Origin of the sequence: Myroides sp. A21 (assembly GCF_000807225.1) — a bacterium.
GTDB classification, from domain to species: domain Bacteria; phylum Bacteroidota; class Bacteroidia; order Flavobacteriales; family Flavobacteriaceae; genus Flavobacterium; species Flavobacterium odoratimimum.
On the sequence record NZ_CP010327.1, the window covers coordinates 1 to 115,343 of the forward strand.

At 34.0% G+C, this 115,343-nt stretch carries 117 protein-coding genes and 2 pseudogenes (1 of these 119 running past the window's edge); 30 read left to right on the top strand and 89 right to left on the bottom strand.

Annotated features, from left to right (window positions below; genetic code table 11):
• The 3 genes from dnaA (at position 1) to MYRA21_RS00015 (ending at position 2,720) form a co-directional block, all read left to right on the top strand.
• Positions 1 to 1,440 carry a chromosomal replication initiator protein DnaA gene (gene dnaA / locus MYRA21_RS00005; RefSeq protein WP_006258586.1) on the top strand — a complete coding sequence of 480 codons (1,440 nt, stop codon included), beginning with the start codon at positions 1 to 3 and terminating at the stop codon, positions 1,438 to 1,440.
• A complete protein-coding gene (locus MYRA21_RS00010; protein ID WP_006258587.1) occupies positions 1,440 to 1,895 on the top strand; it encodes a low molecular weight protein-tyrosine-phosphatase in 456 nt (151 codons plus the stop codon). The genes dnaA and MYRA21_RS00010 overlap by 1 nt, the downstream gene beginning before the upstream one ends.
• Positions 1,896 to 1,994: 99 nt before the next feature.
• A complete protein-coding gene (locus MYRA21_RS00015; protein ID WP_039327983.1) occupies positions 1,995 to 2,720 on the top strand; it encodes an SAM-dependent methyltransferase in 726 nt (241 codons plus the stop codon).
• A gap of 73 nt (positions 2,721 to 2,793) precedes the next feature.
• Here MYRA21_RS00015 and MYRA21_RS00020 read toward each other — a convergent pair whose 3' ends face one another.
• Both MYRA21_RS00020 and MYRA21_RS00025 read right to left on the bottom strand, forming a co-directional pair.
• A complete protein-coding gene (locus tag MYRA21_RS00020) occupies positions 2,794 to 3,105 on the bottom strand; it encodes a DUF6787 family protein (protein WP_006258589.1) in 312 nt (103 codons plus the stop codon).
• 96 nt (positions 3,106 to 3,201) lie between these two features.
• On the bottom strand, positions 3,202 to 4,227 hold the full coding sequence (locus MYRA21_RS00025; protein WP_006258590.1) for a low specificity L-threonine aldolase: 1,026 nt from the start codon (positions 4,225 to 4,227) through the stop codon (positions 3,202 to 3,204).
• A gap of 47 nt (positions 4,228 to 4,274) precedes the next feature.
• Here MYRA21_RS00025 and prfB point away from each other — a divergent pair.
• Positions 4,275 to 5,373 (top strand): peptide chain release factor 2 gene (gene prfB, locus MYRA21_RS00030; RefSeq protein WP_115283932.1). Its coding sequence is split into 2 segments (ribosomal slippage): positions 4,275 to 4,337 and positions 4,339 to 5,373, totalling 1,098 coding nucleotides; the frame shifts between segments, so codons are not numbered across the junction.
• A gap of 107 nt (positions 5,374 to 5,480) precedes the next feature.
• Here the strand turns inward: prfB and MYRA21_RS00035 are convergent.
• Together MYRA21_RS00035 and MYRA21_RS00040 are read right to left on the bottom strand one after the other, a co-directional pair.
• On the bottom strand, positions 5,481 to 6,578 hold the full coding sequence (locus tag MYRA21_RS00035; protein ID WP_006265842.1) for an inorganic phosphate transporter: 1,098 nt from the start codon (positions 6,576 to 6,578) through the stop codon (positions 5,481 to 5,483).
• 19 nt (positions 6,579 to 6,597) lie between these two features.
• Positions 6,598 to 7,242, bottom strand: coding sequence for a DUF47 domain-containing protein (locus MYRA21_RS00040; RefSeq protein ID WP_029988676.1), 645 nt, complete (start codon positions 7,240 to 7,242; stop codon positions 6,598 to 6,600).
• 653 nt (positions 7,243 to 7,895) lie between these two features.
• Here MYRA21_RS00040 and MYRA21_RS00045 point away from each other — a divergent pair.
• Positions 7,896 to 9,524, top strand: a complete 1,629-nt coding sequence (locus MYRA21_RS00045; RefSeq protein WP_006258594.1) for an acyl-CoA carboxylase subunit beta — start codon at positions 7,896 to 7,898, stop codon at positions 9,522 to 9,524.
• Between the two features lie 69 nt (positions 9,525 to 9,593).
• Here MYRA21_RS00045 and MYRA21_RS00050 read toward each other — a convergent pair whose 3' ends face one another.
• The 3 genes from MYRA21_RS00050 to MYRA21_RS00060 form a co-directional block, all read right to left on the bottom strand.
• Positions 9,594 to 10,094 (bottom strand): hypothetical protein, encoded by a 501-nt coding sequence (locus tag MYRA21_RS00050; protein ID WP_006258595.1) that lies wholly within the window; start codon positions 10,092 to 10,094, stop codon positions 9,594 to 9,596.
• A 99-nt stretch (positions 10,095 to 10,193) separates the two neighbouring features.
• Entirely contained in the window at positions 10,194 to 11,138 is a 945-nt protein-coding gene (locus tag MYRA21_RS00055) for a YeiH family protein (RefSeq protein WP_006258596.1), read from the bottom strand.
• A gap of 70 nt (positions 11,139 to 11,208) precedes the next feature.
• Entirely contained in the window at positions 11,209 to 12,105 is an 897-nt protein-coding gene (locus MYRA21_RS00060) for a LysR family transcriptional regulator (protein ID WP_006258597.1), read from the bottom strand.
• Positions 12,106 to 12,287: 182 nt separating this feature from the next.
• On the opposite strand from MYRA21_RS00060, the gene MYRA21_RS00065 reads away from it, so the two are divergent.
• Together MYRA21_RS00065 and MYRA21_RS00070 are read left to right on the top strand one after the other, a co-directional pair.
• Positions 12,288 to 12,968 carry an aspartate/glutamate racemase family protein gene (locus tag MYRA21_RS00065; protein WP_039327994.1) on the top strand — a complete coding sequence of 227 codons (681 nt, stop codon included), beginning with the start codon at positions 12,288 to 12,290 and terminating at the stop codon, positions 12,966 to 12,968.
• A gap of 771 nt (positions 12,969 to 13,739) precedes the next feature.
• A complete protein-coding gene (locus tag MYRA21_RS00070; RefSeq protein ID WP_006258599.1) occupies positions 13,740 to 13,937 on the top strand; it encodes a heavy-metal-associated domain-containing protein in 198 nt (65 codons plus the stop codon).
• 60 nt (positions 13,938 to 13,997) lie between these two features.
• Here MYRA21_RS00070 and MYRA21_RS00075 read toward each other — a convergent pair whose 3' ends face one another.
• From MYRA21_RS00075 to MYRA21_RS00085, 3 genes are all read right to left on the bottom strand, one after another.
• Positions 13,998 to 14,543: a hypothetical protein gene (locus MYRA21_RS00075; protein ID WP_225581761.1), complete on the bottom strand. Its 546-nt coding sequence runs from the start codon at positions 14,541 to 14,543 to the stop codon at positions 13,998 to 14,000.
• 56 nt (positions 14,544 to 14,599) lie between these two features.
• On the bottom strand, positions 14,600 to 15,580 hold the full coding sequence (locus MYRA21_RS00080; RefSeq protein ID WP_039328002.1) for an IS30 family transposase: 981 nt from the start codon (positions 15,578 to 15,580) through the stop codon (positions 14,600 to 14,602).
• A gap of 165 nt (positions 15,581 to 15,745) precedes the next feature.
• Entirely contained in the window at positions 15,746 to 17,836 is a 2,091-nt protein-coding gene (locus MYRA21_RS00085; protein WP_039328005.1) for a hypothetical protein, read from the bottom strand.
• A 233-nt stretch (positions 17,837 to 18,069) separates the two neighbouring features.
• On the opposite strand from MYRA21_RS00085, the gene MYRA21_RS00090 reads away from it, so the two are divergent.
• The 6 genes from MYRA21_RS00090 to MYRA21_RS00110 all read left to right on the top strand — a co-directional run bounded on the left by MYRA21_RS00090 (position 18,070) and on the right by MYRA21_RS00110 (position 22,138).
• Positions 18,070 to 18,804: a YafY family protein gene (locus tag MYRA21_RS00090; RefSeq protein WP_006258602.1), complete on the top strand. Its 735-nt coding sequence runs from the start codon at positions 18,070 to 18,072 to the stop codon at positions 18,802 to 18,804.
• A gap of 41 nt (positions 18,805 to 18,845) precedes the next feature.
• Positions 18,846 to 19,304 carry a GyrI-like domain-containing protein gene (locus MYRA21_RS00095; protein WP_006258603.1) on the top strand — a complete coding sequence of 153 codons (459 nt, stop codon included), beginning with the start codon at positions 18,846 to 18,848 and terminating at the stop codon, positions 19,302 to 19,304.
• A 5-nt stretch (positions 19,305 to 19,309) separates the two neighbouring features.
• Positions 19,310 to 19,675 carry a DUF1801 domain-containing protein gene (locus tag MYRA21_RS00100; protein WP_006258604.1) on the top strand — a complete coding sequence of 122 codons (366 nt, stop codon included), beginning with the start codon at positions 19,310 to 19,312 and terminating at the stop codon, positions 19,673 to 19,675.
• Between the two features lie 221 nt (positions 19,676 to 19,896).
• Positions 19,897 to 20,229: a hypothetical protein gene (locus tag MYRA21_RS00105; protein ID WP_225581760.1), complete on the top strand. Its 333-nt coding sequence runs from the start codon at positions 19,897 to 19,899 to the stop codon at positions 20,227 to 20,229.
• A 2-nt stretch (positions 20,230 to 20,231) separates the two neighbouring features.
• Entirely contained in the window at positions 20,232 to 20,522 is a 291-nt protein-coding gene (locus MYRA21_RS18710) for a hypothetical protein (protein ID WP_006258606.1), read from the top strand.
• Positions 20,523 to 20,542: 20 nt separating this feature from the next.
• Entirely contained in the window at positions 20,543 to 22,138 is a 1,596-nt protein-coding gene (locus MYRA21_RS00110) for a PepSY domain-containing protein (protein ID WP_039330329.1), read from the top strand.
• 64 nt (positions 22,139 to 22,202) lie between these two features.
• Here the strand turns inward: MYRA21_RS00110 and MYRA21_RS00115 are convergent, their stop codons facing one another.
• The 5 genes from MYRA21_RS00115 to lgt all read right to left on the bottom strand — a co-directional run bounded on the left by MYRA21_RS00115 (position 22,203) and on the right by lgt (position 29,405).
• A complete protein-coding gene (locus MYRA21_RS00115) occupies positions 22,203 to 22,829 on the bottom strand; it encodes a 2OG-Fe(II) oxygenase (RefSeq protein WP_006258608.1) in 627 nt (208 codons plus the stop codon).
• 363 nt (positions 22,830 to 23,192) lie between these two features.
• Positions 23,193 to 24,479, bottom strand: coding sequence for a hypothetical protein (locus tag MYRA21_RS00120; protein ID WP_006258609.1), 1,287 nt, complete (start codon positions 24,477 to 24,479; stop codon positions 23,193 to 23,195).
• Between the two features lie 482 nt (positions 24,480 to 24,961).
• Positions 24,962 to 27,415, bottom strand: a complete 2,454-nt coding sequence (locus tag MYRA21_RS00125; protein ID WP_039328008.1) for a hypothetical protein — start codon at positions 27,413 to 27,415, stop codon at positions 24,962 to 24,964.
• Between the two features lie 376 nt (positions 27,416 to 27,791).
• Positions 27,792 to 28,520 carry a GNAT family N-acetyltransferase gene (locus MYRA21_RS00130; RefSeq protein WP_006258612.1) on the bottom strand — a complete coding sequence of 243 codons (729 nt, stop codon included), beginning with the start codon at positions 28,518 to 28,520 and terminating at the stop codon, positions 27,792 to 27,794.
• Between the two features lie 24 nt (positions 28,521 to 28,544).
• Positions 28,545 to 29,405, bottom strand: a complete 861-nt coding sequence (lgt, locus tag MYRA21_RS00135; RefSeq protein WP_039328013.1) for a prolipoprotein diacylglyceryl transferase — start codon at positions 29,403 to 29,405, stop codon at positions 28,545 to 28,547.
• A gap of 786 nt (positions 29,406 to 30,191) precedes the next feature.
• Between lgt and MYRA21_RS00140 the strand changes: the two genes are divergently transcribed.
• Positions 30,192 to 30,749 (top strand): hypothetical protein, encoded by a 558-nt coding sequence (locus MYRA21_RS00140; RefSeq protein ID WP_006264278.1) that lies wholly within the window; start codon positions 30,192 to 30,194, stop codon positions 30,747 to 30,749.
• 135 nt (positions 30,750 to 30,884) lie between these two features.
• Positions 30,885 to 32,195 carry a DEAD/DEAH box helicase gene (locus MYRA21_RS00145; protein ID WP_039328018.1) on the top strand — a complete coding sequence of 437 codons (1,311 nt, stop codon included), beginning with the start codon at positions 30,885 to 30,887 and terminating at the stop codon, positions 32,193 to 32,195.
• A 55-nt stretch (positions 32,196 to 32,250) separates the two neighbouring features.
• On the opposite strand, the gene MYRA21_RS00150 is transcribed toward MYRA21_RS00145, so the two are convergent.
• Both MYRA21_RS00150 and dinB read right to left on the bottom strand, forming a co-directional pair.
• Positions 32,251 to 35,307 (bottom strand): DNA polymerase III subunit alpha, encoded by a 3,057-nt coding sequence (locus MYRA21_RS00150; RefSeq protein WP_039328021.1) that lies wholly within the window; start codon positions 35,305 to 35,307, stop codon positions 32,251 to 32,253.
• A 591-nt stretch (positions 35,308 to 35,898) separates the two neighbouring features.
• The gene (gene dinB, locus MYRA21_RS00155) at positions 35,899 to 37,140 is read right to left on the bottom strand and encodes a DNA polymerase IV (protein WP_039328023.1); all 1,242 of its coding nucleotides are present in this window, start codon (positions 37,138 to 37,140) and stop codon (positions 35,899 to 35,901) included.
• Here dinB and MYRA21_RS00160 point away from each other — a divergent pair, their 5' ends adjacent.
• On the top strand, positions 37,141 to 37,908 hold the full coding sequence (locus tag MYRA21_RS00160; protein WP_006258618.1) for a helix-turn-helix domain-containing protein: 768 nt from the start codon (positions 37,141 to 37,143) through the stop codon (positions 37,906 to 37,908). It begins immediately after the preceding gene.
• 289 nt (positions 37,909 to 38,197) lie between these two features.
• Here MYRA21_RS00160 and MYRA21_RS00165 read toward each other — a convergent pair whose 3' ends face one another.
• From MYRA21_RS00165 to MYRA21_RS00280, 24 genes and pseudogenes are all read right to left on the bottom strand, one after another.
• Entirely contained in the window at positions 38,198 to 39,265 is a 1,068-nt protein-coding gene (locus MYRA21_RS00165; protein WP_006258620.1) for a 2,3-butanediol dehydrogenase, read from the bottom strand.
• A 283-nt stretch (positions 39,266 to 39,548) separates the two neighbouring features.
• Positions 39,549 to 40,412 (bottom strand): IS3 family transposase, encoded by an 864-nt coding sequence (locus MYRA21_RS18870; protein ID WP_200888303.1) that lies wholly within the window; start codon positions 40,410 to 40,412, stop codon positions 39,549 to 39,551.
• 14 nt (positions 40,413 to 40,426) lie between these two features.
• Complete coding sequence (locus MYRA21_RS19110) at positions 40,427 to 40,693, bottom strand: transposase (RefSeq protein WP_006261795.1); 267 nt, start codon at positions 40,691 to 40,693, stop codon at positions 40,427 to 40,429.
• A 445-nt stretch (positions 40,694 to 41,138) separates the two neighbouring features.
• The gene (locus MYRA21_RS00180; protein WP_006266630.1) at positions 41,139 to 41,831 is read right to left on the bottom strand and encodes a M48 family metallopeptidase; all 693 of its coding nucleotides are present in this window, start codon (positions 41,829 to 41,831) and stop codon (positions 41,139 to 41,141) included.
• A gap of 2 nt (positions 41,832 to 41,833) precedes the next feature.
• Entirely contained in the window at positions 41,834 to 44,884 is a 3,051-nt protein-coding gene (locus tag MYRA21_RS00185) for a type I restriction endonuclease subunit R (RefSeq protein WP_006266629.1), read from the bottom strand.
• Positions 44,881 to 47,361 (bottom strand): DUF262 domain-containing protein, encoded by a 2,481-nt coding sequence (locus tag MYRA21_RS00190; protein ID WP_039328032.1) that lies wholly within the window; start codon positions 47,359 to 47,361, stop codon positions 44,881 to 44,883. The genes MYRA21_RS00185 and MYRA21_RS00190 overlap by 4 nt, the downstream gene beginning before the upstream one ends.
• Positions 47,362 to 47,365: 4 nt before the next feature.
• On the bottom strand, positions 47,366 to 49,138 hold the full coding sequence (locus MYRA21_RS00195) for a DUF262 domain-containing protein (protein ID WP_039328034.1): 1,773 nt from the start codon (positions 49,136 to 49,138) through the stop codon (positions 47,366 to 47,368).
• Between the two features lie 533 nt (positions 49,139 to 49,671).
• Positions 49,672 to 50,445, bottom strand: a complete 774-nt coding sequence (locus MYRA21_RS00200) for a hypothetical protein (protein ID WP_006266626.1) — start codon at positions 50,443 to 50,445, stop codon at positions 49,672 to 49,674.
• 67 nt (positions 50,446 to 50,512) lie between these two features.
• Positions 50,513 to 51,757: a restriction endonuclease subunit S gene (locus tag MYRA21_RS18630; RefSeq protein WP_158437100.1), complete on the bottom strand. Its 1,245-nt coding sequence runs from the start codon at positions 51,755 to 51,757 to the stop codon at positions 50,513 to 50,515.
• A complete protein-coding gene (locus MYRA21_RS00210) occupies positions 51,751 to 54,249 on the bottom strand; it encodes a type I restriction-modification system subunit M (protein ID WP_006266623.1) in 2,499 nt (832 codons plus the stop codon). The genes MYRA21_RS18630 and MYRA21_RS00210 overlap by 7 nt, the downstream gene beginning before the upstream one ends.
• Before the next feature lie 189 nt (positions 54,250 to 54,438).
• Complete coding sequence (traN, locus tag MYRA21_RS00215; protein WP_006266622.1) at positions 54,439 to 55,317, bottom strand: conjugative transposon protein TraN; 879 nt, start codon at positions 55,315 to 55,317, stop codon at positions 54,439 to 54,441.
• A 23-nt stretch (positions 55,318 to 55,340) separates the two neighbouring features.
• On the bottom strand, positions 55,341 to 56,624 hold the full coding sequence (gene traM, locus MYRA21_RS00220; protein ID WP_039328038.1) for a conjugative transposon protein TraM: 1,284 nt from the start codon (positions 56,622 to 56,624) through the stop codon (positions 55,341 to 55,343).
• Between the two features lie 270 nt (positions 56,625 to 56,894).
• Complete coding sequence (gene traK / locus MYRA21_RS00225; RefSeq protein ID WP_039328043.1) at positions 56,895 to 57,518, bottom strand: conjugative transposon protein TraK; 624 nt, start codon at positions 57,516 to 57,518, stop codon at positions 56,895 to 56,897.
• 7 nt (positions 57,519 to 57,525) lie between these two features.
• Positions 57,526 to 57,714, bottom strand: a pseudogene (locus MYRA21_RS00230) (conjugative transposon protein TraJ); the annotation flags it as partial.
• A gap of 103 nt (positions 57,715 to 57,817) precedes the next feature.
• A complete protein-coding gene (gene ltrA, locus MYRA21_RS00235; RefSeq protein ID WP_039330333.1) occupies positions 57,818 to 59,626 on the bottom strand; it encodes a group II intron reverse transcriptase/maturase in 1,809 nt (602 codons plus the stop codon).
• A gap of 558 nt (positions 59,627 to 60,184) precedes the next feature.
• Positions 60,185 to 60,994, bottom strand: a pseudogene (traJ, locus tag MYRA21_RS00240) (conjugative transposon protein TraJ); the annotation flags it as partial.
• Between the two features lie 2 nt (positions 60,995 to 60,996).
• Positions 60,997 to 61,605: a DUF4141 domain-containing protein gene (locus MYRA21_RS00245; RefSeq protein WP_369813277.1), complete on the bottom strand. Its 609-nt coding sequence runs from the start codon at positions 61,603 to 61,605 to the stop codon at positions 60,997 to 60,999.
• Positions 61,606 to 61,699: 94 nt separating this feature from the next.
• On the bottom strand, positions 61,700 to 64,195 hold the full coding sequence (locus MYRA21_RS00250) for a TraG family conjugative transposon ATPase (protein WP_039328049.1): 2,496 nt from the start codon (positions 64,193 to 64,195) through the stop codon (positions 61,700 to 61,702).
• On the bottom strand, positions 64,179 to 64,523 hold the full coding sequence (locus tag MYRA21_RS00255; protein WP_039328051.1) for a DUF4133 domain-containing protein: 345 nt from the start codon (positions 64,521 to 64,523) through the stop codon (positions 64,179 to 64,181). Before MYRA21_RS00255 ends, MYRA21_RS00250 begins: the two co-directional genes overlap by 17 nt.
• Before the next feature lie 10 nt (positions 64,524 to 64,533).
• Positions 64,534 to 64,842 (bottom strand): DUF4134 domain-containing protein, encoded by a 309-nt coding sequence (locus MYRA21_RS00260; protein ID WP_039328054.1) that lies wholly within the window; start codon positions 64,840 to 64,842, stop codon positions 64,534 to 64,536.
• A gap of 171 nt (positions 64,843 to 65,013) precedes the next feature.
• Positions 65,014 to 65,523, bottom strand: a complete 510-nt coding sequence (locus tag MYRA21_RS00265) for a hypothetical protein (RefSeq protein ID WP_039328056.1) — start codon at positions 65,521 to 65,523, stop codon at positions 65,014 to 65,016.
• Positions 65,524 to 65,526: 3 nt separating this feature from the next.
• Positions 65,527 to 65,799, bottom strand: a complete 273-nt coding sequence (locus MYRA21_RS00270) for a DUF3408 domain-containing protein (RefSeq protein WP_039328059.1) — start codon at positions 65,797 to 65,799, stop codon at positions 65,527 to 65,529.
• Positions 65,800 to 65,810: 11 nt separating this feature from the next.
• Positions 65,811 to 66,239, bottom strand: a complete 429-nt coding sequence (locus MYRA21_RS00275; protein WP_039328062.1) for a DUF3408 domain-containing protein — start codon at positions 66,237 to 66,239, stop codon at positions 65,811 to 65,813.
• Between the two features lie 4 nt (positions 66,240 to 66,243).
• Positions 66,244 to 67,011, bottom strand: coding sequence for a ParA family protein (locus MYRA21_RS00280; RefSeq protein ID WP_039328065.1), 768 nt, complete (start codon positions 67,009 to 67,011; stop codon positions 66,244 to 66,246).
• 978 nt (positions 67,012 to 67,989) lie between these two features.
• Here MYRA21_RS00280 and MYRA21_RS00285 point away from each other — a divergent pair.
• The gene (locus MYRA21_RS00285) at positions 67,990 to 68,460 is read left to right on the top strand and encodes an ATP-binding protein (RefSeq protein WP_039328067.1); all 471 of its coding nucleotides are present in this window, start codon (positions 67,990 to 67,992) and stop codon (positions 68,458 to 68,460) included.
• A 140-nt stretch (positions 68,461 to 68,600) separates the two neighbouring features.
• Here MYRA21_RS00285 and MYRA21_RS00290 read toward each other — a convergent pair whose 3' ends face one another.
• The 23 genes from MYRA21_RS00290 to MYRA21_RS00395 form a co-directional block, all read right to left on the bottom strand.
• Complete coding sequence (locus tag MYRA21_RS00290; RefSeq protein WP_144246085.1) at positions 68,601 to 68,945, bottom strand: hypothetical protein; 345 nt, start codon at positions 68,943 to 68,945, stop codon at positions 68,601 to 68,603.
• Between the two features lie 4 nt (positions 68,946 to 68,949).
• Positions 68,950 to 69,342 carry a hypothetical protein gene (locus MYRA21_RS00295; RefSeq protein ID WP_039328073.1) on the bottom strand — a complete coding sequence of 131 codons (393 nt, stop codon included), beginning with the start codon at positions 69,340 to 69,342 and terminating at the stop codon, positions 68,950 to 68,952.
• A 39-nt stretch (positions 69,343 to 69,381) separates the two neighbouring features.
• Positions 69,382 to 72,321: a hypothetical protein gene (locus MYRA21_RS00300; protein ID WP_039328076.1), complete on the bottom strand. Its 2,940-nt coding sequence runs from the start codon at positions 72,319 to 72,321 to the stop codon at positions 69,382 to 69,384.
• Positions 72,322 to 72,326: 5 nt separating this feature from the next.
• Positions 72,327 to 73,064: a hypothetical protein gene (locus MYRA21_RS00305; RefSeq protein ID WP_039328079.1), complete on the bottom strand. Its 738-nt coding sequence runs from the start codon at positions 73,062 to 73,064 to the stop codon at positions 72,327 to 72,329.
• Positions 73,051 to 73,527: a hypothetical protein gene (locus MYRA21_RS00310; RefSeq protein WP_144246086.1), complete on the bottom strand. Its 477-nt coding sequence runs from the start codon at positions 73,525 to 73,527 to the stop codon at positions 73,051 to 73,053. Before MYRA21_RS00310 ends, MYRA21_RS00305 begins: the two co-directional genes overlap by 14 nt.
• Positions 73,520 to 74,410 (bottom strand): hypothetical protein, encoded by an 891-nt coding sequence (locus tag MYRA21_RS00315; protein ID WP_039328086.1) that lies wholly within the window; start codon positions 74,408 to 74,410, stop codon positions 73,520 to 73,522. The genes MYRA21_RS00310 and MYRA21_RS00315 overlap by 8 nt, the downstream gene beginning before the upstream one ends.
• Entirely contained in the window at positions 74,410 to 74,697 is a 288-nt protein-coding gene (locus MYRA21_RS00320; RefSeq protein WP_039328089.1) for a hypothetical protein, read from the bottom strand. The genes MYRA21_RS00315 and MYRA21_RS00320 overlap by 1 nt, the downstream gene beginning before the upstream one ends.
• A complete protein-coding gene (locus MYRA21_RS00325) occupies positions 74,672 to 75,016 on the bottom strand; it encodes a hypothetical protein (RefSeq protein WP_039328091.1) in 345 nt (114 codons plus the stop codon). Before MYRA21_RS00325 ends, MYRA21_RS00320 begins: the two co-directional genes overlap by 26 nt.
• On the bottom strand, positions 75,013 to 75,291 hold the full coding sequence (locus MYRA21_RS00330; RefSeq protein WP_039328094.1) for a hypothetical protein: 279 nt from the start codon (positions 75,289 to 75,291) through the stop codon (positions 75,013 to 75,015). The genes MYRA21_RS00325 and MYRA21_RS00330 overlap by 4 nt, the downstream gene beginning before the upstream one ends.
• Positions 75,291 to 75,500, bottom strand: a complete 210-nt coding sequence (locus MYRA21_RS00335) for a hypothetical protein (RefSeq protein WP_039328097.1) — start codon at positions 75,498 to 75,500, stop codon at positions 75,291 to 75,293. Before MYRA21_RS00335 ends, MYRA21_RS00330 begins: the two co-directional genes overlap by 1 nt.
• 2 nt (positions 75,501 to 75,502) lie before the next feature.
• On the bottom strand, positions 75,503 to 75,976 hold the full coding sequence (locus MYRA21_RS00340; protein ID WP_039328099.1) for a hypothetical protein: 474 nt from the start codon (positions 75,974 to 75,976) through the stop codon (positions 75,503 to 75,505).
• 1 nt (position 75,977) lies between these two features.
• Positions 75,978 to 76,961 carry a hypothetical protein gene (locus MYRA21_RS00345; RefSeq protein WP_144246087.1) on the bottom strand — a complete coding sequence of 328 codons (984 nt, stop codon included), beginning with the start codon at positions 76,959 to 76,961 and terminating at the stop codon, positions 75,978 to 75,980.
• Between the two features lie 15 nt (positions 76,962 to 76,976).
• Positions 76,977 to 77,588, bottom strand: a complete 612-nt coding sequence (locus MYRA21_RS00350) for a DUF6046 domain-containing protein (RefSeq protein ID WP_039328104.1) — start codon at positions 77,586 to 77,588, stop codon at positions 76,977 to 76,979.
• Position 77,589: 1 nt separating this feature from the next.
• Complete coding sequence (locus MYRA21_RS00355; RefSeq protein WP_039328107.1) at positions 77,590 to 79,590, bottom strand: phage tail tape measure protein; 2,001 nt, start codon at positions 79,588 to 79,590, stop codon at positions 77,590 to 77,592.
• Positions 79,591 to 79,797, bottom strand: coding sequence for a hypothetical protein (locus MYRA21_RS18875; protein WP_144246088.1), 207 nt, complete (start codon positions 79,795 to 79,797; stop codon positions 79,591 to 79,593).
• Between the two features lie 41 nt (positions 79,798 to 79,838).
• Positions 79,839 to 80,192 carry a hypothetical protein gene (locus MYRA21_RS00360; protein WP_039328110.1) on the bottom strand — a complete coding sequence of 118 codons (354 nt, stop codon included), beginning with the start codon at positions 80,190 to 80,192 and terminating at the stop codon, positions 79,839 to 79,841.
• Entirely contained in the window at positions 80,183 to 80,614 is a 432-nt protein-coding gene (locus tag MYRA21_RS00365) for a hypothetical protein (RefSeq protein WP_039328112.1), read from the bottom strand. Before MYRA21_RS00365 ends, MYRA21_RS00360 begins: the two co-directional genes overlap by 10 nt.
• Before the next feature lie 2 nt (positions 80,615 to 80,616).
• On the bottom strand, positions 80,617 to 81,816 hold the full coding sequence (locus tag MYRA21_RS00370; RefSeq protein WP_052237514.1) for a DUF2586 family protein: 1,200 nt from the start codon (positions 81,814 to 81,816) through the stop codon (positions 80,617 to 80,619).
• 1 nt (position 81,817) lies between these two features.
• Positions 81,818 to 82,186, bottom strand: a complete 369-nt coding sequence (locus tag MYRA21_RS00375) for a hypothetical protein (protein ID WP_039328115.1) — start codon at positions 82,184 to 82,186, stop codon at positions 81,818 to 81,820.
• Positions 82,183 to 82,686 carry a hypothetical protein gene (locus tag MYRA21_RS00380; protein ID WP_039328118.1) on the bottom strand — a complete coding sequence of 168 codons (504 nt, stop codon included), beginning with the start codon at positions 82,684 to 82,686 and terminating at the stop codon, positions 82,183 to 82,185. Before MYRA21_RS00380 ends, MYRA21_RS00375 begins: the two co-directional genes overlap by 4 nt.
• Complete coding sequence (locus tag MYRA21_RS18635) at positions 82,686 to 83,099, bottom strand: M15 family peptidase (RefSeq protein ID WP_052237515.1); 414 nt, start codon at positions 83,097 to 83,099, stop codon at positions 82,686 to 82,688. The genes MYRA21_RS00380 and MYRA21_RS18635 overlap by 1 nt, the downstream gene beginning before the upstream one ends.
• 81 nt (positions 83,100 to 83,180) lie before the next feature.
• Complete coding sequence (locus MYRA21_RS00390) at positions 83,181 to 84,185, bottom strand: hypothetical protein (protein ID WP_052237516.1); 1,005 nt, start codon at positions 84,183 to 84,185, stop codon at positions 83,181 to 83,183.
• Between the two features lie 90 nt (positions 84,186 to 84,275).
• Positions 84,276 to 85,412 carry a head maturation protease, ClpP-related gene (locus MYRA21_RS00395; RefSeq protein WP_039328121.1) on the bottom strand — a complete coding sequence of 379 codons (1,137 nt, stop codon included), beginning with the start codon at positions 85,410 to 85,412 and terminating at the stop codon, positions 84,276 to 84,278.
• Between the two features lie 185 nt (positions 85,413 to 85,597).
• Between MYRA21_RS00395 and MYRA21_RS00400 the strand changes: the two genes are divergently transcribed.
• The 8 genes from MYRA21_RS00400 to MYRA21_RS00435 all read left to right on the top strand — a co-directional run bounded on the left by MYRA21_RS00400 (position 85,598) and on the right by MYRA21_RS00435 (position 91,918).
• Positions 85,598 to 86,095: a helix-turn-helix domain-containing protein gene (locus MYRA21_RS00400; RefSeq protein WP_039328124.1), complete on the top strand. Its 498-nt coding sequence runs from the start codon at positions 85,598 to 85,600 to the stop codon at positions 86,093 to 86,095.
• 1 nt (position 86,096) lies between these two features.
• Positions 86,097 to 86,330: a hypothetical protein gene (locus MYRA21_RS00405; RefSeq protein WP_039328126.1), complete on the top strand. Its 234-nt coding sequence runs from the start codon at positions 86,097 to 86,099 to the stop codon at positions 86,328 to 86,330.
• Between the two features lies 1 nt (position 86,331).
• Complete coding sequence (locus MYRA21_RS00410) at positions 86,332 to 87,861, top strand: hypothetical protein (RefSeq protein ID WP_052237517.1); 1,530 nt, start codon at positions 86,332 to 86,334, stop codon at positions 87,859 to 87,861.
• A gap of 1 nt (position 87,862) precedes the next feature.
• Complete coding sequence (locus MYRA21_RS00415; protein WP_039328128.1) at positions 87,863 to 88,285, top strand: phage protein Gp36 family protein; 423 nt, start codon at positions 87,863 to 87,865, stop codon at positions 88,283 to 88,285.
• Positions 88,286 to 88,287: 2 nt separating this feature from the next.
• On the top strand, positions 88,288 to 89,544 hold the full coding sequence (locus tag MYRA21_RS00420) for a hypothetical protein (protein WP_052237518.1): 1,257 nt from the start codon (positions 88,288 to 88,290) through the stop codon (positions 89,542 to 89,544).
• Between the two features lie 89 nt (positions 89,545 to 89,633).
• Positions 89,634 to 90,851 (top strand): phage minor head protein, encoded by a 1,218-nt coding sequence (locus tag MYRA21_RS18640; RefSeq protein ID WP_052237519.1) that lies wholly within the window; start codon positions 89,634 to 89,636, stop codon positions 90,849 to 90,851.
• Positions 90,852 to 90,920: 69 nt separating this feature from the next.
• Positions 90,921 to 91,421, top strand: coding sequence for a phage virion morphogenesis protein (locus tag MYRA21_RS18645; protein ID WP_052237520.1), 501 nt, complete (start codon positions 90,921 to 90,923; stop codon positions 91,419 to 91,421).
• Positions 91,422 to 91,423: 2 nt separating this feature from the next.
• A complete protein-coding gene (locus MYRA21_RS00435) occupies positions 91,424 to 91,918 on the top strand; it encodes a hypothetical protein (protein WP_039328131.1) in 495 nt (164 codons plus the stop codon).
• Here the strand turns inward: MYRA21_RS00435 and MYRA21_RS00440 are convergent.
• From MYRA21_RS00440 to MYRA21_RS00520, 19 genes are all read right to left on the bottom strand, one after another.
• Positions 91,915 to 92,133 (bottom strand): hypothetical protein, encoded by a 219-nt coding sequence (locus MYRA21_RS00440; protein ID WP_039328134.1) that lies wholly within the window; start codon positions 92,131 to 92,133, stop codon positions 91,915 to 91,917. The genes MYRA21_RS00435 and MYRA21_RS00440 overlap by 4 nt on opposite strands.
• Positions 92,134 to 92,184: 51 nt before the next feature.
• Positions 92,185 to 92,706 carry a hypothetical protein gene (locus tag MYRA21_RS00445; RefSeq protein WP_144246089.1) on the bottom strand — a complete coding sequence of 174 codons (522 nt, stop codon included), beginning with the start codon at positions 92,704 to 92,706 and terminating at the stop codon, positions 92,185 to 92,187.
• A gap of 74 nt (positions 92,707 to 92,780) precedes the next feature.
• A complete protein-coding gene (locus MYRA21_RS00450) occupies positions 92,781 to 93,224 on the bottom strand; it encodes a hypothetical protein (protein WP_052237521.1) in 444 nt (147 codons plus the stop codon).
• Complete coding sequence (locus MYRA21_RS00455) at positions 93,221 to 93,559, bottom strand: hypothetical protein (RefSeq protein WP_039328140.1); 339 nt, start codon at positions 93,557 to 93,559, stop codon at positions 93,221 to 93,223. Before MYRA21_RS00455 ends, MYRA21_RS00450 begins: the two co-directional genes overlap by 4 nt.
• Positions 93,560 to 93,841: 282 nt before the next feature.
• Positions 93,842 to 94,285, bottom strand: a complete 444-nt coding sequence (locus tag MYRA21_RS00460) for a hypothetical protein (protein ID WP_039328143.1) — start codon at positions 94,283 to 94,285, stop codon at positions 93,842 to 93,844.
• Between the two features lie 2 nt (positions 94,286 to 94,287).
• Complete coding sequence (locus MYRA21_RS00465) at positions 94,288 to 94,584, bottom strand: hypothetical protein (RefSeq protein WP_039328146.1); 297 nt, start codon at positions 94,582 to 94,584, stop codon at positions 94,288 to 94,290.
• Positions 94,571 to 95,533, bottom strand: a complete 963-nt coding sequence (locus MYRA21_RS00470) for an RNA-directed DNA polymerase (RefSeq protein WP_039328149.1) — start codon at positions 95,531 to 95,533, stop codon at positions 94,571 to 94,573. The genes MYRA21_RS00465 and MYRA21_RS00470 overlap by 14 nt, the downstream gene beginning before the upstream one ends.
• A gap of 215 nt (positions 95,534 to 95,748) precedes the next feature.
• The gene (locus tag MYRA21_RS00475) at positions 95,749 to 96,132 is read right to left on the bottom strand and encodes a hypothetical protein (protein ID WP_052237522.1); all 384 of its coding nucleotides are present in this window, start codon (positions 96,130 to 96,132) and stop codon (positions 95,749 to 95,751) included.
• Positions 96,133 to 96,137: 5 nt separating this feature from the next.
• Positions 96,138 to 96,599: a hypothetical protein gene (locus MYRA21_RS00480; protein ID WP_052237523.1), complete on the bottom strand. Its 462-nt coding sequence runs from the start codon at positions 96,597 to 96,599 to the stop codon at positions 96,138 to 96,140.
• Positions 96,580 to 96,831 (bottom strand): hypothetical protein, encoded by a 252-nt coding sequence (locus tag MYRA21_RS00485; protein WP_039328152.1) that lies wholly within the window; start codon positions 96,829 to 96,831, stop codon positions 96,580 to 96,582. The genes MYRA21_RS00480 and MYRA21_RS00485 overlap by 20 nt, the downstream gene beginning before the upstream one ends.
• 2 nt (positions 96,832 to 96,833) lie before the next feature.
• Positions 96,834 to 97,472: a DUF3164 family protein gene (locus tag MYRA21_RS00490; protein ID WP_039328155.1), complete on the bottom strand. Its 639-nt coding sequence runs from the start codon at positions 97,470 to 97,472 to the stop codon at positions 96,834 to 96,836.
• Positions 97,473 to 97,477: 5 nt separating this feature from the next.
• Entirely contained in the window at positions 97,478 to 97,717 is a 240-nt protein-coding gene (locus MYRA21_RS00495) for a hypothetical protein (RefSeq protein ID WP_052237524.1), read from the bottom strand.
• Complete coding sequence (locus MYRA21_RS19115; RefSeq protein ID WP_200888299.1) at positions 97,698 to 97,853, bottom strand: hypothetical protein; 156 nt, start codon at positions 97,851 to 97,853, stop codon at positions 97,698 to 97,700. The genes MYRA21_RS00495 and MYRA21_RS19115 overlap by 20 nt, the downstream gene beginning before the upstream one ends.
• The gene (locus MYRA21_RS00500; protein WP_039328159.1) at positions 97,853 to 98,188 is read right to left on the bottom strand and encodes a hypothetical protein; all 336 of its coding nucleotides are present in this window, start codon (positions 98,186 to 98,188) and stop codon (positions 97,853 to 97,855) included. Before MYRA21_RS00500 ends, MYRA21_RS19115 begins: the two co-directional genes overlap by 1 nt.
• A 13-nt stretch (positions 98,189 to 98,201) precedes the next feature.
• Positions 98,202 to 98,843, bottom strand: coding sequence for a hypothetical protein (locus MYRA21_RS00505; protein ID WP_039328162.1), 642 nt, complete (start codon positions 98,841 to 98,843; stop codon positions 98,202 to 98,204).
• Positions 98,821 to 99,684, bottom strand: a complete 864-nt coding sequence (locus tag MYRA21_RS00510; RefSeq protein WP_039328165.1) for an AAA family ATPase — start codon at positions 99,682 to 99,684, stop codon at positions 98,821 to 98,823. Before MYRA21_RS00510 ends, MYRA21_RS00505 begins: the two co-directional genes overlap by 23 nt.
• 2 nt (positions 99,685 to 99,686) lie before the next feature.
• A complete protein-coding gene (locus MYRA21_RS00515; RefSeq protein ID WP_039328168.1) occupies positions 99,687 to 101,687 on the bottom strand; it encodes a DDE-type integrase/transposase/recombinase in 2,001 nt (666 codons plus the stop codon).
• A gap of 36 nt (positions 101,688 to 101,723) precedes the next feature.
• Complete coding sequence (locus MYRA21_RS19070; protein WP_158437102.1) at positions 101,724 to 101,900, bottom strand: hypothetical protein; 177 nt, start codon at positions 101,898 to 101,900, stop codon at positions 101,724 to 101,726.
• A gap of 5 nt (positions 101,901 to 101,905) precedes the next feature.
• Complete coding sequence (locus MYRA21_RS00520; RefSeq protein ID WP_144246090.1) at positions 101,906 to 102,112, bottom strand: hypothetical protein; 207 nt, start codon at positions 102,110 to 102,112, stop codon at positions 101,906 to 101,908.
• 77 nt (positions 102,113 to 102,189) lie between these two features.
• Here MYRA21_RS00520 and MYRA21_RS00525 point away from each other — a divergent pair, with 77 nt between their 5' ends.
• The 5 genes from MYRA21_RS00525 (at position 102,190) to MYRA21_RS00550 (ending at position 107,461) form a co-directional block, all read left to right on the top strand.
• Entirely contained in the window at positions 102,190 to 102,891 is a 702-nt protein-coding gene (locus MYRA21_RS00525) for a hypothetical protein (RefSeq protein ID WP_039328173.1), read from the top strand.
• A gap of 6 nt (positions 102,892 to 102,897) precedes the next feature.
• Positions 102,898 to 103,134: a hypothetical protein gene (locus MYRA21_RS00530; RefSeq protein WP_039328177.1), complete on the top strand. Its 237-nt coding sequence runs from the start codon at positions 102,898 to 102,900 to the stop codon at positions 103,132 to 103,134.
• A 986-nt stretch (positions 103,135 to 104,120) separates the two neighbouring features.
• The gene (locus MYRA21_RS00540; RefSeq protein WP_039328183.1) at positions 104,121 to 105,245 is read left to right on the top strand and encodes a hypothetical protein; all 1,125 of its coding nucleotides are present in this window, start codon (positions 104,121 to 104,123) and stop codon (positions 105,243 to 105,245) included.
• A gap of 226 nt (positions 105,246 to 105,471) precedes the next feature.
• Entirely contained in the window at positions 105,472 to 106,140 is a 669-nt protein-coding gene (locus tag MYRA21_RS00545; protein ID WP_039328186.1) for a hypothetical protein, read from the top strand.
• Positions 106,141 to 106,573: 433 nt separating this feature from the next.
• Entirely contained in the window at positions 106,574 to 107,461 is an 888-nt protein-coding gene (locus MYRA21_RS00550; protein WP_039328190.1) for an AraC family transcriptional regulator, read from the top strand.
• A gap of 62 nt (positions 107,462 to 107,523) precedes the next feature.
• Here the strand turns inward: MYRA21_RS00550 and MYRA21_RS00555 are convergent, their stop codons facing one another.
• The 6 genes from MYRA21_RS00555 to mobB all read right to left on the bottom strand — a co-directional run.
• Positions 107,524 to 107,973, bottom strand: a complete 450-nt coding sequence (locus tag MYRA21_RS00555; protein WP_144246091.1) for a hypothetical protein — start codon at positions 107,971 to 107,973, stop codon at positions 107,524 to 107,526.
• A 43-nt stretch (positions 107,974 to 108,016) separates the two neighbouring features.
• Positions 108,017 to 108,820 (bottom strand): phospholipase A, encoded by an 804-nt coding sequence (locus MYRA21_RS00560; protein WP_039328193.1) that lies wholly within the window; start codon positions 108,818 to 108,820, stop codon positions 108,017 to 108,019.
• A gap of 103 nt (positions 108,821 to 108,923) precedes the next feature.
• Positions 108,924 to 110,198 (bottom strand): TolC family protein, encoded by a 1,275-nt coding sequence (locus tag MYRA21_RS00565; protein ID WP_052237526.1) that lies wholly within the window; start codon positions 110,196 to 110,198, stop codon positions 108,924 to 108,926.
• Positions 110,199 to 110,272: 74 nt separating this feature from the next.
• Entirely contained in the window at positions 110,273 to 113,407 is a 3,135-nt protein-coding gene (locus MYRA21_RS00570) for an efflux RND transporter permease subunit (protein ID WP_200888300.1), read from the bottom strand.
• Positions 113,408 to 113,429: 22 nt separating this feature from the next.
• Positions 113,430 to 114,464, bottom strand: coding sequence for an efflux RND transporter periplasmic adaptor subunit (locus tag MYRA21_RS00575; protein ID WP_039328196.1), 1,035 nt, complete (start codon positions 114,462 to 114,464; stop codon positions 113,430 to 113,432).
• Positions 114,465 to 114,713: 249 nt separating this feature from the next.
• Positions 114,714 to 115,343: the 3' end of a conjugal transfer protein MobB gene (gene mobB, locus MYRA21_RS00580; RefSeq protein WP_039328199.1), read on the bottom strand. The gene runs 648 nt beyond the window's last position; 630 of the gene's 1,278 nt are visible here — the last part of the coding sequence; its start codon lies off the right edge, out of view — the gene reads right to left on this strand; it ends in the stop codon at positions 114,714 to 114,716.

Below are 115,343 nucleotides of genomic sequence, written 5' to 3' on the forward strand. Positions count from 1 at the left end.
ATGCACGATAATACAATTAAGACAGCAGAATCTGTATGGAATAATTGTCTTGAATTCATAAAGGATAACATCCAAGAACAAGCATTCAAGACATGGTTCATGCCTATTAAGGCTATTGAGCTTACAGAGAATGCTCTTTATATTCAGGTGCCTAGTAAGTTTTTTTACGAGTGGTTGGAAGAACACTATGTAAAAATCCTAAAAGTAGCCCTAACAAAACAGTTAGGAGCTGAAGCAAAGTTATTGTATAAGATTCAGATGGAAACTCCTTCTGGAAACAAACAACCTTATACAGAACAATTACCAAGTACACAAAGAGGTCCAGTAAAACCCCAAGAGTTAGATGTACCTATTCAAAACAAGAATCCAGAATTAAAAAACCCTTTTGTAATTCCTGGAATCAGAAACGTAAAAATCGAATCTCAGTTAAATTCAAACTATTCATTTGATAACTTCTTAGAAGGTGATTCAAATAGATTGGCACGTTCTGCTGGTATGGCTGTTGCGAATAAACCAGGTGGTACTTCTTTTAACCCACTTCTTATTTTTGGAGGAGTTGGATTAGGAAAGACTCACTTAGCACACGCTATCGGTGTTGAAATTAAAGATCTTTACCCAGAAAAAACTGTCTTGTACATTTCTGCTGAAGTCTTTACTCAACAGTATATTGACTCTGTACGTAAGAATACGCGTAATGACTTTATCTACTTCTATCAATTAATAGATGTACTTATCGTCGATGATATTCAATTCTTATCAGGTAAATCAGGTACACAAGATGTGTTTTTCCATATCTTCAACCATTTACACCAAAATGGTAAACAAGTAATTCTTACTTCTGATAAAGCACCAGTAGATATTCAAGATATCGAACAACGTCTTTTATCTCGTTTTAAATGGGGATTATCTGCAGAGATATCACACCCAGATTTTGAAACAAGAGTAAAAATTGTTGAAGGAATATTATTCCGTGATGGAGTAGATATGCCAAAAGAAATAATCGAATATGTAGCTAAAAATGTAAACTCTAATATTAGAGAATTAGAAGGAGCTATCATTTCATTAATCGCTCAATCTTCATTTAATAAGCGTGAAGTAACAATTGACTTAGCAAGACAAGTTGTTGAGAAATTTGTGAAGAGTGTGAAGAGAGAAATCTCTATCGATTATATTCAAAAAATTGTTTCTGATTATTTCCAAATGGACACAGAAACATTGCGTTCTAAGACAAGAAAAAGAAACATAGTTCAAGCTAGACAACTAGCGATGTTCTTTGCTAAAAAATACACTAAAGCTTCTTTAGCTTCTATTGGTTCACAAATAGGAGATAGAGATCACGCTACAGTATTACACGCTTGCAAAACTGTGGATAATTTATTAGAAACGGATAAGGAGTTTAAGAAATTCCACGATGATATAAATATTAAATTCAGTATGTAATGACAAAAGTATTGATGGTTTGTTTAGGCAATATTTGCCGTTCGCCTTTAGCAGAAGGGATATTACAATCAAAGCTTTCTACAGAAAGTTTTTTTGTTGATTCAGCTGGTACTGGAGATTGGCATATAGGTAGTCAGCCAGACAAACGATCAATAGCTGTTGCTAAAAAATACAATATTGATTTAACTACACAACGAGCAAGACAGTTTAAAGTAAGTGACTTTACTAATTTTGATCGCATCTATGTGATGGACAAATCTAATTACGAAAATGTAATTAAGTTAGCACCTAGTCAAGAAGCTAAAAATAAAGTAAAGTTAATTCTTAATGAAAACACACCAGGTCAAAACCTAGAAGTACCTGATCCATATTTTGGAGGAGATGATGGTTTTGAACATGTTTTTCATCTTTTAGATGAAGTTTGTAATGTAATAGCCAAAGATTTAAAATCTTAGATATATGTAAGTAAAAGGAAGAAAGTCATTTTCTTCCTTTTCTTTTTTGTACTATACTTTATCTTTACCTTTGTACTCTATTTGAGAGAAATTTGACAAATGACAAATAATATACCTACAGGTACACTATACCTAATCCCTATCACCCTAGGAGACACTACAAATCCTATGGACGTTTTGCCACAAACTGTAAAACGCGCTATCGAAATGCTTGACATATTCATAGTTGAAAATGAAAAAACAGCAAGATGTTTTATTAAAAGCATATGTCCTGAAAAAAAACAATCAGAACTTATTCTTTTTCCTTTAAATAAACACACTGAAGTAAGTGAATACAAAGAATATATTAAACCATTATTAGAAGGCAAAAGCGTTGGTGTAATGAGTGAAGCAGGTTGTCCTGGTGTCGCAGACCCTGGAGCAGTTATTGTAGACATAGCTCATAAAAGAAATATTAAAGTAACTCCTTTAGTAGGTCCCTCTTCTATCTTATTATCCGTTATGGCTTCAGGAATGAACGGACAAAGCTTTGCTTTCAATGGATACCTACCTATAGATAAAAGTGATAAAAAGAGTGCTCTTAAAGCTTTAGAGAGAACTTCTCAAGAGAAAAACCAATCACAGTTATTTATAGAAACTCCATATAGAAATAATCAACTGTTACAAGATATGGTACAGATATTAAATCCAAACACTCTTATCTGCGTAGCTTGTGATATAACCTTAGAGACAGAGTTTATACAGACTAAACCAGCTTCTCAATGGAAAAACACAAAAGAAGACTTACACAAAAGACCTTGTATCTTTATCATTCACAAGAACTAAATAGAACAAAAAAAGCTGAAAGTATTAACTAATACTTTCAGCTTTTTTATAAATATAATAATTGGTAAACTTCTTATTTATCTTTTGGCACTAAAGAACCAAAACCCATTCTTCTTAGCATTTTCATCACGAAATTCCAAAAAAAGCGATGTTGTCCAAATATAGTACCCACACAAATCAAAATAACTTTATAAACGGGCAGAATTAGCACAATATACAGAACCCAATATATAAACGGATTAGTTGTAGCTCTGTCTAGCCCTATGCTAGTTAAAATAGGTTTCGATATGTAAGCTGCAGTAGAACCTGTAATTGCAAAAACTAATAAGATTACACCCATTTGCCAATTTGATGTAATACCCCAACGTTGTTTTAATTTTTCCATTATTTAATTTAAATCTAAACAAAGGTAAGTCAATTTCCCTGATCTAAAAACATAAATATTACTAAATAAACGATTTACATCGTCTTACCTCTACCTCTACAATTCTAGTTTAGTAAGAGCTTCTATTACATATTCATGCATTACTTCGCGATAATCTAAATGTGTCACCATACGAAGCCATCCCCCTCCCATATCACTGATAAATATATTCTTTTGTTTCAACTTATCTATAAAGACTTTGTTTTGAGCTATTTCTTGTAGCCTAAAAACGACGATATTAGTTTGAACAGGCAAAACCTCCTTAACCCATATTTTCTTACTTAAAACCATCTCTATTTGCTTCGCTCTGAAATGATCTCTTTGCAGGCGACCAACATTATTTTTTAAAGCGAACAAAGCAGCCGAAGTTAAATACCCAATCTGACGCATTCCTCCCCCCATTAATTTACGTAGGCGAATAGCTTTTTTGATATCTTCTTTCGATCCTAACAACACAGAACCCACTGGAGCTCCAAGTCCTTTAGAGAAACACACTGATATCGTATTAAATAAAGCACCGAACTGACTTGGATGTTGTGATTTAGCCACCAATGCATTCCATAATCTAGCCCCGTCTAAGTGCATCTTTAATCCCTTTTCATTACACACCTCACGAATACGCTCTATCTCACTTAGCTCATAACAAGCTCCTCCACCTAAATTTGTCGTATTTTCTATACAAACTAATTTAGTGATTGGCAAGTGAATATTATTGGGGTCATTATAGTTTTCCAAGACTTGCTCTGCTGTAATACGTCCTCTATCTCCATCTATTAATGCACAACTCACTCCACTGTGCACTGCTATCCCTCCCCCTTCAAACATATTGATATGAGAACTTTTATCACAAATTAAATGATCTCCAGGTTGAGTATGCAATTTTATAGCGACTTGATTTGCCATTGTTCCTGAAGGAAAAAAAAGGGCTGCTTCCATCCCAAACAACTCAGCAACAGCAATTTCTAATTCATTGGTACTTCCATCTTGCTTGTAAACATCATCTCCTACCCTCGCTTTCATCATGTAATTCAACATTTCAGGTGTAGGCTTAGTGATTGTATCACTGATTAAATTAATTTCCATAAATTGATAGGAATAAGTATTTTTGTGCTATAAAAGTATTAAAAATTATGGTAACCACAGAACAACAGAAGGATATTATTGATCGCCTTGGTGCGTTAAGGAGGTATCTTTGACATCGATAAGAAGCTTATCGAAATAACAAACGAGGAAGAAAAAACTTTTGCTCCAGACTTTTGGAATAATCCTAAAGAAGCAGAAGTTATCGTTAAAGCCCTGAAGTCCAAAAAGAAATGGGTAGAAGGCTATGAATCTGCTATATCTAACCTAGAGGAATTAAAGATTCTTTTAGAATTCTATGCAGAAGGTGAATACACAGAAGAAGAAGTAGTAGAACAGTATGAAAAAACGCTTCAGATCATAGAAGAACTAGAGTTTAAGAATATGCTTTCTGACGAAGGTGACAACATGAGTGCTGTACTACAGATTACTGCAGGTGCAGGAGGTACAGAGAGTTGTGATTGGGCAGCTATGCTAATGCGTATGTACATCATGTGGGGAGAGAAGAACGGAGTTAATGTAAAAGAACTAAACTACCAAGAAGGAGAAGTTGCTGGAGTAAAAACAGTAACCTTAGAGTTCGATGGAGAATTTGCGTTCGGATACTTAAAAGGTGAAAATGGAGTTCACCGTTTAGTGCGTATCTCACCATTTGACAGCAATGCTAAGCGTCATACCTCATTCGTATCTGTTTATGTTTATCCATTAGCAGATGATACTATCGAAATCGAAATTAGCCCATCAGATATCTCTTGGGAGACTATGCGATCTAGTGGTGCAGGTGGACAGAACGTTAATAAAGTAGAGACAGCAGTACGATTGCGTCACCACCCTACTGGTATTATTATTGAGAACTCTGAAACGCGTTCTCAATTAGACAACAAAACAAAAGCAATGCAACTTTTAAAGTCTCAATTATATGAAATTGAGCTTAAGAAGAAACAAGCAATGCGTGATGAAATAGAAGCAAATAAGAAGAAAATAGAATGGGGTTCGCAAATCCGTAACTACGTGATGCATCCTTACAAACTAGTTAAAGATGTCCGTACACAATTCGAAACTACTGATGTAGATTCTGTAATGAATGGAGAGATTGACAACTTCTTAAAAGCATATCTAATGATGATGGGACAAAAAGAAGAAGAATAAAAAAAGGAGCTAGCAGCTCCTTTTTTGCTTCATTAACACATCAACTTCCCGTAATAAAAAAAGTGGCACATCGCTGTACCACTCTATATATCTTTTAAACTATATGCTTACATAAAGAATGTAATCAAATAATATACTACCATTGCTATAATAGCTGATACAGGTATAGTTAATATCCAAGCCCATAATAGGTTAATAGTCACTCCCCATCTAACAGCAGAGATACGTTTAGTAACTCCTACCCCGATGATAGAACCTGTGATCGTATGCGTAGTCGATACTGGGATACCTAAGTGCTCAGTCACATATAACGCAACAGCACCAGCTGTCTCAGCAGCCACCCCTTCTAATGGAGTTACTTTAGTAATCTTAGACCCCATCGTTTTCACGATCTTCCATCCTCCTGATAAAGTACCTAGACCAATGAATATAAATGATGCTAACGGAACCCACCACCAGTGCTCTACGAATACTTTAAATGTATCTACTCCATCCACTAGATAGGCTTGATCCATATCTATATTAACATGATAAAAGATAACAGCTGCACCGATAATACCCATTACTTTCTGAGCATCGTTACCACCATGTCCTAAAGAGAACATTGCAGATGACACTAACTGCAAACGTTTAAACCATGTATCACATTTATGAGAATTACCATTTCTACAAATCCACATAATACCCACCGTTATAAAATAGGCTAATATCATACCTAAAAACGGAGCTCCGAAGATAAATAAGAAAATTGGAATTACTTTAGAATATACAATAACATCCTCTCCTCCAGGTGCAAAACCACCTGCATGAGCTACTGCTGCTCCAATAAATCCTCCAATTAAAGTATGTGAAGAAGAAGAAGGAATACCCAACTTCCAAGTCAATAAGTTCCAAATAATAGCAGCTACTAATCCAGCGAATATCACCTCTAAACTAATAAAGTTTTCATTCACTGACTTGGCTATCGTATTACCAATTTTAAACTCTCCAATAATATAAAGAGAGATAAAATAAGCAGCAAAGTTAAATGCTGCTGCCCATAATACAGCTTGGAATGGTGTCAACACCTTTGTAGTCACAATGGTCGCAATAGAGTTTGCTGCATCGTGAAAACCGTTAATATAATCAAACCCTAATGCTAAGACGATAATGATCATCAGCATAATACCAGCTTGATTAGTAAACATTCCTAAGAAAAAATCCATAAATAATGTTTCTGATTAATTAAGCGTATTTTACTGTAATTGTCTCAAGTACATTAGCAACGTCTTTACAACTATCTGTTGCTGTTTCTAGAGCCATCATTACCTCTTTATATTTAATAATCTCAATAGCATTGCTTTCATTCTCAAAGATGTCCGCAACAGCTTTATCAAATACTTTATCTGCTTTACGCTCTAAACGAGAGATATTTTTACTGATTTCTGCTAATGCTGTAAAATTTTTATTGTCTTTTAAGATTAAAAGCCCCTTAGCCACTTCACTACAAGCTTCTAAATTAGCCTCAGTTAATTTGCGCAAAGGTTTTGTTACTTTATCGATTTGATATAATCTCATACGAGATGCAGCATCCGATAAGTGATCCGCTATATCATCTACAGCTGTAATCAAATTGTGGATATCCTCACGGTCAAAAGGTGTGATGAAGTTTTTTCCAAGTTCTACACGTGTAGTTTGAGCGATTGCTTCTATCTCTTGTTTTAATACTTCTACATTCTTTAATAACTGATCTCTTTCTTTAGCTGGAGCATTTACTGCTTCGTTTAAAGTTTCTGAAATTTTCTTAATCTTACCTGCTGCCTTTTCAAATAATGGATAAAACACTTTATCCTTAGGCACTAAAAACTGAAAAATATTGTTTAATGACATCTTATAAATGATAATAATCGGGCGCAAAAGTAAACCTTTTAAGTTAGCTCAATGTTTCCTTAACGTTAATTTTTACGACTTTATTAATACTATTACTTTACGATAAAAACATAACTATCTGAATTACAAATATAAACCTATTTCCCTATATTAATTTAATGTTATGTAATAAAAGTACACTTTCCCCCTTATATTCTTATTTAGCGACGACAATTACCCTCATTAATTACAATTCATCACACCCTCACTTCTTTTTATCTCATTATTCACCATTCCTGATATATAATTTTAAAAGAAGACAATACTATAACCTCATTACCTAACTCACTTTTATCCCTCTTCATTTCATTATTATATCTTACTCATCAATCTACAGAACTACACTTTTATAAATCACCAAATTATACACATTTATCAACTATTCTCCTGAATCTAAACCTCCTTTTACTTCAACAACTGTCATTATAAATATTAATAAAATGAACAAAAGAAAATAGGTATCATGCTAAAAATCGCATCTCCTCATTTTTGGATAGTCAAAATTCTAGTATATTTTGTATTTTAGCGAAAACGATCAAGGATTAGTACACTATTTACTCTCTAAATATAACTTGTACTAAACCACAGACAACAGTGAATCAACCCAACAAACTATGGATATAAACTTCAATAAAAACGAAGACCACAATAAGCTTTTGCTTTCTGATTTAAAAAGAAAATTAGTAAAAGTAAAACAAGGTGGTGGCGAAAAAAGAATAGCTAAACTACACGAGCAAGGCAAAATGACTGCTAGAGAACGTATCGACTATTTACTAGATGATAAGACCAATAGTATAGAGATCGGTGCCTTCGCAGGAGACGGGATGTATGAAGAGCATGGAGGATGTCCTTCTGGAGGTGTAGTGGTTAAAATAGGTTATGTAAAAGGAAAACAGTGTATCGTAGTAGCAAATGACGCTACTGTAAAAGCAGGTGCTTGGTTCCCGATTACAGGAAAAAAGAATCTAAGAGCCCAAGAAATAGCAATAGAAAATAAACTACCTATCATCTACCTAGTAGACAGTGCAGGTGTTTATCTACCTCTACAAGACGAAATCTTCCCTGATAAAGAACACTTCGGACGTATATTCAGAAATAATGCTGTCATGAGCAGTATGGGTATCACACAGATAGCTGCTGTCATGGGTAGCTGTGTAGCCGGTGGTGCTTACCTTCCTATTATGAGTGATGAAGCACTTATCGTAGACAAGACAGGAAGTATCTTCTTAGCAGGTAGTTATTTAGTAAAAGCAGCTATCGGAGAGAGCATTGACAACGAAACTTTAGGTGGAGCAACTACGCACTGCGAAATATCAGGTGTAACTGATTATAAAGCTAAAGATGACAAAGATGCCCTTGACACAATCAAAAATATCATTGATAAAATAGGAGACTTTGACAAAGCAGGATATAACCGTATCAAAGCTGCCAAACCTACTTTAGCTCAAGAAGACATCTATGGTATCTTACCAAAGGCTCGTAATGAGCAGTACGATATGATGGAGATTATCAAACGTCTAGTAGATAACTCAGAATTCGAAGAGTACAAAGAAGGGTACGGACAATCGATCATCACAGGATACGCTCGTATCGATGGATGGGCTGTAGGTATCGTAGCGAACCAACGCAAAGTAGTAAAAACTAAAAAAGGCGAAATGCAATTCGGAGGAGTGATATACTCTGACTCTGCAGATAAAGCTACTCGTTTTATAGCGAACTGTAATCAAAAGAAAATACCACTAGTATTCTTACAAGATGTAACAGGATTTATGGTAGGGTCTAAGTCTGAGCACGGAGGTATTATTAAAGATGGTGCTAAGATGGTTAATGCTGTATCTAACTCTGTAGTACCTAAATTCACTGTAGTAGTAGGAAACTCTTATGGAGCAGGTAACTATGCGATGTGTGGTAAGGCTTATGACCCTAGACTTATCTTTGCATGGCCTAGTGCTGAGCTTGCTGTAATGGGAGGTGCTCAGGCAGCAAAAGTATTATTACAAATAGAAGCTTCATCTCTTAAAGCAAAAGGGGAAGAACTAACTAAAGAACAAGAAGAAGAATTATTCAATAAAATTAAAGCGAGATACGACAATCAAGTTTCGCCTTATTACGCAGCAGCTCGTCTATGGACAGATGCTATTATCGATCCATTAGATACGCGTAAGTGGATCTCTATGGGTATTGAAGCTGCAAATCACGCTCCTATCGAAAAACCGTTTAACTTAGGAGTTATTCAAGTATAATAAAAACCTTAAAAGGGCTTTCAATGTATTTGAAAGCCCTTTTTATTATTTGAGAGTTTCTCCTTTTCATTATGGAAGCTCTGTTCTATAAGTTGTATCGTGTATGCTAAACTTACCTTTTATTGATACACCTGTTTTAGTCTTTGCCTCTAACCAACATTGAGTAAACCAAAATTCAAGTATTCGTTCTTGTTGCTCAGATAGAGTTTGCATTAACTCGTCATACATTTCTTCTCCATCTTCAGTCTCTGTCCATGATTCTTCTAAATCGTGTAAAGAAAAGTACAATTCTCTTGGAAACAAATTATCACTTAAGTTCTCTGGAATACCCATTGATATACTTGAAATAACTTGCTCTGCCTTATCCTCTGCCCAAACTACAATATCAAGTGTTTCATAGTCATATTCAAAATAAAATGTATCTACATCTCTAACAGTACATGGATCAACTAAAGGTATATATTCCCTTACAAATAAACTACATAAACTATCTATCATAGTAGGTCTTACTACTTCTAATCTATCTTTTAACCCTTTAGTGTAGTAAGCGATATACGTACTTATATTCATGATAAGTGTTAACTATTTATTGCTGATAAACTATAAAGATAATTTCTTTTGTCCAATTTAGTGTGATTTTCAATTTAAACACATTGTTTCCTATCTATTTTAATTCACATACATAATATAAAGCAGTGAAGTCACAGAGATAAATATCCACAGTCCTACTCCTTCTAATAGAGGTTTAAATCCTACAGATTTCACGGTGCGATAAGATAAAGATGTACCGATTAAGAATAAGGTCAAGGTCAATGCTGCTTTAGAAGCTTCTACGATATATGGTCCGATAGACTGTACTGCTGGGATATAAGAGTTCGCTAGCATTGCTAATACGAATAACCCGATAAAGTAAGGCAACTTCACTTTACCTCCTTTATTGTTAAAGAATACCATAGATAAGAATGCTACAGGGATCACCCATAATGCACGAGCTAGCTTCACAGTAGTAGCTACTTCTAGAGCTTGGTCACCATACTTAGCCGCAGCTCCTACTACCGAACTCGTATCGTGTATCGCAATAGCAGACCATAGCCCGAAATCTACTTGACTTAATCCTAAGGCATGTCCTATAGGCGGAAATATAATTAAAGCTACAGAGTTTAAGATAAACACGATTCCTAAAGCTACTGATATCTGCTTCTCATCTGCTTTAATAACAGGAGAAACCGCAGCGATAGCACTACCTCCACAGATTGCAGTACCTGAAGAAACCAAATACGATATTTTTTTGTCTATTTTCAACACTTTTCCTAATAAGAATCCTAGTGCTAGAGTCAAAAAGATAGAGAAGATAGTAAGTATAAAACCATCCTTACCTGCAGATATTGCGCTATACACATTCATACCAAAACCAAGCCCTATCACAGCTACTTTTAACAATAGCCCTGTTGCCTTCTTAGTCTGTTTTGCATACGGGTTCTCAAATAGCTGTGCATATACTATCCCTATCACTAGTGCTACTGCGGATGAAATAAATGGAAATAAACTAAGCAAAGCGAGTCCTACTAGAAGCACTTTACCTATTGTCTCACGAGTGTTATTTTCTGTTGTCATTTGTATCATTATTTACAGATACAAATTTCCTTCATACACTAAGGAAAAGAAAATACATAATTGTTATAACCTATAACTTTAAGTTATGATTCTGTACAAAGCGAATGAACAGTTCTACCAAAGCGCTTTCTTGTCCTTGACGCTGTATTAAAGAGAAAGTTCTACTGATATCTAATCCCTCTATATCTACAATGCTCAACTCATTATACCTCAACTCTTTTAGAATAGCGTGTACGGATAAGAATGCAACACTATCTGAGTGCATTAAATACATCTTAATACTCTCTGTACTAGAGAAGTTCATTTCATTAGTCAAATCACTTAAAGTTATACCGATCTCTTTAAGTGTAGTATCCACGACATCTAGTGTCCCTGACCCCGTTTCTCTTAATAAAAAAGACAACTCCTTTAGCTCTTGAGGTTTAATACTTCCTCTTTTGGCTAATTCATTATTGCTACTACACACCAAGACGATTTCGTCTTTGATAAAGTCAATATACTTTATCTGAGGATTTTTAGAATACCCTTCTACTAGACCTACATCTATTGTTTTGTTCAGCAGAAGATTCTCGATAGCATTCGTATTATCAGATACTACGTCTAGATGCAGATCATTTACCTTCTTTCTAAACTCTGCTAATAAGGGAGGTAATACATACTGTGATATAGTAGTACTCGCTCCTACTCTAAGGCTTCCGTCCATTTTAGCATTCAGTGCGTGTATATCGAACTCAAGATTGCGATAGATAGAGAATATCTCTTCTGCATACGTATAGAGTAGTTCACCTGCTTCTGTCAAGTGTATCTTCATCCCGTCACGTACAAAAAGTTTAGTCTGATAGCTAGCCTCTATCTCTTGGATATGCTTCGTCACAGCAGGCTGAGAAATCAACAATTCCTTAGAAGCCTTCGTGAAGCTCCCTCTCTTCGCTACTGTATAAAACACCTTTAATCTAAAGTCAAACATATCATCTCTTTTTTATCATAGAAGTAATTCTCTCTTAACATCTCCTCTTTCCCTAAACAACAAAATTAATGAATTAATATGGGTATTTTATACTATTTACACAGAGATAAAATCTGACTTATACCTATATTTGACTGTCCTTTTTAGACAAAGTCAATCCATAAAACTAAAAAACAAACTCAATGAAACGAATAGGAATACTAGGTGGTACAGCATACCCTTCTACAGCGTTATACTACACGCTATTAAACAAAATGGCAAATGAAAAATGGGGTGGATATCACTCATGCCCTATCCTCTTATACAGTATAGATTATCACAATATCAAAACTAGATATGCTAATCAATGGGATGAAGTACCTAATATCTTAAAACACGAAATCGAAATCCTACTATCGCTACAACCAGATTGTTTCTTGATAGCAAACAACACCTTACACAAAGCTTATGATGAGATCAAACAGGAAATACTAACTAATATTCCAATCTCACACAGTATAGAACTGACCAAAAAACATATACTAACGCATAATATGAAGAAAGTACTTCTGCTAGGTACACCCTTCATGATGGAAGATGATTATTTTAAATCTCCTTTACAGCAAGCAGGGATAGAAGTAATCATTCCTAACACTGAAGAAATAGCCCAAATAGGTCAATTCCAATCTATACTCGCTACAGGAGCCATCACAGAAGAGATGCGTTCATTCTTTATGACATTAATAGAAAATTATTCCTCTGTAGAAGGAGTGATTCTGGGTTGTACAGAATTGCCTTTAGTATTTAATTCACTTGATATTAAAATACCTATTATAGACACTATGGTATTACAGTGTGAAGACGCTTTTAGTAAGATATCCTAATCCGTAATCTTACAGATAATATTTCTTCATTAGACAAATCTTTAACTAAGCAGTAAGCAGGACTTATCACCTTTATGGATGAGTATATTGAGTTCTGTTTTACTGCTTATTTTCTATAAATAGAATACCTCTTCTAATCCCCATCGGAGATAATTTCTTAAATATTATCTACTCAACTCATCCCTCGTTATAATGACTCTTTTTCATAGACATATTCACTCGTATGTACTATACCCTTCTTTATTTTAGCATGTACATTATTAGAAGGAGAATACATGGAGAATAGAAGAAGCATTGTTCGACAAACATCTTCTCTGCTCCACTATGTATGGGGTATTCTCCATGAATTGTCGAGGGATTCTAGTCAAGTGCCCTATTTTACTGGGGTTAAGGCAATATCCATATTGGCTAAAAAAAAGTCGAAAACAAATAACAACGTAAATATCAGCACTTTACAATAAAACCTATTTAAAAAAAGTATCTATGTTTTTTTAAAATAATCCCCTAAATAGACTTATATCCTCCTGATTTAGAAAAAAAACAGATTTTAAAAGTTTATTTTCCTTGATTTAAAGACAAAAAAAGACTTGAAAACAAAAAAAGGATTCCTTTATTTCTTCATAAGCAAAGAATACGGATCATCACATAGATGAAAAAAAAGACTTCATCTTACTCTTTAAAAGAATTATATAACAACTCCTTAAAATCGTATAACAACGATAATGACACACTATCCTACATTTGTAATATAAATTATTAAACAAAAAAGAAATGGCAACAGTATATCAAATTAAAGGAATGGGATGCAGTAGTTGTGTCGGAAAGATTCAAGAAGAACTAAAAAAGTACCCTAATATAGAAGCTACAGTCACTCTAGATACACATAGTATAGAGGTTAAAACTCCTGAAGTGACGAAAGAAGAAGTACAAAAGATATTAACTTCTGCTGGAAAGTATGAGATACTTTAATAAAAATAAGGCTGTCCTTTTTGAACAGCCTTATCTTTTTAAGTATCGTTATATTATTTCTTAGAACGTAGCACCTAAAAACACACCTACTACAGGATATACTTCTGAGCACTTCGCATCATAATCATTAAAGTGTCCTACACCTAACTGTACTTTATAATACATTGGTCCTACTAACTTGCGTTTTATTCCCCAATGTACTTCACTTACTAGAACACTATTTAAGGAATTCATATATTCTTCACTATCTGTACCAAAACTATACTTAGCTTGAAACCCTACATAATTACCTGAATTATTGTCTAAAGTACGATTCTTCTCTATTCTCTTATTCTTATTATAATACCAATCTAGTCCCCCTCTCAGATAAGGAATTGGCTTCTTAAAGGTAAATACAACTGACATACTATTATTCCATACATCATAACCTGCGCCTATCCCCATACCCGTCTGAACGAATATATTCTCACCTATCAAAAAATCTCTTCCTGCATCTACTCCTAAAAAACTAGTCTGTATATAGAATCTACTCTTGTACTCATTTTCTTTCTGCGCAGTCATCAACAATGGCAGTAATAACATTAACAAAACAATTAGTTTCTTCATTTTTTTATATATTTTCATCTAATATATTTTCATCTAATATATTTACTAACGTGAATTCAAGTTATAAATGCAACAGTTGCTATTTTGTCTAATTTATCTGCAAAAACTTCATTAGGCGATTTAAAACCAAATCTCTTTCTTGGTCTATTGTTTAAAATATTTACAACTCTATCTATTTGTTGTTGTGTAATTAAATCGAAGTTACTCATTTTCGGGAAATATTGTCTGACTAAACCATTTAAATTTTCATTAGCGCCTCTTTCCCAACTGTGATAAGGTTTTGCAAAATAATAGGCAATCTGTAACGCATTAGCTATATTTTGATGGTTTGCAAACTCTTTTCCATTATCAGAAGTGATTGTATGTAGAAGAGGTTTGTAATCCTTTAATAGCTCTATTGTTTTAGCCTCTATCGCATGAGCTTGTTTAGATTCAACCTTCCCCATTAGTAAAATCCCTGTGGCTCTATCGTTAATAGTTAATAAGGCTCCATTATGATTTTTTCCTATTATCAAATCAATTTCTAAGTCTCCTATTCTTTCTTTTTTGTCAACAATACCAGGTCTTTCATCTATATCTAATCTGTTCGATATTACCCCTCTACTATCTTTATTGCTTCCTCTTTTACGATATTTTTTCCCTTTATTTCGTAGATGCTTATAAAGCTTTCCTCCTTGCTTTTTATCCTTCCAAATAAACTGATAAATACATTCTACTGAAACCATTTCTATCTTCTCTATTTTACATCTTCCTACTATTTGTTCAGGGCTATAATCTTTATTGAGCAGCGACAAAATGGTTGCTTTGACACTTTTATTTAAGCGTTTATGCTTAGGTTTTTCTTTATGACGAAGTGTTGTCTTTTTTTGAGCAAGATCGGCTTTATAAACACCGTTTCTACCATCTGAATTACGTTTAAGCTCTCTGCTAACAACTGATCTGTCTTTGCCTATATAATCACCTATTTCACTAAGTGATCTACCTAAATTTTTATATGCTTCTATTTTGTATCTTTGTTCTAACGTTAAATGTGACATCTTTTTGATTGTGTAGGAACTTCAAAAGTAGATGTTTTTTTTCGCCAACAGCGGGGAACATTTGCCCCATGGGGCAAATGTTCCCCGCTGTTCTTTTAAATGCTGTTGCATTTATTTGTTGAATCTAAGTAACAAAAAAGTAAGAAACATAATCTTTGTTTACTTTTAGAAATACTGCTCTAATATTTGAACAACTTCATTATTATTATACACTGTTTGGTAGTGAGTATGTTCTTCTCCTGCTAATCGATGAATTCTCTCTTTTATCTTATCCATACGTTGTATTAATTGTGGGATAAAATAAGCTACACTTCCCGATGGTATATCAGCCATACGCATATAATACTTAAGCATAATGATAGAAGCTTCTATCGGCATACAGTGATATTCTTCATAAGGAGTATAATCCATATCTATCAGATTATAACGCTTAAAGAATCGATTAAACAATTCTGTATTTAAAGTGATATAACGCGTATAATAATCTGTCAACTGTGGATGCTCACGCATAGCTTCTTCTATATCGACATTATCGTATAAGTGATACTTCCACAGTATCGTCCCATCTGTATACATCGACTGAGGAAGAGCTAAGAGCTTCTCTAAAATCTCTAATTGCATTGGGATTTTATAGCCTATTGGCTTATTCTGTGTAGCATATTCCTTTAATTCTAAAAAGTACTCATGCTCTTGGATAGTGCTTAATAAAGGATGGTCAAAGAACTCTTCCATATCAAATGCTCCATACATAATCGCTTTTCTCAGAGTATCTAATGCATGTTCTTGTTTTCCTTCTATACAATACATCAGTATCACATATTTATAACTATCTGCTTCTATCCATAAATAAGGTTCTACTAGACTATAGATCTTCCAAAACGGAATTAACTCTTCCTTGTCCTTCTTATCCTCATATTTCTGAACAATCAATTTAGCATAGTCACGCAATTCCTTTATTTGATAAAATACCCATGGAGTCTTACACTTTTTAGCAAACTCCTTATAATATGCAGCACTTGGTTTCTCTAGGCAGATACGTTCATCCTCTTCCATTCGCCAATATTTATTGCCATACTTATCTTGAAATAATTGTAACAATTGATCAATAGACAATCCTGTTGAACGAATAACTTGACCTTTATTATCTTCTATCAAGTACACAAACAGCCCCTCCTTATCCTCTCCTACAAAACCAGTATAAGAATAGGCTAAACCTTCTAACCTCTTTAAAAAACGAAAGCTCTGAGCATCTACCTCTAGCTTATATTGAGTATAATACACTGCTGTATCTGTGATCAAAAAGTCTGTGTGATAGGGATAACTCTCCACTCTGTAAGTTGAAAAAGAAGATTTAGAAACTACATGTCCCCAATAGTACAGATGAATACTGTCTTCTGCTAAGTAGTCTTCTGTCAGCTTAAAGGTAGTAGCATCGCTTCCCTCTATCCATTCGCCCTTCTCATCTAATACTCCTTCTTCAGATAAATAATAGACCGTCTCATACTTCGCTACTCTTTTAAACTTCTTAGGATTGGTCTTGATACACTTGCCATTAAAAATAACATGCTCTTGATCACAAGCCCCATATACCATTGGCTTAAAAGTAGCTAAATCAATCTGAGGGTACACTATCCCTCCCTCTTTACAACTAAACACCACCTTGCCATTATAATAAAAAGCTCCGAATAAGTGAATCGGGTTTAAAGGCGTTGCCTCTTTTGCAAAAACGGTTAAGTTAGCCAAGCGGTTCTTCTCTTGTAGTGTAGCTATTTTTTTGACTACATTACTATCTACCATTTTTGAATCAAACACTTTCTGCGCAAAAGGCTGATCAAAGTGTTCTAAACAACTAAAGACTAAAACTCGTAATGCTTCTAACTCTACAGCACTGATGGCCTGCACCTCCCATTGGTTATCTACTAACACCTCATAGCATTCTATTTCCTGCCAATTATAAGCATCTAATGTCAGTGCTATTAAACCTGTTCTTCCCTCTTTTGCAAAAGGTGCAATGGTCTGAATACTTAGATAAAAATCTCCTCTGATAGTCTCTCTATTACCATGGTTATAAAAAGCTAAACACAGTAGTTCTTCTTTCTTTTTATTGTACTGATAACAATAGTTATCTTGACAATTATAAAGGATACATTGGTGCATCTCTTCACTAATCACAGTGATTGCTTTGGTTTTAAAAAATGCTTTATAATTAACCTCTGTTAGGTGTATTTGAGCAAAGACTCCTACTGGTTCTGCCATAGTGCGAATATTTAGAAGGTGTAAATATACTTATCCTAGATTAAGCATTGACCAAATATTACAAAGCAATTCTACTTCATATCTATTTCATTAGCTCTAAAACCACACTATAATATGCTTTGATCATTAATTCAGTCCTATTTGTATAATTCCTTTTCATTTATATGTCTATCTCTTATTCTGGGCTTATCGAAATGTTATCTTTGTCAATAAATCTAATTCTCTGTAGTCTTATGTCAGAAAGTAAACCTCGTCTAAACCGATTAACAGCTATAGTGACCCAGTTACAATCTAAGCGTATCGTAACCGCTACTGAGATAGCCGAAAAACACAATGTAAGTATACGTACGGTGTATAGAGATATCAGAACGTTAGAACAATCTGGTATTCCAATTTATACAGAAGAAGGTAAAGGATACTCTCTGGTAGATGGGTATGCTCTACCTCCTGTCATGTTTACACAAGAAGAGGCGAATGCTCTTATCACTGCTGAGCAACTGATATTAAAGAATAAAGATGCTTCTCTAATCAAACAATATCAAAATGCTATTCTCAAACTAAAAGCTGTACTGCGCTACACCCAAAAAGATAAAGCTGATCTGCTCTCTCAAAGAATAATCGTAAGAGATAATCCTGATAAAGCACAGACGAGTGATTACTTAATACAAATACAGACTGCTATTGTCAATCATCAGGTGCTTGTTATTGATTATTTGTCTTTAGAAAACCAAAAGAGTCAGCGAGACATAGAACCCTTTGCTATCTATACTACACAGGACAACTGGATATTAATAGCCTACTGTAGATTGAGACTAGACTTTAGAGCCTTTAGACTAGACTGTATCCAACACTTAAAAGATACCTTGCAAACATTCGAACCTCATCAAATCACGATGGAGCAATACTTAAAAGCGTGTAGAGAAAAATATTACCCACAAGACAACACCCCTGACATACCTATGTCATAAGGGGAACCTAACTTTGCTACATAATCTTAAACTCATGTATTATGAATCAAGTAACCTTAAAGAAATTCCACATCATCGGAATAGAAGTACGCACTACCAATGAACAAAACAAAGCAGCTAATGATATTCCCTTACTATGGGAACGCTTTTGGAAAGAAGATGTGCTAAACCGTATACCAAATAAAGTATGTACTGCTGTCTACTCCATGTACACGAATTATGAAGGGGACCATACGATGCCCTATACTACAATAATAGGCTGTGAAGTATCTGACCTATCTAATATCCCAGAAGGAATGACAGGGCATACTATAGAAGCAAGTACTTATAATAAAATAACTGCTACTGGAGATCTAACAAAAGGGTTGGTTATCAATGAGTGGTTTCAAATATGGGAACAACAGTGGGATAGAAAATACACAGCTGATTTTGAAATATATGACGAAAAATCCATGAACCCACAGGATGCTGAAGTAAGCATTTATGTAGCTATAAAATAACAATTATGAAAGAAACAGAACAATACTATTTACGACAAGAAGAACCCAATAGAGGTTGCTTACAGGCATTAAGAAACATTATCTTGCAGTTAGATGATCATGTCACAGAGTCGTTAAAGTGGGGGACTCCTTGTTTTAGCTATAAGAATCGTATGTTCTGTTTTCTCGCTTTGACTAAAGAACCTAAAACACCTTATCTATTAATAGTAGAAGGAATGCGTATAGAACATCCTTTATTAGAAATAGGAAGTAGAAAGCGCATGAAAACATTAAGTATAGATGCCAATGCTGATTTACCTATTGATGCTATAATAGATGTTCTACAAGAAGCCTTAAACCTATATCGAAATGGGGTTATCAAAACAAAGTAATTTAGACTCAGACCATTTAATAAGTGTTAATTATAAAAACAACTAAGACTAATTGCCCATACAATTAGTCTTTTTAATTCTCATAATGCATGTTAACCAAACACTAAACCCCTAATAAACAATCAATAACAACACAACGTTATCATATCAAAAAGTTTAATATTTTGTTATTGAAAACTATAAAATATGTCATACATTTGTTTATACTCAATCTAAATAAAATGCATACCTTATTATTTTCAATTACAGCATTTGCTTTCTTTATGCTATATAACACTTCTCAGAAAGTAAAATATGAGAAGAAATGTACATTAACTACCTGGATTAGGTCAAACACTAAATTATCCAAGATTATCGCTTACTCACTATTAATAATAGCCTTAACAACAGAGTCTATTTATGAAGGTCTAGGAGTAGGAAGCTTAACGTTCTTTATCTTCTTAATGTTTATTGGTTCTGCTATTCTAACATTATATCCTATGTTATCATTTAAGACTAAACACATCGTTAGTTTTATAGGGTTAGGATTATTTCTAGAACTACTAATATTTTAATTATGCCCGCAAATAAAAAGCATTTAGAAAGTTCAATTATACAACGTATACTGAAGATAACTGCAGGTCTATTCGGAGGATTCTTAGTAAGTACAACATTTCACATGTTTCTAATGTACTTTTTCCCTTCTCATCCTATTTATACAACGATGTTCGTCACAGGATATGTATTATGGACCATCTTATTCATTATGGCCTTTATCATTGGCAACGGATATAAAATATGGTTAGCCTATATCGTGCTAACACTGGTTTTTTATTCACCTTATTTAATCGCTCCAATACATACCTAAACACAAGACACATCACTATTATGAATATTAGAAATTATAATAAATACTTCCACCTACATACGATAAGTGGGATTATTATTACAGTATTACTATACATTATCTTCTTCGCAGGTTCTTTCTCTTTCTTTAAAAATGAAATAGCGAATTGGCAAAGTAATAAACCACAAGAAAAAATAGCTGTTCAATCTATCAACTACAATACCTTATTAGACTCATTAGACAATCAAATAGGATTACAGGGTAGAAATATTTACTTCCGAATGAATGATAGAAGTAGAGTCATGAGCTATAATATCTCTACTTCACAAGACACCTTGTTACCTAAAGCGAAAGAACGTGACTTCGGTCTATATGACACTGCTACAGAAGAAAAACACGGATATGAAGAATCGTATTCTTTAGGAGAATTCTTATACAGACTTCACTTTTTAGCACAATTAAATGGTCTAGTTAATATCCATATCTCTCCATTTGGTTACTTTGTAGCTGGGTTAGTTTCTTTCATTTACATTTTTGCACTTATTACAGGCTTACTTGTACACTGGCAAAAGATAGTATCTAACTTCTATGTATTTAGACCTTGGGAAAAGCTAAAAACCGTATGGACTGACCTACATACAGCATTAGGTGTTATTACCTTTCCTTTCCAATTAATCTTTGCTATCACGGGAGCTTATTTCTTATTAAACTATCGAATAGTCGCAGCTACTATCATTGCATTAGGATATGGTGGTGATGCAGACAAATTTAGCAGTGATACCACACAAGATAGAGGAGCTAAAGAGATCGTATACCAACATAAAGCCATTGATAAAGAAATAGATCTAAACGCCTATATTCTTCAAACAGTAGAAAAATGGGATGATCCATATATCTCTAATATCTCTATACTTAATTATGGGGATGAAAGTATGACTGTAGCCATCAGTGGTAGAGCGCATAATGAAAAACAGTTAAATAGTCGTGGAGAAATAAAATATCACATTCATTCAGGAGAAGTAGAAGAGATAAGTAATCCTAATGAAAATCCTGAATATAGTTATATATTCTCTAACTTAGTTTATTTACTTCACTTTGGTTCTTTCGGAGGTTTAGCGACTCGTATCGTTTACTTCTTAGTAGGGATAGCTGGATGTATAGTCATTATATCTGGAGTACTGATCTGGTTAGTGGCCAGAGATAAAAAGAATGTTCCTGAACACAAACGCAAGTTTAACTTCTGGCTAGCAAATATCTATATGGCTATCTGCTTATCTATGTATCCTGTAACGGCATTAGCTTTTATAGCAGTAAAACTAAACCCAACAGGAGGGCAAAACTTTGTTTACTCCTTTTATTTCTGGACTTGGTTAGCTATCACGATCTTATTAAGCATCAGAAAGAATATTTATAAAACCAATAGAGACTGTTTATTAGTCGGAAGTATTATTGGTCTTACTATTCCTATCTTTAATGGTGTCATGACAGGTAACTGGATATGGGTAAGTTGGGTTAAAGGTTATTCTGATATCCTGCTTATTGATTTATTCTGGATCATCGTTCCACTTATCACACTATACTCGTGGAAACTAGTCAAAGATAAGCAAGAGAAAAAATTAAATACAGCAGTAGAATAGTTTACTCATTATTTCTATAAATCGAAAAAGCCTTTATATGATAAAACATATAAAGGCTTTTTACTTATCTAGTCTTTAACCATCCTGTAATGCTATAACGAGTATGATTTACCATCTTCACCTCGTGTTCTATACTCTTACTGTCAAACACGACAAGGCGTCCTGGTAAGGCATGTACAATCTCTTCTCTTTCATTTCCATGTTCGTCTTGTAGGTAAAGTGCTAACTCTCCGCCATAAGCTGGAGTCCATTCTTGATCATTCAAATATAACACTACAGACAGCGTTCTACGGCTATCTGATTGGAAAATATCTAAATGACGCTTATAACAAGTACCTGGAGGATAACACGCATAGTGAAACTCTCCTTCTTGAATACCTAGATAGCAAGTTCTGTTTACATATTCTAAGAAGTGATTCACTTTATTGAAATACATCTGCTCTACTTCATCAGGTTCTTTCTCATCTAACCATAAGATAGAGTCTCCTCTAATTTCTTCTACTATTTGTTCGCTACTTGCCTGCCCTATAGCTGCTTTTTTAAAACTGTGTAAGTCTTGTTTTAAAAGCAAATTTGCTCTTAACAAGTTGATCTCTTCTTCCGAAAAAAAACAGTCAACCACCGAGTATTTACGATTCACTAAATCGTCTATTATTAACTCATAAAATGGATTTAATTCAAAATCACCCATACATTAACAAATAAAAAGTACACAAATATAATTTACAAGACAAAAAAATCAACACACAAAAAGGTGTTTTTTTAAGCCAATTCACTGTTAATATGCACTTTTACAGATTTGATAATTCAAGAGGTTTCAAAAGCTTTTATCGAAGAGAGTATTGGCATTTTTTTAGAATATTTTGCAGGATTTTCATCAATATTCCACATCCTTTTACATGTCAAATAACCTCTTTAAAGTTATGAGGCTATAATTGCTTATAATAAAGATCAAAAACAGACTCAAAGCATATCAAATGAGCATATTATTATCAATAAAAAAAGGAAACTATAAGCTTCCTTCTTCTATATTTTATTTCTTTATAAATCATTATTATTGATTACTTTTAGTGCTAATTTGGGGATTAGCTATAGCTCCACAAGCAATACCATCAATAGTAATAGCTGTAGGACGAGACTTACCTCTTTTTCCATTACTTCGATTATCCCCTTCAATAGTATAGTAGACCTCAGCCTTATCCCCTCCTACGATATCCACAGCATCTACACCTGTTGCCTTTTTCCCTTGTGCAGCTACAGTATTATATATTTCTTCTTTTACAGTATTCTCTTTTAATATCTCTGTGATATTCTCTACTACAGTCTGCTTCACATCTATAGTAGCCACTGGTATATCCTTACTTCTTCCATCGAAGAAAAGATACTTTCCATCTTTAGTCGATTCGATACGTAGGGTATTAGAATCAAAAGATTCTCCTACAGATCCCTCTATAAATTTTCCGTCTTTGTCAAAACAAGCTTCGTTATAATATGTCAAAGTACCATTACCATTATCTTTTAACAGCGTAATTGCTTGGTTCAGTGACAAGATTTCTTTTATAGAATCATCCGTAGCACTTACCCACTGTACATCTCCATTCTTAGCCGTAATTAAAAAAGTACCTATTGCACCAGGTGCTATTTTATTAGGTGTAATACCTTTCTCAGCTACAGAGACTTGCATTGGGTTTAATACAGCCTTCCCTCCATTATCGATCTTGATAGAAGTATCTGCTGGAGTAGCTGCCTTCCCATTATTAGCTACATTAGTATATATTTCATTAACGACTTGTTCGTCTTTCAGTATCTCTGTAATATTATTAATAACACTGCCTGTCACATCGATAACCTGTGCTACACCTGCCTCATTCGTATACGTATATATACCATTTGCACCTTCCTTAATAGTGGTAATGATATTCAAGTCTTTAATAGGAGTGTTCACTTTTCCTCCTTTAGTATCTTCTAATACTAAGTCATCCCCTTTAACACCTAATACTTTATTTCGAGGAAAATTGTCTATATTATCAATAACGTCCTGATTATTTACTAATCTAACCCATTCTTTTCCTTTCCAATAGTAAAACCCAGAAGTAACCACACTATTCTCTGTTGTATTAAACACCAATAAGCTAGTCTCTACATCCCCTTTGTTTATAAGTGATTTATCGGTTAAGTCTTTTAAAGGAATACGCGGAATCAATACCCCTCTATACTCACCTGCATCTGCTTTTAACTCTAATAATGCTGATTTGTGCGGTGCTCTTATCCCAATACCAACTTGTGAAAAAGCTAATCCACTCATCATTAAAACTCCAATAGTAATTACCTTTTTTTTCATATCTCTTTGTTATAAACTAGCCTAAAAGTACTCAATTATTAACAATTTTTACAGCAATTAAATATCGTTTTCACAATCGTTACAAGATTCGATTTTAATAATTAACAACAATTACACTGTTTATAGAATACTTTTTTTATTAATTTATTAAATCTTAAAATTTAACTATCAACTTTCGTTCAGCTACTTCTAATTTTTAGTTTTAAAAATATTTTATTTTTAAAACTTTTATACCCATATCGTATTAATTTAAGCAAATATCAATATAGATACAGCACAGATTAGGTATATTAACGATTAATCAAATCTTAAAAAGATCTACTATTAAAAAGCCAAAAATCATACCATAAATGGTATGCATATAGAGATAAATGAAATCCTATTATTTGTTTTAAACCCTTACCTGCTATTTGTTTCTAAATAAAAAAAGCAATAAGAAGAATTCTTCTTATTGCTTTTTTTTATTTCTCTTACTTGTATATTTAAGGAGTAACTATTTCTGTAGATACATATTTTAGTACAACAATATAATTTTTAGCCACTGGCAAAGTGTTATAAAAATTACCACTACCAAAACGGAATTTAACAGATGTATTTTTACTATTAGTTACATCAGTTACACCATTAATTAATAATTTATTACTACTATCATAAATATGAGCTGTTAATAAATAATCTATATTACTCAATGGAATAGCCTTTATTTCTGAATTATACGTTAAGCTTGTCCCTGGAGGGGTTTCTACTTCTCCATTTATAATTCTAACAGTATAAACTCTTTGTCCCTCAACAGTTTCATTGGTCGCTATTGGTTTAATAGTAATTTTTATATCGCTACCTTTCAAAGTTTCCCATTGTGGTTTACCATTTATATCTGTTACTAAATGCATATTCTTTTTCTCAGGAACAGTAGCTAATTTATCTATTGTAAGAGTACTAGGTGCTATCTTATCATTATCAATAGATTCTTTTTTAATCGACAAATTTACTCCTTCAAGAAGTGCTCCTGTGGCTAGCTGAGTTCCTGTTGTAGCATCCCCTACCACGATAATACCATCAGTAGTTAAATCAGCTTTTGTTGGTTTAATATCACTTTTAAGTGCCCACTCTACTCCACCTGTAGCATTAGTAGTTAATACTTTATCATTACCTTCTCCCTTTATCTTTTCTTTTGATACTGCATTATTAGCAATATGTCCTTCTTCAATACCTAGAGCTTTTACTTTTATTGATGCTGCATTTACTAATGCTAAATCTCCATCTGTTACTTCAATAGAAGCATCACCACTTAACTTAGTTCCTGCTGGTTTAATATCACTTTTAAGTGCCCACTCTACTCCACCTGTAGCATTAGTAGTTAATACTTTATCATTACCTTCTCCCTTTATCTTTTCTTTTGATACTGCATTATTAGCAATATGTCCTTCTTCAATACCTAGAGCTTTTACTTTTATTGACGCTGCATTTACTAATGCTAAATCTCCATCTGTTACTTCAATAGAAGCATCACCACTTAACTTAGTTCCTGCTGGTTTAATATCACTTTTAAGTGCCCACTCTACTCCACCTGTAGCATTAGTAGTTAATACTTTATCATTACCTTCTCCCTTTATCTTTTCTTTTGATACTGCATTATTAGCAATATGTCCTTCTTCAATACCTAGAGCTTTTACTTTTATTGACGCTGCATTTACTAATGCTAAATCTCCATCTGTTACTTCAATAGAAGCATCACCACTTAACTTAGTTCCTGCTGGTTTAATATCACTTTTAAGTGCCCACTCTACTCCACCTGTAGCATTAGTAGTTAATACTTTATCATTACCTTCTCCCTTTATCTTTTCTTTTGATACTGCATTATTAGCAATATGTCCTTCTTCAATACCTAGAGCTTTTACTTTTATTGACGCTGCATTTACTAATGCTAAATCTCCATCTGTTACTTCAATAGAAGCATCACCACTTAACTTAGTTCCTGCTGGTTTAATATTACTTTGAGGTACCCACTCCGCTTTTGTTCCATCATCACTTGTAACTAAAACTTGATTAGCTTTATCTTCAGCTGATATTTTAATAGGCATAACACTATTATCACCTATACCAATAGTAACATCATTCAACACAGAAGCTGTCCCATTAGTAATACTAATACCATCTAATACCTTCAGTTCTTTCTTATCAGTGATATTATTTCCATCTACTTTAGGTTTTCCTGGAGTCCATTTAGTTCCATCATAAACAAGTGCAAGGTCTTTATCTGTTGCAGGATTTGCTTTAGCTACTTCTACTCCTTTAATCTTATCTACGCTTGTACTATCCGCCTTTCCTGACACATCTCCTCCTAAAGTGATACCTGAAGGGTCAGCATTAACTGTATATGTAATTTGTCCATTTACTGGAGGTGCCTCATCAACTTTAATTCCTGTTCCTTCTTCAACCTTAACTTTAGTTGCTGCACTAGTAACTAAGTCTTTAATCCAAGTCTCAAAATTTGTACTTGATTGTAATTCTTTAGATATTTCTATTTCAGTATCTTTTCCATCCTCTGCTTTATACACTAAAACAGTTTCTCCTGCCTCTTGTTTAACGGATAATTTTGTTAATGTTTCAGATAAATGCTCACTCGATTTAGACATCAAAGCTCTCCAAAGTGTTCCATCCCAAAAATAGAATCCAGATTTCAATACATCTGTTGGAAGTTTTGCCTTGTGGTACACTAATAAACTCTCAGGATATATCCCCCCTTTAATAGTAGTAATATCTTTCTCACCTGTTAAAAAAACACGTGGGATTAAAACACCTTTAGTATCTGATCCTACATCTAACACTGCTGTCCCATCAGGTATAATTGATTTACCAATACCAATACCATCTTGAGCTTGCATCGTACTCAGTGCCATAAATGCTACACCAGCAAATAGTAATTTCTTTTTCATAGTATTCTTTTTATTTCACAATATTTTCACAAACAAAAACAGTTAAAAACAACCCATAACAAATACAAATTATCTTAACATAAAACAAAACTAATAAAAATATTAACACATTTAACAATAAAAGACAAAATAATTAATACCATTTAATCCTTTACGCTAAAAAAACACGCCTACATTCTCCTTAAAACCAAAAATTATCTCAGTAATCAAAAAAGAACTATTGCTTTAATGCAATAAAATACCAGATATTCCTAATAATAAATAAATAACTCCTCTCTACTAGAAAGCCAACTAATCCGAATCACTATACCACAAAAAAAATCCCTCAGTAACACATGCTACTGAGGGAATCTTATTATCCTAGTATATTATCTACTTATTCTTCATCTGCGACTATGGCTTCCCATTGTCCGAATAGGGTGAAACCTACTGCCTTAGCTAAAGCTATAGAAGTATCATTATCTGTCTGGCATCTATACTGAGGTACATGCCCTCTATCAATCACCTCTAGACAAATAGCCTGAACTAAACGTGTCGCAATCCCCCTACCTCTATAGGCATCATCCGTTATCACTCCTATATCTGCTAGCTTAGTTTCTTCCCATGGATACACACTCACAGCGCCTACTAGCCGATCTCCATCGAAGGCGCCATATACGATCCAATGCTTTAAAGAAACATAAGCTCCATCGAGATCTTCTTCTGAGCATACAGATTCGAACTTTCTAAACGCCTCTTTATCCGTTTCTATAGACAAAGCTCTGATCACTATCCCTTCTGTGATATCACTAAGCTGAGAGACTCTATTATCTAATAGATAATAAATATAATCTGGTGAGTGCAATTCTAACTTACAGGTAGAGATAGCCTCTCTAAGAGTATGGATAGAGTACTCCTCTAATTCCCTTAGCTTTAATGCTTCTGCTACCATTGGGGTGACTACAGCCATGGTATGCTTATTCGTCATTTCTAAAATCATGACTTTATACAGCTCATCTAAGGCTGGATTAGACACTAATGTAAACACCTCATCTAGATGAATAATACTTCCCTGCACCATCTGAGATCTCCAGTAAGTATGTACTTCTTCTACAAATTCGCCCATGATCTATATACTTCTTATACCTTATTACTTTATCGTTGTCCCTATCAGAGCACGAGAGTCATAATGACTTATCCCTCTCAACTTATCCTGAAACACTAACATCAATACTCCTATTAATATAAACGGAACACTTAACCACTGCCCCATATTCAACATCATATCTTGTTCGAAGGCTACCTGATTCTCTTTAAAGAACTCTAACACAAATCTAGTCAGGAACATCAGAATTAAAAAATAAGAAAAGATCACTCCATTATTCCTTACCTTCTGACTGCGGTATAAAAACCACAAGATCACTCCTGTCAATATATACCCAAAGGCTTCGTATAGCTGAGTAGGGTGACGTGGAATCATATCATCATGAGCAAAGATAACTCCCCAGCTCCCACTCGTCGGCTTGCCATAGATCTCTGAATTCATAAAGTTCCCAAAGCGAATAAATGCTCCTGCTATCGGTACTCCTAAGGCTATTCTATCCAAAATCCAGAATGCTCCTATCTTATACTTACGACAGTATAAATAGATTGCTAGCAGTACTCCGATAGCTCCTCCATGACTGGCTAACCCCATAAATCCTACATACTCATACACTCCATCGACCTTAGCAAAAGGGATAATGATCTCTAAAGGGCGCTGCATATAGTAATCAAACTCATAAAATAAACAGTGTCCTAACCTAGCTCCTAATACTGTACCTACGATAATATATAGTAACAACTTGTCTAAATACGCCTGCGGAATGCGCTCTTTCTGAAAAACATAACTCACAATCTTATAGCCTAGGATAATCCCCAAGGCAAAAAGAACTCCATAATAACGCACAGGTACAGCACCTATTTTAATCATTTCGGGATTGGCATCCCATAGCACAGCAGCTAAACTCATCTACTTAGTTTAATTATTAACAAGGGTACAAAGTACTGCATTTATAATAACCTATAGATATAATATTTTGTTATTTTGTTACAGCACATTATAATTCACTGTACTCCTTTATACATCTACTAACAGGAAACATCTATGGTACCTAAAACCTCCTCACCCTACGAGTCTCCATACTATAAAAGAGAATTACAGCATAGCAGATACCTTATTAGTATCATCATAGGAGTAGATATCATCCCATAATCTCAGATTACCTTTATAGCTGATACAGTGATACTTTCTAAGATAGAAGAATATTATACTTATTTAATGAGAATATATCGTCTTATTTTATGACCTCCTTGCGATAAAAAAAACTGTATGCATAGGCCCATCTTGATACTATCTTAGACTGATATTATGAATATACGAAACAAGAAACAAAACACTTAGCTTGCACTTCTTAGGGGATTCCTAGGAGATTTCTAGGGCTTTTCTTGCCCAGGAGGCGTCTTTGTCGAAGAAAGGTGCAAGAAACCCTCAAGCAATCCCCTAGCAAATCAATACAAAACTAGCCTTAGTTTATGAATAAAGACAGATAAGAAATAGGTCTTTTACGTACTTTTTTTAATCATGATATTTGAATATTCTATTATTCAAATATTTGTATTACTTTTTTTATTTTATTGCTTATATAATTACAACATTTTATTATTATTCGGACTCATATTTATGTTTCCATCTTAAAACCAGCTTGTTTTTTTCTATATATTTGGATATTATAATGTAAGTAATCTAAAGATTATTATGAGAAATATTTTTTGCTTATTGCTAGTTCTATTTTCTACACTTTGTTTTGGACAGAAGTCTGTGGATGTTATGATTATTAGAAATAATAATGACACTATTTATTCACTACTTAGGATAGAAAGAAATCTGTTTGATAGAAAGTTAATCGATGAAGCATCTTTTTATAGGAGATTAGTTCTTTTAGATAGCAATGGGAAAAAAACAGTCAAATTAAAAGCTAGTGATGTAAAGAAATTACAGTTTATTGATTTAAAAGGAGTGGAAAAAATTTATGTGAATGGTGGAGATGTTTTACAACGCCTTGTATTTGATGGAAAAAAAATAAAATGGTATAAATTTCTTAGCCAACATATGATGGATAGATCTATTCAATATTTTGATTATTTAGTTGATCAAGATAATAAGAGATATAATATGGGTCTTTTTAATAGTAAAAGAAAAAAACTTCTTGAGGCTACTGCTTCTAAACCAGAGCTAATCGATCGAATAGAAAATTCAAGTTTAAATGATGCTGAAATACTTGGGATTTTAAGCGATTTTGAAAACTTAGATTAATTTTATAATAGAGTTTAATTATTCTTTTTTAATATCGCTTATAGAGTTATTGACAGTATTACGCTTCTACTTTTATTAGATAAAATTAAATAACTAGAGAATAATAAAGTGAATTAGAAAAACTACCTTTGCTCCATGAATAAAGCAGAGATACTTAAAAACTTAAATATTGAGGCATTAAATGAAATGCAAACCAAAGCATTTAGTGCAGCTCAGAAGAACCCAAATATTATCCTTCTTTCCCCTACAGGATCAGGTAAGACAGTTGCATTCTTAATGCCTTTGTTAGAACGATTAGACCCTGCTATCAGAGGAGTACAGGCAGTTATACTAGTGCCGACTAGAGAACTTGCTCTACAGATAGAGACTGTATTTAAGAAGATGGGAACACCTTTTAAGATTAACTCTTGTTATGGAGGGCATTCTACTAAAACAGAAATAAAGAATTTCAGCACACCACCAGCAGTATTAGTAGGTACACCAGGTCGAGTGGCTTTTCACGTAGAGGAGTTTTCTTTTAACACAGAGACCGTGACTAGCTATGTAGTAGATGAGTTCGATAAAGCTCTAGAGATGGGCTTCCAGACTGATATGGATTATATCATCAATTCGTTTGATAATATCTCTTTCAGAATGCTTACATCAGCTACTGCTTTGAAGAAGATTCCTGAGTTTACAGGTATAGTAGATCCTGAGCGTATTCATTTCTTAAAGAAAACAGAGGTAATGCCAGACCTAACTTTTAGTCAAGTTATTTCTACTGCAGAAGAGAAGTTAGAGACTGTAATTAAGCTTATAGGTAAGATAGGTAAGGACACTATTCTTATCTTCTGTAATCACCGTGATGCCGTAGCTCGTATTAGTGAGACATTGACTAAAAAAGGAGTTGCTAACAGTGCTTTTCACGGAGGAATGTTACAAGAAGATAGAGAGCGTGCTATCATGAAGTTTAGAAATAAGAGTGCACATATTCTTATCGCCACAGACTTAGCTGCTAGAGGACTTGATATCCCTGAGATTGGTCATGTGATTCACTACCAGATACCACAGAAAGAAGATGCTTTTATTCATAGGAATGGACGTACTGCACGTATGAAGGCATCGGGTAAAGCTTATGTGATGATTACTAAAGAAGAGAATATCGAGTTTATCAACCCTGATATGCCGATAGAGGACCTTGATGGAAGCTATACTATCGACAATAAAACAGATTTTAAAACAATCTATATCAGTGCTGGTAAAAAAGATAAAGTCAACAAAGGGGATATCGTTGGTTATCTAATCAAGACAGGAGGCTTGACCAAAGAGGATATAGGCGTGATAGATGTACGTGATACACAGGCTTTCGTAGCAGTGAATACAAAGAAAGTTAAGGCTCTACTGACTGCACTAGTAGATACAAGACTTAAAAATAAGAGAGTGAAGATAGAGATAGCTAGAGACTAATTTAGCTAATATATACAATGAAAGCCTTGGTACATATCTTGTATCAAGGCTTTTCTTATTTAAACTTCATTCTATGACGCGGTAGATTGATTTCAGAAGCTTTAGGATAAGGCTGGCGATGAGTAAGACTCACATCTTCTCTTACCTTAGACTCTGTAGTCTGATAGTGTTCATCCTCATAGTGATAACGAGGATCAGCCATAAAAGGCAATCTCGCCATTTTTAGAATCTGTACATTGGGAAAGTGATATTCTACCTCCACCGTTCCTAATAACAAATAACAACCACCCCCTACGAAAGGATATTCCTCTAAGCTATCAGGGAAGTGTACCGTGTCAAAATACTGTCCATTGGCATCTATCCAAGTACCGAAGTACATACTCCCTTTAGAAGTAGGTACGTGCTTACGAGCAATTAAGTAACCGAGCATTCTTACTGTTTTCTTATGATGGTGTAGTAAGTCACAGACCATTACATCTCCTCTGAACTTCGTTTTTAATAAATCAAAAGGCATACAAGAAATAGGAAAGCCCAACAACTCTAACTCATCAAATGCGTCTTCGTATACAGAGCGCGTTAAGGTCGGAAAAGTGTATTCCTGTATAGGTTCTTGTAATAAAGTAAGTGTAGGAGTTGGCTCCTTTTTACTCAACAGTAGTTTTGCCTGAATCAATAACTCATTCTTTTGTTTGCCAAAGGATTGAAAAGCACCGATGAATATTAACTTCTGTAAAGAGTCCATCGCTATAGAAATACGTTGTATAAAGTCATAGAGAGATTCATATCTACCATTGGCTTTTCTCTCTTTTAAAATAGCTTTAAGCAACTCTATATTTAATCCTTCTATGAGTTTTAACCCTAAGAATAGCTCTTTACCTATTAAAGTAGTCTGCAATTCACTAGCATTAATACAAGGTGGCAATACATGAGCACCTGACATCGCTGCTTCGTGTATATAAACTTCTGTGCGATAGAACCCTCCTTCGTTATTGATAACCGCAGTGATAAATTCTAATGGATAGTAAGTTTTAAGATATAGACTTTGATAACTTTCTATGGCATAAGAGGCAGAGTGTGCTTTACAAAAAGAATACCCTGCGAATGACTCTATCTGTCTGTATATTTCTTCACTAAGTGCTCTAGGATGTCCTTTAAGATCACAATGCTCAAAGAACCTGTCTTTCACAGCCTGTAACCCTGCTAGAGAACGGCTTTTGCCACTCATTGCCCTGCGCAGAATATCTCCATCAGCCGCAGGTAGTCCGCCGTAGTGTAACGCTATTTTGATCACATCTTCTTGATAGACCATGATGCCATAGGTTTCGCCTAATTGTTCTTTAAATACAGGATGAAAGTATTCAAATTGATTAGGGTGGTTATGGCGATAGATATATTCTTGCATCATCCCACTCTGTGCTACCCCAGGGCGTATAATAGAAGAAGCTGCTACTAGTATTTTGTAATTATCACATTGCAACCTTCTTAATAATCCACGCATAGCAGGACTTTCTATATAAAAACAGCCAATCGTATTACCTATTTTTAACTGTTGGTTACACAGCTCTTCATCTTTAGATAAAGCAATATTTCGAATATCAACTTCTATTCCTTGATTTTGAAGAATGAGTTCAGTAGCTTCATCTATATGCCCAATGCCTCGTTGGCTAAGGATATCAAATTTATCAAAACCAATATCTTCAGCAGTATGCATATCAAACTGTACCACAGGAAATCCCTTAGGAGGAAAGTCTAATGCGGTATAGCGAGTAATAGGATCCTCCGAAATCAAAATACCACAAGCATGCATTGTACGCTGATTAGGAAAACCTTCTAACAATTGTCCGTATTGATGGATTAGAAGCACGATACTGTTCGTTTCGTGGTCTTCTATAGGATTACGCGTTAGTGTGTCTAATTCGTTCTTAGATAGCCCGTACACCTTTCCTATTTCTCTAATAATAGAACGATATTTAAAAGTAGATACTGCACCACAGAACGCCACGTGCTCTTTTCCATATCGCATAAAGATGTATTGAAGGATATCATCCCGTTGATTCCAAGACCAATCAATATCAAAATCAGGAGGAGACTTTCTATTCTGATTTAAAAAGCGCTCGAAGTACAAGTCTAGTTCTAAAGGACATACATTAGTAATGCCTAGGCAATAGCCCACTATACTATTGGCACCACTACCCCGTCCGATATGCATATAGCCTTGACTATTGCTATACTGAATAATGTCCCAGGTAATCAGAAAATACCCCTCAAAGTTAAGTTGATCTATTACGCTGAGTTCTTTAGCTAATCTTTCTCGAGCAAGAGTATGATCTTCTCCATATATTTTGACCATCCCTTCATAGGCTAGTTGTTGTAATAAATTCAAGTCACTAACCTTATCTTCAGTATAGTGTTTTTTATTTCTAGGAACTTTAAAAGAAAAAGAAAAATTGCACTCACTCATTAGTCTTTGAGTGTTCTCTATCAGCTCAGGATAATCCTTAAACTCTGCTATGATTTGTTCTTCAGATTTAAAACTATCTTGAGGAGAAGCGCAGTCTTTCTCTGTTAATTTAGAGAGTAGAGTATTCTTATCTATCGCACGTAGAATACAGTGTAGTTTATATTCTTCTTCATTCAAGTGATTGACTGTATGCAGGACAACTAGCTTATCCATTAATGATCTCCACTTCTCTGCATAGAGTAGAGAAAGTTGATTATTTTGTACTCCAATATATTCCCATTCTTTTAGAGTAGAAACCACAGTTGAGAATGGGTAAATCACAAAACAGTTTTGAAAGTCTGGAGCAATAGACGATACTGTAATAATCCCTTCATTTATATCCGTCAAGAACTGACCTATTTCACTAAAGCCTTCTTGGTTTTTAGCAATGAGAATATAGTGTAATTTATCCTCAGTTCTGATTTCAGTACCTATTATTGGTTTGATAGCGGTCTCTTTACAAGCTGTAATAAACTCATATACACCACTTAGGTTATTGATATCAGTCAGCGCCATTGTACTAATATGATATTGCTTACCTAATTCTACAAGACCCTGTACAGGAATAGTCCCATAACGCAAGCTATAATATGAATGACAGTTTAATAACATGTTTTTATTTAATTATGAATTTAAAATTAGGAATTAGGAATCACTGCCTTTGGCAACAGATGATACACACAGCGCATACCACACTACATCAACACACAGTAAAGGCGATTACTATACGCCCCAAAACGTAAATACAATGTTGTATATCGCCATAAATCAAGACGATAAGAAGACACTGCTTAGATGTTTTGTGAAATCAGATAGTTTAGTTTATCATATCAATTGTCAGTTTATCACGTCACATAAGTACATCATAGCCTAGCCAAAAATTCCTAATTCTTAATAATCGTCCCTACGATTGGGTGTCGATAGGACGTGATATACATTGTGGTTACGTTGTCGGACGTATGTAATACGTCCCTACGGTTGTGTGCCGATGGAACGTGATATACATTGTGGTTACGTTGTCAGACGTATGTAATATGTCCCTACGGTTGGGTGCCGATAGGACGTGTTATACATTGTGGCTACGCTGTCGGAAGTATGTAATCGTCCCTACGATTATGTGTCGATAGAACATGATATGCATACTGAATGCCGCAGGCAATATTCCTAATTCTTAATTCCTAATTTTTAATTCCCCGAAGGGTCTCATTCTTTCTTCATTTTCAAGAAAGCCCCAGAACACCTTGCTACAGCATCTACACCATAGCGTTTCTTCATTCTATCCATTGCCTGATAGAGCGCCATCATCTCTTCTGTATCTTCGAATAAGTTCATTTGATATGTCCCACGTACCAATCCGCTAAACTGAACACCAATAAGGCGAAGGCGCATTCTTCTTTGGAATACTTTATCAAATAACTCATGTACTAATTTAATAAGCGTATGATCTGCTGATGTATAAGCTATCCGAGTTTGTTTGGTCTCTGTATCAAAGTTCGTATAACGTATTTTGACAGTAATGATAGAAGTAAGCCATTCTTCAGAACGCAACTGATAAGCCAGTTTCTCCACCATACCTGTAAAGATAGATTTGAGCAAAGGGATGTCTATGGTATCTTGATCAAAAGTGTGTTCAGACGAAATAGACTTTCTTTCTCTATAAGGTTCTACAGGAGTAAGGTCAATGCCGTTAGCTTTTTTCCATAAGTCTATACCATTTTTACCCAATAACTTTTGAAGTATTTGATGTGGCATTTCAGATAATGTCTGTATATTCCGAATACCAATGCGAGAAAGTAGCGTATAGCTAACTTCTCCTAACATAGGGATTTTGCGGATAGACAGTGGATTGAGGAAGGGCTGTACTTCAGGTGTTGTAATATTGAGAGCTCCCTTAGGCTTAGCCTCTCCTGTCCCTATTTTAGAGACTGTTTTATTAATAGATAAAGCATAACTTAAGGGTAATCCAGATTCGTGTTGTATCGTTTGCGTCAATTCTTTGATCCAAAGTGCTGATCCAAAGAATTTGTCCATTCCTGTTAGATCTAAGTAAAACTCATCTATACTCGCCTTTTCCATAACGGGAGCTTTCTCTGTAATAATATCCGTAACGAGATGAGACATCTTAGAGTATAACTGCATATCTCCTTTTCGGACGATGGCTTGTGGACATAAACGAGTAGCCATACGAATAGGCATGGCAGACCTCACCCCGAATTGCCTTGCTTCATATGAACAACTAGAGACGACTCCGCGATCTCCTCCACCGATAATGATAGGTAGCCCATTTAGAGAAGAATCTACTAAACGCTCACAAGACACAAAGAAAGTGTCTAAATCTAAATGTGCAATCGCCCTTTCCATAATAGAAATAATTAAAAAATCTTGTACGAAATTACTACCTATATTAGCAATAATACGTATATTTGATGCTATAAATAATAGCAAATGTCGTTTTTATCAGATAATATAAGGTATCTACGTGCTCAGAAGATCATGTCTCAGCAGAAAGTAGCAGATGAGTTAATGATAACTCGTGCACGTTATTCAAAGTATGAAGAAGGAGCCTCTGAGCCACCTTTAGAAGTATTATTGCGTATTTCTCGTTTCTTTCATGTCAGTGTAGACTTGATGATTTCTGTTGATTTGCGCAAAGTTCCTATGCAAGATTTACTCAAGCTTGAGGACAACCGTATTCTATTGCCTATTATGGTAGATCCTCATGGCAATAACTTTATAGAGATTATTCCTCATAAAGCGAGAGCAGGATATTTGACAGGATATGCAGATCCAGAGTTTATTCAGAACCTAGATCAGATATCTCTTCCATTCCTAAAAGAAGGAAAGTATAGAGCCTTTCCTATAGAAGGGGATTCTATGCCTCCACATCAGGAAGGTTCTTTTATCATTGGTAGTTATATCGAGCGTCTAGATTATATCCGAAACGGACATACATATATCATCATTACAGCGAATGAAGGGGTGGTGTATAAACGTGTATATCGCATAGATGATGAGACATTAGAACTACACTCAGACAATACCTTTTATGAGCCTTATCGCATTAAAGCATATGATGTATTAGAAATATGGGAATATGCAAGTAGTATCGCCACAGAAGAGTTTAAACCAGAAGACCTAGGAGAGCCAGATACTAAGGCAATGTTCCAAGAGATCAGACATATGTTAGGAGAAGTGATTAAGAAAGTGAAATAAGCCACTAAGAAATTACGAATTTCAAATTACGAATTACGAAGCTTGCCTTTTAGGCATTAATAAAAGAATTAAAAATGTTGCTTGCAACACTCATTAATTAGGAATTGAGAATTAGGAATTTATGACTTCAGCATAGGTATGTATATCTGGCAGATAAAATCATAAGTGTTAAACCCATCAAAAAAGCCATTACTTGTTTTTAAGTAATGGCTTTTGTATTTATTAATAGAATCCTAATTCCCGAAGGGAAAGCATTCCTAATTCCTAATTTATAACTCCTAATTAAAAGTTATGCTCTATTGATATCAATAAGGATTTTAACTTGTTCTGGATTGCTTACTAAGGCTTCAAAACCATTTGTTACAATCTCGTCTAAACCAATTTTATTTGTCACTAATTTTTCTACCTCCATACGACCAGAGTCGATTAAGTTAATTACTTCAGGGAAGATATTTCTATAAGCGATAACCCCTTTTACAGTGATCTCTCTTAATACTTGATCTAAAGCATCGTGTTGAACTGGTTTTCCGAATAAAGCAACTAATACAGCAGTACCTCCATTACGAGTAGAAGCAATACCTGTATTATAAGAAGCTTGTACTCCAGCACAATCTAAGAATACATTAACTCCTAGACCACCAGTCAAGGCTTTAATCTTAGCAGGAAGATCAGCTTCCATAGCATTGAATACATGAGTAGCTCCGATTTCTTTTGCTTTCTCTAAGCGTTTCTCTGCTACATCTGTAACGATCACAGTAGACGCACCAGCTGCTAAAGCTGCTTGAGCACATAGTAACCCGATAGGTCCTGCACCAGATACTAATACTGTCTGTCCTACTTTTAGACCACTCTGTAGTACTGAGTATACAGCTACTGCAGCAGGCTCTACTAAAGCACCTTGTTCAAAAGACATCGTATCAGGAATTTTGTGAATCATATAATCTTCAACCACTACGTATTTTGCAAATCCTCCATTACCTGCTAATCCGATGAAACCTAAGTGTTCTCCTAAGTTGTATTCTCCAGAAGCTACGAATGGACTATCGAAGTTTTTATAGATAGGCTCAATTACTACACGATCCCCTACTTTAATATTTTTTACACCTTCACCTAATTCTTCAACGATACCTGAGAACTCATGTCCTAAAGTAGTTACACCCTGATGACCATTTAATGGATAAGGTTTGTCTAATGGAATTAATTGAGGCCCGTGTACATATTCGTGTAAGTCTGATCCACAGATACCAGCATATTGAACTGCTACTTTTACCTGTCCTTTAGCTGGAGTAGGGATTTCTGTTTGTTCTACTCTAATATCTTTGGCTGCATACCAGCGTGCTGCTTTCATTGTGCTCATAATAATATTCTTTTTTATGTTTCACTCAAATATACTGAGAAAACTAGAGAATATTCGTTTCCTGCGAAGCTTTGGTTGTTAATTATTAATCAATATTGTGTTATCATTTTAAGACTGCAAGTATTTTAGAATGATAACTTCTAAAATGGAAGAGATAATGTAGCTTGTTAAGTATCTATGTTTAAATTTTAACGTAAAAAGGAGAAGTGTATTTATAAGAAAACGAGTATTGGAATAAGGTTAGATTGAGATTAGAATAATTGCTTTTGTAGGCTTCCCCATTTTAGGACACCTCTAAATTCGATAAATAATTCTTATTATGTTCAGATTTGATGAAGAATTTAAATTCTTCATCAAATCTGGGCTTATATTCTTTAGGAGATTTATTTCCTAATGCTTTATGAGGATGGTTAAAATTGTAATCCTCTCTCCATTTATCAGCCAATCTTTGTAACTGGTAGATATCATTGAAGTAAAAAGCATCTAATATATCCTCTCTAAAAAATCGATTAAAACGTTCTATATATCCATTCTGCATTGGTTTGCCAGGCTGGGTATATTTAATTTCTATAAAATTCTTCTCACACCAATTTACAAAGGTTTTAGAGATAAATTCAGGACCGTTATCACATCTAATGTACTTTGGAGTACCTATTTCTTGTTTTAGGTTTTCTAATGTTTCTATTACTGCTCTTGCAGGATAGCTTAATCCAGCTTCAATAGCTATTGCTTCTCTATTACAGTCGTCTAATACATTAAAAACTCTTACTTTTCTGCCATCTGTAAGTAAGTCACTCATAAAGTCCATACTCCAACACTCATTGAGCACTTTTGGCGTTTCTAAAGGCTGTTTAACTCTTGTTATTAAACGTTTCTTATGTTTTCTTCTTAGACTTAGTTTCATTAAGCGATAAACGCGTAGAACTCTTTTTCTGTTCCATATAAGTCCTTCTCTGCGTATCTTATGATAGTACTCATCAAAGCCACGAGTAGGGTATTGTTCTGCTAATTCACTTAGTTTATCAATGACTTCTGTATCATCTTTTTTACTTTGGTAATACCACATTGATCGGCATAGTCCAACTAATGAACAAATACGAACAATGGATAACTTATATTGCTCTAACAGATACTTTACCCTTTCTATTTTATCTGCTGAGCTTAGAACTTTTTTGACAGAATATCTTTGAGCATTTTATTGTCTAAACTAACATCAGCATACATCTGTTTGAGCTTGCGATTCTCTTCTTCAAGTTCTTTTAAACGTTTCAGCTCTTGTTTTTCCATTCCACCATACTTCTTTCTCCAATAGTAAAACGTGCTCTTGTCAATTCCTAATTCTCGAGAAATTTCACTTACTGATCTTCCTTGTTCATTTTCTTTGAGAGCTTTAATTATTTGACTCTCACTAAAATTACTTGTTTTCATATTTGACAGTTTTGTTTAAAGTTAATAATTTCGAATTAACAACTGTCCGATTTTTAGGGAAGCCTACACTTTTACGAACTTTTTAAAGAAAGGTGCAAACTAGGTGCTCAAGGGCATAAAAAAAGCCCGATAACGAGTGTTATCGGGCTTTTCAGCGGAGAAAGAGGGATTTACACCCTACTCCGTATGTCCTATAAATAGTGACTTTCAGGCTTTTGTAACTTTTTGTGCCATGAAATAGCCGAGCTTTTAAATCGATGATTTTTAGTGTATTAATTTAATACTAAATATACTAAAAAAATCTATACAACTATACTTAATTCATTAATATATAAAAAACTCATTTTAAAACAATTTAATTAAAAAGCCTACGAGTCTCTCTAATTATTCCATACATCACGTAATATAAGTGTTTGATCTTTGTAATAATGTAAACATAGTTTTATTACAAAGGCAACTCATTTAATTTCTTTTTCTGGGTGCGCCACGAAGGATAATATTGATCCATTAACAACACAAATCGTTTATTATGATGACGTTCTATCAGGTGAATTAGTTCATGAACAACAATATAATCAATACAATCTAAAGGCTTTTTAGCCAATTCGATATTAAACCATATTCGTTGCTGATCTGTAGCACAACTCCCCCATTTGGTTTTCATAGTTCGAATTTTGAAGCTAGGTGATTTGATATTCATCAAAGCCGAAAAATAAACAATCCTAGCCTCTAAATACTTTCGTAATTCTTTACGGTAAAAAGCATACAGAGTAGCTTGGAGTTGTTTAACATTGTTCAAATCTGAAGATTTTAAAACAATCTTTTTACCAGCGATTTCAACTTTATTTCTCGTACTCTCTTCTAACTTCAATAAATAACGATCTCCAAAGAAAAAGTGACTCTCTTGATTTTTAAATACTCTCGGCTCTTCTCGCAGTTGTTCTAAAAATTTACGCTGCTCTTTTTTAATCCATCCTAATTTGGTAGCAGCGTAAATCTTCACTTTTTCTAAATCATAAAACAATGGAGAAGATATTGTTACTTGTCCATAAGGTGGATGCACACTCAGATGCAAGTTCTTAATATCTTTGAACGTCACCTCTATCTCTACTTCCCCTATCTCTATACGTTCTGTCATTTTTAATATTCGTCTTTATGTGCTTCGATAATTTTGTAAACTTCTTCTACCTTATCGATATCTTTAACTACATCAAAAATAGCTTTCTTCACCATGCGTTGGCGAGCTAAGTTCTCTCTAAATCCTTCCTGTTTAACATATTGGACTGCTTCTTCACAAGCCAAAGCCATTTCTTCATTACCTAAAGTATGATACAAGGCTACTTTACCTTTTGTGTTTAATGAAACTGGGATATCATCCTTTTTACCTCGATTAACTTGTCGGATTAGCTCTGCCATCTTTACCAAGTATTCTTGATAAGAAACCGTTTCTTGTTTTCTGCGTTCTATTAATTCTTGTAATAAAACGGACATTTGGTCGAAATATTTTGGATCTAATAAATGCTCTTCTACAATCTTGCTTCGTACATTATTTTCAATGGTTTCTGCAACGGCTTCCTTATTCCCCTTAATTCCTTTTGGCAATGAATCAATAGCCTTCTCCATATCAGTCTCCATCAAATCTAATAGGGAAATATCATCAAAGGGAGACACCTTTTCAGACTCTTCTGCTTTGATATAGGTGTCAATTAAAAAACGCATATCAGCTTCATAAGCTTTCAAATCAATAGTTTCACCTGAAGCTTTACGGATGATCTCACGCAAATTCAAATAATCTTCCATCTTTTGATGAAAACGCTTCACTTCAGCTTCTGTAAAATTAGTATTGACAAAATCAGCTTTTAGATTCGCATAAGCTCTTATATATTCTACAATAGCTTTGTATAAGGCCATGCGTTTATATTCATTCGATTTTAAATCTTCCGGATTTTCCGTATTCCCACAGAAATAACGAATAAAATCAATATCTGCTTTTGGAAATTCTACTGATTCACAAATGAACTCTACCGTTTCCAACGCTGTTAACAAACGATCTACAGCAATCTTTAATCGATCCTTTAGATTAATCTCAACCTCTTCTTTTGTGAATCCTTCACTATCCAATTCGGACGTATAAACATTAATGGCATCGGTTACATTGCCAAATAACTCCATATAATCGACGATGTAACCATAGTCTTTATCATCGGTATCCAAACGATTCACACGACAAATGGCTTGAAATAAGGTATGATCCTGCATCTTTTTGTCGATATAGATATACGAACAAGGTGGCGCATCAAAACCGGTCAATAATTTAGAAACTACGATAAGTAATTTCATTTTGGCTGGTTCCTTTCTGAAACGTTCTTTACTTTCAGATTCGTAAGTTTCTGTCTTCGATTTATTACCACTGGACTGAACTTCTTTTAATAGCTCTGTATATGTATTAAAAATATATTCTTTATCCGTTTCTGTATCAGCACCCGTATCTTCAGTTGATACATCACGCATATTGGGATTATATGAGGTAATAATCGCACATTTATTCTTTAATTCACTTTGCAGGAACAAATTGTAATACTTGCAAGCTTCATATATACTCGATGCCACCAAAATAGCATTTCCCATTTGCGAACGCAGACGTGTTTTGGTTTGAAAATCAAAAATAATATCAGCTACAATCTTTTCCATGCGACTTTTAGAGCTCAAGACATTTTGCATGGTTCCCCATTTTTTCTTCAGTTCATTTCGTTGGAAATCATTCAGACCAGCCGTTTTTGATTCAAACCATTGATCGATTTTAGCTTGTGAAGTCAGGTTTTGTTCAATATTTCTCCCTTCATACATCAAATCTTTTACCACTCCATCTTCTACTGCCTCGTTGAATTTATAGGTATGAATGTATCTTCCAAAAACATCCATAGTAGTTTTCTTATCTTCTTTCAACAAAGGTGTACCTGTAAAACCGATGAAAACCGCATTTTGTAATACGGCCTTCATTACTTGGTTTAACTTACCACTTTGCGTACGGTGACATTCGTCGATAAATACAAAAATTTCACCTTGCGTTTTTACAGGATTATCTTGCAATTCTTTAATGAAAGCATCAAAATCAGTTTCTGTTTTATTGCCGAATTTATGAATCAACGAACATACTAATCGAGGACGTGGCGAGGTTAGGAAATCCATCAGTTCTTTTCCTGATTTGGTCTTAGCAATATCAGTTTCACCTACATCATTGAATACTCGTTCTATCTGGTCATCTAATTCGGTTCTATCTGTTAAAATAACAATACGTGAATTGGCAACATTTTCCAAAATCCACTTGCCCAACATCACCATCATCAAGGATTTACCCGAACCTTGGGTATGCCAAATGATTCCGCCTTCTCTGCGCTTGATAAATGGCTGGGCTTCTTGCAAGGCGAAATATTGATGTGGACGAGGTAGTTTTTTCACACCTGCATCAAACACAACACCATTATAGATAATATCCAATAAACGTTGTTTGTCGCAAAGTTTTTTGAGGTATTTGTCTAATTTATAATCTTCGTTTTCTTGTTCATCTTCTTTCCAAGACAAATAATATTTATCTGGTGTCTCAATAGTTCCATATCGTAAACCTTGTGTATTATTTCCTGCAAAAAGGAATTGAACTGTACTATAAAACCACTCATTAAACAATTCTTTTTGGTTGGAAATAGATTGCCGAATACTTTCCGAAATATCAATTGTTCCGCGTTTTAATTCTAAAACTCCCAACGCAATTCCATTGACATATAACACGATATCTGGGCGGCGTACATTTTGCCCTTTGGCCAAAGTAACTTCTTCCGCTATACCAAATTCATTGTTTTGCCAATTCTGCCAATCAATCGGAAAAATGGTTTCAAAGTTCTCTCCCAATTCAGGGCGAGCTTTCACACCATAACGCAATAGCGAATACACTTCTTTATTGCGCTGATACAATCCACCTGCATTGGTATTTGCCAAATCGTACACTTCCTTTACTGCTTTATTCGCTAAGGTTTCTGAATAACCACGCTTGAGTAGATTTCTCTTTAAGATCTCTTGCTCTACATTGCTATTATGCTCTCGTTTTTCCCAATTGCCATAATAGCAATAATTCAACTGTTCTTGAAACAATTGAATGATACGATTTTGAGTGATGCGTTCTATTGGGTTGATCATAGTGTTGACAATTTACTCGTTAATATAGATAAATATTCTATTATTTTCTCTTTATCTACTTTTTTAAAATAATGCTTATATTCATCATCGTAAATAAAATCACCCAGTGATTTAATCACTATTTCATCAGCAGATCTATCATTAATTGTGGCTGCCTTATGGAAAAAGCAACATTCATATCCTGCCCCATCTTTTGCAAATCTGATGTCTAGGTCATAGACCTTTTCTCCTAATTTAAAAGAAGATAATTTAATTCCAGGAGATCCACCTGTATTTTTATCCCACAAATATTCCTTAGTTTCAAACGGATTTATATCAAATTTAAGATTTTCTAATTCTTGAAATAGCCACATAGTTCTCAATTCTAAATGATATCCTGTTATAGCTGTGGAATGTAAAAGTCGAACATCATTTGCCGAAAACCATCTAATCTCATTGTATTTACACTCTTTTATAGCTCCTCCGTTTTCCACAAAGTAGTATTCCCAATCTTCTTTAGTAAATTTATGGTTTTTAATTATTGTATTTAATTTATTTACAAGATCAAGATCTGAAAGATCTAATAAGTTATCCAACAAACTCCTTAATAGGTTTCTTCTTTTTTCATCATCAAATATTTGTCTCCAATTGTCATTACGACTCCTTAAAGAATCATAAGATATACGGCAAAATGAATGATTTGTTCTTTCAACAAGGTAGTCCCCTTTTGTTAGTAATGCTTGCTGCAAATAAATTTCATTATTTCTTGTTGAAAACAGCTCTGAAAGTAAATCAGAGTATTTTGTAAATAGATCTTTATCACTAGTGGCTAAGTCAAACGCAAATTGAATTTGTCCCATAAAATATTCATGATCTTCAAGCTTGTGAATTTTATTAAAATCCCATACTGTAGGATCCAACGTACATTTATATCTCTCTTCGGTAATTTGACTTTTATCGAAAAATGATAAACTAAATTTTTCTGACTTCAAAGCTTCTTCTAAATCTAGTATGTCTGAAGACAGTAATGTACCTATGCTTTTAAGTGCATCGAATACATTATCTGGACTTTGTATGTAGGTATTGTAAATAATATTCCTCATACTACGTATCCAAAAATCAATATTTATTTTATTAGACTTTAGAAGTTCTAAAATAAAGTAATAATAAACTTGGTCCCAATAGTTTGGAGTGAAAGCATTATTTTTGAGATAAAGTGATAAAATATTCTTTCCCTTCGAAATAAACGGTTCCTTGACAATCGAATTTATTTTATATTTAATATCTTCCTCAACTTCAATTAAGGTTGACATTGTACTATCAATATATCTTAAACAATCAATAGAAAATAGCTCAAAAATTTCCAATATACCACTGTCATTCTTTAATTCAATTATAAATTGACTTAGGGGAATATATTTTACAGATTGTTTGTTGTAAGTATCACTATTCCTAATCTTTTGTAATAATTCCTTTAAATGATTAGGTAAAGCCGTATTCTTAGAAGTAGATAAATGAAAATTTATTGCCAATGTCTTTAAATAATTAAAATAGAAATCATCTAGTGATCTAAAATCAGCATCTATTTTTTTCCAAAAGAAATTCAACCAATCTGTATCAATCTTTTTCCAAAATCTTTCCAAAAAGGCCTTATCATCAATTGAAAGTTGTTTTTTATTCATACAATCTTGAAGCCATGCTTTAAAATGCTCAAAATCGGTCAATTGTTTACCTCTTTCGTTCATTTTTATATATAATTCATCAGACTGTCTTAAATCATCTAGGTCTAAAAAATCAAACTTAAATGGTAAATCCTTAAGATTAATTGACATAAAATCGAATTCTTTATGAGTAGAAAACTCTTTATTTATAGTTTGAAGCATTACCAAAGCTCCACTTACAGTGGCATCATATTTCCATTTATCTAAATACCACGTATATTTTGTTATTTGTTTGTCCAGTTCTTCGCTTAACTCTTTATGAATAACTTCGATATTACCTTTAGCAGTTAACTCCTCGAAAAATGCTAAAGCTAGTTTTCTATTATTATATTTAAAATTTAATAACTCTTTAGAGACCTCTCCTTTTCTCATGGAAATATACCAATACAACAAAAACAAAGTGGTTAAACGCTGTTGCCCATCAAGTGGTATAAAAATTAAACTACTCGTTTCATCAATTTCATTAATATTAATCTTTGTCTCTACATCTATATTAAATTGATGCGCATATTGTGTTACAGTGTGCAATAAGGTTTTTACTGAATCCTGATGAAGCTTTGCTTCTCTTTGGCGCTCTTTCCCTTCAATCTTACCATAAACAAAACCAAGATGTAAGTCTTCCTTTTGAACAATATTATTTACTAATGATTTTACAAATCGTTCTCTAATATAATTTACATTATCAGAAAGACGTCCTTGTGCATAATCCCTTTGGATAATAGGTACCTCAATAATATGGTTAGCTAATAATTGATGAAATGTATATTTTATAATCATAACTTTAATTTAAAAAAGTAGTTATTTTATTCAAGATATCACTCATATATGCATCTCTATCTCTTGTATTCCAATAGTTCAGTGTTAACTCATTTGATGGCGTCAGTGCCTTTTGGAAAACTTGTTTTGTGGCAACTGGTACATAAGCCTCTGGATCCAAACACGAATCCACTTCAAGAATCATATTTCTCTTTTTTCTAAATACTTTTTTTCCTACTTGAATATTCGTTTTATCATCCAACAAACAAAGATTAGATAAATGATCTTTATCTATAATATCTCCCAGAAGCGTTTCAATGTCCTTAACCTTTAAATTAGCACTTTCTAAATCATCTACTTTTATCTGCTTAAATTTAGCTTCTAATTCTTCATTCTGTTTTAATTGTGCATTTTCAGCAAATAGTTCTTCTATCTCTTTCATCCATTCTTGCAAATCTTCCTTCTTTTCAAAACCCATTGAGTTTTTTGCATAGATATGTTCTATATTCCAGGCTCGTGTCAAATTAAACAAATCAAATGGAAACAAATACTTTTTATCTTGTAATTGTGCTACCGCAATATTGTATAGCAATAAAATTGGAAAAACTCCTGTTTTACCATACTTAATCTCATTAATATCGTATTTACTCTTAAACTTTTGTTTTTTATCTTCAAAAAACTCATCTTTTAAAATCTGTTTTAAATAGTTTTTTAATTGATTTTTCTTACTTGAAGATCTATATTCTTCTAAAACTGTATGTATAGTTTTGGTAGTTAAATGCACCACAGCACCCATTAAATGATATGTTTCTCTATCATGGTACCATTCATCTAATAAATTATATAATGTTGCTAAGCTTCTCCACTCTGGTTTTTCTTCACGTTCAAAAGCTTTTTCATACTGTCGAAAAGTGTAATACAAATCTTCTTCCTTGGCACCCTTTCCTTTCTCAATTTCTAATAAGATGGTAATTTTATTTGCTAATTCTTTATTTGATCGATTATTTTGAATAAAATTCCAAAAATCAGGTCTTTGTAAATGTTGTTCGATTGCATTCCATTCATCAGCAAATTGATTTAACTCATAAGACTTTCGCGTAAAATCACTTATCTTGTTCATATCCAACACAAATAAACCTTTCACTAATTCTGCTTGATCCAATTGAATTTTACCATCATTGAAATTAATAAAAGTAAAAGCAACATCTTTATCATCTACTTCTTCAGTATACCAAATCACCTTAGTATACTCTAAAAGATTATGTTTAATAAAGTCTTCATTGCCATTCTTAATAAACCATAATTGAATTAAGCAGTATGCTTTAAAGAAATAAAAATTGTCTACCGTATCTTCGATGTTATTTTCATAGCAAAAGGATTCTTTCCAAACAGTCCATATATGATTTTCAATATCTTTTGAATCAGATTGTAAAACTGCTGAGAAATCTAAAGTATGCAAACGTGTTAAAAAATCATTAGATCCATCTTCTATTGAATTCCTTGTTTCATAATGAATATGGAAATAATTTTCCTTTAGTAAATGCTTTATAATCAAGAAAATAGTAGTAGTTCTTTGCTGTCCATCAATTAATTCGAAATTATTCTCGCCCTTATATAGCATTACCAGCGGTTGCAAACAGTAAAAACCGTCTCTGGTAATATCAAAAGATAAAATATCTTTTAGTAGGGCATATATTTCTCTTTTACCCCAACGATATCCCCTTTGATACTTGTTAATTAAAAAGTTTTTACCTTTAAAATTCTTAATAGCGACCATAGAATCATGCTTAGCATCCATAAGTTTTATTATTTACAATATTTAATTAAAAACTTCACGACTGGTTAAACCGTAAGGTTTATTATTATATTTACACCAACCGCACTCGCCCCGTCAACAACTCTTGCATCATGCCTTGATTAATGTAGATATAATTAGTTCAACTTATCCTTAAAATAGTTTACTTGAAAAACCCAAGTTTGTCTTTCAAATAATATGATTTGAAACCTTCTTCTTTTGTTTCTTCTTCCCACAATTCTTTAACAACAGGAAATGTATTATAATAATACATCATACCTTAATGCCATGCATTAGAAATCCTGCCCTTTTTATACTAATAATATTGTTTGGAACATAGATTAAAATAATCTATTAATTCATTGTAGAGCGATTTACTACCTATATTAGTATCTATAGTTTTTTTTAAGTTCACTAATATTTGTAGTTAACGTTAATAATGCTAAACTATCATTAAGTTCATCATATCTTTTATTAAACTCTGCAAAGACTTACCTCATATCTTGTTTAATTTAGTTGATTTGGGTTATTTGAGATTATTGAATACTAAATTTAAACCCTGATTTATCTTGATAATTAGCATCAACAAAAAAGCGAACTACTTGCCCATCATTCTTTTCTCCGAAATTGCTAAGTTCTAAACTATTTCCTTCAAAAATTGAAATTTTATAGGTTTGAGCTTTCTGATCGTAAAAAACAAAGGCGAAATCTTGAGCAAATTTGCTCTTATTAATATCAAAATTCCATAATCCATTTGAATCAGAAATATTAGAAACAGAAATTTGTTGCTTCGCTAGATTTAATTCTTTACTTATTTTATCTTTTATATCAGATATACTAAACTTTTTAATCGCCTTTTCTAAAGATTTGAACTCTAAAGAGGAAATGTTTTCTAAATCAGCTTCTGTATACGTATTTTGCCCTTCTTCATTTACTAATTCATCAATTACAACTGGAAGTTCACTTTCTATTTTATGTTTTTTATCATACGCCAAATGATGCTCCTTACACATCGGTAAAATAACATCTTCAATTGGTTGATGTTGAGCTATAAATTTAGATTTAAACTCTTCCAAATCTACCTCATATAAATCATGGTCTATTTTATAATCTGATAGAATAGTTGCAATAATAGTAGGTCTATCTTTTCCTTTAATATGGGCTGCTTCTAATGGTTTTCTTTTATTACAACCTTTTTCACGACAGGTTGTGTGTGCCTTTAATTTTCTGGCCATATTAGCTACAATATTTCGAGCTAATGGTCCAACATAATCATTAAACTCTCTTAGAGTTCCTTTAAACACTGCCATAATTAATCGTTTTTATTCGTTTAGTTAACCCCACAGCTGGTTAAACTGTGAGTCTTATATTTTACTCTTACACCAACCGCACTCTCCCTGTCAACAACTCTTGCATCATCCCTTGTTTAATTTGACGGGCTTTGGCTAATTGATTGTCTAAGGCTTCTAACTCGGTATCCATATCCGATAAGATTGTAGCAATGCGGGTTTGCTCAGGAAGGGGTGGGAATGGAATTATAAACGCTTCTAATTCATTACTATTTATACCTGGCTGACCACTTCTCATAGAATTAGAGATAATAAAATTATCATAATTCTTACTTTTGGTTAGATAGAATAAAAATCTTGAATAAAGTACTTTTGAATCAACTCTTAATCTGATCAAGAAGCCTGCAAAGACATATTGACCGTCTAAAAATGAGTGAAAATAAGATTTCCCTACACTTGCACCTGTCCTAGCTACGCATATATCTCCATCCTGCAATACATACATTTCTGATAACAGGCTGTCTACAGATACTTTATTTCCGTTCATAAATGTTCCATCTCTACCAATATCTGTAATTCTTATATATGTTGGAAGGCTGCTACTAAATTCGACAGCAGGTGCATTTATACCATAATCGGGTCTATGGGATAAAACCTCCCCCAACTTTTTCACTTCCCAATCTTCCTTGGGAGTAAGTAATTCTTGCATAGCACCTTGTTTAATTAAGCGTTTTTTGGCGATAAGTTGTTCCAAACTTTCTATCCACGCATCGGCATCAGACAAAGCTGTTGCTATTGCTTGTTGCTCAGCAAGCGGAGGAAGTGGTATTAAAATTGACTTTACATCATCTTTATATAAAGCGCCCAATGTTGAACCAGCATTTTTTCTTTTTAATTGCTTTTGTCCCGTTTCACTAATAAAATATTGGTATAAATATTTAGAAGAAGATATATCATTTAGTTTTAAAAGATATAAGTTAGGTGCCAACGTTGCTCTCTTTGTTTTCATTTCAAAAAGATAAACATTTCCAATATCTCCTCTTTTAAGAAATAATAATTCTCCACCAAACAAAGATGTTTTCTTTAAAAAAGAATATGAAGCTTTATCAACATACTTCACATTAGATAAATCAGTATTATTTTCTAAATCTGTTGATCTAACATACCAAGCATATTCAGGATAATTATATGATTTAACATTTTCAGCAACAGAAGAAAAACTTCCATTAGCATCATAGTCAGTTAGAAGAGTTATTAAATCTCGTATTGTGAACATCTCCCAATCCTCAGGAATCACGCCAATTTCTGTTTGTTTATAACCTTGTTTTACCATGTCCATCCCATTTTTTCCAGGTGAGACTTTACTTTCGAGGCAGCGTCATTTGCAGCAGTTTCTAAGCTTGATAACGTAGTTTCATAGCGTTCTGCTAGTTCTTTGATACGCTGGGTAAGGTTTTGACTAATGCGTTCTTGCTCTTGTTGTAGCGCATTTTCTAAATGGGCTTGCCATTTATGCACCAAAACCAAGTCTTTGATTTCGGATTCGCTCAATGCTGGATATTTGGCTAGTACCGCTTTTTCTAAATCCGCGTTTAATTTTTTAATCTTGGCATTGGCACCTTTAATGGTAATATCTTGAAGTAAATATTCTTCTAAAATTTCAAAATTATTTTGTACCCCATAAGATGCCGCAGATTCAGCCACCATACCATACGTTTCTTCTACAGGAACTTTTACTTTCTTAACAGGTTTTAATTGTTTCAATAGTTTACCAATTTCCGTGGCATTCACCTTTTCTAAATCAGTAAATAAGCCTTCTTCACTGCTTTGTTCTTCTTCTATTTCGGTCATTCGAGCTTGCGCTGTTTCTACTATCGCTTCTTGTTCCTGAATAGCCAATTGCATAGCTGTAAAATATACCGAAATCAACAAATTAGGCGTGATCATACGTCCTTCAATTCCTGCTAATCCTGTTATTTCTTTATCGCCTTTACTTTTGCCATCTTTGCCTTTTTTACCTTTTATGACCAAGCGTTGGTATTCATTTCCAGCCTTCCAGCCATCTATTGCCAACGAATACACATCATCTTGCATAGTATCACTCCAATAGCTCATCAAATGCTGGTAAATATCGTAGGTATCCAACAATGCATTATCCGCAAACGCAGCCAATAAACTTTGGCTCGCCTCATCAATCACCTGTTTGGGTTGTACTCCTTGCTCCAAACTTTGCCATTGGCGCATTTGCGTGGCTAACCAAGTGTTAAACGTGTTTTTTACTTGGCTATCAAAAGCTTTAAATTCAGGATGATTCAGAATCGTAGTTTTCAATTCACTAGCAGGTACTTTAAGCTCCAAAAAATCTGTTCTAAGTTGCTGAAACAAATCGTTTTTCAAGGTTGGAAATACTTGCCAATAGCTGCTCAATGCAAGTACATCAGCTTCTGGAATTCCCCCTTTTAGATGGGCTTCTATATTTTGTATATCTTCTGCTTCTTGCGTATCAATATAACGTGGAATATTTAGGTTGTAATCATTTTTGGCATCAGCAATCTCAGTAATAGATACCATACGGCTATATTTCGGAATTTCTAATTCAGCAGTAAATACATCCGTTATCTTGCGAATATCTTGCTCGCGCAAACGGTTTTTATTTCCATCTTTCACAAAGCCTTTGCTGGCATCTACCATAAATATACCTTTGCGATGTGCAGCATGTTCTTTATCCAACACAACAATACAAGCTGGAATACCCGTACCGTAAAATAAGTTGGCAGGCAATCCAATGATTCCTTTGATATAGCCCTTCTTTAGAATGTTTTTACGAATTTCTCCTTCGGCATTTCCGCGAAACAAAACACCATGTGGCAATACCACAGCCGCTTTACCCGTTGTTTTTAGGGAAGTAATAATATGTAGTAGAAAGGCGTAATCACCATTTTTCTCCGGCGGTACACCCAAAATAAATCGATTGTATTCATCGCTGTCAATACTCACGCCATTGCTCCAACTTTTTAGTGAAAACGGAGGATTGGCAACCACATAATCAAAACGTTTCAAATTGCCATCTGTTTCTTTATAGGCTGGACGCGACAACGTATTATCTGCTACAATTATCGCTGTTGGACTATTGTGCAAAATCATATTCATACGTGCCAAGTTGGCGGTTGTTGTTTCTTTTTCTTGTCCGTATAACGAGATATCTTTACCCGATTCGTTAGCTACTTTCAAAAGCAACGATCCCGACCCACAGGTTGGATCGTAAGCTGACGTTTGGTTAGTTGCATTATTGGGATTGATACCAATTACCTTTGCCAACACACGCGATACCTCGGCCGGTGTGTAAAATTGTCCTTTCGATTTACCCGATTCTGTTGCAAAATGGCGCATCAGATATTCGTAGGCGTCCCCCAAAATATCATCACCCTCGGCCGTATTACCCGAAAAATCTAAACTTGAATCGTTGAAAATACGAACTAAGTTAGAAACGGTGTCTACTAAGTCTTTTCCTTTTCCTAGCTTGCTCTCATCATTAAAATCAGGAAACTCGTTTAGTTTGTTAGCTTCTTTTATAGGATTCAAAATCTCTTTGTTGATTTTGTCGCCAATCTCTGTTTTACCAATCAAAGCTACCATATCATCAAACGAAGCACCTGCTGGAACAGTTATAGCACCAAAGGGATCGTTTTTGTATTTATCTGAAATGTACTTCACAAACAACATCGTCAATACATAATCTTTGTATTGCGATGCATCCATTCCACCACGTAATTCGTCACAAGATGCCCAAAGTGAGCTATATAATTCGGATTTTTTAATTGCCATTGTAATTATTCAATTTGGCGTAAATATAGCCAATGTAAAAAGACTGTGAAAGGCTATATTTAGTTAATCATCATTCTGAATTAATACTTGATGTAAAGCATTTAGTACAGTTAATGGTTAGTTAATTCTAAATATACCCCTCATTAAAAAAAGGCAGCTAATTGAAAATCAATTAACTGCCTTTTAACTCTAATGTTTAATACTTAAATTCTTTATTTGCTTTGATTTTAAAATATCCGAACTCTTTGCTTTCAAAAGCTGATTCCTCACCCCACTCTTCTCCTTAATCTCAATCAAAAGTACCTGTTTATCAGACAAAGTAAATTGATCTAACATAAAAACATTATCTTGTTTACTATGACTACTAATCGTTTGAAAATCACTATAAATCCTAATCGGTTTTAAACTCACTTCTTGAATTGTAGTTCGCTTTGAGGTTCTTCTATCTTTGATTTTAAAACTAATATACTCAACTTCATAGGGTAGATTGCTTTTGTTAGTAATTGAGATGTGAAAGTAAAGTTTACCATCTTGAGTATAAATACTCTTTAACCTTGCTTCTACCCCGTATGTTTTGCTTTTAATGTTTAGCTCCTTTTTATTCTTTTTGATAATTGCTTTCATCAAAAGATAAGCTAAACTTGGAGCTGTCTTACCTAAATCTTTGAATAGAACTTCACTTTGCTGTTTACTATTCTGTTTTTCAAACTTGGTTAAATCATAACTAAGTAACATGGGCTCTTCATTGTAGCTAGCATTGAAACTATAGTATTTACCATCGTTTGTAATAACTGTAAAGTTTGTTGAAGAGATAGCTTCTTTTACAGTTTTTAATCGAAGTACATTAGAGGTAGCTTCTACTTTATTGGCTATAATTTCGTTGCTTCCTAAGTCTACATATTCAATACTACTTGGAAAAAGTATGTGAGTTGTTTTGTTTTGGGTAAGCTCTATCTTATATGGTGTTACCTCAGCATTAGATAGATTGATAGATTTATTATTCTCTTGAGCGTTTACTGTATTTACAGTTAGCAAACACAGTAGCATATATTTAATAATTGTTTTCATAATGATTTTTTTTTACTTGATTATTATTCTTTTGGAACAAGAAATAGCTCTTGCCCTTGTTTTAGCGTTACTCTCTGAGCTTTTACCTTCTTTGAAAAGTATCCTGATACGCCTTGAATGAGTCCTTTGGTTAGATCTCCTGCTATTTGGTCAGAAGCTGATTTACTCATCGATATACTCGTGCCAGCTGTTTGTCCCATATTGGCGATGATTTCTTTTGAAGCGCTTATCTCTTGAAGGTCTAGTACCTCAAGTCCTTTTTGCCCATAGTTATCATAACCAATAAGCTCTGTATCAATGATGATATCGTCGATTTTAATAGAGTTTACACTTAGCTCTAATCGTCCACTGTTTACTTTGACTTTAGCAATCAGCGTACTTGTTTCAGATAATAGAGCTCCGTTTATAACAATGCTCTCTAAGAGTCTTAGTTTGATGTAACCTTCGTTTATAATAACCTGATCTTCTTTGATACTGACTCTTATACTGTTTTTATGAGTTTGTGTTTTACGTTCTCCTTCAGCAGTATAAAAGGTTTGATTTGATTGAATATTGATAGGTAAGAAATCCTGTAAACTCATCGGTTTTACAAGTGAAGAGACAATATCTTTATTTGTTTTGTCAACCACTGTTATAGCCTGTTTTTTACTTGAAATTGTTTTGACATTTATAGTCTCATTTGAAGGCGATAATTCAGTTTGGTTTTGACCACCTGGTAAATACTTTGCTGCCATCTGAAATGATTTTTCCATAAGCTCTAATTGACCATCCATTGTAATAGACGTTGGAGTATCTTTTTCTTCTAATTGTTTCTCTAACTCTTCTATTTGCTTTTTAAGCTTATCAGTTTCAGGATTTTCAGTACTACTATAAAAACTACTCAGCACCTCTTGGCTTTGTTTGTAGTTCTGATAAGACCTCTCATAAGGCGTATAAGTAGGCTCTACATTAAAATCTTGGTGATTATAACTACTAGTTGACTCTTCTTGGGTATCATTCCAATAATCAGCTAAGGAGTTAATCTGATTTTCGTTTTCTAGCTTTTTTTGTTCCCATAGTTCTTTTTCATAGGCTTTAACCTTATCTGTGGGCATCCCTTGTGTTATCGCTTCGGGAACTGAGTCATTATGTGTGATAAGCTCCTTATCTTCTGGTTTAAACAAAAGATACATAGCTCCTAAAAACACAATACCCATTAAAGCAAATACGATATGCTTTTTGTGTTTTTCAATGATACCTTGAAACACCATATTTTCTTTGGGTACTTTCTCTATTTGGTGGGTTTTATCTGTTTGATTGTGATTCATGATTTTTGATTTTAAAAGGTGATTGTAATTCTATCTTTTGCCTATCAAGCAAATACTTTACGGGTTTTATATTGCTTTGTCTCTCTTGATTGTTTGAGCTGTTTCTTATAAAACTTGTCTTTACAATCAAAAGACAAACAAGGCTATAAAGTGTATATACAGCAAGTAATAAAACTCGTTGTCTTTTTATTGAGAGGCTATTCCAATAGGTCTGTAGCCTACTGGAATAACTATGTCTTAAAAGTTGTAACTTATTCATGGATTAGTTTTTTAGCGTTTAACAACTTCTAAGTCTTTGTTCTCTACAACTGTAAATTTTTCGATGATAAACCCCTGAGGATTGTTATCAGACCGAACCGCAGATATGAGCTGACTACTTGTTACAAGATTTCTTTTAGTGAGATTACTTGAACGTATGATATACTGGGTAGCATAAGTCTTTGTTTTATAGGGATAGGCATTAAAATCTATTTTAATACTATCTACCTCAACTCGTTGCTGAATATTCCCTGAAATAACTCTACTATAATATCCTTTTTCGAGTAAGTCTTTGTAGTAATCAAAAGCGGTTTTATCAGATAGGTTAAAGGCTCTTTGCATATTACCCTCTATTGCTGCTTTTTCAGGTGAGAGCGTAAAGAATAGCTCGTGAAAACGTCTGACGTGTTCTCTTGCCTCTACTGGCCTATTTATACTTGCATCTTGAGAGAGAGCTAGCATAAGGGATTTCCCCTTGTCAAGCACATAGATTTTCTCTCTTTGCTCTTTAGCAAAATCATAGCTTTTATAGATAGTAAATCCAACTACTAAAAGGCAAACCGATGCAAATACAATAGCATAAAGCCGAATCTGTTTAAAGCTATTTTCTATATTTCGAAGTGATTTAAATTCCATAATACTTTTATTTTTTGATTAGTTGTCCTGAAATATTACCTACTGTTGCCCCTGCTCCTGCTGTAGCCATATTACCAGTAGTAGATACAGTCTTATTCATGTTACGCATAAAGTTTCCTGCTCCACCCGCTTGAATTACCCAACCCGTAACTGTTGGAATCGTAAAATATCCTACAATACCGATAATCATAAGTAGGCTAAGCATCCAACGCCTTTTCATATTTCTATGGTAGGTTTTCAAATGCTCGCCCCCGAACCGGACTTACACGTCTCCGCGTATCCGGCTCTCCATTAAAGAGTCAGTCCATCTTACCTGCATGAGTTTTTTGATGACAACTTCTACAAAGAACTATGGTTTTTCTGCGTCTTGCAATCATCAACTTATCGGCATATCCTTTACCATCTAAATTTTCGAGTTTTCTAACATGATGCATATCTAGAGCTCCTTGCTCTCCACATATTTCACACTTTTCAGCTTTAAGTCTATCAATTAGGCTTGTTCTGTTAGCATGATAAATTATAGATTCTTTGTCAAGCTGTGTATTCTCTACAGGTCTCCTTCTTTTAAAATTTTCGTTGTAAAAAGTCTGTGTTTTAACCTCTGATTTTCTATTGAGATAACTAATGGTAAACTCTCCATTTATCTTGTACTTCTGAGCAATTTTTGCAACAGATGTTTTGTACTTTCCTGCGAAGGTTCTGTACATACTATATTGCATTATATACTTAAAAGAGTGTAGTAGAGAGCTATTATTGGCTATCGCATAGTAATTATGAAATCCTCTTAGTGTATAATTAAACTTTTGTAGAATTTCCAAATCATCATTATTGATACTTTTGCGATGTTCTCTTGCTTTCCACACCTCTTTCCCTTTGTTCATTTTAATTTCCAGAACTCCAAAATCAAGTAGTTTCTTTTTTATTGTATCCATAGATAGTTTCAGATATACCTTTTTATTAAAAGATCTTATCATTCTTCCCATCTTGTCTCTTTTAGCAAGATTACTTTTATTCACTAGAATTTCATAACCAAGAAATTTTGCAGCTCTTTGTGTGTGGGTTATCAGCGTTTTTTCTTCTGACAGTTCAAGTTTTAGTTTCGACTCAAGAAAGTTCTTAATATCTTCTTTAATCCTCTTACTATCTTCTTTACTACCTATTACACCAATTATAAAATCATCTGCATATCTTACATATTTCATTCTTTTAAAGCTATCATCCATTTCATCATTACTTGTAATGGATAACCTTTCTTTATCAATAGCTTTGAGTTGTTTTACTATACAAAGGCGTTCATTTTCATTTTTAACAACTTTAAGTTTTTGCATTGCCATTTTCTTCTTTGTATCAAGTTTCAATCGCGATTCGTTGGGTTTTTTCTTAATTCCCTTATCAAAACATTTTATATAATCCTTTACATACCTATCTAATTTATCTAGGTAAATATTGGCAAGAATAGGACTTACAATTCCTCCTTGTGGTGTTCCACTATAAGTTTTGTAAAAAGTCCATTCTTCAACATAGCCTGCTCTTAAGAATTTTCTGATTAGTCTAATGAATCGTTCATCAGAAATTCGTTCTTGAAGAATACTAATAAGTATATCATGGTTAATTCCATCAAAGAAACCTTTTATATCTCCTTCAATGAACCATTTTGCTCCAGTAAATGTTTTCTGAATCTTTGTTAATGCTGTATGGCAACTACGTTTTGGTCTAAAGCCATGAGAACATTCTAAAAATTGCCCTTCGTAAATAGCTTCTAAAATTATACGTATTACTTCTTGCACTAATTTATCATCAAATGTTGGTATTCCTAGAGGACGCATTTTTCCATTTTTCTTTGGTATATAAACCCGTCTAACTGGCTGTGGTTGATATGTTTCGTTACGTAACACTTCTATTAACTTATTGATACGTTCTAGACTCATTCCATCGATTGTCTTACCATCAGAACCTGCTGTCATATTACCCGGTTTAGCGTAGATTCGCTGATAGGCATTAAAAAACATTTCTTGGTTAAACAGGATTCTATAAAGTCTTTCATATTTATAGTTTACTTGTGGGCTATGCTTTGATAGACCGTTTAATATTTTTATTGAATTTCTCATAATGTCTCTCACATTTTTCATTAATTATATCAAACCTTTAACTGCTTCCCTTTGCCATGTACAAGGCTTTCCTTTGCTCGGACTACTACGGAAGCTCCGTTACCTTATTGAATATTCAGAGACTAAAACCTCATAGCCTTTCGGCATTTCAACTTAGGTAATCCCCGTTTGCTATGTAATAACTTAGCTTAATAGATTCTCGGATATGACTTCCACCCTTTACCATTTACTATGGTTGCGTTATGATTTATTCTTGCTTCATCTACTCATCTTCAATAGTGAAGTATCATAATATGACGAGTATAGTTATCTTACGTCAAAGTCCCTACAACTACCGCTTGGATTATCATTTAATCAATTCGGATTTTATCCTTATATCTATCTTTTCATCTTGTCATTCAGTCGCAGAATGATAACTATCTGACTTATGCTTTTTCCGACATGCTACACTCCTTGTTTGGTTTCCCTTACAAATAAGTCGGATGATGACAGGCTTTAGAATACTAGCCTGATGTCTTGCTAAAGACATATTTATTACATAACCTTTACGGGCGCACATATTACATACGCAGTATTAGATGTATCTGGAACAAAACTTGGATCTGAAAGCATCTGCATATCTCTTTCGATAATTAGTGATTGAATCTTAGCAAGCATAGCACTAAATAAATCTGCTACGGGAAGCCAGAGGTATACACTGATATACCGTGTAAGCCATTGCAAGAGTGTAGATTCAAAACCACTCCATATCGAGATAGCAAAGGCAATTGGACCAAGTATGGAAAGTACAACCAAAAAGAAAGTCCGAATAGTATCAATAACAAGAGCAGCCGCTTGAAAGAGCATTTCTAATATCTCTCTAAAACCATCTCTTAGGTTCTTTTGAAAATCATATTGCCATTTCTCTAAATACATTCCTGTCATAGCAGCTAAATCAGATGGAGACCACCCAAGCTCATCAAGCTTTTTATCAAATTCTTCATCAGATACTAAATAGGCAGTCTCAGGATTTCGTAGCATCGCTTCTTTTTCTAAAATATCTTTTTTCTGTTGTAAAGAAGTCATGTCAATTACTTGACGTTCTAAAATCTGATGAGTACCTTTAACTACAGGACTTAAAACGGTGTTTAATGTTCCAAGAACAAGGGTTGGAAAAAACATAATACAAATCCCCAAAGCAAAAGGTCTTAGCATCGGATAAACATCAATAGGTTCTGCTCTTGCTAAGGCTTGCCATACTTTAATACCAATGTAAAAAAGAGCACCAAGACCTGCTAAGCTTTTAGCCACCCCTGCCATCTGGGCTGATAGTGGCATCATATCGTAATAGAGGTTCTGAAGTACCTCATGTAAATTACTATCTCCCATAACTACCAATATTTTTGGTTAGAAGTTCCATACAGATCAAGTACCCTTTGGGTATTGTTTTTCTTCTTTGACCTGAGTATACTGATACCTATATTTTTTCTAGTGTAATAACTAACAAGGTTGTGATAGTCTTTTACTTCTTTGTAAACCCTGTCTATAATATCCATACGCTCTTTATCATTTAAAGAAAGACTTGAGGCGCTTACAATCTGTTTGAGCTCTTTGACAAGTTCTGTGCTTTCTTGAAGAAGTATGGAATACCCATTGGCAATAGCTACAAGTTCTTGAGCAGAGAAATTTGGATCATTAAGCATCTTGCCAAAGTTCTTGACATAGAGCTCTGAAACTTCTCCAACAAGTAGTACTGTCTGTTGAACCTTTCTTGCGTCCTTAACAAGGTTGTTTACCGCTTGAAGCTTGTCATAATACTCCTTGCCCTGTTTATAAACCTTCTCTACTTCTTTAAAGTTTTTAATTACATTACTAACTGTTGAAGAAGTCTGTATAATTTCATTGGCACTGTTTAATATGCCTGATGCCAGATTTGTGGGATCCGTAACTACCCACTGAGCATTCATCTGTATTGGTAAAATAAGTAGCATAGCTACCATTACTACCTGTATTAGTTTTTTCATTATTGAATGTTTTAATTGATTATTTACTCTATTACCCCTTTAAAGAAGTTGGGATAGAGTATTGTTGGTTTTATTCTTGTTGTTTTTCTTGTACAAGGCGTTTTATTGCCATCTCTACATTACTATCGAGTTCATTAGCCAAGTTCATGACCTGTAGTTTTTCAGTTTCCTCTGTAGTGTAAGCCAAATACTCTGAGTAGCTCACTTCTGTAGCATACACGCCAGAGTGAGTTCCTCCAAGACCAATCCATACTTCTTTGTAAAGGCGGTGAAGATTGTTGTTTAAGTTGATAGACAGTATCTGGGCTTTTTCTTTGTCAGTGAGTCCAAGCATAGCCTGTATATCATCAAACTTGTTCATGTACTTGCGCTGATCAAGAAGGATCTTACAATCTGAATTATTGATGATACTCTCCTTTACAATCGGAGATTGAATAATATCATCTACCTCTTGAGTAACCACAATTGCCTCACCAAAGAACTTTCTAACGGTTTTAAAAAGGTAGCGTAAATAATCTGCCATCCCCTCTTTGGCTATGGCCTTCCAAGCTTCTTCGATTAAGATTAGTTTACGCTGACCTTTAAGACGTCGCATCTTATTTATAAACACTTCCATAATGATAATTGTCACAATGGGAAACAGAATTTTGTGATCTTTGATTGAATCTATCTCAAAGACAATAAAGCGTTTATTGAGTAAATCAAGCTCACTTTCTGAGTTTAAGAGATAGTCATATTCTCCTCCTTTATAGTAAGGCTCGAGCACATTTAAAAAGTTAGCTAGATCAAAGTCTTTTTCTCTAACCTGCTTCTGTTCTAACTCTGTTTTATAATCTGTTTTGATATACTCATAGAAAGTATTGAAGCTTGGTTTTATATCACTGTTTTGAAGTTTTTGGATGTATCCACTAACAGCATTTGAAAGCGCCACTTCTTCCGATCTAGAGGGTGGTTGGTCATCCCGCTTCCAAAGTGTTAAGATCAGAGTTTTAATACTCTCTCTTTTTTCAATATCAAAAACCCCATCATCCGTATAAAAAGGATTAAAAGCAATTGGGTTTTCTTCGGTGTATGTAAAGTACAGCCCATCTGTTCCTTTTGTCTTTGCTTTAATCAGTTCACATAATCCTTGATAAGAGTTGCCTGTATCAACAAGCAAAACATGCGCGTTTTGCTCATAATATTGCCTTACCATATGATTGGTAAAAAAACTCTTACCACTACCCGATGGTCCCAAGATAAACTTGTTACGATTGGTGATAATTCCTTTTTTCATGGGTAAATCTGAAATATCTAAATGAATTGGTTTACCAGTTAAGCGATCCGCCATTTTAATTCCAAAAGGTGACAATGAGTTTTGATAATTAGTCTCCCCTGCAAAAAAACATAAAGCAGGTTCGATGAACGTATAAAAACTCTCTTCCCTTGGAAAGTCTGCGCTATTACCTGGCATACCTGCCCAGTAAAGCGCTGGAGCATCCACTGTATTATGTCTTGGTACGCACTCCATAGAAGCGATTGCACTTCCTGCATCATTTTTAAGCTGTTTAAGCTCACTATGATTATCAGACCATACCATTACATTAAAGTGAGCTTTAATGGATGTTAATCCTTTACTATGAGCCTCATTTAAATACTCTTCTATCCACTGTTTGTTGATTTGATTAGCTCTACTGTATCTGGCAAGGGAATGCATATTCTTGGCTGATTTCTCAAACTGCTTTAAATTGTAATCACTGTCCTCTATAAACAAATACTGATTATAGATGTGATTACAATTAAGCAGTAGCCCAACAGGCGAGGCAAACGACAAGGCCATACTGCTTTTATCGGTTGATAGCTTTTCATAGCGAGATAAATAAGATACCTCAGTAGGTAGATCATCTGTACTTGAAAGAGTGTGCATAGAAATGCGATTATCTCCTACTCTAACCTGATCACTACTTATGGCAATATCTTGAAGGCTTCCTCTTTGAGTTGGGTTTAGAGTCAAGTACTGCTCTAAAAGTCCGCTTTTATCTTCTGAGCCAATAATGTCTTCTTCTGTTAGTTTAGTTAAGTGAATCAGTCCACTATCATTAACTATTTTTTCAAACTGAGTAGTAGCTTCTAAAAAGCTTTGAACTGTGTCTTTATCTCTGATTTCTTTTGGAATGAGCTCTCCTCTTGTAAGGGATGAAAAGTTACTCTGACTTTTAATTCGCTCCTTGGTAGTCTTTGTGATAAAGAGATAACAACTGTGATTCAGATAGGGACGCTCGTTAAAATGCCTTTCAAAGCTTCTACTTAAATAGCTCTGTTCTGTATCTTTGAAATCCGCCTGATAACTTTCTTTTACAAACCAATCTTGCTTGTGAATCACAGTAAACTCAGGCAATGTTTTAATTGCCTTATGCCACACGCTGTGAATCATTTCATATTCCTTGTCTGAGATAGTAAAAATCTCAGGTAAGATGACCTTATAACAAACCGTAATATCCCCTTGCTTTGAGACAATGCAGTTATTCTCAACCGCCAAAATCGGAAACATCGTTTCTAAGGTATTTGTCTTAGCTGTATTTCTCATAGCTTCTTAGTTTTAAGTTTCTATTTACATACCCTTTGATGTCCTTTCTTGAGATGATATACTTTGGAAAGTATTTTCTGGCTTGAAGTTTCATAAGGCCATACTGACCGTATTTTTTGTTTAATGAAAATACCTTGTAAACAAGATAGCCAGATGTACTAAGGCCAAGGGCTAAACAAACTAAATTGTTTACCCCTGCCATATACATTACCATAACAAGAATTAAATTACCTAAGAGTCCTCCTGCAAAATAAAACAGGTACTGCGCCTTGAGTCCTTTAAACTCTACACTAGCTCCAATGCCTTTATTAATACTATACTTTTTCATAACCGTAGTTTTAAAGGAAAAATGAACGTAGAATAGTAGCTGCTACAATTAAGAAGATACAAGCTCCAAACCAGCTTGCTGCTGTCTTGCTTGTATCGGGATCACCACTAGAGAATTTGTTGTACACCTTTACTCCACCAATAAGACCAACTACTGCTCCAATAGCGTAGATAAGTTTAGTGGCTGGGTCAAAATAAGAAGTGACCATTTGGGTAGCTTCTGTAATTCCCGCTGTTCCGTTTCCTTGAGCTAAGAGTGGCAAACTACTTAGTACAACAAGTAGTAAGAACAGCCTTTGTTTGATTGTTTTTGTTTTCATAAAAATGACATTTAGTAAGTTATAATCATGCCCTTTGCATGATACTTTGGTAAATGTCTTTTGAAAACTGTTTGAGGGATTGATTGTGGAAGTTAGTGGATGTTCATGGCGATAAGGTGTAATAAAAAAGGCGTTAAGTATGTTTTACTATAACGCCTTCACAGTTTTTCTTTACACAAAATCATTAATATTAAAATCTTCACTATCTATTACTTCTTCTTCCTTTTTTGGTGATTTTTCGTTTAATGATTGATCTAATAATTTTGCTATTGTCTTAGCAGAATCAGGCATCGCCTGTTGAAGTAATTCAAGTAAATCAGATCCTTCAATTTTTTTAGCTGTCTTTACTGTAGTCTCATTGATTAATTTCTCTTCGATAGATCTAACAAATCCATTAAGTTCATCCATACTGACTCGCTCAGTAAACTCATTATCTAAAGGTTCTAAATTCTTACTTAGTTCCTTTTCTTCCTCTTCTAAATCAAGTTCACCTTCTGTTTGACTCGTTAGAGATAGCTTTAAAACAACTGGTTTACTTTCTCCTATAATACTAACAGGGACATCTTGTTTAAAAGGTAGCTCTTCTGTTTTAGTTGGGTTTTCTTGTTTGTTGGTTTTATTTTTATCTAATAACAGAAGAGCGATAACAAGTACAAGACTGATTATGATAACTATTTCCATAGATTACAGAATTGGTTTAAAATGTTCTTGAAAATAAGCCTTGATGTCATCCGCATGATCCTTAAGATGTTGTTCTAAGATATTGTCAATATAAGCATAGAGCGTTGTCTTATTTTCTTTAGATAATTGAACAAGCCGAATGAGTACCTCGTGATGTTCAGGGCGGATGTACACCACTTTTCCTTTACTATTTGCAGGTAATCGATTAACTAAGAACTGATCCTCATATTTCTTAGTATCGATTTTTTCTTCTGTTTTTTTGAATATATTTTTCATGATTTTTGATATTAAATTGGTTTATATTTTTCATTGTAACTCTTAGTAATCTGCTGAGAAAACTCATCAAAGTGATTGTCTAACAAATTATCTAAATAGGCATAAATCGTTATTTTGTCCTCACCTATTATGTGAATGATGCGAGTTAGTTTTTCATGAAACTCAGGTCTTATATACACTGTCTTACCATCTCTGGCATTGGTATCTGATTTTTTAAAAAAGATAGTCTCGTAATCTGTTTCAACAAATAGCTTTGTTTGCTTCTTTTGTTGTGAAACAGGATTCTTCTTTAAGAAAGTATCTTCTGTCTTTCTCTGTCCTTCTACTTTTTCAATATCCTGAGGTGGTTCTTTGATTCCTTCTTTTCTAACTCCATCTACCATTAGACTCATCATTAGTTCTTCATCAATATGCTGTTGTTTTTTGTTTTCTTTTTCCATGATATTATAATTGAATGATTGTTAAAAATTCTTCTATAAAAAGGTCTAAGCCACTGGCTTTACTCAAACGTTTATCAGGTGGTAATAAAGTAGAGCGGAAAACAAGCTTACTTGTTGCTTCGCTCTCCTTACGAAATCTTGTGCTACTTTTAATCTGACTTTGCATCAAACTAAAATTCAGTTCCTTAATAGCTTGGTTATAGATATTGTACAAAGGAGTACTCTCCCTCCCATCTACTTGGTTCCAAAACAGATTTATACTTTGTATTGCTGTCTCTGATTTTTTCATCACAACATCTCGCAAAAGCTGTGTAAAAACAAGCGTGCTTTCCATCACTACTCTATCCGCTGTGATAGGCGCAAAAATATAGTGCATGCCCGATAATGCGTTTAGAATTCCAGCGGTATTAACCGTACCTGGTAAATCAAAGAAAACAACATCAATAGGTAAAGTTGATTCACTTATAAACTGTTTGGCTGCATCTAATACATTGTCTGCTTTTTCTTGTAATATTGGGTAGACTTTTTTATTAATCGTTGTAAACTGCTTATAAGCAAGTTTTTTAAGCACATCGTTTTCCATAACGATAGATAAATCTCGTTCTTTCATCTTCACAAGACTGTGTTGTGGGAAATCTGCATCAAAGACAACTACATTGTAATTCATCTGATAATGTAAAATACTTGCCACTAACGTGGTAAATGTACTTTTACCTACTCCTCCTTTTTGAGAGGAAAAAGCAACAAAAATTGGTCCTTTTTTTGTTTTCATAATTGTATGTATTTAGCTATTTGCATAAGTAAATAAATACTTCAGTCTATCAGTTAGTTTGTGGTCATCTATACCAGTAGTTATTTACTCAGTTTAGTAGTGAATTATATACCTAATTCAATACTTAGTTACGTGTTTAATTACCTGTTTAGCTATATACTTTTCTATGTGATGTTTCACGTAAATAGTTAAACAGCTATGCTTGCATTTAGCATAATAGATACTTAAATAAGTGCTTGCGGTTACATTTATATACTAATGTGCGTAATGACCTCATTACTTACTTTTTTAGATACATCAGTACTCTGTGACTGATCTATCTACTTATGCAAATATGATTATACATACAAAGAAACTTCATAAACCAGCTGAATCTGATTTATGGCGTTTTGTGGTAACACTTGGCATTTTAGTGTCAAATAGTGGGTGATTTATTAAAATGAAATCACTTTAGATTTTACTTTGTAAAATTGGTGGAATTACTCATCGAAAGATGAGAGCAAGTTATGTTTTGAGGCACTCGAAATTGAGATTCGAGCTTTCAAAACTACTTGCTCTTGCAGAGGGCTAGGAAACTACTCCGAAGTCGTTGTTTTTTTGTTTAAATAGTAGATAGACTCAAAATACTGAGTGATTTACTTAAATTCACAAGAATATTTGAAAAAAAAATAATATGTTTGAATATGAACTATTAAGATGCTAACTGAATATTTTAAAATGTATTAAGTTTTATATAACAAGTTAGTATATACTGATTTATTTCGTTGTCAATATTTGCAAAAATTAATTGTGAATTGAATTACTTCAGTGTACATAAATTATTCTATTTTAAGCAGATTGTTTATATAAAAACAAGTAGTTTAATATGCTGATTTGACGAAATATCATTATAAAGGTTTTTCACAAAACGGATAGTAGTATTGTTCATGAAAGAGAATGTTTCGCGTAAACCATAAACCACCGTACTAAATAAATAACATGTCAAAAATAATAGATTTAGAAGTAGAAAAAGACCATATTGAATCATTAACTAGAGCTAATGGTTTAACAGCTATTTCAGAACTTATTTGGAATGCACTTGATGCAGATGCATCAAAAATAAATATTGAAATAAAACCAAATCATCTTGGTGGTTATGAATCATTAGAAATAATTGATAATGGACACGGATTAGAATATTCAAAAGGTCAAGAAATTTTTGGTAAACTTGGAGGTTCAGAAAAAAAGGCAAAGAATCAAAGTCCCAAAGGAAGATCTTATCACGGAAAAGAAGGCAAAGGAAGGTATAAATCTTTAGCAATTGGAGATTTAGTAACTTATACTAGTACTTATAAAAATTCTAACAACTCAAAAGAATTTACAATTGTTTTAGATAGAAATAATTTATCACATTCTAAATTTAGTGAACCAAAAATTGTTACAAGTAATGATAAAAACTCTGGAGTATAATCACGAAATTGAATTGTACCAAAATTTATATTAAAATGTACGAAAAATTCAGATTACACTACAAAATTAAAAGGCGTTTAACCATCAGTTAAACGCCTTTATACTTTATTTATAAATTTATAAGATTAATGCATATTCCATCAATCTAGCCAATTGAATTTCATTTTAGAATCCCTTAAATCATTGAAAAAATTAAAAGGTGTTAATTTTGAGTTTTTCCAAGGATTCACTTTAGGCAATATTCCTGCAAAATCATTTATATCAATTTCAAAAACAAATATAATATCTTCTGGACCATAAGCCTCAACAGCTTTTAATAAAACATCATTAGTACTTACAGTTATCGGTGTTACCAAAATCCAACATAAGGGTGAATATCTCCACCAATTAAGTCTTTTATCTTCAATAAACTTGCTAAACTTATAATCATCTTCAATATTTCTAATATCTGTAAGAACAACATTATAAATTCTATACTCTTTCATTTTATTACTCATTTATACTTTCTTCTTTAGATTGCCCTTTACCTTCAATAATAACATAATCTGTGCTAGGCATATTAATTTTAAGTTTAGATCTAGAAGAACTATCTCCTGTAAAAGACACCTTCTCAATCGCTGTTTTTTCAATGTTATATCTCTCTGATCTTAACAAATCAGGATTATTAATTAAACAATAAAAATAAGCTACTAAAACCATTAAACCACAAATACCTGTAAGTACAACTAATACATAAAGTATTATTTTATCTGTATTAAAATAAGAAGCAGCTATTAGTCCACATAAAAAAACAATTAATATACCTACTAAAGGTTTAATTACATTTGATTTATATCCTTGTGAAGTAGCATGTTCTAATAGATCATTTAAATACTTAGCCATTTGAAAAAATTTAAACAAAAGTAATTATTTTTTATGACTTTAAATTAAATGTTTGATTAATCCACACCACATATCTGCTATTTGATAATATCCATCTGCAGAAGGATGGACACCGTTAGCTTGCATAATTATTCTGTCTGTTTGATTATGAGAATTCACTCCCATTTCAGAAACAGGATAGTTATAATCTGTATCTAAATTCAAATGCGCTGCTACTAAGTATATATTATTATTTCTACTTAACTCATTGTCAAATTTTTCTAACAAATATTTCTGCCAAGTTATAAGTCCTGTTTTAGTGTACATTTCTGATGTTTGCCCTAAAGAATAAGAGAATCCAAAAGCGTCCTGATTAGCTGGAGGAAACGTCACAATAATACCAACCCTTATAGCCGAATTATAATCATGAATATTAGATATAATATAATCCATTTGCATCGCCATTTCTGACACCTTACTTGAAGCTCTTTCTAATGTCGTAATTCCAAAAACGTCATTTATCCCAAGTTGAAAAAAAACAAAATCACTATCATTTAGAACTTGTTTTGTCGATTTTAAATAATAAGCTAAATCAAACTTGCCTATCGCTGGGTTATAAAATGGATTTTGACTTGTTATTTCAGAATCAGAATAATTAATAGTATTATCTCCATTTCCAGAAATTTTAGTAAGAGTACCATTCTTTGTTAAGTCAGCAGAACCACTAACCATAGATAATGATACATAGCCTTCTCCATTAGTAACATTTACCTCTGTCACTGTAAAATTATTCCCTGCAACTTGTTTATATACACTACCAATAGATGGACTCGTAACTATACCTGAAACTGGTACTACATAGAATTTACGTCCTATACCATAGTAATCTGAAATAGTCCACCCCCCTCGACCTTCATGTTTTTCACCAACATTGCCTCTTGTGCCTAAAAAATTAACGCTCATAACATCTGTGTTAAATACTTCTCTTATACGTTTAGTAATTGTACCTGCATTTAAAGTACTATCACCAACACCTAAGATATTTCTCACTATTCCTTCACCTGCGTTAATATTGGCTATAATAATCTCTTGCTCATGTGTAGATATTATATTACGACCATGTAACACATCTAATGTTATTCTAGATATAGTGTTACTTACAGCTTTCTGAAGTCTATATTGCCTTAAGAATTGCACGCCTAAATTTCCATTGAAGTCTAGACGATAATTATGTAAATTATCTCCATATTCAGGAACAACTACATTCTTATTGTAAATATTATAATCATGACCAGGATAAATAAACACTTTTGAATTCAACAAAACTGATGGTTCTTTGAAATAATTGTTTTTTGAAAATTCTAAAACTGAGTTAGCAAAAGATGGAGTGGATTTAACTTCTTTTTCTAAAACACCTAATTGGTAATAAAACTGTTTATAATTTGGATCATTAACAACTAATGTACTGCCTTTTGAAAAATCACCAAAAGGTTGTGTATACACTTTATATCTTAACACCCTTGGAATATCACTCTCAATAGCCAAAGGAAATGAACAGGCTCCATCTGTATAAAATTCTACCCATAAATTATCATCTCCTGTATATTCAACTAAATTGAATAGAAATTCTATTTCTTCTTTTTTACCTACAACACTAACATTTTTTTCTCCATAAGCTAGAACACTTCCTCTTTCATCACCAACACATATTCTAAAACCAACCCTTGAAATAGGAAAAACTACATTCCAATTATCTATGATTATTTTAAATGAATTAAATGAACCTAGTTTATGTATTGGTTGTCCCCATCCACAAAATGTAGATCTATCATAGTCTTTCCCTTTATATATTATACCTTCAATAGGAGGAATTAGAGTTTTAACTTCTCTTATAGAATCAATTCTATAATACTCTTCTATTGTAGATGCTGGAACAATGTCTTTTTTATTGTTTTTATCAAAGATTAATGAAGGGCTTATAATATCATTTTTAAAATTTTCATTAGGAATAGCATCAAATTTATTAAATAATGAAAATGTCAAACCAATACCATCTATTGTTTCTCGTGTAAGCTGTTGCACACCATTTTGACTAAAATCTTTGAATACCCCATTAACTGTGTATTTTAGTTTTTGTGAAGCAACTCCTTTATTCCCATAACATAGTCCAACTATTCCATCTGTATAAAATTCTACCCACAAATTATCATCTCCTTTATATTCTATAATAGATTCTAAGAGTATTGTAATTTCCTCAACCATTCCTTTTTTTAATTCAATATCTTGGGTACCTTGACTTAAAACACGTCCTTTTTCATCTCCAATACAGATTCTATAGCCTATTTTTTTTACCTTGTAATCTGATCTTGAGTTTTCAATTAACCATAATTTTAAAACATCAAAAGGTGCAGGTTTTTTAAAAAAACAGCCAAAACCACTAAATAAATAATTTGTTTGATAAAACTCGAGTTTACCAACATAAGAATTATTCATTACAATTTCTGAATCAATAACATTTTCAAATACACTTGAATTGTATTTTATTAACCCTTCTGCACTAACAATGTTATTAGATTTTCTAGTTATATTACTAGTTATATTACTATATATTTCCCCACCTGATACAAACCCCATATTCCCCTCCTCAATCTGCCCATCAGCTAAAAGAGGAACCACAGCCACTTCCCACTTATCACCATCATAAGTCACGAAGTTCACCCCTTGACCACGATCAACCACAATATTATCAGCATTGATATACACACCATCTTCTTGAGGAATATAAAATCCTGAATCCACGCGTTTTTCATTAATAGTTAACGTCCCCTGGAACCCTCCATTACTGACATTAATAGCAGGTACCATTTCGTTGATCTTAGCTAATATAGCATTGATATCATCAGCACTAGTAAACTGATTAGCAGGTATATTTTCACGGATGATCTGTGCTAACTTATCATCGTTGTCGTATTTTTTTTGAATTTTTAGCGGTTGTATCATTTTTCTTATTCTTTTAATATGAACCAATCTAGTGTATAACTCATGTGTATAGGTATTGATGGTACTTTTCCTCTTACTTCAAACTGTACATAAGTAGATGTTTTAGAAATACAGAATACATTAGGAAGCTCCAGTTCATCATGCAGCGTTCCTCCTGCATAAGTCAGAGAGAAAAACACCTTAAAGTCATAATCTACTTCGTTTTCAAATTCTCTTACAAATGTTTGTTGTTCTTTATTAACAACAAAAACAAAAGAACCTTTTGCAAGAACCTTATTAGAATTCAAATACAATACATCACTTTGAACTTGTCTAAATTCTTTTAAGTCAGATGTTATTTGCTTCAAATCACTAACCCTCACAAAACTATCCCACGGAATAATACTCTGTCCTGAACCGCCATTACTAGCGTATGTAAACTCATATACTGGAAGCATCTCCTTAGCATTACCTGAGTTAGTATCATAGACAGCTTGTGTCTTTTCTATAATAAGGGTAACACCCTGAGTTTTCTTGCCTCCTTTAAATGAATAGATCTGCTTATCTATTGTGATAAGACCATCAGTTACATAGGTTTCATTACCTTGATTGTACTGATCACATCCTTTTAGGATTACATTAGATCCGATGATATTAGCAGTAACACCTAAAGCGTGTTGTACACTATCGTTTAAGACGTTCCATGTTTCTATTGTGGCTGGAAACCCTTCTGACTGTATCGTTAATGACTTATGTTGTGACATACTTTATTTCATAGTTTTTAGAGTACAGTTTATAGTACTCTATTAAGTTTTTCATTTGTGTTTTCTCTTTATCATTTAAGATGACATCCTTTGGAATTATGACTAAGAAGTCATAGTTCCTCTGCCATCTATCCGAAAAGAATCTTTGAGTACCGAAGTACACTGGTTTATTTCGAGGTTCTGTATAGAACAGCACTCTATCATCTATGGAGTTGTTTTCAATTCGTATACGTCTTAAAAACGGATCAAAGTAATCATTCAGCATTTTCTGCATATAGACTACTTGAGAATTGTAACTCATCTTTTGAATAACCTCTTTGCGATAATTCACAAAGCGTTGATGAAGCTGTTTTATAGGAAACAAGAAACAACCAAATAGCTCCAGTATTGTTTTATTGCGATACGCTATCGGAATAAACAATTTGATGAACCGTTTAAAATCAAATCTATAAATGTTATTCACGAGCAATATATTTATACTTTGTTTCTTCAATATCTAATATCAAGTATCCAGCATCAGGACGTCTAATTTCATCTACTATACCAGCGTTTACAATGTCAGTTGTAGTATAACTGTAATTAGCATACTTTGTCCAAGCTCCTTTAATATTCACATATTTTATACCCTCTACACGGCGAATTACATCTGATAGTTCAGACTTGATAAACTCCCCATTAAACTCTATACTTTTAAGGTATTGAGTGATTGCAGTAGTTACTGGTTCGTTATTGGTACCATCTAATCTAGCACCTGTAGAGTCAAGTATAAGTGGATCATAATGCAAGTCTAATTCTAACTTAAGATCATCACCGATATCTGTAGTAGGGAGCACGTATGTACCTGCATCACCTACTAGATTCATATAGCTTGTAAATGCACTTAGTTCTTTAGCATCTAACGGAACTAACTGATCACCTTTAAGTTTAACTACCTTCAAGCGAAGTATTCCACGTCCTCCAGTAGTTTCTTTCTGTGCAGCTGCATTCGCTATGATTTTAGCCTTCTTTATCTGATCATCATTTAACCCTTCCACATCATAGATATCTGATTCACTAAGAGTATATCCATACATAAATGCAAGAGCCTTCTCTCTATACCACTTTTGAGTGTGTACACGAGATTTAGCGATATCAGCATCAACTTCTTTTCGAAACAAATCAAACAGCTTCTCTAAGTAAACAATCACAAATGACATCAAGTCAAATAAGATGTTCTCTAAAGACACCTTACTAAACTGCTGTTCAAAGTTCTTGTTTGGATCTAAATCGTATTTATCTATAATAGTCTCATTACTGATAAACTCAGTAGTCATACTATCTTTTATTTCTTCAGTACTTCTTGCCATTAGATATTAGGTATTAAGTTAGCTAGTATGAAGTCAAAACCTCTCATACTCTCGTCTAATTCACTCATTGTAGCGATGTTTAACGACTTTCTTATACAGTAGTCCTGCACATTTACATCCATCTCATCGGTTGCAATTAGTTTAAGTTCAGTACCAGCAGGCACAGTATCAGTTATACTCAGATTATTGTTTAAGGCTAAATCAAAAACAGCTAGTACAGAACCATATTCTACTAAAGCCACATCTAACAAAGATTGATTGCTAATTACTACTGTTTTTCGTTTCATCTCCTAGTTCTTTTAATCGTCTTCGAAGAGCTAAGTTTTCAGTCTTCAAGTCCTTTATTTTTCGATTAAGTAAAGTGATTTCATCTCGTAATATTTTCTCTTTACTTTCATAGAGTTTCACGACATCATTAAACTTTGATTCATATCTAGCTTGTAGATCATCCAGCATCTGTTTATAATAATCTGCCAGTTTCACTTCATTGTCTATCGCTTTTGTTCTAACATCTTCTTTCTGTCCTTTCTTATTGAATATCCATTGGATGAGTGCTGTAAGAAAAGCTCCAAGTGCACCAGATATAACTAAGTAAACCTCTGTCATTTTATTGTTGTTTGTATTTTTTCTTTAATATCCTCGTATCTCTTGTTATCTAAAGTCATCTGTGTTTTGATACGGCTACTTAGCTCGAAGTGTTTGACCTTGGTACCTACTAAGTTTATTAGGTTAGCCCCTAGATAAGGTTCGAACTTTTGTTCGCCCTGGTTCATCATCAGGATAACTCCAACCTCTTGCATTTCAGAGTCACCCACTACCATCTGCTTATCTTTGATAAGTAGATCTCCAGTAGAGTCAAGTAGTATTCCTTTTGTAGCCATTATTGTATAATACCTTTACCAGTTACAGCACCTCCACTCACAGAAGTACCTGTCACTACAGTTTCACGACCAATTACATAAGAGTCTACAGCATTAGCGATATCTATAGCTAACTGTTTTCTTGCCTGTGCAGGATCTACTATCACATCACTTGTTTTATCAAATGCCTGTTGTAGTAAACTTGTTAATGTTGCTTTATCTATTGCCATATTTATTCTATTAAAACAGTGTTTAAACGCTCTTTAATCGCATTCATAGCAGCTACATTTATCGTAGTACCCTGAATAACTATTATCTTGTTAAGTTCATCTATCATATCGTTTAAACACTGTTTAAGCGACTCAGAACCACTAATGATTGTAAACCCTTCTTGTTTGATATTCAGTATTGCTTCTCCAGCCTTATATTCTATTTCCTCTATATCTTCAGAGGAAATCAAAAAGGTACTTCCTGAATTATTAGAGATAATACCAATAAGAGCAGTAGATCCTACTGCTGGCTTTTTTACCTCACTACCCAGTCCAAGTATAGTATCATAATAATCAAGATCATCAACAACTCCAGTACAAGTCATGGTCTTTTCTTCCCAATTGACCTCCTTTACAGTTACCCAAGCTGTTTGTACCTCTTGTCCTTCCTTAACTCGCTGAGCGATTAAATTTGAAAATTCTGATACATTTCCCATACTATTCTTTTTCTTCTTTTGGAACAACTCTAGCCCCTAAACTAATTTCTTGTCTGATTCCTCCATCATCGAATGTTTTTGTTACCTTCTCGATGTAGTATTTCCCCTCACGATCAGGAAACTGCTGACTAGTTAGAGAACTTTTCATACCATGTCTCACAGAAGGAATTCCAAAGGCTGTGAATGAACCATCGAAGCGATCTTGTTTATACTTGTTATAAGCAAGTTTTCCTTGTTTCTCTAATTCTGCTTTGACTGTTACATGCATAAACGGCAATTTCAAAACATCAGCATTCAAATCTTTATCACCAATTTCAACTTCTAATTTCTTACCATTTTTAAGGGTACTAACACACTTGATTCGCACTAGTACATCTTCTTTCTTCTTATAATTAAGAGCAGTAGATACACACGTTCTCTCAAGGTCAAATTTAGCTTCAGGAGTATCAGTCTCTGTGGCTACATACTTACCACAAATGACTTTACCATCCTTAAAGTAGGTCATAAATCCCCAACTTTGTTTCAGCTTATCCAGTACGGGGCCTACTTGTGTATCTGATAGCCGTACAGCCCCAAGTTCCACACCATCCAGCACCTCTATGGTATAACCAGGGATAATCTTTTTTAGAAGGTTTTCTAAGGATATATTAGGAGAAGAAAAGTTAACAGGAAGCTTATTAATCTTAAACATCTCATCTTCGAACTTTAGCACTACAGGGATATCTGCTGATATCTCTGAGAGATAACCCCTAAACTCTTCTTTTACTTCATAGCCATAACCGAATGATATGATTACTGGATCTCCTTTGCTAAACATCTTCCTAATTGAGTTATTCTCAAACGGCTTGATATTACGAGGTAGAGTAAGTTCTCCTCTTGATACGATTTCCTTATAACTACTCTCGAAGGTCATACCACTTACTTTATGAAGTACTATTTCTCTTTTTCTTTTATCTGTAGCAGGAAATACAATCTTACATTGCATAACTAATAACATAGACTAAAACTCTAAAGGATCATCACTCAACATAGTCATTGTATAAGCAATAACTCCTGGTGTTCCTTGTGGAATATTAAATTCAAACTCATTAATACAAACTCTTTCTATATTTAATGTTTCGAATAGATCACCTGATACTGATATAGAGTCAGCTAATTCTTGCCATTTGATTAGCTCTTCTAATTGTTCCTTAGCAGTTTGATTGGGTTCATCTAAAATGAGTCCTTTCACATCAATTACCCAGTCATCAAAGCCGTATAGTTCCTTTACGGTTCCATTTGCTCCACTGACATTTGTTCTTACAAGGTTCTTAGCTCTACGAAATTGGAATACAGTTGCAGCAGGTAAATCAAAATTGGACATACTTACTTTTTCTAATTCTCCTGTCTTCTTATCATATACATTATAGTTTTCTCCTAAGAATGATCCTGAGAACATTATAGGAGTCCCCATCCAACTCTTACGATCTGATTCTTCTATAATGTTGAATTCTACATCGTCGAATTTCAATTTAGGTGGTAATTTCTTTTGAAATGCCCATGGTATAAAGATTGGAGTGTTAACTCCAAACGCAGCTTTTAATAAGGGAGCTACCCCAAATCTTGCATCCATTTTATCCTATATTTATTAGTGCATCTCTTAGCTGATCATTCACATATCCTGTTACTTTATCTGCTATATCTCTTATATTAGTATCTCTGTTTACACCAAATGTATTATTGACTGTTAGATTCATCGTAATGGATTTAACTCCATTACTTCCTGATCCTACATTCAGTCCATTGCCTTCTTTCCCTTTCTTGTTTTTGTTTTTTGCATCCTCAGTAGGCGAATACTTTAGACGTTCTGCATTACTTTGCAGAAAGTCATTTACACTGGGCTCTTTCTTTTCTTCCTTTTTTTCTCCTTTTTCTTCAGGAGTGATCAGATCGTTTTTTCGTCTAAATTCTTCTACTGTATTAGCTGCATCTTTTGCCCATTCCCATCCTGTCAGTTCTGCTACCCATCCTAACACTTTTTGAATAGGATGCATAAGCACATCGAGTAGGACTAAACCTATTCGCTTTAAAGCTCCAACAATACCATCAGATTCAAATGCTTCTACGATGCTATCCCAATGCCTTCCAATTAAAACGATAGCTTCTATTAACCAACCTATCGGCCCTAGTAAGAAAAGGATTGTTGATCCCCATGTATCAAAGCTATCCACTGCTGCATAAACTAATCCTATTAAGAAGACTAATGCGGCTACAGTTGCTCCTAATGGATTTGCATCCATCGCTACATTTAACAACCATTGTGCAGCTGTCCATGCTTTAGTCGCAATTGATTGCAACCAAGTTACTTTACTGAGTGCCTGTATTAAGGGGATACCTCCTGCAAGCATCTGAAACATAGGTGAGAGCTGTTGTGCATATACAGCTACAGTTCCGAAGGCATCTGCTCCCCAGCTTTTCACATCTGAGAAGAAACCTTTCATTCCACTTGCTGCCTCTTCCACTTCAGGCATATCATTTAGATTGGGTAGTTCATCAGCTAAACCTTCCACGAAGGCTAAACCTGATTCCTTACCAGCTGTACCGAATATCCGAGCCATTGCAGTAGCTCTTGATTGTGTATCTAATCCTTTCATAGCATTAGATACTATTTGAACTGCTTCCCAACTTGTTTTACCTACAAGATCTTTAGTCTTTACCCCAATACCTGCTAGTGCTTTCTCTTGCTTAGATGTCATTTCCATTAGAGAGTTACCAGCTTTTTTAATACTGTCTAAAGCATCTTTTGGAGATAACCCATCTTTAGCTGATTTAGCCATAATAGCGATTGCATCTCTAGCAGAGAGTCCCATTTGCTGAAATGCTCCAGCATTTGACTTCATTGAGCTTAATAACTCATTGTTGACATCAGCCCCCTTTTTGATACCTTCCTCGATTAGATCAAAGTTATATTGATACGAGCCTCCTAGAGATTTTGTCATGATATGTACTGTATTAGCTACATCTGTAGCATCCTTTTTATACACATCTGCTATTTTATTTGAGTTAGCAACATATTCTAATAGTTGCTCATTACTCAGATCCGTTAACCTTCTCACATGTGTCTCCAGTTCTTTGCCTTTCACAGCGAAGTCTAATGCTGAAGTTGCTTTTTGAATTAATTCAATTCCTTGATTAATTCCGATTGCTAGTTCTCCCCAGTTTGTAGTTCCTCTTACTACTTCCTGATTTACTTGTTCTAAAGGGGCGTGTATTTCTGAAATAGTAAAAGCTATTTCATTTCGGATTGAGATAATTTTTTTCTCATATTCCTCTATTTTCTTTTTAGCTAATTCAAACTGTTCAGTAAGTTTTTTAACCTCCTCTTCATTGGTAGTTTTAGCTCTTGTTCTTGCTATTTTATTAAGTTCTAACTGAGCAAGAAGAGCTTCCTTTTTTAAAACACCATACTCTTTTTCTAATTCTTTTACTTTGCCCTTTTGATTATCTATTGAACTAGACGAAGCCGTTGTTGCCCTTTCTACAGCGTCTATATTGTTAACTACATCTCTAATAGGTGTTGATACTTTATCAACTAACTCTAATATCCAGCTTGTTTTTGTGCTATTACCTGACATCTATTTACTATTTAGAGCTGTGAATATTTCGTTTGTTAACTTGTACAGCACTTTTTGTAGCGTATTCTCTAGTAGTGCTATCTGTGTATCGTTTTTTACCCTTGTCACATACACCCAGTCTTGAAACTTCTGTGCATACTCCTGATCACTTAACTCATCAGGGTCGATGCGATAGTGATACCTGAGGATTGCATTTATTTTTTGCAATTCGTTGCCAGCTTCATCCTCAGGGTTTATCCAGTTGCTGGCTATAGCTTTTTTAAGTGACCTTCAGCAGTAGAGATTAATGCAGCTACTGCTTTGAGTAACTCTTCATAGATTGCCCCATCATGTTCAAAAGCTTCTCGATCTCCTTCCAGTACACAGCCAAGCATAAGTTTAGCTACTGCATTTAGATCATTGTCTTTTTTCTTATCTGTGATAGCCTCCATCACTGAACGTGTTGGTTTTTTAATGAGATATACAAACTCATAGCCATCATCTGTGATGATACTAACTTCTCTTAAGTTTCGTCTTCCTGCTACTTTACCAGCGTGTTGATCAACTTCATTCTCAGTAAATGGCTTTACTACTTCTAACTTTTCTTTATTTTCTAAACCCATGTGATATGTGATATGATTAGTGGCAACTGAACTGCGATAGTTCCATCACCTTGTTTGACATCTATACTTTTATCTGTAAACTCACAGTTATGCAAGATATCTGTGCGGATCATTCCAGACTCTAATTCATAGATAACAGGAATGTCAAAAGGAGCAATATCTTGTATTCTTTTCCCTGGACCTATACTTAACTGTAATGCATCTACTTCCTCTTTTAATAGAGTAATAGAAGCAGTAGCTTCATAGTTCCCCCTTGATCGCCCGATTGGATATGCTCCAGCACCTCTTACGTTTTCCTTAGTTGTTTTATCACTGTAAGCCAGTTGGGTGATACCTTCTAAGTCCCTACCCAATAGATTTACAGTTACATTGTTCCAACCTTGAAGGGTTCCGAACTTATTTATGATTGTTGGTAATGCCATTTTTATAAATTATTAGTTAATCCTAACGCTACCTCAAACTCGTGTACGATGCCATCTGCTACGATTCTCGCTTTGATCTTAACAGGTTCAGTCGAATTGACTACTTGTTTACTATCAATATATACGTCAAATCCGCTGATATCCTCATCTATAATAAGTTGATTTAAAGCTTTGTTTAATAGCGTTTCCCAATACGCTACAGTTGTAGTAGCGATATATCCTGTTGATGGATCTTTCTTTACTTTACTCTTTACACGGGGTAGTAGGGTTGCTCTAATGATACGAGCGGCCTTATTCCATACCCTGTTATTTTCGATTTGTGCGAAGTCACTACCTCTATCTACACACGTATAAGAGTTCTCTAAGAAGTAACCTGGATACCCTTCATAGCTTGCAGCTACTATATATCCATTAGCAATAAGAGCATTGAGTTCTGACTTATCTAACTTCTGTATAGATCGCCCATCAGGCAGGTAAGAGTTAAGCCATCTATCTAATAGGTTATCTGTAAGAGGATAGTCTCCACGTCCTCGTTTATCACGTGGTTTGTTTTCTACATCCACAGATCCTAAATTCTCTGAGATCTTTCGAATACCTAACATACCTAGAACAGAACCAATAGATACCTTTTTATCAGACTGCTCACAAGAGACAAATACAGAAACGTGTGGCGCTTCTAATTCAAAAAGATTAGTTGTATAATCTGTTAATCCATCTGCACCAATACACACGAAGTCGATTAGGCGATTCTCTTTAGAGAAGTCGTTAACTAGTAACTGGAGTTCTTTTACATCTGCTTTTAACTTAGTAGTTACTTCCCCTGTTTCTCCTGTAGCATACACTTTGTTTAAACCGATACCTTTAATTTCTTTATTCTGATTAATCCAAGACACTAAGTCTTCTTTCTTATCAGAATTAAATAGGTATAATGTAGCAGTAGGAGCAAGTCTAAAGAACTCCACGATCTGATTATAGGTATTGACATTGTGATTGACATCGAAGCTTGCGTTTATACCTATTTTCTCTACATCGTATGCAGCCTTTATGACAATACCTTTCCCCTCATTTTGAATAACTTTAGCTATCTCTACTGCTGTAGTTGGTACGCTGATTATCATACCGATATGATCATCTGTACCTTGAGCAAGTCGCTGTAGACCGCCCTCTAATTTTTCTATATTTACACCAGCTAACTGTGCCATACTATTCTACTTTAGTTGTGTTATCTGTTGCAACTGTATCACTTGTTTCTTCACTAAGCTTTTGTCGCTGTGTTTCCACTGCTTTAATCACACCAGCTCGATCATCATCTTCAAATGATTCTAATTCTTCTAATGTTTTAGCCTGTAGTACCCATTTTACTGTATTTGCTACAGTTGCTCTTTTACTACCTGGCAGTACATCTTCTGTTAATTCTCGCTCAAATGGGATTACTATCCCACCTTTAGCATGTAAGCGAGCTCTATTTTCTTCTAAGAATACATTTCCATCTGCTGTAGCATACACTTCATTGGCATTTGGAAATTGCTCTAACACATTGTCTGATATTTTCTTTAATTCTTCTTTTGTCATCTTCTTACTAAGATTTTATATACACTTACTCCTGCGTAGCCTATTAGAATAGTCAGTGTTATTGCACCGATAACTAACAACACTTTTTCATACCATCGAAAGGGTGTTTCTATATATACTGGAGTATTGGTGTGTTGTGATTTGTTTTCTTTGATATACTGTTCTTTCCACTGAAAGAATAGTTGTTGAGCTCTTGTCTCACATTCTACCTCTAATAAGCCATCAGTTAGCTTCACAGTAGGTTTTTGAAGGCTTTTACCTGATTTAGAATCCTTTGGTTTGAGTACTGGTTTATTGTTGATACAATCTATATAAGCGCTATAGTAACTAGAATCTTTTGCTATCTCAATAATAGTATCTCGGATAGTCACAGTCTTTTCTATCGTTGTCACTACATCATTAGTAATGATCCTTTCTTTAGTCTTACAACTTGTAAGAAAGACTAATGCAAATGCAACAATAAACCATATAACCCAACACTTCTTTTCGAGTTTATCCATTACTTCATTTCAAAGTGATTTGCATCCCACCCCCAATCATAGCCTGCTACATTATCAGGATGTAAACTTTTCCAATAGTCCGAAAGTGGTTTATAAGCTTCTCTACCTGTTTGATAAACCCCATTGATAAATAGATTAATATCAAATGCCAGCCTATCCTGATGCTTAGATCTTGATGCTTTAGTTAGCCCTTGCTTTTTATACAAGGCTTGTTGCTGATCGCTACGCCACATCTCTCCAGCAGTCAACTCATAACCTTGTGCATTTGCCCAGGTAATCAACTTTGCTATATTATTCAAAAACACACTTTGTTTTTGTCTTAGTTTCAGAGGTTTTTCTACCTCTGCCAAGTATGCTACCTGAGTACTAAACTCTAAGTTCGCATCCTTTATCTCTTGTGTTGTTAATACCATATCTCTCTCTTTAGTTGGCGCGGATTTGCAATCCGTGCCGTTACACACCACGTTAATTCCTAATTCCTAATTCATAATTAATTAGGCTTTCCCTGACACAATAGCTGCAGACCCTTCTACACCATAAGCCACGATAATATGCCATAAACGGAAACCAATAGTACTCTCTCTCATTTCAGGATCATTACTCGCATCTCTCATAAAGCGTTTCACAGTTCCTGTAGCTTTAGCTGTACTTCCTTTGTGGAATACCACAGAAGCAGTACGTCCAACAGTTGCACTGCCAAATGGAAGTTTTTCTAATGAATCATTGTATTGTGGGTTAGTAGAATCTTCATACACGATGAATCCATAGTAATTTTTACTAATGACACCTTCAGTGTGATTTTGATATTGGGTATAGAATTTTCTATCTTCTTCTAGCAAGTCACTTACGTGATCATCAGATAGAACTAGCACACGACCTTTCTTGTCGATACCTGCTTTATTCATTTTTTCTTGTAGTTTTCGAAGATCTTTAGAAGTCAACATCAGTCTACCTGTTTTATCGTCTTCACCAGTTGTTTCTACTACATAAAGATTTTCTGTTTCTTTAGCCTTTTGTGGAGCTAGTCCCCAAATACCATATTCTGCTGTAGTATCTTCTAATGTCTCACGATGTTGCATCTGTACATCTGAGGTCTTCTCGTATGGCAATGCATATAGTTCATCGTCAGTAACAACAGTATTTTCTGTATCAAACTTGTGTAGTGATACCACTACATGGCTGTCCTCTCTATTGTTTTTAACGATTGGATAGTTGGTATTATCAATTAGTACTGATGGAGCTTTTCCTCGTTTAGGTATCTTGATAGTATCATTATTTACCCAATTTTGTCTACTTCTAATCTCACCCACCCAACTGTGTACGTGTCTTAACTGTTTAAGCATTTCTTTCTCAGCTATCGTGTTTTTTAGCTGAGAAGGAACAGCAGTTACTGCTGCCATTTGTACACTCTCAGTTGTATTCAACCCTAAAGCGTGACTAATTCCCATTCCTGTAACAAATAATACTGCTACAAGAAATAATCTAAATAATTTCTTCATATATTTCTCTTGTTCTGTTCTTGTTTTAAATTCATTTAAACCCTGTTTAAACAGGGTTTAAAACACTACTTGTCAACTGTAAACCGTTAACTATTTATAATACTCCTCGTTAATTTTCTCAAACTTCTCAGGATCACTAATAGCCAATGCACTCAACGCCTCAGGATCTTTGTCTAAATAATCAGCTACTGTCCAGTTTGCTCTAGTTCCTTCTGATGCTCCAGCATCTACCTGTTCAGATAACTTAGAAGGTTTAGGTAGTGTCGCTAATATTGCCTTAGTACCATCATAGTCATTGACAGCCATTTTTACCCATTGCTCTTTAGTATCAGCTGCGATTTGTTTGGAGTCTATAAAGGCTTGTACCATAGTATTAGCGATATCCTTCTCTTTTGTTTCCGCACTAGTCTTGTTCGCTTGATACTTTGCAGCATCTTCCTGACTTTTTGCGATTGTCGTTTGGATCTGCTCATCGGTTGCATCTGCTGGCAGCTTAAAGGCTGCGATAATTTGCTCTCTTGTCATATTATTATCTTGATTTTTACTTTCTGTTCTTTCAGGTATTACAGGTATTACAGGCGCTCCACATGCTGTTATCATAGCTACATCACTCTCTGTGATTGCCTGCTTGTCATTGCTCACACTACTGATAAATCCCTGTTCTAAAGCCTCCTTAGCACTGAGCCACACATCGCCCTTACTCCAGCGAGATTCTATTTCATCCTCACTCATTCCTGTTTTAGTAGCGTAAGCTGTTCGGTATTGATTAGTCAAATTTTGAAGCAATTTGAGTTCACTGCTAATCTTATCCTCATTGCCCTGTGTATAGGTTAGAGGCTTGTGGTACATATATTGCCCATTGTTACTCATCTCAAACTCATCACAGTTCAAGGCGATATAGGTACCTGCACTGGCTACCAGTGCACCTCCATAGCCTTTTATCTTACCTGTAAACTTCTTGATCTCATTGACGATCTCATTCGCTTCGAATACTGAACCTCCTGGACTATTGATATACAGATTTACATTCTTAATACCTTGCTTGAGCAACTCATCTACTTGTCTTTTAAATTCAGTAGCCGAATTCTGGTATTGATGAATAGCACCTGTTATTCTGATCTCTGCTACATCTTTACCACCCTTAGCACTAATCTCGAAGGGATACTGCTCTGATAAGGCTATAATGTTATGCACACTTGCCAATATGTTTAAAGGCTTTTTTTTCATACCTCTTGTTTTGTTTCTGATGCAAATATTGGACGTTTTCACAACCCGAAAAAATTGACAAAACAACTTAGTAACACACCAATACTAAATTAGTTACACACAAATACTAAGTTGTTTTTCTAAATTTTTAACCTCGCTATTTAGATACATTTTTGCACTGTCATAATGGTAATAAATGGTAGATAATGGCTAAGAAAAAAGAGCAAGAACTTGCAAAGAGATACTTCATAGACTTCTTCAAAACACAAAAGGAAATTGCTGAAGAGTTAGGGGTAACAGAGAAGACTGTTAGTAGTTGGGTAACCAAGTACAACTGGAAAGCGCTTCGAGATGCCAAGCTAAACAACTCAACAAACAGAGCAGAGAACATTAAGAAAGTAATTTCAGAACTAACCGAGTCAACACTAGATGTATTAGAACAGATTAAAGTAGCCGAATTCAATGGAGATAAACCTGAGGTACTCAGACTAAAGAAGGAAACGACTCGTATTGCTCAGGAGGTTGGGATGTATCAAAAAGCCTTAGAGAAGATGGAGAAGGATTTTAAAACCTCTCTATCAACATATATGGAAGTAATGGAAGATATCTTTCAGTCACTATCTAACTATGATAAGGAATTGTATTTACAGACAATTGACTTTCAAAGAGCACACATTCAATCAATCGCAAACAAATTAGGATAACATGTTTAAAAAGATTTTAAATCTAATGGTCAACAGAGCACCACTGAGTCAATGGAGATTAGAAATAGGAGCCCACTTACTTCGTAAGGGAGTTGGGTTTGAAGTAGGTCAAGTTATTAAAGAAAAGAAACTCGATCACAACAGGTATAAGGTTAAAGTAATCACCAATATGTTTTTTGATTTCAACAAAAACGAAATCACACATACTACTGCTAACAAGGTAATCAAGAACTAAAATGAAAAAAAAGGATAAAGATGCATTAGAGCGCTATAAAAAGCGACTGGAATTAAGTGCCAACTCTGTGCACTTAAATCCTTTTGAAACAGAAGCAGAACGCAATCGCGAAATGGCATTAGCCAAAAAGAGTTTTAAGGCTTGTGTAGAGAGATATTTCCCTCATTTTGCCACTTGCGAGGTACCTGATTTTCATATTGATTTAGCTAATAAAGCAAGGGCTAACCAAAAGATTAAAGCCTTTTTAGAATGGGGACGTGCACAAGCGAAGTCCGTATTTGCTGATGTACTATTGCCGTTTTGGTTGTGGATTAATGGTATTGATGTTTACCTTGTTTTAGTAGGGAATAACAAGGATAGAGCTGAACAACTACTCGAAGATTTAAGAGCTGAGTTTGAAGCCAATCCTCAAATTATAAATGACTTTGGTGTACAGCACAATCCTGGCAATTGGGAGTCAGGCTTTTTTGTCACTCGTAGTGGTTTTGTAGGACAAGCTTTAGGGATGGGACAGTCTGTCCGTGGTTTGCGTGTCAAGTCAAAAAGACCTACCATAATCGTAATGGATGACTGCGAAACCAAAGACTTAGTACAAAACCCAGCACGCCAAGAAAAGATTGCTAAATGGGTAGAGCGAGATCTACTGCCGACTATGGATGGAGAAGTCAGAATGTTCCTATATGCCAACAATAGATTTGCTCCTAATATGGTGCAAATCATTTTACAGGAACGACACCCTGATTGGCTTGTACACCGTGTGAATGCCTACGATCCTGTTACATACGAACCTCGTTGGAAAGCAAAGTATGCCCCTAATTATTTTAAAGAACTAGAGCAAGAGATTGGAGTGTTAGCAGCACATGCGGAGTATAACAATGAACCACATATTGAAGGAACTATTTTCAAAAATGATGACATACAGTATGCACCTTTACCGCGTTTAAACACCTTTAAAATCATTTTTGGGTATTGGGATGTTGCCTATGCTGGTACGAAGACTTCTGATTATAATGCAGTCGTGATTCAAGGCGTTAAAGGACGTGACTTTTGGGAGATTGATTGTTTTGTCAAGCAGTGTAAGATTGCAGAGGTATTAGATTATATGTGTATTACACAGATTGGTCTTCCTGCATCTGTTGTCATTCATTGGGTATTTGAAGCTCAGTTCTGGAATGATGCCATTGAGGATGCTATAAAACTTGCTGAGAAGAAATATGGCATTCAGTTAAATATCATTAAACGTAAAAACCCGGGTATTAATAAGTATGACCGTATTCTGTCTTTACAGCCATACTATCAAAATAGAAGGTTCTTTTATAATGAGAAGTTAAAACACAAAAGAGATCATCAAGTAGCCAAAGGACAATTGATGGGAATAGAACCTGGTTATAAAACCAAAGACGATTATCCTGATGCCAAAAAAGGGGCAACAGACGAATGCCAAAAATACGCAGTAGATGATTCAGGCAACAATACAGCCGCATACAAATCTACTACAGGTAATTACAATCAATCTTCTAACAGATGGTAATATGATATACATAAATAAAGAGAACCTAACCACGCACTCCTATGAAAGATTCATTGAGGAGTCAACTAAGGATGATCCTTTAGTAATAGATCGTGCAGAGGCAGAAAATATAGAAATTGTCAAGAGTTACTTATCTAACAGATACGATGTCGATAAGACATTTAACCATGACAATCCTATTCATAGCCCTTTACTTGTTAGAATTATCACCAAACTGACGTTGTATGATGTTTTTCGCAGGAATGCTCCTCGAAAAATCAATCAAAGTACTATTGATGATTACGAAGAGGCTATGCGACAACTTAATCAAATCAGTACAGGGCGTATAGTGCTAAATGAATTGCCAAAGCCAACGGATGAAAACGGAGCTACTAAATCAAATAGCATCTATGGAAATAATTCAAACAAAAACTTTTATATATAAGTATGAATTGGTTTAAAACATTAAAAACAAAAGCCTTTGCCTATGTACTAAATAGAACTCCACTCAGAGATCTAAAAGTATATGCACGAGCCAAGGGCGACTCATACTCTAATCAAGTACAGTATCAAGCCGAAAGTTTAATGGCAAAGAGTTTGGATGACTGGAGAACAGCTATCCTGATGGCTACAGATCCTGATACACCTGATAAGAGCGAATTAGCTTCACTCTATAGAACCCTTTGGTTAGATGATCACTTAGCCAGTACTGTAGATTCGCGTATCCTGTTCTGTCAGCGTTCGCCTTTTAAAATGGTGAACGATGCAGGCAATGAGAATAAGGATATTACGTGGTTTTTTGAACGTACGTGGTTCGAAGAGTTTATTCGTTTAACATTGATGAGTCGTTTTGAAGGGACTAAAGTAATTGAGATTTGGGAATTAGATTCGAATGGGGAACTAATGGAAGTCGAAGAGATTCCAATGCAATATGTTAATACAAAAAAAGGCATTATTCTAAAGTCTCCTGGTGATCAAACAGGATGGGATTTTAGAACAGGTAAGATGGCTGACTATTATATCCAAGTAGGTAAAGACAAAAGTCTGGGTATGTTGGCTGATATGACACCTAACTTACTAGCAAAAAAGTTAGGAGTTGGTTCTTGGTTGGATTACTTGGAGAAGTATGGGGTTGGTAATTTATTCATTACCACAGACCGTGAAGATGATGCACGTTTAAGAGAACTAGCTGAAGCTGCTGCTAATTATAGGGCATCAGGATACATGGTTGGTCGTGGAAATGAAAAGTTTGAGATTAAAGGAACGGAAGGGGGAAACCCTCAGAACTTTGACTTATTCTTAGAGCGTATTGATAATGGAACTTCTAAACGTATCCTTGGTGGTTCTGGACTGACTGATGCAAAAGCCTATGTGGGTTCTACAGAGATTCAGTTTAAGCTGGCTAAAGATAGATTTGAATCGGATAAACTACTTTTAAAGAACGTAATTAACCAGCATTTAATTCCTCGTTTAATTAAGTTAAGCCCAGTTTACGCTCCACTAAAAGGGTATTACTTTGATTGGGATAACACAAAATCGCAAAACCCAACGGAGATAAAAGAAATGATTTCAGCCTTAGCTCCTCATTTCGAATTAGACACAGAAGAGGTAAGTCAAAAAACGGGATTCAAGATCTTAAACCAAAAGAGTACTAACACTAATTCTGAACAAGAAGCTAAAAAAAAAAGCCTGAACCTGAACTAACAGCTCTATGGGATAAGATTAATTCACTGTATCAGAATCTGTGTTGTGAGCACAATCTTATTGCTTTAGACTTTTCTCAGTATGACAAATTGATTGACAAGATTGCAAGAGATCTACAACAAGGAAAAATGAAGCCTTCTGATCTTAACCAGGATCTAATCACGCAGACGTATAATGATTTGTCTGAAGGTGCAGGCAAAGGTTATGGCAAAGAGTGGGGTAAGTTCCCTGGGGATAACAAGGGGACTTTACCTACTGAATTAAAGAAGAACATATACTCATTCTCTTGTGCCAAGACATATACACAGCTTGAAGCCATAAACAAGTTATTAGTTACTGCAGATGGAAGACTTCGCACCTACCAAGAGTTCCGTGAGGGGGTAAGAGCATTAAACAGGCAGTTTAACGAGAACTACCTAAGGACAGAATATAATACAGCTAGATCCGCTGCTCAAATGGCGCAGAAGTGGCAAGGCTTTTTAGAGGCACAAGACTTATTCCCTAACTTGGAGTTCCGCACGGTGGGCGATGATAGAGTACGCCCTGAGCACATCTTATTAGATGGGATTATACAGCCCATCGAATCGCCATTTTGGAAGGATCATTTCCCTCCACTGGATTGGAGTTGTAGATGTGATGTAATGAATACTGCTGCAGATCCTACACCTGTTAACTATGACAAATTACCAAAAGTGAACTTCAAAGGGAATGTAGCTATAGATGAGGAAATATTTACCAAGAAAGCAACCTATTTTAAGCTATTAAATACAGACACAAATGCAGTGCGTAACGCTGAACTAGCCAAGCTAAATGCTCCTAGTGAAGTGGCGTATAAGGCAGGTAAGAAAGCCTTGACGATTAACATCTTTGCTGACAAAACGGATCTAAAGCAAAACATCGCAAGTAGTAAAGTGATTGTTGACAATCTTAAAAAGAATGTAAACATCAGACCGCATTTAGATGAGAACATTGCTAATGGGATTAAGAACCCTGAGTTATTAGTAGATAACAAGGTAGCTGATCTAAAAGTAAACTTTAAACAGGACAATTATAAGGGGATCAAAAACGGATTAAAAAGCGCCAAGAAACAAGGTACTTCTACAGTTGTTTTTGATCTTACCAACTCTTTCAAAAATCTTGATATTGTGATTGTAAATAGGATGATTAAAGGAGAAGTAACCAACAGTACGTCTAAATGGTTAAAAGAAGTAATTGTAATATACAATAACAGAGCAATTGAAGTGAATAGGGATGATATCCTACAAGGAGTGTTTTTAACTGAGCTTAAAAAGCTAAAAGCCAACTAATAATAGTTGGCTTTTAGGTCCGAGCTTGACAAACATTGTTTCCCTCACTCATTGCAAATATACAAAACTATGAGCGAATTACAAACACCTGATTTCGCAGCTATTGCTGAAGGTTTAAAAAAAGATGTTAGAATATATGCCAGAGAGAGTTATCTAAACTGGTTTACTGAGAGTTTTAGAAGACAAGGCTTTACAGATGTATCTTTTGTAAAATGGCAAAAGAGAAAGAAACCCGACAGAAGACAAGGGGGAGCTATACTGATAGACACTGCCTTTTTGATGAAAAGCTTAGCTGTACTTTCAGAGACAGAGACAACAATTGAATTCGGAACTCATGTGCCTTATGCTGCAGTTCATAATTTTGGTTTAAGGGTACGTGCCATTCAGTATGTTAAACCACACCATAGAAAAATAAAGAATAGTGATAAGAGGATGCAGGTGCAGCGACATGCTCGTAAAGTTGATATCAAATATCCAAAAAGACAATTTTTAGGATATACCCAAAAAGGAAAGGAACAAGTTGACATGTGGTTATTTGCTCAGATTCAAAAACGTTTTAATACCAAATAATAATGCAAAATTTTGTAGAACTATATAAAGAGCTTAGTAATAAATTAATAAAGATTGAACAGATCCAATGGGTAGACCTTTGGAATGATCAAGTCACTAACTTAGAGATGGAACATCCTTTTCCTGCTCCAGCCGTATTCTTAGCATTCAGATCTCAACAAATGGAGGATGTGGGCACGAATGTTCAAAAAGTACTAATGCAAGTAGATGTGTTTTTCTTCTATGAGACCTTTGCAGATACCTATCACGAGAGCTTTAACCAATCGGATGCCTTAAACTTCTTGGAGATAATGGATAAGATTAATAAAGTACTACATGCATCCAGTGGAGAGAATTATTCCTCTATGCGTAGAATAGCTTTCTTTCCTCTTGATATTGGAGGAGGAGGGAATCTTTGGAACATTACTTATGAGTGTATTTGTATGGATTACTCATCTACTCCTGAGTATGAGGAAGGCGAATTTAAAGGAGTAGAGGTTATTACTTTTGATGTTTAAAGCAAGGTTAACTGATTGGCGATCTTCTTGTGGATAGAAGTTCTACCAAATACTATATTCTCTACAGTCTTAGGTGATTTGTAGAATTTTACTGCCACAGCATTTAAGATCCATTCAGTCGTGTGCTTCTGTACACCAAACTCTTTTATACTACATAGCTTATCAAATTCCTTTTTGATATCCTTGTGTAGTCGTATTGTTACCTCTCTTGCCATATCACAAATATAGGGCAAAAAAAAACACCCATCAAGTGGGTGTTTTTTACTTTAATTTATATGGTTTATCTCCCAAAATCCTCTATCGCCTTTGAAATAAATTCCATTATATTTATCTGAGCCTTTCTTAGATAAATCTTCAATATCTACATTACTATTGAAGTACTTTTTCCAATAAGGGAATAATGTCAAATAACGACCTTGTACTTTTCTAAGTTTATATGTAGTTACACCCTCTTTTTCTAAATTAAGATCTTCACCTTCACTACCTATTACAAAAGCGAAAGTAATAGCTTTTTTATACAATTTATTTGGATAGTCCTCATCTATAGCAAACTCTTCATTACTTATACTCTCAGGTATATACTTCACAAAAAAGTAACTTCCTTTACTAATTACATCAGCTTTATATAGTTTAAGTGGTACATCAGAATACTCCAGTATAACCTTAGATAAGTTTATAGCATCTTCAGTAGTATAAATAGGCTCTTTCAATTTTGCTAAGTATTCTTTATCCTGTGCGAACGTGATCAGTGTCATAAACACACATAGTACTGTAATAAGCTTTTTCATATTATTCATTTTACTTCACAAATATACAAAAACAAAAAAAAGAGCTAACTAACTAAGCAGTTAGCTCTTTTACTTCAATCCTCATCATCAAAATATCTTTGATTGATATAGGTACTAAAGTGTGCTTGTGCCTCTTTACTTTTAGCAATTCGTTTATGATACTTTGGTATATGTAGAAAGCATTTAATTCTATCAGCATCATTAAGTTTATTCCATTGCTTTTCTGCAAACACCCTTTTGACTTTGTTATCATATAGTTTCCATATTGCTTCAAAGTCAAGTACAGGAAGATTCTTTTCTATCTCGAAGTTATTCTTCAGTCTTTTGCTCCACTCTTTAATAGTTACTTCTAAATAAGGAAAGTTACCTTGAACAAAGAACCATTGAAACTGCTTTTCAGAAAGCACACCTTCCATATTCTTAAACTCATTTAAAAAGCCGTTTAAATCATATTTAAACACCCAAACATTAATTGAGTTTTTGCTGCGTATCGTATAGGTTGTTAACTGTTCATTCATACTAATTTCTGATCTAATTCATTAATCAACTTACTTAACAAAGTATAGTGTAATTGATTTGTTTCTCTAACATAGGTCATCATTCCTATTAAAAGCTCTTTCAGTGCCCAAGCTTCATGATACTTAAACTTAGTACTATATTTCTTTTTAGAATCAAATATGGACGTTTGTCTTTCTATTGTTCTACATTTCTTTTCAAAACGATCAGAAAGTTCTAAACCAATACTCACATATACTTTGTTTATTCCTTTGGAGTCTTTAATGGTATTAACTAAACTAATCCATCTCCCCAAAGCAATCAATGTATCTGTACTAATTTTTATCTTTACTTCCATACTATGTTTCTACAATTGTTTCAACTATGATACCACATCTATCACATATCACATTGATAGTCTCCACAGTGCAATTACTTGTTATCACTACACCATGTTTTGTTCCTTTGTGTTCGCACTCTCTGCTAACTACCCACTGTTCACTATTAACCTTACTATCACTCATCATCTTCATTTACTAGCCAATAAGTAAAAAACATCCCAATCAAAAAGCCTACTAAAAGAGCACCGCAAATACCAGCTAAAAAATATAAACTATCAATAACCATATCCATACCCATTTTATTTATATCTCTTTTTCATCATTCCTTCTAATGCTCCAATAACCTTACTCAACTCAATAGAACTCATCTTTTTTAAAGGCTTTTGAACAGGTGATCTTTCACTCTTAAGCCATTTACTTAGTTTATTGATATCTGCTACATCACGTCCTTTAACTTCTACAGTCAACCTCAATTGCCTAAGTAAACTAAGAATATATTTGTGTTTGGAGTTATCCTTGTCAAACAGCCCCCAGTTCTCTGTTTTCTGTTCCTTATTTCCATCTACATATTTTCTACCCCCTTCCTGAACACTTAAAATCCTCTGTGCTTGTTCATAGGATAAATCATTTAGACTTGTCTTATTATTATCCGAAGTAGCCCACTGGACTAATTCCTCTTTTATCCCAATATCGAAGCCACAATTCTTACGAATTCTAAACTTCTGTTGTTTTGTTGCTTCCATAATTATGTAAATTCTAATCGTTCGCTTTCTCTAACTATTGTTGTTCTAAAAGGAAAGTTTTCCTTTGGTACTTGTTGAATCATATCCTGTAAAACCTTTGACCCTGTAAATACAATGTGTTTAGTGTCATTTCTTGAAATTTGTAATGTCAAAAGCTTTGTTCCTGCCTTTACTGTTGAATCTTTGATATCATAGTCATGTACTATAATCTCAGTATTTAAGATTCTATCCATCTTTATCTTGTCTCCAGTGAAGCCTATTAAACTTGGTTTGATATTAAAATTTTTAAAATTGTTCATTTGGTATTAATTTTCTTTGTAGTGTTTTTGAATTACAATGTTTTAACCAACCATTATAAGATGCTATTGAAGCTGTATTAGGGTTACGCTTTAACATCTTTGCAAAGTTTTGCTTGATACTTTTTCGAAGTCTAACATGTGTATGATAGTGAACATATCCTACGAAGTCTATTCCTCTTGATGCGACAGGGAATACTTGCCAATTTTCTTTTACATCTAGTTTTAAAGACTCTTTAAAGTGTGTTTTAATCATCTTTAAGAGTTGATGTAAGTAATACTTGTCATGATGAAGTATAACGATGTCATCTGCATATCTGAAGTAATATTTGACATCTATATTCTCTTTTATCTGATGATCAAAGTAGGATAAGTAAAAGTTTGCTAGATACTGACTCAGATAGTTTCCTATTGGAAGACCTTGTGCACTGTCAATAATCTCATCTAGTAGCCATAAGAGGTCTTTGTCTTTAAACTTCCTTCTTAATAGCTGTTTTAGGATATCATGATCTATACTCGGATAGAACTTCTTTATATCAAGCTTTAAACAGTAGGTTGTTTCTTTCTTGTTCTTTAAAGCTTTTCTAAGGGCAAATGAAGCTGCATGAATACCTCTTTTCTTAATACAACTATATGTATCAGCTGTATAAGTCGAAACAAATATCGGTTCTAAGACATTCATAATAGCATGATGAGTAATTCTATCAGGAAAGTATGGAAGTCTGTACACTTCTCTTTCTTTTGGTTCATACACTTTAAAAACACTATATGATGAAGTTTTATACTCTTTATCTTTCAACATCCTATGAAGCTCTAGTAAATTCGATTCTTTGTTCTTATTGTGAAGTCTAACACCATATTGTTTTGACTTTCCTTTCTGTGCTTTTAAATCTGCTTGTTTTAGATTCTCAACACTTATTATTGTCTGAAATAAATTACCTATTCTTTTCATTGCCTTTGCTTTAAAAAAGGTCGCTTTCGCTCACGCTACCAACGCCCTTGAAAGATTTTTAATTTTTTACCTAGAGGTAAGGTTTACAATATTTATTTTGAATTGCTCAGGTGAGAGCTGACATTCGAATTCGTATTCCAATTATCGTAGTCGTTGTACGAGAACCCGACACCCGAAGGAGAACTACAGCTACAACATTGTACAACCTATATTTCTTATTCTATTACAAAGTAATCCTTGTATAAGCTCTCAAATTGCTTTCCTGCGTACTCTGCCAATTCTCTGTTCTTAAAGCAAAGGCGAGAGCCGACATTCGAATACGCATTCCAAGTATCGCAGCCGTCGGACGAGAACCCGACAACCGAAGGAGAACCCATTTCAAACCATGGATAATACTTTCTTTCATTCCAATTGTTCCAATCAGGTTTCCAGCCTTCATTTAATGCTTCAGCTATGATTACAAGTTTTGTATGAGCTGTTAATGCTTTTAAATGATGTTTAAGCTCAATTGGTAATCCTATTGGCATTACATCTATGTTAACTCCTAATGCTTGACAAGCATCTTCAAACGTTTTTATTTTATCTGTTATAGTATTCATTTCTATTAATTGTTAAGTGTTAAAAAATCTTTGTATATATCTGTAAACTGTTTTCCTGCATACTCTGCTAATTCGCTGCTTTTAAAGCAAAGGCGAGAGCCGACATTCGAACCCGCATACCAACGATCGTAGCCGTCGTACGAGAACCCGACACCCGAAGGAGAACCCATTTTAAACCATGGATAGTACTTATACTCATTACTATTAGACCAATCAGGTTCCCAACCTTCATTTAATACTCCTGCTATTAACTTTAGCTTTCTATAAGCTAATTCATCAGGTAGAAGTTCCTCACTAATCTCATTAAAGTACTCTAAGGTCATATTCTTCTCCTTAAGTACATCCTCAAACGTTTTAAGGCGTTCTTTGATATCTTTAGGAAGTGGTTCAAAGTTTACTTCTCCTGTTTTCTCATCAAAAGACTTAATCTTAAAGCCTTCTGGAATGTTAATTTTTAATTGGTTCATTTTTATTAATTTTTGATTCAACATAATTTTCTACTTGTTCTAATACCTCAGAAATACCATACTCATTAAAGTTCTTCTTGATAGAGAACTTATCTATTCCCATTGTGTCCTTGTGATTAGGAATAAGAGCTACCCTTAGATTATTTCCATTAAAAATCATCAAACTATAATAAAATCCTTTATCATTTAGAGTATTCAAGTAACTCACTAATGCGTTTAAACTATCCTGCATAACTATAAACTTGAAAAATTCAACAATACATTAGTCCACTTGCCATCTTTATCTTTAATCTTGAACTCATACCCATAACCACGTAGATGATTAGAGAAGCTTTCTTTGATAAGTCTTAAACCTTCTTTCCATCGTGGATCATCGAATTTATCTTCATGAGAATACAAGTCCATCACACGAGAGTACTCCAGTTCTCCCTTCTCGTTACGCTGTAAGAAACTCATTAGTATTTCATACATCTTTGTATCTCGTTTCTTAATCGCATCCCCTAAGAAGTCTTTAATAAGATCTACAGCCTTAGTACTTCTTTCATCCCATGCAGGCTCAGTATCTCGACGTCTCTTAAGTTGCATGGTATTATCAGAGTTACTAATAGTAAAACCTCCTTTGCTTGTACTTCTTATCATTCCATATTCAGAGATTAAAGTTGCCTGTTCATCCATTAATTGATGCACTTGATTCTTAAACTCCTGAATTACCTTATTCAAATTTATAGCAGCTTCAACACAACTATTAACAGTATAATCCCTTTTACTTTCATACTCCTTTTTCTTCTTAGCAAGATCTGCCTGTTCTGCTTTCTTGCGTTCCTTTAGCATTTGCTCCAACTCCTGCGTTGTCATATCCTTAATATCTTTCATATCTCTTATTCTATTATTTCTGATTCTACTTCTTTCTCTTTTATTGAGTCCATAATGTTCTCTATCTTCTCTTCTAAGTGTAGAGGTATCTCATAAGGTCTTAACTCATTATAAGAACCTTTACTAAGAAGATATCCTCTTTCCTGATTGATAAGTATTCTTTCACATACTGTCAGCATTTCAGTTTCACTGGTGATATACAATACTTCGTGTAAAAAACTAAGCCTATTTAATTCCTTGCTCATTTTGCTCTAATGTTATTAGTTGTTGTTCTAACTCTTTCTTATCCTTTAGTACTAATGTATAATTAGTGTGATGTGCATTATTAGTCAACCAATAGTCTAGTTCACTAATCTTATTCTTTATTTGTTGTTTTGTCATTAGTTCTGATTTAGTATTGGTTGTTTACTCTTTTTATATTTAGGAATCAACGCCCCTGGATAACTTTTAAAGATTTGATTAGTGATAGTTGCATAGAACTCATTTTTAGCAGATGCATCTAATCCTTTATATTCTTGTATCTCTTTAATGAATTGCTCTTCTAAGGTTTCATAAGTATCTTTAAAGTACCTCTGTATAGGTTTACTTAATAGTGCCTGTTGTAGCGAATATGCTGTTGGATTAAACCCTATACACCAATCTACAAAGCTGTGTAACACTATTTCATCATAATAAGTAGGAGTTACTTCTAATAGTTCTATAATTGTCTTTCTCATAACTTATCTGTACTTACCCTTTTGATAATAATTTCATTCTTTGTGCCTCATATCCTTCATCCCATATTATATAAGACTTACCTGTCTCGAAGCGGTTCTTCTCAATACGTGCCTCAAACTTATCTACCTTCACACGAATATCTGAATCAAAGCTTACTGCCTCTGCTACTGCACCTATTGGAGTATCTCCACGTCCCCAGCTTATCCATATAAAGGTAGTTTTTGGAAACTTTTTGATAAATAGTTCATAGTCTATTGTATTCTTGCCTCTAAAGAAGTACTGTACACTGTCTATCACTACTATTTTAGGCTGTCTTGGTCGGGAAAGTCTTGCTGTCAACTCTTCTAAATTCTCCTGGTGAAAACTAAAGTTGTTTTTAACAGACTTAATGTTGTTTCTTTCTAAGGCTAATACAAAACTCTTTTTCATTCCCTCTTCTAAGGTGTTGTAATGCACTTTATAGTACCCACACAACATCTTGACTAATTGCAATACATAAGAGGTCTTTCCTTGTCCACTGCCTCCATAAATAAACCAACTACTACTTCCTAACTGTGGACTTCCTAAGTGTTCCTCCCATGATTTATCGACTGTAATATCCTTAAACTTCTTGCGTTTGGCATCTTCGTAACTATATGCTCTTGGTACTTTCATTTCTTAAAAAGTATTTCTCTATATCTAATCGTACTCTTCTTAAATCTCCTTGACTATTGTTATATACAAAATGGATATACTCTTCATCTGTCACACCATTAGCACTGCATATATTATTTACATCTTCTAAACTAAACTGTGGTAAAGAGATATAGTTTGAATTAATCCTACTCTTTAACTCTCTGTACCCGATCTTGTCATACCTACAACCAGCTTCTATTCGTTTCTTTAAGGCTGGTACTCCTGATAGAATAAAGCCACATTCTTTGTAAACTGAATCGTGTATATCAATAACTAAATCAAAACTACGTTCGCCAAGCTTGTCCATCTGATCAATAACTACTATTGGTTTTATACCGTTGTAACTGCATTTCTTTAAATAAGAAATAAAGCGTTCTATTAAGGTATCTGTTGTTCCATTATCATCAAGTCCAGCAGCTCTCACTAATTCTTTTACATACCTTGTCTTTGTCCAGTATCGCATTACTTCTACATAAATTACAAGTGGGTATTCTTTCGCATAATCCTTATAACTATGTGTCTTTCCCGCTCCAGCATTATGACTAACACACACAGTTGAACTCTCTGTTTGAACAGTCTTTAAAAGGTCTTTTAAGAGTCTGTAATTAACTGTTTCACCTGTTTGCCATCCAAATTGAATCCCTAAGTTGATTCGTACTTTATTCCACATCTCATCTTTGATTAATTCCCACTTGCCATTAATCATTTGGCTCAATGTTCCTGCACTGATATCTGCTTTTACAGCCAATTTATTCTGAGAACTCTTAGCAGCCATAAGCTTTAGTTGCTCTACAATCTTGGTTTTTTGTGTATTTTCCATAGTTAATAAGTTTCGTATAGTGATATTATATTCTCTCTTGATTCTGCGTATGCTCTTCTACCTTTTTCTACATCTCCACCTTGTTTAATAATAAACTCTTGTTCTTCGATTAAGGTATCAGGCGTAATACCTGTTTTATATCTAATTGCCGCTAATGCCATAAGATCGCGTTCTCGCTCAAGTGCCTTAACATTGTGATCATTGACATAGTTGTCTCCTTCTTTTCTGAATCCATGTAGTCCATGCTTGCGTTTTGGTTCTGCATTGGCTACAAAAATGATATTGCCATCATAGTCCTTTTCGAAGAGTTGAATATATCCATCCATAAAATCAGGATCAAAGCGCACGATGAATTTCTTGTTGACATTCACACGTCTAAACTCTAAGTCAACATTGCCATCAACATCATACACTTCATAGATATACTTGTGATCTCCTAACCACATCTCTAATCCATGTGCTTTGTAGGTTATAGGGCGTTTTGCCTCTTCTATCCACATCTTATCCACGATATCTACTAGACTTAAAGGTTCTTTTTTATCCATTTCTTGTTGATACACCTCATTGCGACTTAACTTCTTTTGATGTGGATGTTTCCTGTTATTCCAAATGTTTACAACTGCCTGCCATGCTTCTACTAATTCATCTGTAGTCTTAAGGAAGGCTTTGTTATCATGGATAAAATCAACATTCATTCTGTTATCTGCTCTTCGTACCTTAATACTTTGTCCATCTGAGAACCAAAAACGGTTAATCACTTGTTGTTGTAACCTTCTAAACACACCTTCCACTGGACCTTTAGTTTCCTTTGGCTTATGCGCATGATGAAAACCTCCATCTTTTGCTACTAATTCATTATATAAAGTTTGCATACGTTGACTCTTGTGCCCTGATTGATTATCGTAAGTGAGGTAGTATGGTCGGCACTGTGCTTCATTGACTGCCATCTTCACAGCTCTAAAGTGCTCGATGTGGTTCTCACTAAATCCTAAACTCCAGCCAATGATCTTCTCACTATATACATCGATTACCACATCTACTTTTAATGCACTTCCCATCTTATTAGTTGATGGCTCCCATATATGTATCCAGTCAAGTTTAGTTCCATCTATACTCCAGTAGTAATTCGGATATAGTTCCTCTTTGTTGATAGATAAACTATAGCCATACTTCTTATGGTATTCTTCTATACTATGTCGCCCAAGCATCCATATTCGCTCTTGTGCTGGCTCCATAAGCCAGCGGTATATTGCACTCTCTGTCAAACTTGCCCATCCCTTCATATCTGCTAACTGATTGTAGCGTTCTGTCAGCTCAGGTATTTTGACTTTATTAGGTTGTGCATACATAGCTATTAAATAGTCTGCGATATCTCCCTTGATTAGTTGTGCATTCTTGCGTCCTTCTCCTTTGTGTATAAAGGTTGCATAGCCTTCTTTCTGATAATCCTTGTACTTAGTTTGCAGTCGTCTTGGATTCTCAGGTAAACTGTGTTTGTAAGTTCTAGCAGTTACATCTCTTTGACTCACATTAACCAAGTCATTCACTGCTTCACTGATATTCTTCCAAGCATTCGTTTTGTTTTTCCCCCAGGTACTATTACTTACTTTAGGATTATCTATAATTACTTTAATCGCATTGAGTATAATCGCATTAGTTGTCTTTTCTATCTGATCCTCTGCACTCAAAGGCTTACCATCAGGTTTGCGATGTGAAGCAAAGAATCTAGCAGCATTGATATCAGGTTCTATAAAGTCTAATAGCTTATTGCGTACCACTACTTCTTTTGGATTGCCAAGTTGTGCTATACATATCGCCTTTAAATCATCGTCTAAGTCGTAATAACTTATCATTGCCTCATTTCCTTTTCCTCTCCCTTCTCTTGTCTTAACAAGCTTCCCTCTTTGTACATAACTTTTATATGTATTGTAGCTCATCTTACCAAAATCCTCATACAACAATCTCGCAGGAATACTCAATACATTATTTACATATTCATACATATTTACATTATTGGTTAGTTACTATTTTTACTCTGTTTATTCTACTATACGTATTGATGAGTTTGCTGTCACATGTTTGCCTTTATAGTATTTCTTTTCTAAGAAATTCAGAATATGTTCTGAAAATAAATCAAGAAGTTTCACATAATCTTCTTCTGGAATTTCAACAGGTAGATTAACTTCTATTTCATATTTAACCTTTATTCCTTCCATACTGCTTAGATTATACTGTTTAACACCACGTCTTGTACTTTCTTTAAGGCTATAACTGCTTTGTTATAGTCTTTTTTTACAGCGTCAGCAGTCTGATTATCTCTGACACCACTCAAACACTTTCGAACATAATCCTCAGTAATTCTGTATTTCTTACTTAGCTGAATGATAACAGTTTGATTATATTCATTACGCTTTTTTATTTTTTCCATATATTTACTCGTTTTTACTTTTTGTCCTTTTGTACAAGACAAATATAATGAGATATCTCACAAAATAACAAATCAAAATGAGAGAAAATTCAATTCTTAAAGAAAGAATTTTACAATACCTTGATTACAAGGGAATTAAAAAGACCAATTTTTACGCTGAAACAGGTGTTTCTAATGGTGTCTTATCACAAAACAATGGTTTATCAGAAGATAACTTAATGAGATTTCTCAATTTTTATACTGATATTAATTCAAATTGGCTACTAACAGGAGAAGGAGAGATGTTAAAGTCTGATACTCCTCTTACATCTAAAGAACCAGCTCCTAAACGTAACCTAATTCCTTTGTATGAAGATGTACAGTCTATAGGGGGTACAGCTACAGTTGCTAACACTGATTCTGTTTATCAAACAAGTGAGTTTATAGATGCTGGTGATTGGTTTACGGGTGCTACAGCTGCTATAAGACATTATGGGGATAGTATGACAGAATACCCAAGTGGGTGTATACTTGCTCTTAAAGAAGTAATAGACCGTGATTTAATCATTTGGGGGCGTAACTACTGTATAGAGACCGCCGAATACAGAATAACAAAGAAACTTTATGATGATGGAGATACTATTGCTGCCATTAGTACTAATGAAGAAACCTATGGTAGTAGTGGTCGATTAATACACCCTGAGATCACTATTCCTAAAAAAAGCGTTAGAAAAATGTTTCTTGTTCTTGGCTATGTAGTTAAAGAATATTCAAACGGACCTGTATTTATAAATAACTAAACATATATGGAAAACTGGGAAAAAGAGTTCAGAAGAATAATACATAATCCTATTTACTTTTTAGATATGTACTATAACAAAGTACAAGAGGAAACAGTAAATCTAACAGATGAAGAAAAACAGGAGTATTTCGATAAATATAAAGGAGCCCCTTTGTTTAGAACACTTGATGACTTCAATAATTATAATGATCGACTTGAGAAGTATAGAGCTGAAGGATATAAAGATTGGGAGATACTTTAAGAGTGATGTAGTGTACAGGTATATTTATCATATCGGATGTGTGATATAGTGTAGGGAGGGTGTGTTTAATAGATTAATGGTCTAAATAACTGATAATCAATGATAACGTATTGTTTTAGCTGTTTTTTTAGTGTCATTACACCCCATTGCTTTACACCTTTTATATGTTTTAGCGTATTAACCTATGTATAATCGACTATTCGTTTCATACTTTTTAGGGTATATTTTGCATCCCTAAGTGCATCCCTAACCGCACCCCTAATACCTTTCACACGACACTTTATAGAGTTTGAACAGTATTAATATGAATCCCCTTTATAAGCCATTTAAACGGTATTCATACATTCTTTAATAAGTATTTAAACACCATAAAAAACGCCGTAAGAGCCTATTTTAAAGCTTTTACGGCGTTTTTTATACCTCTCTAGGTATCTATATGGTAGTAAAACCGTTTAAACGTTTAAACGGTTCTTATTTTATGGTAGTAAAATGGTAGTAAATGTACATTTCTATTAGTTTTCATTTTCGACCTTTTTTATAGCTAAACCCTTGATTTTATTGGGTTTTTCGACCTTTTTTATATCCTATATCTATGTACATTTCTATCTAACCCCTATAGGAGTAAGTGTCTTAATTGAAAATACTAACTCGGAAATTGTTCATCAAATTTATGATGAAAAAAACAGGAAAGAATTATCACAAAAGTTTGCATCATATTGGATAAATTATCGTGATTTTAATATTTATATTAATAATAAAAAGTTAGAATTTGAATCACTAATTAAAAATAGTGATGAAACAGAACACTTAGTTCATACCGAAAATTTAACTCACAGATTTAAAATTAAAGTAATTGAATGGAATTTTGACATAAAGAAAAAACATATTTATGTAATAAACAAGGAATTCCATTTAGAGAAACTAATCTTGGAATTCGTTCGTCAATTCCAATCTCAATATTTATTCAATCAATTTATATTGAATCATTGCATCGAGATAACAAAATCGATGTACAAGAATTCGATGAAGTAATGGTAAATGTTATAAATGAATCTAAAAAATTTGCTCGTGAATATTCTAAAAAAAGAATGCATTTTTATTCATCTGAATTTATAATAGAACTTAAACAACAAGGTATTTATCCCTACAAAGAAAAAGCTGAAAATATTATTGAAGAAAGTAAAAGACAAGTATTTGATATTGTTGCATTACAAGTCAACGAATTTTTACCAGATTTTGAAAATCAAGATTTAAAAAGCAAAAAATTTACTCTAACATTAATAAAAGAAGCTCTTGAAAATGATTCTCATAATTTACAAAAAATTCTTACTGAAGTCATTGAACTTCCTAAAGAAAAAAGAGAAGAATTAGTAGAAATTCTAGAAGAATCATCACTATCTACGGTTATAGATACAATGACTGAAATCAAAAATAGATTAATGTTTTTAAATGCTCTTGAAGAAATAATTTATAACAGAGATTTAAATAAAAATGTTCTAGAAAGAAAGCATTTACATAAGATAATTGCTAAAGAAACTTGGATATTTGGTGATGAGTATACATATGGTGTTGATGATTTAACACTAAAAAACGTATTAAAATCATATCTGAAAGATCATCTAAAAAGAGATGACTTTGAAAATATAATTAATTCCGAAGATAATTCGAATTTAGAAACTATTCCTGATGTATGTTTATGGCAACAATTCAGTTTAGGGAGCTCAGGTAAAGAAAACTTAGTTATTGAATTAAAAAGGCCTAATTTGGATGCAGGGTTTCCTGAAAAGTCGCAAATAGAGGGGTATGCAACTGTTGTATCAAGTGATAACAGATTTCCGAAGGAGAAAACAAAATGGAAATTTATACTTTTAACAAAAGACGTTAAAAAAGAAATAAAACCACTTTTATCACAAAAAAATAGAAAATATGGCCATATTCACGAAGGTGAAAACTTTGACGTGTATATTTTATCTTGGGGAGATATCATTAGTGAAGCTAGACAGCGTTTAGAGTTTATAAAAGAGAAACTAAATCTGAATCTAATGGATAATGAAAAAAATCTTGAATTTTTAAGAAAAAAATATTCCGAATATTTGCCTAAAACATTTTAAAAATAAAAACTTACATAAAACATACGTCTTTCAAAAAAGGTGGTTTTTTAAGATTGAAACTTAATTTTAGCCAAATAATAGAAATTTGATTTAATTAGCATTGAATTAAAACTTTTACTTTCAATTCCCACCACTTTGCAAAACGCACACTTGCTATGCATCAACTTATTGAAGACTCTACTAAAAAGAAAACACTGATAACAGAAAATAATAAGTAAAATAGAATATGGACATAATATGGCAATTAACACCTGAAAAAGAAAATATTGACTACACCGATATTGTTGTCAAACTTTCTAATAATGAAGATATTAATCTTAGAGATTATGAAGTTAAACAAGTTAATAACGTTGTTTTTTCATTCAAAGAAGAAATCATTAATTATATTTTGGAGCATGGACTTTCATCTCTCATAAACTCAGAACCTGTTTTAGAGCATCTAGTTGCAAAGGGAGCAACTAAAAACAATATTATTGATGCAATGCATAAATACCTTGACAAGATTGGTGTTGATAATGAATTAATAATTATTGATCCTTATTTTTATGCCCCAACAACTGACACAACATATCCTACTACAATTGAATTGACACTTGACAAATATTTATCAAAAGTTAACACATTACATATAATTACTTATCCGAATAAAGTTGATAAAGCTTTGAAGACTACAATCGAGACAAACTTAAAAACGAAAAAAGCATCACTTAACATTCTGCATAAAACTTCAAATGACTATCATGATAGATTTTGGATTTCAAATAAAAGGGAGAAAGGAATTTTAACAGGTACATCTTTGAATGGCTTCGGAAAAAGATATTCATTACTTGATAGGTTGAACACCTCTGATGTAAGAGACATCGTAGATTCACTTCAAACTCTTGGACTACTATAAAATATTAAATAACACTTAATCAACGAAAGCCAAACGCATAACAAGAATTTTACAATAGTGAGGAAAAACAGCAAAGTTCAACAGTAGTTTTTCGATTAAACTTTTTTAGAATCTTTAAGTACTGAAAGAAAATTTCAGCAATTCTTACCAATTCTTATAAAGTCTTTTTTTTCTTAGTAAATTAGCCAGACAATATCATCTGTTTCAGTATAAGCTGGGTATTTCGTTTCAAACCGTTCCACTTGGGGAAGTTACTTACCTCAACACTTATTATTTTCTAAACGATAAAATACGGCAAATAAACTTGATCCAAGGAAGCTTAGTTTTATTGAGATTGGGATTATAATCAACTAGATTTTAAACAGAGTAAATTCAAATAATAAGTTCGCTTTAAAAAAGTCACAGAAAACTTTATCTTTACAAAAAATGGATATTGAAAAAAAGTATTAAAAAAAACTCTATTAATGACATCCTTGAAGTCTTAGGTGACACACCTCAAACTGAAGGGCTTCATATTTATATAAGCAAGGAAGATATACAAGAAAGCCCCTTTCCCTACCCCTTTCGCTTAGACAGTTATACCCTTATGATTGTATTATCTGGGAGTTCTAAAATTCAATTTAATCTATTGGATTATACCATTCAAGCGAATGATATAGTGCTTATTTCTCCTCACACAGTTACGCATATTAAGGAAATAAAAGATAGTATCTCTCTTATTACTATTAGCTTCAGTATGAACTTTGCCTTAAGTCATAGTCTTAACCGAACTGATGCAAATGCTTTTAGTTTCTTTGCCTCTAAGACAGCACTAAGCCTTAGATTAAAAGATGAAGAAGTAGATAATCTTGTTAAAATTACCTTACTTCTTCATGAAAAAAACACTACTACAAGTTCATTTTATGGTAAAGAGCTTTTAATTCACAGTTTCAATTTATTAATGTATCAAGTTGCAGAAATATATAGTGAAAGATATGCTGAAACCGTAACTAAAATGACACGAAAAGAAGAGGTTACCTCAAAATTCATAAAGCTTCTTGAAGAAAATTTCAAAAAAGAAAGAAAAGTCCAGTTCTACTCTGATGCTCTAAATCTGACGGCTGCACATCTTTCTAAGATACTCAAAGAAGTATCAGGTAAAACAACAGGCGAACTAATAGATGCTGCTATTATTACAGAAGCTTGTATTTTGCTTTCTAATCCTGATTTGACTATATCTCAGATATCAAATGAACTGAACTTTAGCGATCAATCTTTTTTTGGAAAATTTTTTAAAAAACATATCACATTATCTCCATCAGAATATAGGAAAAAAACTTAAAATACTTACCAAAACAAATCTATTTAAACAATTAACTAACCTGCAGTATCTCATCTATTTTCCTATTTCTGATTTTTTATTCCAATGGAGTCAAAAACAAATGAATCATCGAAGTCTATGTAACTATTAGGCATAAAATATGAAATTCCCATGTAACTCGCTACAGCTCCACGTCCTTGTTTTAATTTATTCCCCTGACGAAGGAAGATAATTGGCTTTATTGTCTTATTTCCTCCATAACTAAGATATCTAAATTTACCTCGTAGTGTATCTCCAACAATCTCTCCTTCAACAGTACCTGTATCCTTTCTAGATCGATTGCCATAATTAACCTCATAATTGCCATAGAATCTTTTTTCATACGTTGTTATTTCTAAAAAGGCAGTATCTGTTCCTTTTACTGCTGTATATAAAACTCGTTTTTGTTCTATATCATTGCAACTGAATGTTCCCAAAAGTACAAACGTTCCAATTACTACGTAAATTCCATATTTTAGTATTTCAAACTTCATTTTCTTCATTTTTATCCCTCTTTTATTTTAAAATATTCCTTCATTAATAAAACCTATAAAACGTAGGTTTAATAATAAATCCAATCCTTAGCATTCCTCTCTCTGATTTAAAATCTAAAAGACTCTCGCTATAACCCTGCCACCATTGCAAGGTAATAAGTTGATTTGCACTTTTTGTAAGTCGATAACTAATGCCTGTATTTATACTTCCTTTAAAATCCCAGTCAGCCCCCTTTCTCACTGTAACATCAAAAAACAACCTATCTTTATTTAGCACACATTGCAGGTGTCCCTCTCCATAACCAATATACCTGGGAAGAGAAGGGTTGTTATCAATGAGAAAAGGTATCCAGACCTTAAGACTTATAATTAATTTTGATGAAAATATTCTTGTAAAACCAATTGAAGCAGTATTTATACTTCGTGAGTATATACTGTCACGCCCATTGGACTCATGTTCAATTCCCAAAGTCAACGCTCCAAAAAAATTATCATCCCTATATACAGGTTTTAATAGCACTAGGCTGGGATGATAACTGCTTTCTTCAAATGGACTTGAAGCCTTATAAACTTTCCAAAATGATTTCTGAGTATAAGTCAGGTATGGATAAAAACCCGCGTAAGGTTTATCAGCTAATCGCTGTTTAAAACTGATCTGAAATTTTGCATCCATAGTATTTCTTGAAGCTCTCTGCCCAAGATCGATACCTGTTACAAAATAATTATCCTTGTAAATTGAAAAAGCGGGCAATTCAGTTATGATTTTCTTAATTGAGTCTTTACTCATCGGAATTTGTGCATATCCACTTGTACAAAGAATCAAGAATAAAAAACCTATTTGTTTCATATTAATACAAAATTCGTTTTAGTATCTTAGTCAACAGCTTTTTACATTTTTGTAAATCATAAAAATCTTTACACTACTATTAACCACTTGATACAAGGAAATCTTACCTATACTCTCCAATTGATTTTTTATATTTAGCTTCCATTATTTTATTGTTCGCCTTTGCATCTATAACATCAGCATACGCTTTCTGCCAAAGTACCTGTGCTTTCAATACATCCTCCCCAAGAACAGTTCCCGCCTCAAATAGATCTTGATTTAAGCGCAGATTTTCTTGTGCTTGTTGAAGTGATTTTCTACTGAGTTCAATTTGTGTTACTGATTGATTAAGCATCAACCATGCATTTTGAATTTCTATACTTATTAATTCTCTAGCTTCTTCTAATTCAAATTTTTTAACTTCAGTTTGGTACTCCTGTTCTTTAACTTTTTGCTTTCTTCCTCCCCAATCAAGTATAGGAACCGATAGCGTAATTAATCCTACAAAAGCTTGCATATCATTATTGCCATTAGAAAAGTTAATTCTCTTCCCATAAGAGGCCAATCCATTTGCACTTATAGCTAATGTGGGTTTTAAACTCCCTCCAATTAGTTTACTCTGATACTTCTGGATTTCTACAGTCTTATTTAGCATATTGATTTCGGGGCGTTTATCTATAGCTGTTGTAATATCTGATTGGCTTATAAGTTGTACATCCATAGTAGAATCTTCTTTAATATCAAAATCAACTTCATTCAATCCTGAAATCTGCATAAGATTCAATTTTGCAATGGCAAGACCATCCTTTACTCTAGTTAAATTCAACACCGCTTCATTATGTTGTACCTCTACTTTAAGTAAATCATTTTTGTATATCAAACCTGCATCAAAAGAATTTTGAAGGTCTTTTTTCAAGGTATCTAACAATAGCAGATATTGATTGGCCAGGGTAACTTTTTCCTTTAGATTTACAACTTGCCAATACACCATTTCTGTATTTAGTAATACCTGATCTTCTGTTAACTCCTTTTGGGCATGCTGTAACTCGATGGCAGAACTTGTTATTTTTTTTGAATTCTGAATTTTGTTTCCTGCATATAGAACCTGTGTTAGTGAAACCGAACCATTCGCACTATATTCTGGAAACATATCTTTTAAAGGATCTGATAGATAAAGTCCAAAAACACTAGCATCGATTGTTGGTTTTGCAGCTGCTTTTGCAACAGCATTCGCCGCTATAGAAGCGTTAATATTACTTTGTACTATTTTAATTTTTTTGTTATTCTCTAAAGCTAAAATTTTTATCTCTTGCAATGATAATTGTTGCTGAGCCTGAGCCTGTCCAAATAACAATATCAAAAAGGCTAATAAAAATATTCTATTGTATTTTCGTGTCATGTTTATTCATTTTTAAAACATTCCTGTTGAATCATAAATACCCAACTCAACAGGAAGTTTACTTATTTTGTTAATCAATGAACTGGTTTGTATTTTACTTCATCTTCTCCATCAGGTTGATTATCTGGTGCCTCATCGTGAATAATTGGATTTTTTAAAAATTTATAATACATCACAGGAACCACAAAAAGAGTAAGGATCATTGAGAAAATTAGTCCAAAAGCAAGGACACTTCCAAGTGGTCCCCACATTGGAGATTTACCGACAATCATTGGTACAACACCAACTGCAGCTGCAGCCGAAGTAAGGAAAATAGGTCTCATTCTTCTTTTCGCTGCCGCTATTGCCGCCGCTTTGTGTTTATAACCATGATCCCGAATTAATTCATCGGCATAATCAACCAGTATAATTCCATTTCGAACCACAATACCAATCAAACTTATAATTCCCATAAAGCCTGTCATTCCAAGTGGATTTCCCGTTATAAGAAGTCCTAAAAATGCACCAAAAAGACTAAGTAAAAATGTACAAAGCACAATTAACGATTTTGCCAAGCTCTTAAACTGAAACAATAATGTTAGAAAAATTAGAATAAGGCTCACTCCAAGGGATACCGCCATACGTGGGGCATTTTCACTACTAGACTCTGCATCTCCACCGTATTGGATTGTAGTTCCAGAGGGTAGTTCTAGAGCATCTATAGCTGGTTGGATATCCTCTAGTATTCGAGAGGGTTTCTTACCAAGCTGAGCTTCAGAATAAACACTAAGCATTTTAAGTCCGTTTCTTCTTAACAACATTCCGGTATGCCATTGTGGTTCAAGTGTAGCTACAGCTTTAATCGGCACTTTTTTGCCATATTGAGTTGAAATATGAAGGTTTTCAAGTGCAACGAGATCTTTTCTACTCTTCTCATCAAAACGAAGAAATATATCTACCGTCTTATCCCCTTCCCATAATGTTGAAATTGAATACCCTTTTAAACCTGCTCCTAAGGTCTGTGTAATGGCTTGAGTGCTTATCCCTAAGCGACTAGCTTTAGCATTATCTATATTTAGTTTTACCCCCATATAGTCATATTCATTACTCAAACGAACATAATTAACACCTTCTGCATTTTCTAAAATTCTCTTTATCTCTAATGCCGTGCGTTTTTGGTCAACCTCATTTTCACTTATTACTCGAATATCAATCGGAGCCCCTTCTTGAAAACTCAATTGCTTAATCTTCACTGCACCATCTTGCATAAATCCCTTTAGCTTTTCTAGATATTCTTTGGCCATTGCATTGGTAGCATCACTATCTGTGGTAGTAATAAATACTTGGGCAAAATGTTTTTTGGGTGTTTCAGGAGCATAGGAGGTATGAAAACGAGGGGAGCTCATCCCAATAAAACTCGTTACATCAACAACGCGTTGATCTTTTTTTAATATTTGTTCAAGTTCCTTTACTTTCTCCTCCGTTTTTTCCAATGAAGTCCCATTAGGCATCCAAACCTCCATGTTAAACTGATTTCTCTCACTTAAAGGGAAAAACTCTGAATCAACTTTAGTAGCGATAAAAACTGCCGCTACAATAGAGAGTACGCCCAATCCTAAAGTAATTTTTGGATTTCGAAATGCCGCTTCTACCCCTTTGTCAAAAGCAGATTGTAAATGATCTAATAAATTTTTCTTTAGGGGTCTGTTACTCATTTTGTGTTTTAATCCTTTTTTGATAAAAACATAACAAGTGTATGGAGTAAACAAAAGAGCGATAAGCATAGATACTACTAAAGCAATTGCTACAGTAACGGGCAAATAAAACATAAAGTCCTTAGCAATTCCATCCATAAAAATCGCTAATGGCAAGAAGGCAAAAATAATTGCCAAGGTAGCTGTAAAAATAGGAATCATCAATTGTTTAGCCGCTTGCCAAGCACCTGTCCAAGGTTCAACATCTTCATCTAATTTTTCAATGTAATTATCTACCACAACTATTGCATTATCAACTACCATTCCCAATACAATAATTAGAGCCGCTAAGGTTACTTGATGCAACTCAACCCCCATCATGTTCATAAAAGCAAAAGTGATTAACATGGAAATTGGAGCCGCCGCAGAGGCAACAACAGCAATTCGAAAAGGCAACAACAACATAACGATTAAAAGTACTGCACCAATAGCCAATCCAAATTCCTTCATAAAATGACTAATACTGTACTCTACATCCTTGGGTTGATTTACAATAGTTTTCATCTTAACATCCGGTGGAAATGTTTCTTGAATAGTAGCAATCTTTTGTTCTACTTCTTTGCCAAATGCCACAATATTATTCCCTGGAAGCATATCAACAGATAGTACCATCGCTTTTTCATCATCAATTCGAACAAATGACGATTTCTCTTCAAAGCGTCTTTCAATCTTTGCAACATCCTTTAATCGTACAATTGTTCCTGAAGGTGTTGTATACACAATCTGGTTAGCAATATCATTTTCATCTTTATAGCGACTGTTGGTATATATGGGAACAATATTATTAGATCCCATCGAAACTTCTCCTGTATACTGGGTAATATTCTGCTGCTGCAGAACTCTCATTAATACCCCTGCATCTAAACCATATTGTTGCAGTCTTTTGTCATCTACATTGATGTAAATCTGCTGTTTCTGTCCCCCAGAACGATTGATTTTAGACACCATTGGAATGACTTTTAGCCCATCTTCAAGTTTATCGAGGTATTTTTCAATCTCAGCATATGACCTATCTTTAGATGATACCGAGATAATCATCGCCGTAACGTCTGCAAAATTACTATTGATAAATGGACCTATAACTCCCTGAGGAAGTTTTGAACGCAAATTTGCATCCATATCCAGTTGTAGTGTATGCCAAAATTTTTTGCGATCTTTTACCGTCGTATAAATCTCTGTTGTAATAAAAACTTGTCCTTCTCGAACCTCAGACTTTACTTTTTTCTTCTTTACTTCTTCAAATGAAAATAAGTACTGTTCTATTTTTTTTGCTACTTCTTCTTCTACTTGATATTCATCAGCCCCAGGATAAATGGCATATATCAATGCTGTAGGCATATCAATTCGTGGATTTTCACTTCGAGGCATATTCACTAAAGAATTAATCCCCATAATCATCAGAAGGATAACAAGCACAATGACAACCTGTTTATGTTTCATTGCGGCTTCCAAAAAGTGTATTTTACGCTTTGTCATCTTTTAAATTAATTTTAGGAGATTAAAATTTAATAAGTGTCCCGTCTTCTAAATTAGTTTGCCCATTTACAATAAGTTGATCACCAGAGCGTAGGCCTTCCTTGACAACAACATCACTCGTTCCTGTCATTTTAGAAATAATTACTCTTGTTTTAAAAGCAGTATTATTTGCTCTAGCAATAAATACATAGTTTATATTATCTGGGTCTCGCACAACAGATTGTGCAGGAATAACAATAGCATTCTGTTCCTTGTCCGTGTTTATACTGATATCTGCAATCATTCCAGGAAGAAGTTCTCCATTTGAATTTTCCAATCGCACTTTTACGGTATACGTTTTAGACATATCATCTGCCTGTGGATTAATAATAGCCACCTTACCCTTGATACTTTTATCTAATGACGGAATTGTAATATTTGCATCAGCTCCAATTTTTAATGAACTAATTTCATTTTCATTAATTGAAGCAACAGCATAAACTTTATCTGTTTTTACAATTGTAAAAGCTGGGATTCCTGGTGCAGCTGTTGCTCCTTCTTCTGTCAATTTTTGGGTGATAATTCCTGAAAAAGAAGCATATAATTTAGTATCTTGTAAATTCTTAGATGCTGTTTCTTTATTAGCTTTTGCTTGTGCTAAACCAGTTTTTGAGGCAATGTAATCACGCTCAGGAAGGCTTCCTTTTTGATATAGCTGGTCAAAACGATTAAAATTGTCTTGGGCTTGCTCTAATGCTGCGTTAGCAACAATAAAGTTATTTTGATATGAGTTTTGTTCTATTGAGGCCAACAGCTGTCCTTTGTTAACATTTTGTCCTTCCTGTACCAATACCGTATTTACCCTTCCTGGTACACTAAAACCTATCGAAACTCTATTATCTGCTTCAATAGTACCACTATATTCCAAAATCAATGACTGAGAAGAAACTGCTATTCTTTTTACAGTTACACTTACTGCCTCATTGGTTTGATTATGATCTGGCTTGGTTTTACCACATCCCGCTCCTAATAAAATGAAAATTAGAATAAAAAAAATATTCCTTTTTAACATTACCATACAATTTGTTTTAAATTATAATTATATCCCAATTGGTTCATCCAACTGTTGGGTACAAATCTCTATAGAATGGTTATTGTTCAAAAGGTCTGTTTTGTGCAGAATTTGGTCAAAAACTCGTTTATTTTTAAATAGTAATTATTTTCATTTCAAAAATGGCACTATTCTTTATTGATTTATTAGTATTCAAATCAAATTATCATCTTGTAAAAAAAGCAATTCACACTATAGACTTACGCCGTTTTTGATTTAAATTCTTCTTTTCTTTTTTAATTTTAACCTATGTTCAAAATCTAATTCTTCATGATCCACTTCTTGATTAGTATTAAATAAATTAAAAAATGAAACAAATTCTCTACTGCTTGTATCAGTATTTAGATACTCAAATATGAGATGTAAATCAATAGATTCGTTTGTGAGAGGATGTGGTTCAAAAATTGTTTGTTCAGGTACTTTCAAACTTGATTTAGTATGTTCCTCTGTCCTACTCCATTTCTCATTCAGCATATTAGCTGAAAGCTCTTTACTTAACTGAGAGCCTTTACAAACACTTTTTGAGTTGTGATCAATAAAAGTTACCCCATAGATTCTATTGTCTTTGTTTTGGAAGATAACGACGTTTATACCATGATTTAATAGCTCTTCTTTAAATTCTTGTAATGAGTTTGATGTGTTTAAAACTATTTCGATAGTTTGTTTTAGACTAGCTTTATTGGAGAAAATGTTTAATCTTTCTTTAGAAGCATTAAAATGTTTTTCTATCCCTTGATAACTTGCGCTTTTTCCAAAGAGTGATGCTTTAAAAGGATTACTTACCTTCTCTCCTATTTCATTTAAAGCAAAATATACTAAACCTTGTTTTGTTTGTCCATTATAAGG

What these genes read in the sequence shown, in the direction of transcription:
- MYRA21_RS00390 (WP_052237516.1), bottom strand. Translation starts at nt 84,185, where the DNA reads ATGAAGAAATTATTTAGATTATTTCTTGTAGCAGTATTATTTGTTACA.
- MYRA21_RS00090 (WP_006258602.1), top strand. Translation starts at nt 18,070, where the DNA reads ATGTCAGAAAGTAAACCTCGTCTAAACCGATTAACAGCTATAGTGACC.
- MYRA21_RS00085 (WP_039328005.1), bottom strand. Translation starts at nt 17,836, where the DNA reads ATGGCAGAACCAGTAGGAGTCTTTGCTCAAATACACCTAACAGAGGTT.
- MYRA21_RS00075 (WP_225581761.1), bottom strand. Translation starts at nt 14,543, where the DNA reads ATGAAGAAACTAATTGTTTTGTTAATGTTATTACTGCCATTGTTGATG.
- MYRA21_RS00355 (WP_039328107.1), bottom strand. Translation starts at nt 79,590, where the DNA reads ATGTCAGGTAATAGCACAAAAACAAGCTGGATATTAGAGTTAGTTGAT.
- MYRA21_RS00160 (WP_006258618.1), top strand. Translation starts at nt 37,141, where the DNA reads ATGTCGTTTTTATCAGATAATATAAGGTATCTACGTGCTCAGAAGATC.
- MYRA21_RS00520 (WP_144246090.1), bottom strand. Translation starts at nt 102,112, where the DNA reads ATGGAAAAAATAAAAAAGCGTAATGAATATAATCAAACTGTTATCATT.
- MYRA21_RS00305 (WP_039328079.1), bottom strand. Translation starts at nt 73,064, where the DNA reads ATGTCACAACATAAGTCATTAACGATACAGTCAGAAGGGTTTCCAGCC.
- ltrA (WP_039330333.1), bottom strand. Translation starts at nt 59,626, where the DNA reads ATGAGAAATTCAATAAAAATATTAAACGGTCTATCAAAGCATAGCCCA.
- MYRA21_RS00060 (WP_006258597.1), bottom strand. Translation starts at nt 12,105, where the DNA reads ATGTTTGACTTTAGATTAAAGGTGTTTTATACAGTAGCGAAGAGAGGG.
- MYRA21_RS00285 (WP_039328067.1), top strand. Translation starts at nt 67,990, where the DNA reads ATGTCAAAAATAATAGATTTAGAAGTAGAAAAAGACCATATTGAATCA.
- MYRA21_RS00120 (WP_006258609.1), bottom strand. Translation starts at nt 24,479, where the DNA reads ATGAAAAAAAAGGTAATTACTATTGGAGTTTTAATGATGAGTGGATTA.
- MYRA21_RS19070 (WP_158437102.1), bottom strand. Translation starts at nt 101,900, where the DNA reads ATGGAAGGAATAAAGGTTAAATATGAAATAGAAGTTAATCTACCTGTT.
- MYRA21_RS18635 (WP_052237515.1), bottom strand. Translation starts at nt 83,099, where the DNA reads ATGGTATTAACAACACAAGAGATAAAGGATGCGAACTTAGAGTTTAGT.
- MYRA21_RS00435 (WP_039328131.1), top strand. Translation starts at nt 91,424, where the DNA reads ATGCAAAATTTTGTAGAACTATATAAAGAGCTTAGTAATAAATTAATA.
- MYRA21_RS00405 (WP_039328126.1), top strand. Translation starts at nt 86,097, where the DNA reads ATGTTTAAAAAGATTTTAAATCTAATGGTCAACAGAGCACCACTGAGT.
- traM (WP_039328038.1), bottom strand. Translation starts at nt 56,624, where the DNA reads ATGAATCACAATCAAACAGATAAAACCCACCAAATAGAGAAAGTACCC.
- MYRA21_RS00545 (WP_039328186.1), top strand. Translation starts at nt 105,472, where the DNA reads ATGGACATAATATGGCAATTAACACCTGAAAAAGAAAATATTGACTAC.
- MYRA21_RS00380 (WP_039328118.1), bottom strand. Translation starts at nt 82,686, where the DNA reads ATGGATAAACTCGAAAAGAAGTGTTGGGTTATATGGTTTATTGTTGCA.
- MYRA21_RS19115 (WP_200888299.1), bottom strand. Translation starts at nt 97,853, where the DNA reads ATGACAAAACAACAAATAAAGAATAAGATTAGTGAACTAGACTATTGG.
- MYRA21_RS00575 (WP_039328196.1), bottom strand. Translation starts at nt 114,464, where the DNA reads ATGGTAATGTTAAAAAGGAATATTTTTTTTATTCTAATTTTCATTTTA.
- MYRA21_RS00360 (WP_039328110.1), bottom strand. Translation starts at nt 80,192, where the DNA reads ATGGGTTTAGAAAATAAAGAAAAGTTAGAAGTAGTAAAGCCATTTACT.
- traN (WP_006266622.1), bottom strand. Translation starts at nt 55,317, where the DNA reads ATGAAAACAATTATTAAATATATGCTACTGTGTTTGCTAACTGTAAAT.
- MYRA21_RS00040 (WP_029988676.1), bottom strand. Translation starts at nt 7,242, where the DNA reads ATGTCATTAAACAATATTTTTCAGTTTTTAGTGCCTAAGGATAAAGTG.
- MYRA21_RS00490 (WP_039328155.1), bottom strand. Translation starts at nt 97,472, where the DNA reads ATGAAAGATATTAAGGATATGACAACGCAGGAGTTGGAGCAAATGCTA.
- MYRA21_RS00200 (WP_006266626.1), bottom strand. Translation starts at nt 50,445, where the DNA reads ATGGCAGTGTTTAAAGGAACTCTAAGAGAGTTTAATGATTATGTTGGA.
- MYRA21_RS00095 (WP_006258603.1), top strand. Translation starts at nt 18,846, where the DNA reads ATGAATCAAGTAACCTTAAAGAAATTCCACATCATCGGAATAGAAGTA.
- MYRA21_RS00070 (WP_006258599.1), top strand. Translation starts at nt 13,740, where the DNA reads ATGGCAACAGTATATCAAATTAAAGGAATGGGATGCAGTAGTTGTGTC.
- MYRA21_RS00440 (WP_039328134.1), bottom strand. Translation starts at nt 92,133, where the DNA reads ATGGCAAGAGAGGTAACAATACGACTACACAAGGATATCAAAAAGGAA.
- MYRA21_RS00300 (WP_039328076.1), bottom strand. Translation starts at nt 72,321, where the DNA reads ATGATACAACCGCTAAAAATTCAAAAAAAATACGACAACGATGATAAG.
- MYRA21_RS00500 (WP_039328159.1), bottom strand. Translation starts at nt 98,188, where the DNA reads ATGAGAAAGACAATTATAGAACTATTAGAAGTAACTCCTACTTATTAT.
- MYRA21_RS00330 (WP_039328094.1), bottom strand. Translation starts at nt 75,291, where the DNA reads ATGGCTACAAAAGGAATACTACTTGACTCTACTGGAGATCTACTTATC.
- MYRA21_RS00210 (WP_006266623.1), bottom strand. Translation starts at nt 54,249, where the DNA reads ATGGCAATTAAAAAATCCGAATTATATAGCTCACTTTGGGCATCTTGT.
- MYRA21_RS00345 (WP_144246087.1), bottom strand. Translation starts at nt 76,961, where the DNA reads ATGCAATGTAAGATTGTATTTCCTGCTACAGATAAAAGAAAAAGAGAA.
- MYRA21_RS00450 (WP_052237521.1), bottom strand. Translation starts at nt 93,224, where the DNA reads ATGAATGAACAGTTAACAACCTATACGATACGCAGCAAAAACTCAATT.
- MYRA21_RS00470 (WP_039328149.1), bottom strand. Translation starts at nt 95,533, where the DNA reads ATGAAAAGAATAGGTAATTTATTTCAGACAATAATAAGTGTTGAGAAT.
- MYRA21_RS00275 (WP_039328062.1), bottom strand. Translation starts at nt 66,239, where the DNA reads ATGGAAAAAGAAAACAAAAAACAACAGCATATTGATGAAGAACTAATG.
- traK (WP_039328043.1), bottom strand. Translation starts at nt 57,518, where the DNA reads ATGGAATTTAAATCACTTCGAAATATAGAAAATAGCTTTAAACAGATT.
- MYRA21_RS00465 (WP_039328146.1), bottom strand. Translation starts at nt 94,584, where the DNA reads ATGAACAATTTTAAAAATTTTAATATCAAACCAAGTTTAATAGGCTTC.
- MYRA21_RS00270 (WP_039328059.1), bottom strand. Translation starts at nt 65,799, where the DNA reads ATGAAAAATATATTCAAAAAAACAGAAGAAAAAATCGATACTAAGAAA.
- MYRA21_RS00395 (WP_039328121.1), bottom strand. Translation starts at nt 85,412, where the DNA reads ATGAAAAAAAAGCCTTTAAACATATTGGCAAGTGTGCATAACATTATA.
- MYRA21_RS00335 (WP_039328097.1), bottom strand. Translation starts at nt 75,500, where the DNA reads ATGGCAATAGATAAAGCAACATTAACAAGTTTACTACAACAGGCATTT.
- MYRA21_RS00150 (WP_039328021.1), bottom strand. Translation starts at nt 35,307, where the DNA reads ATGTTATTAAACTGTCATTCATATTATAGCTTGCGTTATGGGACTATT.
- MYRA21_RS19110 (WP_006261795.1), bottom strand. Translation starts at nt 40,693, where the DNA reads ATGAAAACAAGTAATTTTAGTGAGAGTCAAATAATTAAAGCTCTCAAA.
- MYRA21_RS00195 (WP_039328034.1), bottom strand. Translation starts at nt 49,138, where the DNA reads ATGGATGCTAAGCATGATTCTATGGTCGCTATTAAGAATTTTAAAGGT.
- MYRA21_RS00415 (WP_039328128.1), top strand. Translation starts at nt 87,863, where the DNA reads ATGATATACATAAATAAAGAGAACCTAACCACGCACTCCTATGAAAGA.
- MYRA21_RS00045 (WP_006258594.1), top strand. Translation starts at nt 7,896, where the DNA reads ATGGATATAAACTTCAATAAAAACGAAGACCACAATAAGCTTTTGCTT.
- MYRA21_RS00485 (WP_039328152.1), bottom strand. Translation starts at nt 96,831, where the DNA reads ATGCAGGATAGTTTAAACGCATTAGTGAGTTACTTGAATACTCTAAAT.
- MYRA21_RS00460 (WP_039328143.1), bottom strand. Translation starts at nt 94,285, where the DNA reads ATGGAAGCAACAAAACAACAGAAGTTTAGAATTCGTAAGAATTGTGGC.
- MYRA21_RS00010 (WP_006258587.1), top strand. Translation starts at nt 1,440, where the DNA reads ATGACAAAAGTATTGATGGTTTGTTTAGGCAATATTTGCCGTTCGCCT.
- MYRA21_RS00280 (WP_039328065.1), bottom strand. Translation starts at nt 67,011, where the DNA reads ATGAAAACAAAAAAAGGACCAATTTTTGTTGCTTTTTCCTCTCAAAAA.
- MYRA21_RS00125 (WP_039328008.1), bottom strand. Translation starts at nt 27,415, where the DNA reads ATGAAAAAGAAATTACTATTTGCTGGTGTAGCATTTATGGCACTGAGT.
- MYRA21_RS00365 (WP_039328112.1), bottom strand. Translation starts at nt 80,614, where the DNA reads ATGGCATTACCAACAATCATAAATAAGTTCGGAACCCTTCAAGGTTGG.
- MYRA21_RS00035 (WP_006265842.1), bottom strand. Translation starts at nt 6,578, where the DNA reads ATGGATTTTTTCTTAGGAATGTTTACTAATCAAGCTGGTATTATGCTG.
- MYRA21_RS00185 (WP_006266629.1), bottom strand. Translation starts at nt 44,884, where the DNA reads ATGATCAACCCAATAGAACGCATCACTCAAAATCGTATCATTCAATTG.
- MYRA21_RS00025 (WP_006258590.1), bottom strand. Translation starts at nt 4,227, where the DNA reads ATGGAAATTAATTTAATCAGTGATACAATCACTAAGCCTACACCTGAA.
- MYRA21_RS00325 (WP_039328091.1), bottom strand. Translation starts at nt 75,016, where the DNA reads ATGACAGAGGTTTACTTAGTTATATCTGGTGCACTTGGAGCTTTTCTT.
- MYRA21_RS00100 (WP_006258604.1), top strand. Translation starts at nt 19,310, where the DNA reads ATGAAAGAAACAGAACAATACTATTTACGACAAGAAGAACCCAATAGA.
- MYRA21_RS00145 (WP_039328018.1), top strand. Translation starts at nt 30,885, where the DNA reads ATGAATAAAGCAGAGATACTTAAAAACTTAAATATTGAGGCATTAAAT.
- MYRA21_RS18645 (WP_052237520.1), top strand. Translation starts at nt 90,921, where the DNA reads ATGAGCGAATTACAAACACCTGATTTCGCAGCTATTGCTGAAGGTTTA.
- MYRA21_RS00515 (WP_039328168.1), bottom strand. Translation starts at nt 101,687, where the DNA reads ATGTATGAATATGTAAATAATGTATTGAGTATTCCTGCGAGATTGTTG.
- MYRA21_RS00555 (WP_144246091.1), bottom strand. Translation starts at nt 107,973, where the DNA reads ATGAAGTTTGAAATACTAAAATATGGAATTTACGTAGTAATTGGAACG.
- MYRA21_RS00140 (WP_006264278.1), top strand. Translation starts at nt 30,192, where the DNA reads ATGAGAAATATTTTTTGCTTATTGCTAGTTCTATTTTCTACACTTTGT.
- MYRA21_RS00315 (WP_039328086.1), bottom strand. Translation starts at nt 74,410, where the DNA reads ATGGCAAGAAGTACTGAAGAAATAAAAGATAGTATGACTACTGAGTTT.
- MYRA21_RS00370 (WP_052237514.1), bottom strand. Translation starts at nt 81,816, where the DNA reads ATGGCACAGTTAGCTGGTGTAAATATAGAAAAATTAGAGGGCGGTCTA.
- MYRA21_RS00250 (WP_039328049.1), bottom strand. Translation starts at nt 64,195, where the DNA reads ATGAGAAATACAGCTAAGACAAATACCTTAGAAACGATGTTTCCGATT.
- MYRA21_RS00130 (WP_006258612.1), bottom strand. Translation starts at nt 28,520, where the DNA reads ATGGGCGAATTTGTAGAAGAAGTACATACTTACTGGAGATCTCAGATG.
- MYRA21_RS00530 (WP_039328177.1), top strand. Translation starts at nt 102,898, where the DNA reads ATGGAAAACTGGGAAAAAGAGTTCAGAAGAATAATACATAATCCTATT.
- MYRA21_RS00480 (WP_052237523.1), bottom strand. Translation starts at nt 96,599, where the DNA reads ATGAACCAATTAAAAATTAACATTCCAGAAGGCTTTAAGATTAAGTCT.
- MYRA21_RS00245 (WP_369813277.1), bottom strand. Translation starts at nt 61,605, where the DNA reads ATGGTAGCTATGCTACTTATTTTACCAATACAGATGAATGCTCAGTGG.
- MYRA21_RS00445 (WP_144246089.1), bottom strand. Translation starts at nt 92,706, where the DNA reads ATGAAAAAGCTTATTACAGTACTATGTGTGTTTATGACACTGATCACG.
- MYRA21_RS00055 (WP_006258596.1), bottom strand. Translation starts at nt 11,138, where the DNA reads ATGACAACAGAAAATAACACTCGTGAGACAATAGGTAAAGTGCTTCTA.
- MYRA21_RS00565 (WP_052237526.1), bottom strand. Translation starts at nt 110,198, where the DNA reads ATGACACGAAAATACAATAGAATATTTTTATTAGCCTTTTTGATATTG.
- MYRA21_RS00265 (WP_039328056.1), bottom strand. Translation starts at nt 65,523, where the DNA reads ATGGAAATAGTTATCATAATCAGTCTTGTACTTGTTATCGCTCTTCTG.
- MYRA21_RS18630 (WP_158437100.1), bottom strand. Translation starts at nt 51,757, where the DNA reads ATGGTAAAACAAGGTTATAAACAAACAGAAATTGGCGTGATTCCTGAG.
- MYRA21_RS00105 (WP_225581760.1), top strand. Translation starts at nt 19,897, where the DNA reads ATGCATACCTTATTATTTTCAATTACAGCATTTGCTTTCTTTATGCTA.
- MYRA21_RS00050 (WP_006258595.1), bottom strand. Translation starts at nt 10,094, where the DNA reads ATGAATATAAGTACGTATATCGCTTACTACACTAAAGGGTTAAAAGAT.
- dnaA (WP_006258586.1), top strand. Translation starts at nt 1, where the DNA reads ATGCACGATAATACAATTAAGACAGCAGAATCTGTATGGAATAATTGT.
- MYRA21_RS00375 (WP_039328115.1), bottom strand. Translation starts at nt 82,186, where the DNA reads ATGACAAAAGAAGAATTAAAGAAAATATCAGACAATGTGTTAGAGCAA.
- MYRA21_RS00290 (WP_144246085.1), bottom strand. Translation starts at nt 68,945, where the DNA reads ATGAAAGAGTATAGAATTTATAATGTTGTTCTTACAGATATTAGAAAT.
- MYRA21_RS00110 (WP_039330329.1), top strand. Translation starts at nt 20,543, where the DNA reads ATGAATATTAGAAATTATAATAAATACTTCCACCTACATACGATAAGT.
- MYRA21_RS00295 (WP_039328073.1), bottom strand. Translation starts at nt 69,342, where the DNA reads ATGGCTAAGTATTTAAATGATCTATTAGAACATGCTACTTCACAAGGA.
- MYRA21_RS00260 (WP_039328054.1), bottom strand. Translation starts at nt 64,842, where the DNA reads ATGAAAACAAAAACAATCAAACAAAGGCTGTTCTTACTACTTGTTGTA.
- MYRA21_RS00525 (WP_039328173.1), top strand. Translation starts at nt 102,190, where the DNA reads ATGAGAGAAAATTCAATTCTTAAAGAAAGAATTTTACAATACCTTGAT.
- MYRA21_RS18710 (WP_006258606.1), top strand. Translation starts at nt 20,232, where the DNA reads ATGCCCGCAAATAAAAAGCATTTAGAAAGTTCAATTATACAACGTATA.
- MYRA21_RS00560 (WP_039328193.1), bottom strand. Translation starts at nt 108,820, where the DNA reads ATGAAACAAATAGGTTTTTTATTCTTGATTCTTTGTACAAGTGGATAT.
- MYRA21_RS00020 (WP_006258589.1), bottom strand. Translation starts at nt 3,105, where the DNA reads ATGGAAAAATTAAAACAACGTTGGGGTATTACATCAAATTGGCAAATG.
- MYRA21_RS00495 (WP_052237524.1), bottom strand. Translation starts at nt 97,717, where the DNA reads ATGAGCAAGGAATTAAATAGGCTTAGTTTTTTACACGAAGTATTGTAT.
- MYRA21_RS00065 (WP_039327994.1), top strand. Translation starts at nt 12,288, where the DNA reads ATGAAACGAATAGGAATACTAGGTGGTACAGCATACCCTTCTACAGCG.
- MYRA21_RS00180 (WP_006266630.1), bottom strand. Translation starts at nt 41,831, where the DNA reads ATGACAGAACGTATAGAGATAGGGGAAGTAGAGATAGAGGTGACGTTC.
- MYRA21_RS00350 (WP_039328104.1), bottom strand. Translation starts at nt 77,588, where the DNA reads ATGGATGCAAGATTTGGGGTAGCTCCCTTATTAAAAGCTGCGTTTGGA.
- MYRA21_RS00080 (WP_039328002.1), bottom strand. Translation starts at nt 15,580, where the DNA reads ATGTCACATTTAACGTTAGAACAAAGATACAAAATAGAAGCATATAAA.
- MYRA21_RS00410 (WP_052237517.1), top strand. Translation starts at nt 86,332, where the DNA reads ATGAAAAAAAAGGATAAAGATGCATTAGAGCGCTATAAAAAGCGACTG.
- MYRA21_RS00400 (WP_039328124.1), top strand. Translation starts at nt 85,598, where the DNA reads ATGGCTAAGAAAAAAGAGCAAGAACTTGCAAAGAGATACTTCATAGAC.
- MYRA21_RS00190 (WP_039328032.1), bottom strand. Translation starts at nt 47,361, where the DNA reads ATGATTATAAAATATACATTTCATCAATTATTAGCTAACCATATTATT.
- MYRA21_RS00455 (WP_039328140.1), bottom strand. Translation starts at nt 93,559, where the DNA reads ATGGAAGTAAAGATAAAAATTAGTACAGATACATTGATTGCTTTGGGG.
- MYRA21_RS00015 (WP_039327983.1), top strand. Translation starts at nt 1,995, where the DNA reads ATGACAAATAATATACCTACAGGTACACTATACCTAATCCCTATCACC.
- MYRA21_RS00505 (WP_039328162.1), bottom strand. Translation starts at nt 98,843, where the DNA reads ATGAAAGTACCAAGAGCATATAGTTACGAAGATGCCAAACGCAAGAAG.
- MYRA21_RS00340 (WP_039328099.1), bottom strand. Translation starts at nt 75,976, where the DNA reads ATGGGAAATGTATCAGAATTTTCAAATTTAATCGCTCAGCGAGTTAAG.
- MYRA21_RS00420 (WP_052237518.1), top strand. Translation starts at nt 88,288, where the DNA reads ATGAATTGGTTTAAAACATTAAAAACAAAAGCCTTTGCCTATGTACTA.
- MYRA21_RS00165 (WP_006258620.1), bottom strand. Translation starts at nt 39,265, where the DNA reads ATGAGCACAATGAAAGCAGCACGCTGGTATGCAGCCAAAGATATTAGA.
- MYRA21_RS00115 (WP_006258608.1), bottom strand. Translation starts at nt 22,829, where the DNA reads ATGGGTGATTTTGAATTAAATCCATTTTATGAGTTAATAATAGACGAT.
- MYRA21_RS00570 (WP_200888300.1), bottom strand. Translation starts at nt 113,407, where the DNA reads ATGACAAAGCGTAAAATACACTTTTTGGAAGCCGCAATGAAACATAAA.
- MYRA21_RS00475 (WP_052237522.1), bottom strand. Translation starts at nt 96,132, where the DNA reads ATGAATACTATAACAGATAAAATAAAAACGTTTGAAGATGCTTGTCAA.
- lgt (WP_039328013.1), bottom strand. Translation starts at nt 29,405, where the DNA reads ATGAGTTTAGCTGCTGTGCTATGGGATGCCAATCCCGAAATGATTAAA.
- MYRA21_RS00255 (WP_039328051.1), bottom strand. Translation starts at nt 64,523, where the DNA reads ATGAAAAAGTATAGTATTAATAAAGGCATTGGAGCTAGTGTAGAGTTT.
- MYRA21_RS00510 (WP_039328165.1), bottom strand. Translation starts at nt 99,684, where the DNA reads ATGGAAAATACACAAAAAACCAAGATTGTAGAGCAACTAAAGCTTATG.
- MYRA21_RS00320 (WP_039328089.1), bottom strand. Translation starts at nt 74,697, where the DNA reads ATGAAACGAAAAACAGTAGTAATTAGCAATCAATCTTTGTTAGATGTG.